This is a genomic window from Anaerotalea alkaliphila (assembly GCF_010179735.1).
In the GTDB taxonomy this organism is placed as follows: domain Bacteria; phylum Bacillota; class Clostridia; order Lachnospirales; family Vallitaleaceae; genus Anaerotalea; species Anaerotalea alkaliphila.
Map to the genome: position 1 here is coordinate 1 of NZ_JAAEEH010000004.1, position 110159 is coordinate 110159.

Annotated in this window: 110 protein-coding genes, 2 tRNA genes and 1 riboswitch; of the genes, 25 read left to right on the forward strand and 87 right to left on the reverse strand. The window is 58.4% G+C overall.

From position 1 onward, the window contains the following. Nucleotides 1-139 precede the first annotated feature (139 nt). From GXN74_RS02260 to GXN74_RS02310, 11 genes are all read right to left on the reverse strand, one after another. Entirely contained in the window at nucleotides 140-1735 is a 1596-nt protein-coding gene (locus tag GXN74_RS02260) for a response regulator transcription factor (protein ID WP_162369304.1), read from the reverse strand. A 24-nt stretch (nucleotides 1736-1759) separates the two neighbouring features. Further along, nucleotides 1760-3511, reverse strand: coding sequence for a sensor histidine kinase (locus tag GXN74_RS02265; protein ID WP_162369305.1), 1752 nt, complete (start codon nucleotides 3509-3511; stop codon nucleotides 1760-1762). Then, nucleotides 3508-5016 (reverse strand): extracellular solute-binding protein, encoded by a 1509-nt coding sequence (locus tag GXN74_RS02270; RefSeq protein WP_212505678.1) that lies wholly within the window; start codon nucleotides 5014-5016, stop codon nucleotides 3508-3510. Before GXN74_RS02270 ends, GXN74_RS02265 begins: the two co-directional genes overlap by 4 nt. A 20-nt stretch (nucleotides 5017-5036) precedes the next feature. After that, entirely contained in the window at nucleotides 5037-5606 is a 570-nt protein-coding gene (locus GXN74_RS02275) for an SF0329 family protein (protein ID WP_162369307.1), read from the reverse strand. Beyond that, nucleotides 5593-6846: an MFS transporter gene (locus GXN74_RS02280; protein WP_162369308.1), complete on the reverse strand. Its 1254-nt coding sequence runs from the start codon at nucleotides 6844-6846 to the stop codon at nucleotides 5593-5595. The genes GXN74_RS02275 and GXN74_RS02280 overlap by 14 nt, the downstream gene beginning before the upstream one ends. Before the next feature lie 22 nt (nucleotides 6847-6868). Next, nucleotides 6869-7993 carry a site-2 protease family protein gene (locus tag GXN74_RS02285; protein WP_162369309.1) on the reverse strand — a complete coding sequence of 375 codons (1125 nt, stop codon included), beginning with the start codon at nucleotides 7991-7993 and terminating at the stop codon, nucleotides 6869-6871. Between the two features lie 150 nt (nucleotides 7994-8143). Continuing rightward, entirely contained in the window at nucleotides 8144-8788 is a 645-nt protein-coding gene (gene phoU, locus GXN74_RS02290) for a phosphate signaling complex protein PhoU (protein WP_162369310.1), read from the reverse strand. Between the two features lie 9 nt (nucleotides 8789-8797). Beyond that, nucleotides 8798-9577: a phosphate ABC transporter ATP-binding protein PstB gene (gene pstB, locus GXN74_RS02295; protein WP_162369311.1), complete on the reverse strand. Its 780-nt coding sequence runs from the start codon at nucleotides 9575-9577 to the stop codon at nucleotides 8798-8800. 17 nt (nucleotides 9578-9594) lie between these two features. Continuing rightward, a complete protein-coding gene (gene pstA / locus GXN74_RS02300; protein WP_246208563.1) occupies nucleotides 9595-10518 on the reverse strand; it encodes a phosphate ABC transporter permease PstA in 924 nt (307 codons plus the stop codon). A gap of 23 nt (nucleotides 10519-10541) precedes the next feature. Beyond that, on the reverse strand, nucleotides 10542-11465 hold the full coding sequence (pstC, locus tag GXN74_RS02305; protein WP_162369313.1) for a phosphate ABC transporter permease subunit PstC: 924 nt from the start codon (nucleotides 11463-11465) through the stop codon (nucleotides 10542-10544). 97 nt (nucleotides 11466-11562) lie between these two features. After that, complete coding sequence (locus tag GXN74_RS02310) at nucleotides 11563-12567, reverse strand: PstS family phosphate ABC transporter substrate-binding protein (protein WP_162369314.1); 1005 nt, start codon at nucleotides 12565-12567, stop codon at nucleotides 11563-11565. A 185-nt stretch (nucleotides 12568-12752) separates the two neighbouring features. Here GXN74_RS02310 and GXN74_RS02315 point away from each other — a divergent pair, with 185 nt between their 5' ends. Together GXN74_RS02315 and GXN74_RS02320 are read left to right on the forward strand one after the other, a co-directional pair. Then, the gene (locus GXN74_RS02315; protein WP_162369315.1) at nucleotides 12753-13502 is read left to right on the forward strand and encodes a ZIP family metal transporter; all 750 of its coding nucleotides are present in this window, start codon (nucleotides 12753-12755) and stop codon (nucleotides 13500-13502) included. 201 nt (nucleotides 13503-13703) lie between these two features. Continuing rightward, on the forward strand, nucleotides 13704-13904 hold the full coding sequence (locus GXN74_RS02320) for a DUF6465 family protein (RefSeq protein WP_162369316.1): 201 nt from the start codon (nucleotides 13704-13706) through the stop codon (nucleotides 13902-13904). Nucleotides 13905-14055: 151 nt separating this feature from the next. Here the strand turns inward: GXN74_RS02320 and GXN74_RS02325 are convergent, their stop codons facing one another. Next, nucleotides 14056-14877, reverse strand: a complete 822-nt coding sequence (locus GXN74_RS02325) for an Mrp/NBP35 family ATP-binding protein (RefSeq protein WP_162369317.1) — start codon at nucleotides 14875-14877, stop codon at nucleotides 14056-14058. Between the two features lie 85 nt (nucleotides 14878-14962). After that, nucleotides 14963-16591 (reverse strand): alpha-amylase, encoded by a 1629-nt coding sequence (locus GXN74_RS02330; RefSeq protein ID WP_343032782.1) that lies wholly within the window; start codon nucleotides 16589-16591, stop codon nucleotides 14963-14965. On the opposite strand from GXN74_RS02330, the gene GXN74_RS02335 reads away from it, so the two are divergent. The 3 genes from GXN74_RS02335 to pdo all read left to right on the forward strand — a co-directional run bounded on the left by GXN74_RS02335 (nucleotide 16554) and on the right by pdo (nucleotide 19033). Continuing rightward, nucleotides 16554-17234, forward strand: a complete 681-nt coding sequence (locus GXN74_RS02335) for a transposase (RefSeq protein ID WP_162369319.1) — start codon at nucleotides 16554-16556, stop codon at nucleotides 17232-17234. The two genes, GXN74_RS02330 and GXN74_RS02335, sit on opposite strands and share 38 nt — an antisense overlap. Nucleotides 17235-17303: 69 nt before the next feature. Beyond that, nucleotides 17304-18350 carry an NAD(P)/FAD-dependent oxidoreductase gene (locus GXN74_RS02340; protein WP_246208558.1) on the forward strand — a complete coding sequence of 349 codons (1047 nt, stop codon included), beginning with the start codon at nucleotides 17304-17306 and terminating at the stop codon, nucleotides 18348-18350. A gap of 38 nt (nucleotides 18351-18388) precedes the next feature. Continuing rightward, complete coding sequence (pdo, locus tag GXN74_RS02345) at nucleotides 18389-19033, forward strand: protein disulfide oxidoreductase (protein WP_162369320.1); 645 nt, start codon at nucleotides 18389-18391, stop codon at nucleotides 19031-19033. 47 nt (nucleotides 19034-19080) lie between these two features. Here pdo and GXN74_RS02350 read toward each other — a convergent pair whose 3' ends face one another. From GXN74_RS02350 to GXN74_RS02380, 7 genes are all read right to left on the reverse strand, one after another. After that, nucleotides 19081-20190 (reverse strand): Ldh family oxidoreductase, encoded by a 1110-nt coding sequence (locus GXN74_RS02350; protein WP_162369321.1) that lies wholly within the window; start codon nucleotides 20188-20190, stop codon nucleotides 19081-19083. Continuing rightward, nucleotides 20159-20770: a DUF975 family protein gene (locus GXN74_RS02355; protein WP_162369322.1), complete on the reverse strand. Its 612-nt coding sequence runs from the start codon at nucleotides 20768-20770 to the stop codon at nucleotides 20159-20161. The genes GXN74_RS02350 and GXN74_RS02355 overlap by 32 nt, the downstream gene beginning before the upstream one ends. Before the next feature lie 96 nt (nucleotides 20771-20866). Then, nucleotides 20867-21571, reverse strand: a complete 705-nt coding sequence (locus tag GXN74_RS02360) for a hypothetical protein (RefSeq protein WP_162369323.1) — start codon at nucleotides 21569-21571, stop codon at nucleotides 20867-20869. After that, on the reverse strand, nucleotides 21568-22269 hold the full coding sequence (locus GXN74_RS02365) for a fluoroquinolone export ABC transporter permease subunit (RefSeq protein WP_162369324.1): 702 nt from the start codon (nucleotides 22267-22269) through the stop codon (nucleotides 21568-21570). The genes GXN74_RS02360 and GXN74_RS02365 overlap by 4 nt, the downstream gene beginning before the upstream one ends. Beyond that, nucleotides 22266-23120, reverse strand: coding sequence for an ABC transporter ATP-binding protein (locus GXN74_RS02370; RefSeq protein WP_162369325.1), 855 nt, complete (start codon nucleotides 23118-23120; stop codon nucleotides 22266-22268). Before GXN74_RS02370 ends, GXN74_RS02365 begins: the two co-directional genes overlap by 4 nt. An 86-nt stretch (nucleotides 23121-23206) precedes the next feature. Continuing rightward, nucleotides 23207-23279: transfer RNA gene (locus tag GXN74_RS02375), tRNA-Val, on the reverse strand. A gap of 143 nt (nucleotides 23280-23422) precedes the next feature. Next, nucleotides 23423-24109: a LytR/AlgR family response regulator transcription factor gene (locus GXN74_RS02380; RefSeq protein WP_162369326.1), complete on the reverse strand. Its 687-nt coding sequence runs from the start codon at nucleotides 24107-24109 to the stop codon at nucleotides 23423-23425. 180 nt (nucleotides 24110-24289) lie between these two features. Here GXN74_RS02380 and GXN74_RS02385 point away from each other — a divergent pair, with 180 nt between their 5' ends. Continuing rightward, nucleotides 24290-24877, forward strand: coding sequence for a sugar O-acetyltransferase (locus tag GXN74_RS02385; RefSeq protein ID WP_162369327.1), 588 nt, complete (start codon nucleotides 24290-24292; stop codon nucleotides 24875-24877). 27 nt (nucleotides 24878-24904) lie between these two features. Here the strand turns inward: GXN74_RS02385 and GXN74_RS02390 are convergent, their stop codons facing one another. Continuing rightward, entirely contained in the window at nucleotides 24905-25687 is a 783-nt protein-coding gene (locus tag GXN74_RS02390; protein WP_162369328.1) for an alpha/beta fold hydrolase, read from the reverse strand. 141 nt (nucleotides 25688-25828) lie between these two features. On the opposite strand from GXN74_RS02390, the gene GXN74_RS02395 reads away from it, so the two are divergent. Further along, nucleotides 25829-27010, forward strand: a complete 1182-nt coding sequence (locus GXN74_RS02395) for a MalY/PatB family protein (RefSeq protein WP_162369329.1) — start codon at nucleotides 25829-25831, stop codon at nucleotides 27008-27010. Nucleotides 27011-27017: 7 nt separating this feature from the next. On the opposite strand, the gene GXN74_RS14680 is transcribed toward GXN74_RS02395, so the two are convergent. The 8 genes from GXN74_RS14680 to GXN74_RS02435 form a co-directional block, all read right to left on the reverse strand. Beyond that, nucleotides 27018-28529: a nitrite/sulfite reductase gene (locus tag GXN74_RS14680; protein ID WP_162369330.1), complete on the reverse strand. Its 1512-nt coding sequence runs from the start codon at nucleotides 28527-28529 to the stop codon at nucleotides 27018-27020. A gap of 161 nt (nucleotides 28530-28690) precedes the next feature. Next, nucleotides 28691-30463: a putative glycoside hydrolase gene (locus GXN74_RS02405; protein ID WP_162369331.1), complete on the reverse strand. Its 1773-nt coding sequence runs from the start codon at nucleotides 30461-30463 to the stop codon at nucleotides 28691-28693. A gap of 4 nt (nucleotides 30464-30467) precedes the next feature. Beyond that, on the reverse strand, nucleotides 30468-31622 hold the full coding sequence (locus GXN74_RS02410) for a polysaccharide deacetylase family protein (protein WP_162369332.1): 1155 nt from the start codon (nucleotides 31620-31622) through the stop codon (nucleotides 30468-30470). Between the two features lie 13 nt (nucleotides 31623-31635). Beyond that, nucleotides 31636-32214, reverse strand: a complete 579-nt coding sequence (locus GXN74_RS02415; RefSeq protein ID WP_162369333.1) for a hydrolase — start codon at nucleotides 32212-32214, stop codon at nucleotides 31636-31638. A gap of 92 nt (nucleotides 32215-32306) precedes the next feature. Further along, entirely contained in the window at nucleotides 32307-34655 is a 2349-nt protein-coding gene (locus tag GXN74_RS02420; RefSeq protein WP_162369334.1) for an ABC transporter permease, read from the reverse strand. A 4-nt stretch (nucleotides 34656-34659) separates the two neighbouring features. Continuing rightward, nucleotides 34660-35370: an ABC transporter ATP-binding protein gene (locus GXN74_RS02425; protein WP_162369402.1), complete on the reverse strand. Its 711-nt coding sequence runs from the start codon at nucleotides 35368-35370 to the stop codon at nucleotides 34660-34662. Nucleotides 35371-35479: 109 nt separating this feature from the next. Further along, nucleotides 35480-35764: an SHOCT domain-containing protein gene (locus GXN74_RS02430; protein WP_162369335.1), complete on the reverse strand. Its 285-nt coding sequence runs from the start codon at nucleotides 35762-35764 to the stop codon at nucleotides 35480-35482. A gap of 21 nt (nucleotides 35765-35785) precedes the next feature. Continuing rightward, nucleotides 35786-35962 carry an SHOCT domain-containing protein gene (locus tag GXN74_RS02435; protein WP_162369336.1) on the reverse strand — a complete coding sequence of 59 codons (177 nt, stop codon included), beginning with the start codon at nucleotides 35960-35962 and terminating at the stop codon, nucleotides 35786-35788. A gap of 187 nt (nucleotides 35963-36149) precedes the next feature. On the opposite strand from GXN74_RS02435, the gene msrB reads away from it, so the two are divergent. Continuing rightward, nucleotides 36150-37091 carry a peptide-methionine (R)-S-oxide reductase MsrB gene (gene msrB, locus GXN74_RS02440; RefSeq protein WP_425481813.1) on the forward strand — a complete coding sequence of 314 codons (942 nt, stop codon included), beginning with the start codon at nucleotides 36150-36152 and terminating at the stop codon, nucleotides 37089-37091. 70 nt (nucleotides 37092-37161) lie between these two features. Here msrB and GXN74_RS02445 read toward each other — a convergent pair whose 3' ends face one another. Further along, nucleotides 37162-39525, reverse strand: a complete 2364-nt coding sequence (locus GXN74_RS02445; protein ID WP_162369337.1) for a beta-propeller domain-containing protein — start codon at nucleotides 39523-39525, stop codon at nucleotides 37162-37164. 153 nt (nucleotides 39526-39678) lie between these two features. On the opposite strand from GXN74_RS02445, the gene GXN74_RS02450 reads away from it, so the two are divergent. Beyond that, a complete protein-coding gene (locus GXN74_RS02450; protein WP_162369338.1) occupies nucleotides 39679-40545 on the forward strand; it encodes a CPBP family intramembrane glutamic endopeptidase in 867 nt (288 codons plus the stop codon). Here GXN74_RS02450 and truA read toward each other — a convergent pair. Further along, entirely contained in the window at nucleotides 40532-41293 is a 762-nt protein-coding gene (gene truA / locus GXN74_RS02455) for a tRNA pseudouridine(38-40) synthase TruA (protein ID WP_246208560.1), read from the reverse strand. The genes GXN74_RS02450 and truA overlap by 14 nt on opposite strands. A gap of 165 nt (nucleotides 41294-41458) precedes the next feature. Here truA and asrA point away from each other — a divergent pair, with 165 nt between their 5' ends. From asrA to GXN74_RS02480, 5 genes are read left to right on the forward strand one after another with little or no spacing between them, the layout of a single operon-like run. Beyond that, nucleotides 41459-42475, forward strand: coding sequence for an anaerobic sulfite reductase subunit AsrA (asrA, locus tag GXN74_RS02460; RefSeq protein ID WP_162369339.1), 1017 nt, complete (start codon nucleotides 41459-41461; stop codon nucleotides 42473-42475). After that, nucleotides 42472-43263: an anaerobic sulfite reductase subunit AsrB gene (gene asrB / locus GXN74_RS02465; RefSeq protein ID WP_162369340.1), complete on the forward strand. Its 792-nt coding sequence runs from the start codon at nucleotides 42472-42474 to the stop codon at nucleotides 43261-43263. Before asrA ends, asrB begins: the two co-directional genes overlap by 4 nt. Before the next feature lie 10 nt (nucleotides 43264-43273). Further along, nucleotides 43274-44251 carry a sulfite reductase subunit C gene (gene asrC / locus GXN74_RS02470; RefSeq protein WP_162369341.1) on the forward strand — a complete coding sequence of 326 codons (978 nt, stop codon included), beginning with the start codon at nucleotides 43274-43276 and terminating at the stop codon, nucleotides 44249-44251. A 9-nt stretch (nucleotides 44252-44260) separates the two neighbouring features. Further along, nucleotides 44261-44713: a ferritin family protein gene (locus tag GXN74_RS02475; RefSeq protein WP_162369342.1), complete on the forward strand. Its 453-nt coding sequence runs from the start codon at nucleotides 44261-44263 to the stop codon at nucleotides 44711-44713. A 1-nt stretch (nucleotide 44714) separates the two neighbouring features. After that, nucleotides 44715-45479 (forward strand): formate/nitrite transporter family protein, encoded by a 765-nt coding sequence (locus tag GXN74_RS02480; RefSeq protein WP_162369343.1) that lies wholly within the window; start codon nucleotides 44715-44717, stop codon nucleotides 45477-45479. A gap of 74 nt (nucleotides 45480-45553) precedes the next feature. Here the strand turns inward: GXN74_RS02480 and ribH are convergent, their stop codons facing one another. The 7 genes from ribH to GXN74_RS02515 form a co-directional block, all read right to left on the reverse strand. Next, a complete protein-coding gene (ribH, locus tag GXN74_RS02485) occupies nucleotides 45554-46015 on the reverse strand; it encodes a 6,7-dimethyl-8-ribityllumazine synthase (RefSeq protein ID WP_162369344.1) in 462 nt (153 codons plus the stop codon). After that, nucleotides 46015-47220, reverse strand: a complete 1206-nt coding sequence (locus GXN74_RS02490; protein WP_162369345.1) for a bifunctional 3,4-dihydroxy-2-butanone-4-phosphate synthase/GTP cyclohydrolase II — start codon at nucleotides 47218-47220, stop codon at nucleotides 46015-46017. Before GXN74_RS02490 ends, ribH begins: the two co-directional genes overlap by 1 nt. Nucleotides 47221-47255: 35 nt before the next feature. Continuing rightward, nucleotides 47256-47906: a riboflavin synthase gene (locus tag GXN74_RS02495; protein ID WP_162369404.1), complete on the reverse strand. Its 651-nt coding sequence runs from the start codon at nucleotides 47904-47906 to the stop codon at nucleotides 47256-47258. Beyond that, nucleotides 47887-49011 carry a bifunctional diaminohydroxyphosphoribosylaminopyrimidine deaminase/5-amino-6-(5-phosphoribosylamino)uracil reductase RibD gene (gene ribD, locus GXN74_RS02500; RefSeq protein WP_162369346.1) on the reverse strand — a complete coding sequence of 375 codons (1125 nt, stop codon included), beginning with the start codon at nucleotides 49009-49011 and terminating at the stop codon, nucleotides 47887-47889. The genes GXN74_RS02495 and ribD overlap by 20 nt, the downstream gene beginning before the upstream one ends. Before the next feature lie 123 nt (nucleotides 49012-49134). Next, nucleotides 49135-49258, reverse strand: a riboswitch (FMN riboswitch). Nucleotides 49259-49325: 67 nt separating this feature from the next. Beyond that, a complete protein-coding gene (locus tag GXN74_RS02505) occupies nucleotides 49326-50450 on the reverse strand; it encodes a DUF3048 domain-containing protein (RefSeq protein ID WP_162369347.1) in 1125 nt (374 codons plus the stop codon). Nucleotides 50451-50467: 17 nt separating this feature from the next. Beyond that, nucleotides 50468-51229: a TIGR03915 family putative DNA repair protein gene (locus GXN74_RS02510; protein WP_162369348.1), complete on the reverse strand. Its 762-nt coding sequence runs from the start codon at nucleotides 51227-51229 to the stop codon at nucleotides 50468-50470. Further along, nucleotides 51226-52500: a putative DNA modification/repair radical SAM protein gene (locus GXN74_RS02515; RefSeq protein WP_162369349.1), complete on the reverse strand. Its 1275-nt coding sequence runs from the start codon at nucleotides 52498-52500 to the stop codon at nucleotides 51226-51228. Before GXN74_RS02515 ends, GXN74_RS02510 begins: the two co-directional genes overlap by 4 nt. Before the next feature lie 168 nt (nucleotides 52501-52668). Between GXN74_RS02515 and GXN74_RS02520 the strand changes: the two genes are divergently transcribed. Beyond that, nucleotides 52669-53304, forward strand: coding sequence for a hypothetical protein (locus GXN74_RS02520; protein WP_162369350.1), 636 nt, complete (start codon nucleotides 52669-52671; stop codon nucleotides 53302-53304). Here GXN74_RS02520 and GXN74_RS02525 read toward each other — a convergent pair. After that, nucleotides 53295-54479: an NAD(P)-dependent malic enzyme gene (locus tag GXN74_RS02525; RefSeq protein ID WP_162369351.1), complete on the reverse strand. Its 1185-nt coding sequence runs from the start codon at nucleotides 54477-54479 to the stop codon at nucleotides 53295-53297. The genes GXN74_RS02520 and GXN74_RS02525 overlap by 10 nt on opposite strands. Before the next feature lie 111 nt (nucleotides 54480-54590). Then, the gene (locus GXN74_RS02530) at nucleotides 54591-56027 is read right to left on the reverse strand and encodes a helicase HerA-like domain-containing protein (RefSeq protein WP_162369352.1); all 1437 of its coding nucleotides are present in this window, start codon (nucleotides 56025-56027) and stop codon (nucleotides 54591-54593) included. 150 nt (nucleotides 56028-56177) lie between these two features. On the opposite strand from GXN74_RS02530, the gene pgsA reads away from it, so the two are divergent. Beyond that, nucleotides 56178-56711 carry a CDP-diacylglycerol--glycerol-3-phosphate 3-phosphatidyltransferase gene (gene pgsA / locus GXN74_RS02535; protein ID WP_162369353.1) on the forward strand — a complete coding sequence of 178 codons (534 nt, stop codon included), beginning with the start codon at nucleotides 56178-56180 and terminating at the stop codon, nucleotides 56709-56711. A 3-nt stretch (nucleotides 56712-56714) separates the two neighbouring features. Here the strand turns inward: pgsA and GXN74_RS02540 are convergent, their stop codons facing one another. The 6 genes from GXN74_RS02540 to GXN74_RS02565 all read right to left on the reverse strand — a co-directional run bounded on the left by GXN74_RS02540 (nucleotide 56715) and on the right by GXN74_RS02565 (nucleotide 61550). Then, a complete protein-coding gene (locus GXN74_RS02540; protein ID WP_162369354.1) occupies nucleotides 56715-58121 on the reverse strand; it encodes an amidohydrolase in 1407 nt (468 codons plus the stop codon). A 19-nt stretch (nucleotides 58122-58140) separates the two neighbouring features. Continuing rightward, nucleotides 58141-58857 (reverse strand): class I SAM-dependent methyltransferase, encoded by a 717-nt coding sequence (locus GXN74_RS02545; RefSeq protein ID WP_162369355.1) that lies wholly within the window; start codon nucleotides 58855-58857, stop codon nucleotides 58141-58143. Nucleotides 58858-58991: 134 nt separating this feature from the next. After that, the gene (locus GXN74_RS02550) at nucleotides 58992-60350 is read right to left on the reverse strand and encodes an alanine/glycine:cation symporter family protein (RefSeq protein ID WP_162369356.1); all 1359 of its coding nucleotides are present in this window, start codon (nucleotides 60348-60350) and stop codon (nucleotides 58992-58994) included. Nucleotides 60351-60363: 13 nt separating this feature from the next. Continuing rightward, on the reverse strand, nucleotides 60364-60813 hold the full coding sequence (gene dtd / locus GXN74_RS02555; protein ID WP_162369357.1) for a D-aminoacyl-tRNA deacylase: 450 nt from the start codon (nucleotides 60811-60813) through the stop codon (nucleotides 60364-60366). After that, nucleotides 60813-61385 carry a hypothetical protein gene (locus GXN74_RS02560; RefSeq protein WP_162369358.1) on the reverse strand — a complete coding sequence of 191 codons (573 nt, stop codon included), beginning with the start codon at nucleotides 61383-61385 and terminating at the stop codon, nucleotides 60813-60815. The genes dtd and GXN74_RS02560 overlap by 1 nt, the downstream gene beginning before the upstream one ends. Before the next feature lie 81 nt (nucleotides 61386-61466). Further along, a tRNA-Leu gene (locus tag GXN74_RS02565) sits at nucleotides 61467-61550 on the reverse strand. Between the two features lie 318 nt (nucleotides 61551-61868). On the opposite strand from GXN74_RS02565, the gene GXN74_RS02570 reads away from it, so the two are divergent. Continuing rightward, nucleotides 61869-62966: a KamA family radical SAM protein gene (locus GXN74_RS02570; RefSeq protein ID WP_162369359.1), complete on the forward strand. Its 1098-nt coding sequence runs from the start codon at nucleotides 61869-61871 to the stop codon at nucleotides 62964-62966. Between the two features lie 64 nt (nucleotides 62967-63030). On the opposite strand, the gene GXN74_RS02575 is transcribed toward GXN74_RS02570, so the two are convergent. From GXN74_RS02575 to kamA, 7 genes are all read right to left on the reverse strand, one after another. Continuing rightward, the gene (locus tag GXN74_RS02575) at nucleotides 63031-63927 is read right to left on the reverse strand and encodes an ABC transporter substrate-binding protein (RefSeq protein WP_212505679.1); all 897 of its coding nucleotides are present in this window, start codon (nucleotides 63925-63927) and stop codon (nucleotides 63031-63033) included. 29 nt (nucleotides 63928-63956) lie between these two features. After that, nucleotides 63957-64622: an ABC transporter permease gene (locus tag GXN74_RS02580; RefSeq protein WP_162369360.1), complete on the reverse strand. Its 666-nt coding sequence runs from the start codon at nucleotides 64620-64622 to the stop codon at nucleotides 63957-63959. Beyond that, the gene (locus GXN74_RS02585; protein ID WP_162369361.1) at nucleotides 64612-65775 is read right to left on the reverse strand and encodes a betaine/proline/choline family ABC transporter ATP-binding protein; all 1164 of its coding nucleotides are present in this window, start codon (nucleotides 65773-65775) and stop codon (nucleotides 64612-64614) included. The genes GXN74_RS02580 and GXN74_RS02585 overlap by 11 nt, the downstream gene beginning before the upstream one ends. Nucleotides 65776-65914: 139 nt before the next feature. Continuing rightward, complete coding sequence (locus tag GXN74_RS02590) at nucleotides 65915-66556, reverse strand: GntR family transcriptional regulator (RefSeq protein WP_162369362.1); 642 nt, start codon at nucleotides 66554-66556, stop codon at nucleotides 65915-65917. 220 nt (nucleotides 66557-66776) lie between these two features. Then, the gene (locus GXN74_RS02595) at nucleotides 66777-67094 is read right to left on the reverse strand and encodes a cupin domain-containing protein (RefSeq protein ID WP_162369363.1); all 318 of its coding nucleotides are present in this window, start codon (nucleotides 67092-67094) and stop codon (nucleotides 66777-66779) included. Nucleotides 67095-67181: 87 nt separating this feature from the next. After that, complete coding sequence (gene ablB, locus GXN74_RS02600; RefSeq protein ID WP_162369364.1) at nucleotides 67182-68021, reverse strand: putative beta-lysine N-acetyltransferase; 840 nt, start codon at nucleotides 68019-68021, stop codon at nucleotides 67182-67184. Continuing rightward, on the reverse strand, nucleotides 68008-69348 hold the full coding sequence (gene kamA, locus GXN74_RS02605; protein WP_212505680.1) for a lysine 2,3-aminomutase: 1341 nt from the start codon (nucleotides 69346-69348) through the stop codon (nucleotides 68008-68010). Before kamA ends, ablB begins: the two co-directional genes overlap by 14 nt. A gap of 507 nt (nucleotides 69349-69855) precedes the next feature. Between kamA and GXN74_RS02610 the strand changes: the two genes are divergently transcribed. Together GXN74_RS02610 and GXN74_RS02615 are read left to right on the forward strand one after the other, a co-directional pair. Continuing rightward, entirely contained in the window at nucleotides 69856-71355 is a 1500-nt protein-coding gene (locus GXN74_RS02610; protein WP_162369365.1) for a DUF1538 domain-containing protein, read from the forward strand. Next, the gene (locus tag GXN74_RS02615) at nucleotides 71339-72004 is read left to right on the forward strand and encodes a P-II family nitrogen regulator (RefSeq protein ID WP_162369366.1); all 666 of its coding nucleotides are present in this window, start codon (nucleotides 71339-71341) and stop codon (nucleotides 72002-72004) included. The genes GXN74_RS02610 and GXN74_RS02615 overlap by 17 nt, the downstream gene beginning before the upstream one ends. Nucleotides 72005-72067: 63 nt before the next feature. Here the strand turns inward: GXN74_RS02615 and GXN74_RS02620 are convergent, their stop codons facing one another. The 6 genes from GXN74_RS02620 to GXN74_RS02645 all read right to left on the reverse strand — a co-directional run bounded on the left by GXN74_RS02620 (nucleotide 72068) and on the right by GXN74_RS02645 (nucleotide 77693). After that, on the reverse strand, nucleotides 72068-72649 hold the full coding sequence (locus GXN74_RS02620) for a uridine kinase family protein (RefSeq protein ID WP_162369367.1): 582 nt from the start codon (nucleotides 72647-72649) through the stop codon (nucleotides 72068-72070). Further along, a complete protein-coding gene (locus GXN74_RS02625; RefSeq protein ID WP_162369368.1) occupies nucleotides 72650-73186 on the reverse strand; it encodes an ECF transporter S component in 537 nt (178 codons plus the stop codon). Between the two features lie 15 nt (nucleotides 73187-73201). Further along, entirely contained in the window at nucleotides 73202-74005 is an 804-nt protein-coding gene (locus GXN74_RS02630) for a mechanosensitive ion channel family protein (RefSeq protein WP_212505681.1), read from the reverse strand. 89 nt (nucleotides 74006-74094) lie between these two features. Further along, nucleotides 74095-75528, reverse strand: a complete 1434-nt coding sequence (locus GXN74_RS02635; protein ID WP_162369369.1) for an FGGY-family carbohydrate kinase — start codon at nucleotides 75526-75528, stop codon at nucleotides 74095-74097. 79 nt (nucleotides 75529-75607) lie between these two features. Further along, entirely contained in the window at nucleotides 75608-76444 is an 837-nt protein-coding gene (locus GXN74_RS02640; RefSeq protein ID WP_162369370.1) for a fumarylacetoacetate hydrolase family protein, read from the reverse strand. Nucleotides 76445-76466: 22 nt separating this feature from the next. Beyond that, entirely contained in the window at nucleotides 76467-77693 is a 1227-nt protein-coding gene (locus GXN74_RS02645; protein WP_162369371.1) for an MFS transporter, read from the reverse strand. Nucleotides 77694-77915: 222 nt separating this feature from the next. Here GXN74_RS02645 and GXN74_RS02650 point away from each other — a divergent pair, with 222 nt between their 5' ends. Continuing rightward, nucleotides 77916-78728 carry an ion transporter gene (locus tag GXN74_RS02650; RefSeq protein WP_246208561.1) on the forward strand — a complete coding sequence of 271 codons (813 nt, stop codon included), beginning with the start codon at nucleotides 77916-77918 and terminating at the stop codon, nucleotides 78726-78728. 78 nt (nucleotides 78729-78806) lie between these two features. On the opposite strand, the gene GXN74_RS02655 is transcribed toward GXN74_RS02650, so the two are convergent. From GXN74_RS02655 to yedF, 3 genes are all read right to left on the reverse strand, one after another. Next, nucleotides 78807-79298: a hypothetical protein gene (locus tag GXN74_RS02655; protein WP_162369373.1), complete on the reverse strand. Its 492-nt coding sequence runs from the start codon at nucleotides 79296-79298 to the stop codon at nucleotides 78807-78809. 111 nt (nucleotides 79299-79409) lie between these two features. Beyond that, nucleotides 79410-80141, reverse strand: a complete 732-nt coding sequence (locus GXN74_RS02660; RefSeq protein ID WP_162369374.1) for a S1C family serine protease — start codon at nucleotides 80139-80141, stop codon at nucleotides 79410-79412. Between the two features lie 30 nt (nucleotides 80142-80171). Continuing rightward, on the reverse strand, nucleotides 80172-80669 hold the full coding sequence (yedF, locus tag GXN74_RS02665) for a sulfurtransferase-like selenium metabolism protein YedF (RefSeq protein WP_281355200.1): 498 nt from the start codon (nucleotides 80667-80669) through the stop codon (nucleotides 80172-80174). Here yedF and GXN74_RS02670 point away from each other — a divergent pair. Together GXN74_RS02670 and GXN74_RS02675 are read left to right on the forward strand one after the other, a co-directional pair. Beyond that, the gene (locus GXN74_RS02670; RefSeq protein ID WP_162369376.1) at nucleotides 80657-81076 is read left to right on the forward strand and encodes a PH domain-containing protein; all 420 of its coding nucleotides are present in this window, start codon (nucleotides 80657-80659) and stop codon (nucleotides 81074-81076) included. The genes yedF and GXN74_RS02670 overlap by 13 nt on opposite strands. Nucleotides 81077-81093: 17 nt before the next feature. Further along, nucleotides 81094-81792, forward strand: a complete 699-nt coding sequence (locus GXN74_RS02675) for a pirin family protein (protein WP_162369377.1) — start codon at nucleotides 81094-81096, stop codon at nucleotides 81790-81792. A gap of 85 nt (nucleotides 81793-81877) precedes the next feature. On the opposite strand, the gene GXN74_RS02680 is transcribed toward GXN74_RS02675, so the two are convergent. From GXN74_RS02680 to GXN74_RS02715, 8 genes are read right to left on the reverse strand one after another with little or no spacing between them, the layout of a single operon-like run. Beyond that, nucleotides 81878-82960 carry a sialidase family protein gene (locus tag GXN74_RS02680; protein WP_162369378.1) on the reverse strand — a complete coding sequence of 361 codons (1083 nt, stop codon included), beginning with the start codon at nucleotides 82958-82960 and terminating at the stop codon, nucleotides 81878-81880. A 13-nt stretch (nucleotides 82961-82973) separates the two neighbouring features. Further along, nucleotides 82974-83423, reverse strand: coding sequence for a NanQ anomerase/TabA/YiaL family protein (locus tag GXN74_RS02685; protein ID WP_162369379.1), 450 nt, complete (start codon nucleotides 83421-83423; stop codon nucleotides 82974-82976). Further along, nucleotides 83420-85393, reverse strand: coding sequence for a TRAP transporter permease (locus GXN74_RS02690; protein ID WP_162369380.1), 1974 nt, complete (start codon nucleotides 85391-85393; stop codon nucleotides 83420-83422). Before GXN74_RS02690 ends, GXN74_RS02685 begins: the two co-directional genes overlap by 4 nt. 60 nt (nucleotides 85394-85453) lie before the next feature. Continuing rightward, nucleotides 85454-86527 carry a TAXI family TRAP transporter solute-binding subunit gene (locus GXN74_RS02695; RefSeq protein WP_162369381.1) on the reverse strand — a complete coding sequence of 358 codons (1074 nt, stop codon included), beginning with the start codon at nucleotides 86525-86527 and terminating at the stop codon, nucleotides 85454-85456. Between the two features lie 3 nt (nucleotides 86528-86530). After that, entirely contained in the window at nucleotides 86531-87574 is a 1044-nt protein-coding gene (gene pdxA, locus GXN74_RS02700) for a 4-hydroxythreonine-4-phosphate dehydrogenase PdxA (protein ID WP_246208562.1), read from the reverse strand. Between the two features lie 9 nt (nucleotides 87575-87583). Beyond that, nucleotides 87584-88480, reverse strand: coding sequence for a 4-hydroxy-tetrahydrodipicolinate synthase (dapA, locus tag GXN74_RS02705; RefSeq protein ID WP_162369382.1), 897 nt, complete (start codon nucleotides 88478-88480; stop codon nucleotides 87584-87586). 21 nt (nucleotides 88481-88501) lie between these two features. After that, nucleotides 88502-89653, reverse strand: a complete 1152-nt coding sequence (locus GXN74_RS02710) for an iron-containing alcohol dehydrogenase (protein WP_162369383.1) — start codon at nucleotides 89651-89653, stop codon at nucleotides 88502-88504. Next, complete coding sequence (locus tag GXN74_RS02715) at nucleotides 89646-90920, reverse strand: four-carbon acid sugar kinase family protein (RefSeq protein ID WP_162369384.1); 1275 nt, start codon at nucleotides 90918-90920, stop codon at nucleotides 89646-89648. Before GXN74_RS02715 ends, GXN74_RS02710 begins: the two co-directional genes overlap by 8 nt. 192 nt (nucleotides 90921-91112) lie before the next feature. Between GXN74_RS02715 and GXN74_RS02720 the strand changes: the two genes are divergently transcribed. Beyond that, the gene (locus GXN74_RS02720; protein ID WP_162369385.1) at nucleotides 91113-92909 is read left to right on the forward strand and encodes a sigma-54-dependent transcriptional regulator; all 1797 of its coding nucleotides are present in this window, start codon (nucleotides 91113-91115) and stop codon (nucleotides 92907-92909) included. Between the two features lie 52 nt (nucleotides 92910-92961). Here GXN74_RS02720 and GXN74_RS02725 read toward each other — a convergent pair whose 3' ends face one another. Next, nucleotides 92962-93300 carry a zinc-ribbon domain-containing protein gene (locus tag GXN74_RS02725; RefSeq protein ID WP_162369386.1) on the reverse strand — a complete coding sequence of 113 codons (339 nt, stop codon included), beginning with the start codon at nucleotides 93298-93300 and terminating at the stop codon, nucleotides 92962-92964. Nucleotides 93301-93425: 125 nt separating this feature from the next. On the opposite strand from GXN74_RS02725, the gene GXN74_RS02730 reads away from it, so the two are divergent. After that, on the forward strand, nucleotides 93426-94055 hold the full coding sequence (locus tag GXN74_RS02730) for a class I SAM-dependent methyltransferase (RefSeq protein WP_162369387.1): 630 nt from the start codon (nucleotides 93426-93428) through the stop codon (nucleotides 94053-94055). Between the two features lie 15 nt (nucleotides 94056-94070). Here the strand turns inward: GXN74_RS02730 and GXN74_RS02735 are convergent, their stop codons facing one another. The 5 genes from GXN74_RS02735 to pcrA all read right to left on the reverse strand — a co-directional run bounded on the left by GXN74_RS02735 (nucleotide 94071) and on the right by pcrA (nucleotide 100678). Further along, nucleotides 94071-95540 (reverse strand): sodium/glutamate symporter, encoded by a 1470-nt coding sequence (locus GXN74_RS02735; RefSeq protein ID WP_212505682.1) that lies wholly within the window; start codon nucleotides 95538-95540, stop codon nucleotides 94071-94073. A 59-nt stretch (nucleotides 95541-95599) separates the two neighbouring features. Beyond that, the gene (locus tag GXN74_RS02740) at nucleotides 95600-96526 is read right to left on the reverse strand and encodes a type II toxin-antitoxin system death-on-curing family toxin (RefSeq protein ID WP_162369388.1); all 927 of its coding nucleotides are present in this window, start codon (nucleotides 96524-96526) and stop codon (nucleotides 95600-95602) included. 86 nt (nucleotides 96527-96612) lie between these two features. Further along, the gene (gene rlmD, locus GXN74_RS02745; RefSeq protein ID WP_162369389.1) at nucleotides 96613-97968 is read right to left on the reverse strand and encodes a 23S rRNA (uracil(1939)-C(5))-methyltransferase RlmD; all 1356 of its coding nucleotides are present in this window, start codon (nucleotides 97966-97968) and stop codon (nucleotides 96613-96615) included. A gap of 72 nt (nucleotides 97969-98040) precedes the next feature. Next, nucleotides 98041-98349 (reverse strand): hypothetical protein, encoded by a 309-nt coding sequence (locus GXN74_RS02750; protein WP_162369390.1) that lies wholly within the window; start codon nucleotides 98347-98349, stop codon nucleotides 98041-98043. Nucleotides 98350-98428: 79 nt separating this feature from the next. After that, nucleotides 98429-100678, reverse strand: coding sequence for a DNA helicase PcrA (gene pcrA / locus GXN74_RS02755; RefSeq protein ID WP_162369391.1), 2250 nt, complete (start codon nucleotides 100676-100678; stop codon nucleotides 98429-98431). Between the two features lie 150 nt (nucleotides 100679-100828). Here pcrA and GXN74_RS02760 point away from each other — a divergent pair, with 150 nt between their 5' ends. Next, nucleotides 100829-101458: a DUF1836 domain-containing protein gene (locus tag GXN74_RS02760; RefSeq protein WP_162369392.1), complete on the forward strand. Its 630-nt coding sequence runs from the start codon at nucleotides 100829-100831 to the stop codon at nucleotides 101456-101458. Between the two features lie 68 nt (nucleotides 101459-101526). Here the strand turns inward: GXN74_RS02760 and GXN74_RS02765 are convergent, their stop codons facing one another. The 11 genes from GXN74_RS02765 to GXN74_RS02810 all read right to left on the reverse strand — a co-directional run. Further along, nucleotides 101527-101817, reverse strand: coding sequence for a YerC/YecD family TrpR-related protein (locus GXN74_RS02765; RefSeq protein WP_162369393.1), 291 nt, complete (start codon nucleotides 101815-101817; stop codon nucleotides 101527-101529). Between the two features lie 83 nt (nucleotides 101818-101900). After that, nucleotides 101901-102623 (reverse strand): phosphatase, encoded by a 723-nt coding sequence (locus GXN74_RS02770; RefSeq protein WP_162369394.1) that lies wholly within the window; start codon nucleotides 102621-102623, stop codon nucleotides 101901-101903. Nucleotides 102624-102666: 43 nt separating this feature from the next. After that, a complete protein-coding gene (locus GXN74_RS02775; protein WP_162369395.1) occupies nucleotides 102667-103218 on the reverse strand; it encodes a chromate transporter in 552 nt (183 codons plus the stop codon). Continuing rightward, nucleotides 103208-103753 (reverse strand): chromate transporter, encoded by a 546-nt coding sequence (locus GXN74_RS02780; RefSeq protein WP_246208566.1) that lies wholly within the window; start codon nucleotides 103751-103753, stop codon nucleotides 103208-103210. The genes GXN74_RS02775 and GXN74_RS02780 overlap by 11 nt, the downstream gene beginning before the upstream one ends. Before the next feature lie 33 nt (nucleotides 103754-103786). Continuing rightward, nucleotides 103787-104626 (reverse strand): DegV family protein, encoded by an 840-nt coding sequence (locus tag GXN74_RS02785; RefSeq protein ID WP_162369397.1) that lies wholly within the window; start codon nucleotides 104624-104626, stop codon nucleotides 103787-103789. Between the two features lie 20 nt (nucleotides 104627-104646). Then, nucleotides 104647-105924 carry a M18 family aminopeptidase gene (locus GXN74_RS02790; RefSeq protein ID WP_162369398.1) on the reverse strand — a complete coding sequence of 426 codons (1278 nt, stop codon included), beginning with the start codon at nucleotides 105922-105924 and terminating at the stop codon, nucleotides 104647-104649. 38 nt (nucleotides 105925-105962) lie between these two features. Beyond that, on the reverse strand, nucleotides 105963-107009 hold the full coding sequence (locus tag GXN74_RS14820) for a polyamine ABC transporter substrate-binding protein (protein WP_343032783.1): 1047 nt from the start codon (nucleotides 107007-107009) through the stop codon (nucleotides 105963-105965). Between the two features lie 3 nt (nucleotides 107010-107012). Continuing rightward, nucleotides 107013-107780, reverse strand: coding sequence for an ABC transporter permease (locus GXN74_RS14825; RefSeq protein ID WP_343032784.1), 768 nt, complete (start codon nucleotides 107778-107780; stop codon nucleotides 107013-107015). A gap of 1 nt (nucleotide 107781) precedes the next feature. After that, nucleotides 107782-108660, reverse strand: coding sequence for an ABC transporter permease (locus GXN74_RS02800; protein WP_162369399.1), 879 nt, complete (start codon nucleotides 108658-108660; stop codon nucleotides 107782-107784). 6 nt (nucleotides 108661-108666) lie between these two features. After that, on the reverse strand, nucleotides 108667-109749 hold the full coding sequence (locus GXN74_RS02805; RefSeq protein WP_162369400.1) for an ABC transporter ATP-binding protein: 1083 nt from the start codon (nucleotides 109747-109749) through the stop codon (nucleotides 108667-108669). Nucleotides 109750-109977: 228 nt separating this feature from the next. Then, nucleotides 109978-110159: transposase (locus GXN74_RS02810; protein WP_212505683.1), on the reverse strand; the 182-nt coding region annotated here is incomplete at its 5' end.

A 110159-nucleotide genomic window follows, 5' to 3' on the forward strand; every position in this document is an offset into this window, starting at 1 on the left:
GTTGTTGCTGGATCATAAGGGCCACCACCTTTTTTTGATACTATGATTATAACAAAAAAAAGCTTGAATTGCAGTCTAATCTGCATTCAAGCTTCTTTTCTAATTATGAGACTTTTTCAGTGGCCTCCTGCCCAAGCGCCTACTTATGTCCCCTATATTCGACCACCGTCATGTTTGTGATTTTTTTGAACACCTTGCTGAAATACTGCTGGTTGGAATAGCCGACCTCTTCAAAAATTTCCTTGATGCTCCGGTTGGATTCAAGCAGCAGCTGCTTGGCCTTCTCTATACGCAGCTTGTTGATGTATAGGGACATGTTGTCCCCCGTTTCCTTCTTGAATGCGCTGCACAGATAGTGTTTGGAAAGATTGACCTCTTGCGCCACATCCTCCAGGGAGATGTTCTCCTTATAGTGGCTCCGGATGTATGCGACCGCCTGGTCGATGGCTCCTCTGGACCGTTCCTGATGCATCCGGGTGATTTCATCCACCATTTTTCGGGTGAAGGATTCCGCATAACCGTACAGTTCCTCCCAATGGCCCGCATGCATGACTCTCCCATGATAGTCGGGCAATGTTTCCACCCCCCCGCTTTTCTCCAGTTCAGGTCCATAACTTCCCAAGACATCTCCGAAAAGGTTGGAATAAAACAGCTTGACCGTGGCGGGGTTCGCTTGATGCTCCCAAAAATATCGCTGCACTTCCTGCAGCACCCCCCACGCCTCTGCAAGGTTTTCATGTCCCAACGCCTCCAGATAACGGTTGCCGTATTCTTTTTTCAGCTTTGGCATGTTCGGTTCCTGAAAGCGGATCATGTTCATGGAAGCCAAAAATCCTTCTCCCGCCTTCTTGTAGAAAAGGATTTGCGCCTTCTCTCCAAATCCTTTGTAGAGCACGCCCAGATCCGAGAGGTTTTCTATGATGTCGGAATAGACAATGTTCAGGCCCTTGTCAAAATACTGTTTGGCACCGTTGTTGAAGGCACTGAACATTCTCAGCATTTCCGTCTTGTTCAATGTCCTTTCCGCGACAAGGAATACATGGGCGCTTCCCTGGTGTTGGTACAGGTAGTGCACGCCCTTTTCCATCAGGTGGTCATAGACCAGATGCAGCATCGCCTGCTGCATCTGTGAACCCCCGGAATCCTCCGCCGGCATTTCTCCTGTAGTGGACCTGTTCATGTTGATCTGAAAAAAAGCGAAACGCGCATCTTCCAGCGGAAAGTCGACAAGCCTGCACAGCCTCTGCTGCTCCCCATCCAGCCTGAAATTGTTGAGGGCCATGGAACTGAGAAGCGTCTTTTTTATGTCCTCTTGGTTCAACGGCGCCTTTCCTGTTGCCGGTTCCTTCCTGTTCAATTGGTCCAAATTGTTTTTGAAACGCTTCATGATGGCCAGCAATTCCTCGTCCTCCACTTCGGACTTCAGCACATAGTCATCCGCACCGACCTTCAAGGCCCTGCGTGCGTATTCAAACTCGTCATGGCAGGTCAAGACCAAAATTTGCACGGTTTGATCTGTCTTCCGGATCTCTTCCACCAACCAAAGGCCATCCCTTTTGGGCATCTGTATGTCCGTTATGACAACATCCGGACGGCACTTCTGGTACTGCTCATATCCTTGCTCTCCGTTGGAGGCTTCCGCTGCAACCGCAAATCCATGCAGCTCCCAGTCGATGGTCGTTTTCAAGCCGACCCGGACCAATACTTCATCTTCCACAATAAGCACCTTGTACATGACAACCCCCTTGCATTCCCTGCCTTATTCCGCCTTCATGCCAACCATCCCCGCCGATAGCCGGACGACCACTCTTGTTCCTTTTCCTGGCTCGGTGTCGATTTCCAAACCGTACTGCTGCCCACAATGGAGCCGGATCCTTTGGTCCACATTGTTCAAGCCCACCCGGCTGAACTTGTCTTTGCTCGTCTTGCTTGTAAGAAGCTGGTTCAAGGTGGCCTCTTCAATTCCAGGGCCGTCATCCTGGATTTCGACCACCAGTTCGCTTTCCTGCAAGAACGAACGGACATGGATGTGCAGCTCCGGATGCTCCTCCGTGATCCCATACAGGATGGAGTTTTCGACAATGGGCTGCAGGATCAATTTTGGAACCATGATGTCCTGGGTCCTCTCCTCCAGGTCATAAACCACATGGATGCCTTCGTTGAAGCGCAGCTCCTGGATTACGATGTAATTCCGGACATAATCGACTTCCTCACCCAAGCTGATCATATCCCGCCCCAAATTGATGCTGATGCGCAGCAGCTTCACAAGGGCGGTGATCGCCTTGCTGACACTGAGGTTTCCCTGTATCTTGGCCATCCATTTGATCGTATTCAACGTATTGTACAAAAAATGGGGGTTTATCTGGGCATGCAGCGCCTCCAATTCAACTTCCTTCTTCTCCTGCTCTTCCCTGACGAGCCTGTGGATGAGGTTTTGCATCTCGGCAATCATCTGGTTCAAGCTTTTCCCCAACTCTCCAATTTCATCATCGGATTTGACTTCCGTCCGTGCTGTCAGATCCCCCTTCTCGACCTGCTTCATGACCCCCTGCATCCGGATGAGGGGTTCCGTATACTTGAATGAGAAAAACAGCATGAACCCGATGATGACAAGCACGTAGAACAGCCCGCCCCAAACGAACGCGGCTTGGATCCTGTTCATCTCCGCATACAGGTAATCCGTCGAGATTGTCTTGATCAGCTTCCAGCCGTTGGAGGAAATGGTGGAATGGATCACAACCTGGTCCACATTTCCCTGATACTCGACAAAATCCTGTCCTGCAGGATCCAATAGGGCTTGCCGGAAATAGGGTTCCTCCAGGATCGAACCTCCAATCCGTTTCTCGTTGGAAGCGCTTAGGATTTGCCCCTCGCCGTCGCAAATCAGGACCTCTGCGCCCTCATCGTCCACAAGACCCGCATACGCCTGTTTAAGGAGTGCTTCTTCAAAATACAGGACCAAATATCCCTGGTCTTTCAATGTGTTGAAATCAATGATTTTACGGGCCAGTGTGAAGTAGTTCTTTTCAAACCTTCCCGACAGGATCTGGATCTCTTCGCTTCTTGTGGGGAACCACAGGGGTTGCCCTTTTGAATTTTTCAGCGTTGCATCCATCAACAAGCCCTTGTCGATCCGATTGACGCCTGCGGAATACCGGACCCCATGGGCAACCAATTCGATCAGTTCCACATCGCTTCTGGAAGTGATGAAGCCGCGCAGCACCTGGTTGAAATCCTCATAAGAAGCCTCTTTCCTGTTCTCCAGCAGCTGCAGCAGTTCGCTGTTGGAAGTGATGGCTGTGGAAAACTTCTGAAGGTCGGAAAGGAGATAGTCCAGCTTCTCGCTGGTCTCATACACGGATTGGATGGCCGTTTGGGTATACTTGTTCTTGATGATTTCCTTGACCGTGATGGAATAGGTCACAATAATGGAAATGATCGGAACCGCAATCAGCAGGAAACCGATGCCGATCAACTTTTTTCGGACTGAACTGGTGCGCTGCTTCCTCATCGACCGCTCCCCCTGATCCGTTCCAATGCCTCGTAAATGGATGCGCTCACGCTACGGCTGTCCAAATCCTGGGCCACCATGCGATGCAACGCCTCCGTCAAAACCTGCTCCACCTCGTAAAAATTTGCGATTTTGGGCCGCAGATAGATGTTTTCCGGTTCCCATGCCGCCACCACGACAGGAACATATTTCAAATATGCATCCCGCCTCTCTTCACCCTTCCTGGAATCCACATCCATCTGCAACTCCAGGGCATCATAGGCCGAGTGGCGTGTGGGCAGACTCCCCCCTTCCGGATGCTGCAGGATCCTCAATTGCATTTCTTTGGATGTGGCCCATACGATATAAAGCCATGCCGCTTGCTTTTCAGCCTCGGTCGCGTACTTGTTGATTCCGATTCCGGATCCTCCATAGATGTTTCCGCTTCTGGAATCCCCATAGGGAAGCAGGGCATACCCGATCTTTCCCGCCACCTTGGAGTGTGCGGTATTCTCCAGATGGGTGGCGTTCTCATCCCAGTTTGGCATCATTGCGATTTCTCCGTTCAGAAACGCATTGGCTGAATCCGTCCAGTTCCATCGGATGCTGTCGGGAGCAGAAGCCGCAACCACCTTTTTGTACATCTCCAACGCTTGAACGAACTCCTCCTCCATCACCCTGGTTGCATGGAATGTCAGCTGCCCCACCGTTTGGATGTGCTCTCCAGTAAAGTAGTCGCCCCCATATGCAGCCAAGATATTGGAGAAGTCGCAAAACACGGAGTTATGCTCTTGTGCCATGTGTCCGCTTCCATAAACGACCTGGTTGTCGGGTACCTTTTGGCTGATCCAGGCAGAGACTTCGCAATATCTTTCCCATGTGAATTCCCTGGTTCCTGGCGTCCAGTCATAGCCCATCTCTTCCATGAACCGGTCCCTGTACTCTTCAAAAATATCTTTCCGATAATACAAAATCATTGTCGTGCTGTCGAATGGGATTGCATAGATGTTGCTGTTGTTCAGGAATTGGCCGCACACCTCTTTCTGCACCTCAAAAAAATCAACAGCATACCCGGAAATCTGCGGCAAGGACGGATTCCCCATATAGGGATTCAATATCTCCAGATGGGTGTAGAAGCGGTTCAGTGTCTGGTACGGGTCCACATACACCAGCGGGTATTCGCCTTCCTGTGCGATGAAATCCAGATTCACCTTCCGCGCCAATGTGTCATAATCCACCGGCCTGATTTTGATGTTGATGCCTGTGATGCGGGAGAACTCCTCATTCTCATGGGACAAAATGTTTGCCGCCAGATTGTTCTCCACAATGAAATTCAAGGTCATCCCCTCGAATTGCCGGATGTCATAATCCTCCGGAATTTCCAGGTCCTCGAAGCTCGTCCCGACAAGACCCATCCCGTCCGGTGTATCCCCATCCGTCGTTGCACTCCGGCCCGGAACTTCGTTCCAAATGCAGGATGTGCAAAACACGGCAACCATAAGAATCGCAGCAACTTGTCTGAACATATCGATCACCATCTTCCCCCTCACATCGCACTGCGGCGCAATTCATAGAACCACCGCACCGCCGGATGCTTCAGCCGCATCCTGTCCTCCATGTCCGAGAGCCTTTTTTTCCCCACGCGCCTGTCCACCAGGGCGAGGATGTTCAGCAGGATGTCCCCGCTTTCCAGGCTTTCCTCGATGGGGCCGGTGAGGAACCTGCCCGCCGCGGCCTGGAAGTCCGATTTGCTTAAGGCTGCCTGGGCCGCCAGCATTTCCTTGGCATGGGCCGCCATCTTCCGGTTCCTGACCATCACCTCCACCCGTTCGGGAGGCACCTTCCCCCCGGCGGCCTTCCCGGCGGCCGCAAGCTCTTCCCCGCTCACCGGCATCCGGATGTCCGGATCGTTCCGCACGTCCTGCTCGTTCCCGTACCACCGGATTCCGGTGGTGTCGTCCCGCATGTCGAGGACCGCCTTCCTGTCCACCCCCAGATAGCAGCGCCCCGGCTTCTCCGGCAGGTACCGGTAGCCGGCGGGGCGGTACTCCACCCTGCCTGCCAAGGCCGGGGCAAGGAACCCTTCCAGCTGCTGTTTCATCTTACTCCAAATCATCGTCTCCTCCATTCCCGGTGTCCGCCGGCAGTGTCAGGAACACCAGGAGCCCCGCCACGAACAGGGGGATGATGGCCAGGATGCTGTAGCGGGGATTCCCTGTCAGCGTGGTTGTCAGCGCCATGACGCCCGGGCCGATGATGGCCGCGAACTTTCCGAAGACATTGTAGAAACCGAAGAACTCGTTGGAGTTTTGCTTGGGTATGAGCTTCGCGTAGTAGGACCTGCTCAGCGCCTGGATCCCCCCCTGGGCCGACCCGATCATGGCCCCCAGGACAAAAATGTGCCAGACGCTGGAGATGAAGAAGGCGGACACGCAGGAGACGATGTAGGTCAGGATCCCCACGGCGATCATCCTTCCGGCGGAATACCGTTTCGCCAGGTTCCCGTAGAGGATGGCGAAGGGGAAGGCGATGATCTGGATGACCAGCAGAATCCCCAGCAGCGTGAAGGTGCCCAGGGCATCCCTCCCCAGCACGGAGGTGGCGTAGGGGACAACCATCTTTATGATGGTGTCCACTCCGTCGATGTAGAGGAAATAGGCGACCAGGAAGACGAAGGCCACCCTATGCCGCCGGATGTTCCCGAAGGTGGCTCCCAGCCTCCGGAAGCTGTTGGCCACCGGATGGGGCTCCGGTTCGATGAAGTATTTCTGCCGCACGTTCCGCAGCAAGGGGATGGTCAGCAGCCCCCACCAGAGGGCCGTGATGAGGAACCCCAGCTGGTACCCCAGGGCCCGGTCCATCCCCAGAAGGAAGATCACCCCCAGGCTGATTCCGAAGGGGACCACGCTGGCGATGTAGCCGAAGGCGAACCCCCTGGTGGAGACCTTGTCCATCCTCCCATCCGTGGTGACATCCACCAGGAAGGAGTCGTAGAAGATGTTCGCCCCCGCGAAGCCGACGGCCGTCAGGATGTAGAACAGGACCAGCAGCTGCCACATCCCGCTTGCCGGGGGAACGAAGGCCAACAGCCCGGTGAAAAGCACCCCCAGGAGGAAAAAAAAGAGGAAGAACCGCTTCTTCTTCTCCTTGTAGTCCGCAATCGTGCCCAGGATCGGGCTGAGGACGGCGGCCACCACACTGGCAATCGTATTGTAATAGCCCAGGTCCATGGTGCTTCCCACGTTCTCGAACATCCCGAACACCGTGGGCAGCAGCGCCGTGGTGATGGCGATGGAATACGCCGAATTCCCGCAGTCGTACAAGACCCAGGCCGTTTCCTCTTTTGTCATCCGCATTTCCGTCGGCCTCCCTTTCCCCTTAATCGTTCAACCGGCTGTACACCCGGATGTAGTGCAGGATGTCCGACCTGGAGATGATGCCCACCAGATTCCCCTCCTCCATGACCAGCACCCGCCCCAAGCCGTTTGCGGTGATCTTGTTCAGCGCCGTATCCACCGTGTCCCAGGGGGCCACCAGATACTCCTCCCGCAAGGGGATGGCGATGCTGTCCACGTCCGTCTGGTCCCAAGCCTCCCTTCCCAGGGACCGGACGCCTTCCAGGGTGACCACCCCAGTGACCGTCTCCTGGTTCCGGACAGGGAAGCAGACGAACTTGTATTTGTAGAAATAGTGGTCCACCAGGTCCTGCACGGATACCTTCCCGTCCACGGTGGCAACCGGCTCCGTCATGAAGGCCCCCACCCGGATCCGGTGGAAGAGGTCGTTCATCATGGTATTCTGGTAGCTGGACTCCGCAAGCTGCTTGATGAACCATCCCAGGAACAGGAACCAGACGCCGCTGAAGGTATTCCCCGAGAGGAACCAGAGCAACCCCAGGAACATCAGGGAATATCCGAAGATGTCCCCCATGGTGGCCGCCACCCGGGTGGCCAGCTGCAGGTTCCCCTTCCGCCTCCAGATCAGCGCCCGGAGCACACGCCCCCCATCCAGGGGATAGGCCGGCACCATGTTGAAAAGGGCGAGCATCAGGTTCAGGCTCCCGGCGTATTCCAGCGGGACGGCCAAAGCCGGGGACAGCCCCAGCAGTCCAGCCACATTCCTTGCCACGGAGAACACAAGGAACAGCAGCAGGCTCATGGCCGGCCCCGCCAGCGCAATCTTCAGTTCCTTGTCCGGCTCGTCCGGCTCCCTGTCCATCTGGGCCAACCCCCCGAAGATGAAGAGGGTGATCCTCTTTACGTCGATTCCCAGGTGCTTGGACACCAGGGAGTGGGACAGCTCGTGGAGCAGCACGGACAGCACCATCAGAAGGGGGACCAGGGCGCTCAGGAACCAGACCATCCCCATGGACAGTTCCGGATGGTTCCCGGGGAAATAGCCCGTCCCCATGGAGTAGGCGATCAGCACGAAAATGAAGAACCAGCTGAAATGGAGCTCGATCTCTATCCCCTTCACTTTTACCAATACGATGGATCCCTTCATAGCCGCCGCTCCCTTCCCATATGCAACATCCGCAACCTGTCGTTCCAGCCCGCCGGTTTCCTTAAGATGATTCTACCACGGCACCCGCGGGATGCGCAACTCAACTCGAAGAAAGGCCGGAACCGACCCGTCCCGGTCGTTCCGGCCTAGCTAGAACTTGACTGTATTTCCCGTCTTCATGAAGATGAGCCGCTCGCAGATGTTGGTGGCGTGGTCCGCGATCCGCTCCAGATGGCGTATGATCAGGATCAGCCCCACGATCGGGCCCTCGTCCTCCTCCCGCTCCTTAAGGTCCCGGAGCAGGTCCCTATGTATCCTGTAGCGAAGCTCGTCGATCACGTCGTCCTTTGCGGCGATTTCATAGGCGAACTGCTCGTTTTCCAGAAGGAACGCCTTGATGCTGGAGTCCAGCATGTACCTCACCTTTTTTTCCATCTCCCGCAGCCCGGCGGGTTCCTTCACCCTGTAGCTGCCCAGGTCCCGCACGATTTCCGCGATGTTGCAGCTGTAGTCCCCCACCCGCTCCAGGTCGGTGACGATCTGCAGCACGGACACCATATGCCGGAGGTCGGAGGCCAAAGGGCTTTGGGTGGCCGCCAGCGTCACGCAAAGGTGCTCTATTTCCTTGTCCAGTTCGTTGATGAGCCGGTCGTTCTCCAGCACCTTCCCCGCCAGCACGGCATCCTGTTCCCGGAAGGCCTGCATGGCCTGGTCGATGCTCTCCAGCACCATTTCCCCCATCCGGATGATCCTGCCGTCGATTTCCCTTACCCTGTCGTCCAATATTTCCCGCATGCCTGTCTCCTAACCGAACCTACCTGTGATGTAGTCCTCCGTGCGCTGGTCCCTTGGATTGGAAAAGATGGTTTCCGTCGTGTCGAATTCAATCAGCTCCCCCATCAGGAAGAAGGCGGTCCTGTCGGAAATCCTGGCTGCCTGCTGCATGGAGTGGGTCACGATGCTGATGGTGTATTCTGCCTTCAGCTGGTCCACCAACTCCTCGATCTTGTAGGTGGCGATGGGGTCCAGGGCGGAGGTGGGCTCGTCCATCAGGATCACATCCGGCTGAACGGCCAGGCAGCGGGCGATGCACAGCCTCTGTTGTTGCCCCCCCGAGAGCCCGTAGGCGTTGTCGTTCAGGCGATCCTTCACCTCGTCCCACAGGGCCGCGCTCCGAAGGCTCGTCTCCGCGATTTCCATCAGCAGCTTCTTGTCCCGGATCCCATGGATCTTTGGTCCGTAGACCACGTTCTCGAAGATGGACTTGGGGAAGGGGTTCGGCTTCTGGAACACCATGCCCACCCTCGTCCGCAGCTCCTCCACCCGGATGGACTTGTCGAAGATGTTCTCCCCATGGTACAGGATCTCCCCCGAGGTCCGGACCACGGGTATGTTCTCGATCATCCGGTTCAATGTCTTGATGAAGGTGGACTTCCCGCATCCGGAGGGGCCGATGATGGCGGTGACCTCGTTCTTTTTGATGTCCAGGTGGACATCCTTCAGCGCCTGGTCGTTCCCGTACCAGAGGTTGAGCCCCTTGACTTCATAGACCAGCTTTTCGTTTTCATTCACAGCGTTCGTCAAAATGGTTTCCTCCAAATTTAGAATCTTTTCTGGAACTTGTTCCGGATGATGATCGCCGCCGAATTCATGACGAACAGCACGAACAGGAGCACCAGGATAGTTGCCGCGGCCAGGTTTGCGTATTCGGGTGTCAGGACCGTATCCAGCGTCCAGTAGTAGATCTGGATCGGCAGGACGGTGAAGTCGTCCATCACGCTCTGGGGGAATTTCAGGATCAGCGTCGGAATCCCCAGCACGACCAGGGGCGCCGTCTCGCCGATGGCCCGGGACAGGGCCAGGATGGAACCGGTCAGGATGCCCGGAAGGGCCACCGGTAGGACAACTTTCCGTATGGTGGTCCACTTGTCGGCCCCCATGGCGTAGGAGGCCTCCCGCAGGAATCCGGGTACGGCCTTGAGGGCTTCCTGGCTGGCCACCACCACGATGGGCAGCACCAGCAGCGACATGGTCAGCCCCCCCGCCAGGATGCTGCTTCCCAGGTTCAGCATCCTTCCGAAGACGGAAAGTCCCAAAAGACCGAAGATGACCGAGGGCACGCTGGCCAGGTTGGAGATGTTGATCTTTATGAAGGCCTGGACCCTCCCCTTGTTGGCGTACTCCTCCAGATAGATGGCTGTCGCCACCCCCAGCACCAGGGTTACCGGGACCACAATCAGCATCAGCCAGACGGAGCCCAGGATGGCCCCGTAGATGCCCGCTTTTTCCGGAAAAATGGAGAGCTTTCCCGTCAGGAAGTTCCAGTTGATCCAGCCCACGCTCTGGATGCCGATCCTGTAGAGCAGGATTCCCAGGACCAGCAGGGCGAACACGGTGGATAGGGAGAAGAGGTGCTGGGACCAGTTGCTCTTGCGGATGCGCCGGGTGATCCGATCCCTGTCGATTTCTATTTTATAGGAGGCGGCCTTGGGAATCCGGGCTCCCTCCAGCGTCTTCTTCTTCATGAATTCCGTTCCTGTGCCGTTCATCAGTATTCCTCCCTATACTTTCGAGAGATGTGATGGGCCATCTGGTTCATCAGCAAGGTGAACGCGAACAGAAGCAGCCCCACCGCGTACAGGCTGTAGTAGCCGGTGGTTCCGCTGGCGGCGTCTCCACTGGTGAATTCCACGATGTATCCCGTCATGGTCTGCATGGACTGGGTGATGTCGAAGCTGAAGTTCTTGGAGCTTCCGCTGGCGATGGTCACGATCATCGTCTCCCCGATGGCCCTGGAGATTGCCAGGACGATGGAGGACATGATGCCCGATATGGCCGCGGGAATCACCACCTTTAGGGCGACCTCCAGCTTGGTGGACCCCAGCCCCAGGGCCCCCTCCCGCATGATGTTCGGCACGGCGTTCATGGCATCCTCCGAAAGGGAGGCAACCAGGGGGATGATCATGATTCCCATGACGATTCCGGGACTGATGACATTCTTGGCCCCCAGGCCGGGGAGGAGCCGCATCAAGAGGGGGGTCACGAAGGAATAGGCGAAGAACCCGTAGACGATGGTGGGGATCCCCGCCAGGACCTCCATCACCGGCTTAAGCACCTTCCGCATCTTCTCGGTAGCGAACTGGCTGAGATAGATGGCTGCCGCCAGTCCCATCGGCACGGCCACGACCATGGCGATGAGGGAGGTGAAGATGGTCCCGTTGATCAGCGGCAGGATGCCGAAGCTTGGGGTGGCGCTCAAAGGAGACAGCCTGGTGCTGAAAACCTCCCGCAGGGGCACCGCCTGGAAGAACTTCACCGCATCGGTGGTCAATGTGGCCACGATGCCGAAGGTGGTCAGCACCGATACGGACGCCATCAGGAAGAAGAAGACCGGCATGATGCGGTCCGCGAACCTGCTCTTTTCACTGATGTTCTTCTGTATGATTTGTCTTACACGTATGTCTTTTTCCATGGGTTCTCCTTTGGTTCCAATCTTTGTTCTCCAAACGGCTCAAGATGAGAGGGCAGGGCCCTCTCATCTCAAACTCCCAACCGGATTCGGCTGTCTCTTATTTGACCGCTTCCAGCTGTTGGGCATATTCGTTGTAGACCGCTTCCGGAAGGGGAGCGAATCCGTTCTCGCCTGCCAGTCTTGCAGCGCCTTCACCGGATACCACGTATTTCGCGAAGTCCAGTACCTGGGGGTTTTCTTTCGCATGGTCCAGGTTCAGGTAGGTGTACACCAGCCTGGTGAATCCAGCGTAGTCCAGCTCTTCTCCGATGGTTTCCAGCTTGGGCTCCACAGGGCCGTTGCCGAAGTCGACCTTCACCGCCGTGAGCTTGTCCTGGTTGCTCACATAGTATCCGAAACCGAAGAAGGCGATGGCGTTCTTGTCTTTGGACACCAGGTCCACCAGGGTGGAATATTCCTGCTGCAGGTTGACCGTGGAGACCATGGGCTTCTCGTCCAGGATCACTTCATAAAAGAACTCGTAGGTTCCGTGGTTCTCGTTGGGGCCGTAGAACATGATTTCCTCCGCGGGCCATTCTGGTCTGATATCGGACCAAAGCACCTTGTCGTCCCCCTTGTAGGTTCCGGAAACATACATGTTCATGATCTCTTCCGCCGTCATTTCCGCCGCCCAGGTGTTCTCCTTGTTGATGACCATGGTCAGTCCGTCATAGGCCAGCTTGATTTCCATGACGTTTTCTCCCATCTTCTTGCCCTGCGCTTCCAGCTGCTCGATCTCGGAATCCTTGATCTTTCTGGAGGCGTCGGAGAAATCCGTCTCGCCGGGGATGAACTTCTTGAAGCCGGCGCTGGATCCCGCACGTCCCACCTGGACGCTTACACCCTCCTGTTCGTTCACCATGTACTCTTCCGCGATGTGGGCCATCAAGGGATATACCGTTCCGGAACCGTCCACGATGACGGCGCCTTCCAGTGCGGCCTGTCCCGGTGTTTCGGCGTTCGTATTCTCTTGGGAATTCTGCTCTGCGGATTGGCCGCATCCTGTGGCGCCAACCGCCAGACCCATCAACAACAATACTGCCAGTGCTCTTCTTTTAAACATCGTATGCCTCCTGATTGCTTTTCTTGTTTGACTTCAAATGGAGTATAGCACACGAATATTTGCTGATTATTTTGCTTATGTTAAGCCTGTGTAAAGTCGCAGTGCCCCCCCTCCCCAGGGTCCTGTGCAAAATCCCCCTTTTCTGTTATAATGGCTTGGAATGGAATAGAAAGGATGTGATTGATTTGGAAAGTTTGATCTACAGTTTTTTTGCGGGCACTTCCACCGCTTTGGGAGCCATCTTCCTGATGTTCTTCGGTTCCCCCGGCAAGAAGGCCATGGCGGGTCTGCTGGGCTTCGCCGGCGGCATCATGATCGCCGTTTCGGTGTTCGAGCTGATGCCCAGTTCCTTGGAGCTGGGGTCCATGCTGGTCCTGGTCGTCGGCTTCCTGCTGGGTTGCCTGCTGATGCTCCTGCTGGACAAATTCATGCCCCATGCCCACCTGTCCGAGAGCAGCCATCTGGACCTGGAGAACGTGGACCCCAAGATCCTGGAGACCCGCACCGCCTTGCGGACAGGCTACCTGATCTTCCTAGGAATCGCCCTCCACAACCTGCCGGAAGGGCTGGCCATCGGCGCAGGCCTGGAGGCCAGCCAGGAACTGGGCATCGTCATCGCCCTTGCCATCGGTTTGCACAACATCCCGGAAGGGCTGGCGGTGGCCGGCCCCTTGAAGGCAGGGGGCACCTCCAATCTCCGCCTCTTCCTCTTCACTCTGGCAGCGGGCCTCATGACCCCCATCGGCACGGCCATCGGCCTGCTGGTCTTCAGCGTGTCCACCACCCTGATTGGTGGTTCCCTGGCCTTTGCGGCCGGCGCCATGATGTACATCGTGAACGACGAACTGATCCCCCAGTCCAACAAGATGCACAGCCATATGGCCAACGCCGGGCTGATTGGAGGACTGCTCATCGGCTTCGTGATGATTGGGTGAAAAGGTTGTTTTTCCCGGTTTTTCTAAAATATTGGACAAGGCGGGGATTTTCTATTATAATAACAGTGACTTAAAGCCATGGCAGGGACGTCTGCCGGAATGGAACGACCGACAGCGCCAACCGGATGTCCTCCAACCGAGGCATCTTCGCAATCATAGGACAGCATGAACCATAAGGATTGAACAGAAAGGGAGACGGCAATGAAGGAAAACATGTATCTGCAATTCCACGGAAGGGAAATCGATTTGAACGATTTCTCGAAGGAAGCCAAACAGCAATGGAAAGACGAGGGCAAAAAGGTGAAAGACATCAAGACCTTGGATCTCTATTGCAAGCCGGAAGAGGGCAAATGCTACTTCGTCATCAACGACGAATTCAGCGGCGCCATCGAACTGGCCTAGAACATCTAAAAAAGAAGGGTTGCCGGTCATGCGGCAGACCCTTCTTTTTTCATGCACTTGGAAAGTTCGTCCAAGCTTGTTTGGGACCAAACTTTCCAAGTGTAGTCTGAATGCATACGAAGTATGCTTTCTTGTGCCCCCAGGCCCCTTCCTATCCAAGGACCTTCCTGATGTTTTCCACAATGGGCGCGAACAGGGCATCCATTTCCGCATCCGTTCCGGCGGCGGAAGCCATGGAGGCCATGCCCTGGGTCATGGGAATCTCCCCCAGGAGGTGCAGCTGGTGCCTGTAGAGCAGGTTGTCGCTGTTCCCGTCCCCGAACAGGTTGATCTTCTTCCCACAATCGGGACAGACGATGTAGCTCATGTTTTCAATGACGCCCAGAACAGGAACGGACATCTTCCTGGCCATCTGCACCGCTTTTTCCACAATCATGGAGACCATGTCCTGGGGCAGGGTCACCATGACCAGCCCATGGAGGGGCAGGCTCTGCATGACGGTCAGGGCGACATCGGATGTCCCCGGTGGCATGTCCACAACCAGGTAGTCCAGGTTGCCCCAGAACACGTCCGTGTAGAACTGCTTGACCATGTTGGAGACGATGGGTCCCCTCCAGATGACAGGGCTGTTCTCCTCGTCCACCAGGAAGTTCAGGGACATGGCACGGATGCCTTCCATGGTTTCCACAGGCAGGATATACTCTTCCACATGTTTTGCCCTCTGTTCATGGAGTCCCAACAGACGGGGCACGCTGGGTCCCGTCACATCCGCGTCCAGGATCCCCACCTTGTATCCCTGCCGCTGCAGCCGCTTTGCGATGGCAACAGCCACGGTGGATTTGCCCACGCCGCCCTTTCCGCTCATGACACCGATGATCCGGTCGATCTTGCTGAACTGGTTGACCACCACCTGGCAGGCTTCCTTGTCCTTGGTGCAGGTGGTGCTGGTAGCACAATTATTGCAATCCGCCATTCTTCCTTCTCCCAACCATTATTTTGTTATTGGCATATACCCATTATAAATATGCACCTTCCGCAACAGGATGTAAAGCCCTTGTTCAATCCAATCCTTCCTCCATCCAAACGGACACACTCCCCGGGGAAGCAGGGAATTCCCCAAAGCCTTCACTACCGATGGACACCCTGCCTCCGTGGTTTCCCAGGCGGTCCACATAGGTCTTTCCCGCCTCTTCCACCCCTACGAACATGGGGAGCGGGCCCTCCTCCCTGTTGGAAACCACCACCGCCAACTTATGGGGATGGCCCTCCTCCCCCCTGCGCACCCAGCCGATCCGGTGGGGGCTGTCGAAGTAGTCTTCCTGCTCCCCGTGGCAATACCGCCTGCGGAGCTTCAGTAGCCGTTCGACCTGTTCCTTCATCCCGTCCTGGGGTTGTTCCCCGCCGATGCCGTAATAGTCCCCGTAGAAGACGCAGGGATACCCTTCCTTACGGAGCAGGACCAGGGCATAGGCAGACTCCTTGAACCAGGGCTCCACCCAGGACTGGAGGGACTGGCCTGGCTGGGAGTCATGGTTGTCCACAAAAGTCACCGCCATGCCCGGATGCTCCTTCACCAGGGTGTCGTCGAAAATCCTCCGCAGGTCGTAGTCCGCACCTTTCACCGACGCCTGGTGCAGATGGTAGTGCAAACCCACATCGAAGAGGTCGATGCCGAATTCCGTACCCGCCAGATATTCCTCCTTTACGGTGATGTCGTTGTGCCAGTATTCTCCTACCAGGTAGAACCCCTGTCCATGCCGCGCACGCAGGTGCCCTTGGAAGTCCTTCATGAAGGCGTGGTCGATGTGCTTCACCGCATCCAGCCTGAATCCGTCCACTCCCGTCTCCCGGACGAACCAGTCGGACCATTCGAACAGCTCCTTCTGCACATCCGGATGGGCATGGTCCAGATCCGCGAACATCAGGTAGTCGTAATTCCCGTGCTCCTGGGATACACCCCAGTTCCATCCCTTGTGTTCCCCCAGAATCCTGAAGATGGCCTTTTCTCCCGTCCTCGCGTCATAATCCACCCCATTGAAATGGACATGGGACCAGCGGAAAGCAGAATGGGCGCCGCCCCTGCCTGGGAAATCGAAACGGGTCCATCCCTCTATTTCCCGGTGACCCTCAATCTCCCTGTTCCTGTCACCGGAATCGACTTTCACCGCCAAGAACGTCTCGGTGCCGTCGGCACCGCCCATATGGTTCAACACCACGTCCGCATACACCTGGATGCCGGCCCCATGGAGCCTTCGGACCAGCTCCAGCAGCTCCGCCTTCGTCCCGTACTTGGTCCGCACCGTCCCCTTCTGGTCGAATTCCCCCAAGTCGTAGAGGTCGTATACCCCGTAACCCACATCCCCAACGCCGGTGCCCTTCGCGGCCGGCGGAAGCCAGAAAGCTGTGATTCCGCTTCCGCCCAGCTCCTCCACCCTTTCCGCCATTTCCCTGTAATAGCTTCCATCCTCCGGACAGTGCCATTCGAACCCTTGGAACATCACGCCGTTTTTCATGCCAACACCTCCATGGATTTGTTTTCCTCCAGTATACCACGGGCACCAAGCCCTCGCATCCTCAGAAAACAGTGGGGACGGTACTTGACTTTCTATTTGCCTTGTGGTATATTGGTTCCATAAGGAAGGTGGTATCATGGCAAGACAGGCAAGGGTCAAGGATGCATACGGCATCTACCATGTCCATCAGCAGGGCGGACTTTCCAGGAACCTGTTCCTGGACGACGAAGACCGGGCCTATTTCCTATCCCTGCTGCAGAAAGCCCAACAGAATTTCCAGTGCCGCATCTACGCCTATTGCATGCTGGCCGACAACGAATACCATCTTGTGCTGGACGTGAACGGCGGCGACCTTTCCAAGATCATGAAGAGCATCAACATCCGCTACGCCATGCACGCCAAATGCGACGGACATCTTTTCAAGGACCGTTATCGGAGCACCCTCCTCTCCGGCCCGGAAGCACTGGCCCGCACGGTGCAGTCCGTGCACGCGAAGGCTTCACTGGCAGGGGTGGGGCTTTGGAACAGCTTCTGCACCTACAACCTGGAACGTCCCTTGGAGTTGGGCCGGCAGATGGATTCCGGGGGGGATTGCCCCCACTGCATCCAGTCTCTGGAGGAGGCGGATGCCCGTCTGGACCAAGTCGCTAAAGACCTGGGAACGACCCGGGAGTCCCTTGTCCGGAACAAGGCGCAAAGGAACCTTCTGATCATGGATTTCAGGAAGAACTCCACCCTGTCCCTGAAGGAACTGGGGCTCCTCTTCGGAGGGCTGTCCGAATCCTCCGTATGCAAGATCCTCAACAAGAGCCTTTGAAAACGCATGCCTGCATGCATTTTTTTCACCAAGTAATTCAAGTATCGTCCCCAAAAAGGAGGCAGAACCATGAAGTTTGATTTGCAAATGGATTTCGGGAGCGGATTTTCCCTTTCTCCGAAGGATTCCTTGGAAGAGGAAGCCCTCTATGACGTGCTGGTGGCAGGAAGCGGCCCTGCAGGCTTGAACGCCGCCCTCTATGCCAGAAGGAAGGGCCTTAGGGTGGCCATTCTGGCCAAGAAGAAGGGTGGGCAGCTCCTGGACACTTCCGTCGTGGAGAATTATCTGGGCATCCAGGGCCTAAGCGGCGAGCAACTTGCCGGACAGTTCTTGGAACATGTACGCTCCCTGGAGGTCCCCCTGGTTGAGGATGCGGAAATCACTTCTGTGGTTCCAGGGAACAGCTTCCATCTTGTCACCACCGCAACCGGCAAGACCTTCCGGACCAGGACCTTGGTGGTGGCAACCGGATCCAAGCCGCGCACTCTGGATATTCCAGGAGAAGCGGCCTATGCCGGAAAGGGCGTTGCCTACTGCGCCATCTGCGACGCCCCCCTCTTCAGGGACAAGGACGTGTTCGTGGCCGGCGGCGGAAACTCCGCGGTGGAGGCCGCCCTGGACCTGGCCAAGGTGGCCCGGTCGGTCACTTTGGTCCACCGAAGCCGGTTCCGGGCGGACCAGATCCTGGTGGACCGGCTTCTGGCCCATCCGAAAGTGGACGTCCACCTGCAGACGCGGATCCTGGAGATCCTGGGGGAACGCGCCATGACGGGACTGCTGGTCCAGGACCTGGGAACCGGCGAACCACGGGTCCTCGCCGGTGACGGCATCTTCATCGAAATCGGCCATATCCCTCTGGCAGGACCCTTTGCGGAACATGTGGACACAAATGTCCATGGGGAAATCCTGGTCAACGCAAAAAACGAAACCAGCATTCCCGGAATCTTCGCCGCCGGCGATGTGACCCAGGTTCCCTACAAACAGATCGTCATTGCGGCAGGGGAAGGCGCCAAGGCAGCCCTGGCCGCCAGCGAATACATACAGCTGCTGCCCCCTGACCAGGGGACCCTCGGGGAGACGGATTCCCAGGCCCCCCAATTCAACTTATCCCTGTAGACAAGTCAACCAAAACAGCCATGCAAGGAGGACCAACCATGAATAAAATGTTCACACCCGAACTTGAGGAACAACTGCGGCAGGTATTCGAAGGACTGGTGGACGATGTGACCATCGCCCTTTTCACGGACGGGGAGGCTTGCTACAGTTGCCCTGAAACCGTGGGCTACATGCGGGAAGTTGCGGCCCTGAGCGACAAGATCCATCTGAAGGAATACGACCTCCAGCGGGATGCCGCAACGGCGGCCGGATTCAAGGTGGATTTGGCTCCCAGCATCGTGCTTCTGGATGCCAAAGGGGACTACCAGGGGGTGAAGTTCAACGGGATTCCCGCAGGCCATGAGATCAACTCCTTCATCCCCGCCCTGCTGGAAGTCTCCGGGCAGGCAAGCGAGGTGCCGGAGGATCTGGCAGCACGGGTGGACGCCATCGACAAGCCGGTGAACATCAAGGTGTTCGTCACCTTGAGCTGCCCCCATTGCCCAGGGGCCGTCCAGAAAGCCCACAAGCTTGCCCTCATGAATCCCCATGTGGAGGCGGAGATGGTGGAGGCGCAAACCTTCCAGGAGCTCTCCAGCAAATTCAATGTTTCCGGCGTGCCCAAGATCGTCATCAACGACACCTACGAACTGGTGGGCAACCAGCCCATCCAGGCCTTTCTGGATGAAATGGAACGGATTTAGGCATAGCACGGAAAAGGTGCCAGGCACCTTTCTTGTTGGGCTTCTTTTCATTGGAACGGGAAGCGGTAACCCTCGATCCCCAGTTCCTTCTGCAGGGCCAGGATTTCCTTCTGCAGTTCCGGATTCAGGGGAACCCCCTTGTCCCTCCGGTGCAGATAGGCCAGGTGCTCCTTTTCTCCCGGCGTGTAGATTCTCTCCTGTCCTGGGGCACGTTTGGAAGCCCGCAGGGCCCGGAGTATGTCTCCCGTGGTCCGCTTGAAGTCCTCCAGCTCCGTGAAGGCGGATACGTCGATGGCGATGAAGAAATGGCCCAGATGGAAGGGCACCTTCCTGCCATCCTCCATTCCCAGCAGCATCTTCAGGAAGTTCCCCCCCTGCAGGGCTGCGGAAAGGATTTCCACCACCGTGGCGTAGCCGTAACCCTTGTATCCGCCCAAGTCTTCCCCCACCCCTCCCAGAGGGGTCAAGGCGGCCGTCCCTTTCACCAGGTCCTCCAGCACCTGGTGTGTGTCCGTCCGGGTCCTTCCCTCCTGGTCGATGACCCATCCCTCCGGCAGATCCTTCCCCAGCTTGTCGTACACCTCGATCTTTCCCCGCTGGGTGATGGAGGTGGCGCAGTCGATGCTAAAGGGGAATGCTTCGTCGCTGGGGATGCCGAATGCCAATGGATTGGTCCCCAGCATGTTCTCCACACCGAAAGTGGGGGCGATGGAGGGCCTGGCGTTGGTGCCCGTGATGCCGATCATCCCCGCCTCCACGGCCATGGTGGTGTAATAGCCGGCAATCCCGTAATGGGTGGAATTCCTGACGGCCACCATGCCCATTCCATAGGTCTTGGCCTTGGCGATGGCCATCTCCATGGCCTTGGTCCCGATCACCATCCCCATGCCGTCATGGCCGTCCACCACTGCCGTAGTCGGCCCCTCCCGGACAACCTGGAAATCGGTCACCGGATTTTGGATGCCCGCTTTGATCCGGTCGCAGTAGATGGGCTTCAACCGGTTGGTCCCATGGGAGTCGATTCCCTTTTTGTCCGCTTCCACAAGCACCCGGGCACAGGTCCGTGCATCCTCTGGAGGCACCCCCAGCTTTTCAAACACGTCCACCATGAAGCGTTCCATGGTGTCAAAGCCGATCCATACCGTATCCTGCATCATACGCAATCCTCCGCTCCCTGTAGAACAAGGTCAATGTCTGCGCCACATAAGGCCCAAGGAACAGGAATCCGATCCCCAGGGTGAACACGCAGACCAGCATCCATCCGAAAAAACTCAGCTGCAACAGGAAATACCTGCCCTTGAACCCTTCCATCATAGACTTGCTCCGTTCCAGCACCTCCTGCAGGTCCATGTCCGGGTTCTCCGCCAGGATGAAGTACACCTGGGAATAGCGGATGGCCGCAATGATGCCCGGCACCACCAGCAGCAGGGTCCACAGCAGGATGATGACGCTGGTGATCACATGGATGGCGAACGCCTTGACGAAGACCCGGAACCCGGCAAAGACCTCTTCGAACACGGGCTCCCCGGTCTTGGTGAACTGCAGGAAGAAATTGCAGATTCCGGTGGCGACCGCCCCCGAAAGCAGCAGGGTCCCGAAACCTCCCAGGACGGGAATCCCCGCAAGGGCGGTCAGCAGGACCATCATCACCAGCAAGGCCCCCACGGGCACCGGCCATTTCCCCGAAAGCGCCGCCCTGGCTTCCGAGCGCAACTCCCTGTTTTCCCTCATCTCCATCCGACCTCTCCTTTCCTCGCCCCTCTCCCTACAGTATACCCCCGCAAGGCTTTCCCGCACAACAGGAAAAGTCCTCCCTTTTTCCCCTGCCTGCTGTCACCGCCCCACCTTGCGCAGAAAGATGCGTCCCAATATCCCGAGCCATATGGCCGTCACCAGCAGCCCGGCCGCGAAGAAGCGCGGAGAGGGCGCATACAGGAACCTTCCGACCCAAAAGCTGGGCAGGATGCCTGCGAAATACTGTTGCGGCGCATCCACAAACCACGGCACGGGAAGACCGAGCATGAAGATGCCCATCAGCTTGGCAACCGCCAGTCCCTCCACCTTGTTGTCCGCGATGCTGGCCACCAGCATCGTCACGACTGCTCCCACCAGGGCCGCAAGGAAGCTGCCGCCCAGCACAGGAATCGGCTCGAAGGGCGTCAGCCGGAAAACCGCCTTGATCGAAATCGAATAGGCCAGCGCCCACAGCATCGGGAGGAGCAGGCGGGCGGCCAGGTAGTTGCGCTCTGCGGCGGGGGTTGCCGCATGGTAGACGCCTGTGCCTTCGTCCCGCTCGTCCAGAATCAAAAACGCGCAGATGATCGCGGTATAGAGGGGTGTCATTGCAACCAGCACCGCGTCGGACAGCCCGTACCACGGCGCGAGGGCAAACGTAAGCTCCGCGTCCAGTGCAGGCAGCAGAAAGCGCAGCAGGAACCCCATCAGAACCGGCGCTGGCACTAGCATGAACATGATGCCGTCCCTGCGCACCTGTCTTAGCCCGATGACAAAAATCTTCCATGTCAGCTTTGCACTCATTGCGCACCTCCTCTAAGCGCCTGCGGAATGCGCCACAGTGCGACGTAGATGGCGGCAGCAAGCCATGTCGCGATGCCCGAAAAGAGCACGCCCGCACTCCACTGGGATTCCAGACCTACACACAGGCGAAGCAGCTCGTACAGCTGCATTCCGGGAAGAACGGCAAAGGAGGGGTGGGATACCCCGAACAGCGTGAGCACCGGCGGCACCATGAACAGGAACATGGGCGGCGTTCCGACGAGCATGTAGTGGTTGACGCTGCGCGCATACGTGGCGATCGTCAGTCCTGCAAGCGTGAAGACACCCGAACCGAGGAGCACGGCAAGCGCCAGCAGCGGATAGTCGGCGTCCGCCCCAACCAGCACCGCAATCACCAGCGCCGCCAGCACGGACAGGATCCCCAGCGACAGCGCCTTCGAAAGTACATACTCCCCAGGACGCTGGGGCAGGACGGCGAACATGCCATGCAACCCCTCCCCCTGCTCCAGCAGCCAGATGCCGCCGATGAAGAAGAAGCCCAGCATGGCCGGATCGGTAAGGATAGCCACCGCAACGCCGAGCGGTCGCCACTGTGGGGGCAGGAGCAGCAAAATGCCGATGTAGAACGCGCTCATCACCGCATACAGGAAGTAGAAACCGTATTTGGCCTGGTAGCGCACATCCTGCACCAGCAGCCTTGCCAGCCTTAGGGCGCTCATTGCAATCCCCTTCCCGTCAGCTCGATGAACACATCCTCCAGAGTGGATTCCTTGGAGTGGATCCCCGTCAGGGCACCGCCCAGCAAATGCGCCATGAACCGCGCATCCTGATGCAGGGACGCAAGGGACGCTTCTGCCTTGTGCTGCGCGCCGTCTTCGACGTAGGTGTAGGCCACGATGGTGTCGGGCCTTGCGCTGCGGAAGGCGGCGGGGGTGTCCAGCGCCTTGATGCGCCCGTCGACGATGAACGCCACGCGGTCGCACAGCTCCTCCGCATCATGCATGTTGTGCGTGGTGAGTATGACGGTTGCGCCCGCCTGGGTGCGCTCCTTGATCATTCCCTTGACCGTTCGCGCGCTTGCGGGGTCAAGCCCGCTGGTCGGCTCGTCCAGGAACAGGAGCTTCGGCTCATGCAAAAGCGCGCGCACGAAGGCAAGGCGCATCTTCATGCCCTTGCTGTAGCTCGAAACCAGCTTGTCGGCATCGTCCGCAAGCCCGACACGTTCCAAAAACGGCATGGGATCCGCCACAGGGTGCGCATAGAGGGAGGAAAAGTAGCGCAGGTTCTCCATCGCCGTGAACTTTCCGTAGAAATTCGGAAACTCGAATTCCACGCCGATCTCCTCGTAGAACTGTGGGGAGCAACGGCGCATTTCGTTGCCCAGCACATGCACCTCCCCACGATATGCACGCAGGATTCCCGTAAGCACCTTTTGCAGCGTGCTCTTGCCCGCACCGGAGGGGCCTAGAAAACCGAAGGTTTCGCCTTGCCGCACCGAGAAGGAAACGCCACGCAGGGTGTCCTCCTTTGCCCGGGGATATTTCAGATACAGATCCTCTACTTCAATCATGCGTTACCTCCACCAGAGACTTTGGGGCAAAACAAAAACCACCTACCGACAAAATTTCTTTTATCAATAGATGGCCTGCAATCCGATGCGTGATAAGGGACTCGAACCCCTGACTTCTTCCACGTCAAGGAAGCACTCTACCAGCTGAGTTAATCACGCCTGTCACCTCTAATAATTTACCAATTTTTTTCCCTTTTGTAAAGTCTTTTTTTCAAATTTCCCTGTTTTTTTGCATTATGGGAAAGTTTCCTCGCAGAACTTTCCCATAATGCTCCCGCCCGGGACCAGGCGCAAGCCCTTCCTCACAGCCAATCCCCCTGGAACCGGTCCCTGTAGCGGTCCCCCATGGGGATGGGCGGCATCGGGTCCCCCAGATATATGAGTCCGTTCTTCCTGTCCAACCGCTGGATGGCGTGCCTGTTCACCAGAAAGCCCTTGTGGCATTGGATGAAATAGGACGGAAGTCCCTGATGGAATTCCTTCAAGGTCTTGGTGGAAACCGTCACGCTTTCCTGGCGTGTCCATACCAGAAGCTTCCGCTGGCACGCTTCCACATAAATGATCTCCTCCGGATGGAGCCGCACGGTGAACCCCCTCTGGCGGATGCAGACACGCTCCTTAGAGCTCCTGCGCATCAGGGGACGCAGGAGCTCCGCAAGTTCCCGTGTGTCGAAGGGTTTGACCACATAATCATAACAGTGGTAGGCCCTGAAGGCCTTCAATGCATCCCCAGGCATTGCCGTCAGGAAAATGATGGGTGTCGTCACGTAATTCTCCATGGCCCGCAGCTGCTCCGCCAGTGCGAAACCGGAATAGTCCGGCAAACCGATGTCCAGCAGGAAAAGGTCCACCTGCCTTTCCTTCGCATGGGCCAAGGCCTCCCCGGCGGTTTCCCATGTCTCTCCCTCGCACTCCCCGTCGATGGCGCGCACCAACGAAAGGAGCGATTGGGCAATCATCCTGTTGTCTTCCACTATTCCTACTCTCATGCCCTCATGCTCCCTTATTTTTGTTATTATTCTAACAATTTTATTCCAATTTGTATATATGTTTTTCATTTTTTATATTTTTTATTTATGTTTCGCCATTTATTCAAGAAGAGGCCTTTTCGTGCTATAATTGAGTCGTAGGCACCTGTAGTCACACAGAAAGTGAGGTGTATGCACTTTATGAAGGAAAAGGAAAAGATGCTCTCAGGCCGTTTGTACCGCTCCTCCCTGGATGCCCTGGTCCTGGAACGCCAGAATGCCCGGGAGCTGCTGCATGCGTTCAATCACCTTCCACCGGGAGACAAAGACCGGCAAAAGGAACTCCTCCATGCCCTTCTGGGGACCGCCCGGTCCAAGATCGACGTGGAGCCGCCCTTCCACTGCGACTATGGATGGAACATCGATGTGGGGGAGAACTTTTACGCCCATGCCAACTGCACCATCCTGGATGCGGCCAAGGTGACCATCGGCGACCACGTGATCCTGGGACCGGATGTCGGCATCTATACCGCAGCCTATCCCCTGGACCCGGGCCTTAGGACGGAAGGTTACGCCTATGCCCTACCCATCCGCATAGGCAAGAACGTTTGGATTGGAGGACATGTGGTGGTTTTGGCCGGCGTGACCATCGGCGACAATGCGGTCATCCGCTCGGGAAGCGTGGTTTCCACAGACATACCCTCCAACGTGGAGGCCGGCGGAAACCCCTGCCAGGTCCTCCGGACCCTCACGGAAGAAGACAGGAAAAGCGGGCAATGGATCCCCTAGGACCCATCCCCGCTTTTTCCTTTGCCGTCAAGGTTCCAGCAGCATTCCGACGACCCGGTAGAACTCCCTGGGATTGTCCCCCATCATGCCGTGTCCCGCATAGGGCACCGTGGCGAACCGGACGCCTTTTTCCTCCATCTCCCGGCGCATCCCCTCCTCCAACCGGTGCCAGCTCTTCTCCCCTTGGAGGAAGGCCACCGGCATGGGAAGCTCCAGGAACTCCCGGTAGAACGCTTCCGTGGAATGGGTTTTGATGGACTGGGCGCTCCTGAACAGCACATGGGGCTCCGTCTCCAGGAGGGTCCGATAGAAACCGTAGGCGGATGGCTTTTCCGGTTTGTCGAAACGGTCCAGGAATTCCCTGTAGCCTTCGGCGAAGGCCCGCTCGCTGCCGTAGCCCCTGATCCTGGCGCTGATTTGGGCGTTCGCCAGGTCCAAGTTGGGTTCCGCCAGGACCAGCCGCCGGACCTTCTCCGGATGGAGCCGGGCGAACCAGATGGCCGCCATCCCTCCCATGCTGTGGGCCACCAGGTCCACCTGGTCCATGTCCAAGGCCCCGAGGACCTGGTCCAGGATCTCCGCCTGGTCCTTCAGGTCATAGGAGAACCCTTGGGGCCTTCCGCTTTTTCCATATCCGGGCAGGTCCAGGGCCACCAGGGGCCTCCCCCCCAGCTCCGGCGCCCCGAAGGCGTCCCTGAAATCATGGCCCGAGGCCCCCAGGCCATGAAGGAACACCACCGGGGTTCCCGCTCCCTCCTGGATCCGGAGATGCACCTTCCCCGTTTCCACCTGCACATCCTGTTCGCGCATCGTCTTCCTCCCTTTCCATCCTTCTTGGGAACCATTATACCCCTTATCCCATACTGCCGCAACCGTTCCCGCAGGTATCGACAAGTTCCGGAACCTTGGGGTATAATGGGAACATCCTTTCAAGAACAGCAGGAGGCAATCATGGATTACAATTTTGATGAAATCATAGACCGCCGCAACACCAATTCCCTCAAATACGACTTCGCAGCGGAGAGGGGCATGCCTGCGGACCTGCTCCCCCTTTGGGTCGCGGACATGGATTTCCAGGCTCCGCCGGAAGTCCTGGAAGCCCTCCGCTCCGCCAGCAGGCATGGGATTTTCGGCTACTCCGAAAGCAAGGAGGCCTATTTCCATGCCCTGGCGGCCTGGTACGAACGGCATTTCCACTGGGAGCTCCGCCCGGAATGGCTGGTGAAGACACCCGGGGTGGTCTACGCCATCGCAACGGCCATCCGCGCCTACACGTCCCCCGGAGACAGCGTGCTGATCCAGCAGCCGGTCTATTACCCTTTCTCCCAGACCATCCGGGTCAACGAGCGGAAGCTGGTTAACAATCCTTTGGTCTACGAGAACGGGACCTACCGCATGGACCTGGAGGACTTCGAACAAAAGGTCGTGGAGCACGGAGTGAAGCTCTTCCTCCTTTGCAGCCCCCACAATCCCGTTGGACGGGTCTGGCGCCGGGAAGAGCTGCTGGCGCTGGGAGCGGTCTGCGTCCGGCACCAGGTGCTGGTGGTCGCCGACGAGATCCACGCTGATTTCACCTATCCCGGCTTCACCCACCATGTCTTCGCCAACCTGCACCCCTCCTTCCGGGACCTGGCCATCACCTGCACGGCCCCCAGCAAGACCTTCAACCTGGCGGGTCTGCAGATTTCCAACATCTTCATCTCCAACAGGGAGTTGCGCACCCGCTTCGTCAGGGAAATCCACCGCAGCGGGTTCAGCCAGGTGGGCACCATGGGCCTGGTGGCCTGCCAGGCCGCCTATGCCCATGGGGGGCCTTGGCTGGAGGCCTTGAAATCCTATCTGGCGGACAACCTGTCCTTCCTGCGGGAATTCCTGAAGGAAAGGCTCCCCCAGATCGAGCTGGTGGAGCCTGAAGGGACTTACCTTGTATGGCTGGACTGCAGGAAGCTGGGCCTTTCCGAAGAACAGCTCCAGGACCTGATCGTCCACAAGGCCAAGCTCTGGCTGGACAGCGGCGCGATTTTCGGTCCGGAGGGGGAAGGCTTCCAGCGGATCAACATCGCCTGCCCCCGGAAGGTGCTGGAACAAGCCTTGGAGCAGCTCTCCCAGGCCCTGGATGGCGGCGTGGCCTAGGGAAAGGCTACACCTTCCACCGGTCCGCCATCTCCCGGACCGCCTCCCCCTGCTCTTCCAGGAAGCGGTCGAAGTCCACCTCCCCTGCGCCGGCCTCCACCTTCAGCCGGGCCAGGGCGACCAGGAAATCCGGAAGGTCCACCGCCCGGATTTCCCCATAGGCGTCTCCCATCCGTACCCCTGCCCCATCCATGCTCCCTCCCAGGAACAGGGTGTAGGCCGGTACAGGGGAACCGTCTATTTTTTTTATCCTGCCCATGCACCCGATGGACGCCACCTGGTGCCGGGCGCAGGAACTGGGGCAGCCGGACATCTGCAACGCCGGAAGCGCCCGGCGTATGGCAGGCGGCTCCAGCAGGAAACGCCGCACCACCGCCTCCAGGGTTTCCTGGGGCTTTCCGATCCCTATGCTGCAGATGGAGGCCCCCACGCACCCCAAGCTCCCTTCCAGGGGGAATCGGGGGCGCAGGGAGGCGAACGCCGCCGCAAAGCGCCTTGCCTCACGGACCCCCAGGTTCCCCACCCAAAGCCCCTGGTTGTTGGTCAGCCGGAGGCATACCGGTCCCGGCAGCTCCTGCAGGTGTCTCCGGACCTGCTCCAACTCCCCCAGGTGGTACTCCCCGCCAGGAGGGCGAAGGGACACGCTTCCCTTCCTCCTCCTGCCCTTGGGGATGCCCTCCTCCTCCAGCACAAGGGGGATGTCCCCGGTGGCGGCATAGGCGGCCAAAATCCCCTCCCCAAATGCCTTGTCTCCCATCCGGTCCCGGATATGGCGGAGTCTGGCCTTGCTCCTGTCTTTCCAGTCCCCCTCCCGGGCGAAGAATTCCAGGGTGCCCCGGACCAGGGCCAGCAGCCTCCTTTCCGGAAGGAAATCCACAAGAAGCAGGGATTCCTTGGGATTTCTCCCCAGACCGCCTCCTGCATATGCACAGAAGCCCCGTTCCCCGTCCCGGATCCGGGCGATCAGACCCAAGTCCGCAATCCGGGCCCCCGCCGGATCCGCATCCAGGGGAGAAAGGGCAATCTTGAACTTCCTGGGAAGGCTAAAGGCCAGGGGTTCCTCCTGGAGATGGCGCTCCACCGCCAGACCATGGGGCGCCACATCAAAAACCTCCCCCTCCAGAAATCCTGCCTCCGGAGGCAGGGCCACGTTCCGGGCGCCATTACCCCCGCTCCCCTTCACCGACAGTCCAGACCGGGCCAGGTCTTCCACGAGCCGAACCGTCTCCTCCAGCACCAGGCCGTGGAATTGGATGTCCTGGCGGGTCGTGGCGTGGACCTTCAGCAACCCCCTTGCCCGGGCTGCCCCAAGGACCAGCTCCAGACCGTCCAGGTCCAGGATGCCGCCGGGAATCCGGACCCGCACCATATAGGTGCCGGGCACCCGCTGTGCGTACACCCCATAGAGCCCCCTTCCCTTTGCAAACTGTTCCGGCGTCAGGCTCCCCTCCTTGAAAGCTTCCACCATCCCCTTGTATTCCGCAGCTCCCCTGGCCGCAGCATCCCTATGTTTCCACATGGCCGTCCTCCTCATTATAGTTTAGTTGTCCAAATGGTTTAATATGTTTTCAATTCTAGGGCAATCCGTCCTGTTTGTCAACACCTTTTCTTCTCCAGGAGCCGACGGTCCAAGCGGTCCAACGAGAAAAGGCAGAGCCTCCGTAGGCTCTGCCTTTTCTTCTATTGTCCTTGCACCGCCGTCCATTGGAGGGCGGGCCGGGTGACCTTGTACACGTCCTTCTCCAGGGCGATCTTGTACGCCGCCCCCTGGAGCGGGGCCTTCCCTTGGACGGAAGTGTATTCCCCGTCCACAATCCCCACGTAGCCACCGGCGCCGTCCGCCTGGACGGACCGGATGGCATGGGAGGTCAGCACCAGCTGGCTGTCCGCAATCCCTTTGGCGAACAGGTCATAGTCCTCCTCCCGTTTCCCCAGGGGGGTCAGGAGGTACTGTTGGCTGTAGCGCTTGTGCCTTTCGGCTTCCAGGAACTGCTTCAGGGCCGCTTCCGGCGTCCTGGCCAGGATGTCTTCCCCTTCCTTCCGGATGTTCTTGTCGATCCGGCTGTGGTAGGTGAAAATCCTGGGGTCGTAATTGTTCCTGGGGCTCCAGATGATGTACTCGTCGACGCCCAGCTCCATGCCCGCCACGATCTGGTCGGAAATGGCTTTGGGGTCGTAGTTGATGTACCCCTTGATCCAGGGTGCCGTGAAGCCTTGGATCCAGGGCCGGATGACCGCAGGGTCCTTCTGGGCCGCGTTCCTCTCCAGCGCCTCCATCAAGGCAGCCCGCAGGACGCCGTAGGGATGCTGGTCGGGTACCGCATAGCCATACCAGTTGGCTCCGTAGTGGCTTGGATAGATCATGGGGCAGATGTACTCCACCTGGTTGGCAATCTTGCGCCATGTCTGGCCGATGTCTTCCGGCGTGTCGTCCCAGGAACGGGTGGCCACCCCGAAGACGTCTGCCGCGATGTGGACCTTGTAGGGTTCCAGTTCCTTCCGGGCGTATGCCAGGAAGTCCTCAATCCCCTCGTCCTTGTCCCTTCCATCCCGGTGAGGGAAGTCCGTGATGGGGTTGTAGTACTTGGCGCTCTCCGGGAACCGCACATAGTCGAACTGGATCTCATCGAATCCCCGAAGGGCCGCTTCCCTGGATACGGCCACGTTGTAGTCCCATACATAGGGGTCGAAGGGGTTCACCCACACCACACCCGATTTGTCCTTGTAGACGCCACCGGCCTTCAACTGGATGGCGTGGCTGCTTCTGGCGGCCGCGAAGTAGGGGTCCTTGAAGGCGACCACCCGGGCGATGGTGTAGATGTCGTTCTTCTTCAGATACTCCATCAGGGGAGCATGGTTCTTGAAGGGCATGGTGCCGGTGGATTTCACCTCATTGACCACCTGGATGTCGCTGGCCCAGGAGATGAATCCGTCATCGTTCTTCACGTCGATCACCAGGGCGTTCACCTCGCTGCCCAGACAGATCCCCAGGATCTGCTCCAGCTTGTTCACATCGTCCAGACGGCTGGCATCCGGTGCCTTTCCGCTCTGTCCCGTCACCGCGCGCACGTATTCCGCATAGTACTCCACGTCCGCCTCATCGAAGGCGAATCCCGCCACATGGCTGGTCATGTAGAGCCCCTTGGCCTTGACGGTCTTCGGCTCACGCTCCTCGTCCAGGGGGGGCAGGGGGACGTAGAATTCCTTGTACTTTGCCTTCCGCTCCTCCTCCAGCGCCGCACGTTCGGCTTCCCTGGCCGCCTGGAGTTCCTCTTCGGAAGGCTCCGCAACTTCCGGCTCCCCATTTACCCCGGGCTCCTCCATCGCCACATCCGCCGGCGTCTCCGCCTTGCTTCCCTCTTCCGTTCCGGGGGACTCCCCTCGGGCACATCCTGTTGCGGCCAGCAGGGTCGCCAGCAGCAAGAGGATTGTCCATGATCTGATTCTTCCCATCGCTCTATTCCATTTCCTTTTCTTGTTGGTTTTGATAAATGTACAGTTGCATGCCGTCCAACTCCTTCAGGCGTTCCTGCTTGCCTTCCGGTACGGTGACCACCTCCGGGTTCCCGTCGCTGACGAACCGTTCCTCCGGGTGCTTGTCGAAATACTCCAGATAGTTGTATAGCCCTACGTTGTCCACCTTCATCTCGCTGGCCCGGATCCTTGGAATGCTCAAGGGGTCGAACCGGCTGTCATAGGGGGAATGGGCGGGATGCCAGCCCACGTTCAATACCGCGATGTTCCCGTAGGGGACCCCTTCGAAGCTGCCTGCGCCCAGATAGGCCTTCAGCGCCTCGTCCTTGGGCCTTCCCCCATAAGGAAGCGCCAGGGTCTCCACCCGGTACCCCTCCTGTCCGATCAGGCCTTCCAGGAATTGGGCCTGGGCCCCGATGGCCTGCTGGATCTTGGCGCCATCCGCCTTGGAAAGGTTGTCGTGTCCTTTGGTGTGGTTGCCCACATCCATCCCCTTTTCGATGAGAAAGTCCAGCTTCTTCCCTTCCATCCCCTGTTGCCGGAAAGGCTGGCTGCCGTCCAGAAAAAAGGTGGCCTCCAAGGGGAAATCCGTATGCTCCTCATGGAAGGCCAGCAGAAGCCCTACGGCGGACAGCGGATTGAGGCTCCCGTCCTCCAGGTATTCGAAATTGTTCAGGTTCCCGTCGTCGAAGGTGATGACCACGGGCGTCTTCCCGGCTTCCGTAGGAATCCTTCCCGTCACGAAGTCCGTCAGGCTGACGGGGCGGTAGCCCTTTTCGTAGAGGACCTCCAGGTCCTTTAGGAAGTTCTCCGGTGTCCGGACCCATTCCTTTTCCTCCGGCCCGATGTTGTGGTACATCAGCACCATGACCTTCCCGGATTCATCCGGCTTCAGGGACAGGTCTATGGACTCCCGGGGGTCTGCCGGCTCCTGGTTTGGTTCCTCTTCCTGGGGGGCCTCTGCCATTGCCTCTTCCGAAGCCTCCACTTTCCCTCCGTTCGCCGCCGCCTCTTCCAGGTGGTCCCTCTTCTGTATTTCCCTGCCGGGGCTGCCGCCGCATCCCGCCAAAAGCAGCAGGACCCCCAGCCAAAGGAGGGCCCTGCCGGCTGCTTTCTTCCGTTCTCTCCTACCCTTCATCCCGTCACACTCCCTATTCCATCCCTGCCAGACCGATGTCCGGTGCGATTTTCCGCATCCCACGGATGCACTCTTCCACTACGGCTTCCACGGTCATTCCCAGATTGCGGACCCCTTCCCCGATCAGGCTCCGGTCCACCCCGGCTGCGAAATTCTTCTGTTTCCACTTCTTCATGACGGACTTGACCTCCAGGTCCATCACGCTCCTGTCCGGACGCATCAGGGCCGTGGCCGTGATCAGTCCGGTCAGCTCGTCCACCGCATACAGGACCTTCTCCAGGTCCGATTCCGGCCGCACCTGGGTGCAGATGCCGTAGCCGTGGCTTAGGACGGCGCGCACCGCCTCCTGGGGCCACCCTTCCGCCCGGAGGATCTCCTCCGCCTTGTTGCAATGCTCCTGGGGATACATCTCATAGTCCAGGTCATGGACCAACCCCATGACACCCCAGACCCGGGGGTCTTCCCCGGGATAGAGTCCGGCAAAATGGGCCATGACCCCCTCCACCGTCAGCGCATGCCTGACCAGGCTGTCCGTCTTGTTGTAGCGCAGCAAAAGCGCCAGCGCCTCTTCCCTGCTCGGGATTCCTTCCATCTTACCGCCTCCCTCTTTTTCTTCCATAGGTACTACTATACCCCAACCGGTCTCCCGGTTCAACCCCGACAGGGCCATCTGCGGGATTTTTCTCATGTCGTCCTGTTTTTCAGCGCCTCGATGAAGTCCAGATGGCGGATCTTCTTGTAGGTGGCCAGTTGGGCCAGCAGGATGCACCCGGTGGTGAAGAGCATGGCCAGGCCGATCTCCTCCGGCTGCACCGGCCTGTTCATGGTGTACAGGTCCGAGGTGAAGCTGACGCTGACCGCTTCCACGAAGAACAGCCCCAGGGGGACTCCCATCACGAAGCCCAACAGGGTCATGACCAGATTCTCCTTCAGGATCAGTCCGAAGAGCTCCCCCCTGGTGAAGCCCAGGACACGGAGGGAGGCGAACTCCAGTTTCCGTTCGTGGATGCTCATGATGGTCATGCTGTACACGATGACAAATCCCAGGATTCCCGAGAAGAACAGCATGAACCCGATGCTCACCAGGGTCAGGTCCATGAATTCCAGGAAGATCGCCTGCAGCTCCTCCGTGGACTGGACCCCACCGACCCTTTCCACATCCTCCAGCAGGGGGATGATCTCCTGGTCCGTGGCCACCAGGGCGCCGTTCACGGCCCCCCGCTCCACCAGCTGGGTCCCCATCCACTCCAGCTCCATGTAGGCGTTGATGCCAAGGGTCTGCTCGATGACCCCACGGACCCGGATGTAGCTGTCTTCCTTACCGGGGAGGAAATTGCGGACCCGGAGCAGGTCCCCCTCCCCGACCCCCAGCTTCAGGGCCAGGTTGGAGGAGATCAGCATCCCGTCCACAGGCAGGGGCACCTCATGCCCCTGGGCGTCGGAGAAGTTGTAGAAACGGGTCCCCTGGACCAGGCCCACTACATTCACCACCCCCGATTTCGCGCCATTGTAGAGTTCGAAGGGAACCTCCAGCTTGGGTTCCAGATGGTCCGCCTCGATGAGCCGCCCCAGGTCCCGTACGGCCCGCTCGTGGAAGAATCCGTCCAGATGGATGGTGTAGTCCATGGACATGAAATGGCCGTAGTGCTCCTCGAAGAGCACCCCGTAGATGCTGTTCATCCAAAAGGTCATGGTCATCATGCCCAAAGTGAAGGCCCCCCCCAGGCTGACCAGGAGGAATTTTTTCTTCTCCCTGAAGATGTTCCGGAACACGATCTTCCAGGTGAAGCTCACCTGGTTCCAAAGGAAGCGGATCCGTTCCAGAAGGATCCGGTGCCCCTGCCGGGGGGCCTCCGGCTTCATGGATTCCGCGGGGGAGATCGCCAGGACGTTCCTTGCCCCAAGGAATCCCGAGGCCATGCAGACCACCGTGGCCAGGACCAGGGAGGCGACGATGTTCTCCGGATAGAAGCGCACCTCCAGGAGGGGGATGGCGAAGAAGTCCAGGTACAGCTGGGTCATGAACCCCGAAAGGACCGTGCCCAGAAGGGTTCCCAAGATGCCCCCTGTGATGCCGACGAACAGGGCGAACTTCATGTAGTGGCCCAGGATGGTCCGGTTCCGGTAGCCCATGGCCTTCAGCACACCGATGGCCATCCGGTCGTTCTTCACCATCCTTCCCATGAGGGTCGCCAGGATCCCTCCCGCAGCGAACAGGAAGATGAATGGCACCGTCCGGGTCATGGCCTGCAGGCCTTCGATCTCCTGGTAGGTCACGTTGTTGCTGAGCTGGTCCTTCCGGGGGATGATCCTGCGGACGCCATAGCGGTCCAAGGCCTCCTCCAGATGGTCCTCCGCCTCCTTGGACCGGGCCCGGTCCTCCAGCTTGAACACCACTTCGTTGTAGATGCCTCCGGTTCCCGCGATGCTTCCCAGGTAGGATTCCTCCACAAAGACCACCCCGAATTTGCCCGGCCGGGGCATCAGGGCCTGCTCGTTCTCCATCAGATAGATGTATTCGGGACTGCCCACGATGCCGGCCACCACCATCTCCCGCCTTTGGCCCGCGATCTGGAGGTGGAACCTGTCCTCCACCTCCAGTCCCCTGGCCGTGGCGAACTTCTCCAGTACCAGCACCCGGTTCTCCCCGATGCTCCTGGAACCTTCATAGAGGTGCAGTTCGTTGATTCCGTCGGTGGAGGATCCCGAGGAGACCACCCGCACGTTCACGATTTCCTTGGGGTCGTCCGTCAGGAAAGGGGTGGTGAAGGCATATCTTCCCTTGGCCTCCACTATCCCCCCATCCCCCACCAGCCCGTCCACCTCCTGGCTGGGGATGTGCATCAGCTCCACGAAGACGTCCCCGAAGTTGCTCTGGTCGTAATAGCTTTCCAGGGAAGTCTGCAGGTTGGTGGCGGCGCTGGTGATGGCCGTAAAGATGAAAAGTCCCGTGACCATCACCGCCAGCAGGGCCGCCAGCTGGCCTTTGGCATGGCGCATGGTCCGGACCAGGCGCAGGTTCAGTTTCTTCATGTCCTCACCACACAATCTCCTTCGGGTCCAAGGGTTGGCTGTTCCTGTAATCCTCCATGACCTTGCCGCTGCGCATCTTCAGCACCCGGTCCGCCATCTGGGCGATGGGGGCGTTGTGGGTGATCACCACTACGGTGCGCCCGTACCGCTCGTTGACCATCTTGAGCACCTGCAGGATGGAGATGCCCGTCTCGAAATCCAAAGCCCCCGTAGGCTCGTCGCACAGGAGGATTTCGGGGTTCTTGGCCGCCGCCCGGGCGATGGCCACCCGCTGCTGCTCGCCCCCGCTCATCTGGGCAGGGAAGTGGTCCGAACGCTCTTCCAGTCCCACGGCCTCCAGCATCTCCTCCACATCCAGCGGCTCGTCGCAGATCTCCACCGCCAGTTCGACATTCTCCCTGGCGGTCAGGTTCCCGATCAGGTTGTAGAACTGGAAGATGAACCCCACGTCCCTCCTTCTGAACTGGGTCAGCTTCCTGTCGTCGTAGCGGGTCACCTCCTGTTCCTTGAAGAACACCTTCCCTGCGGAAGGCTTGTCCATGCCGCCCATGATGTTCAGCAGGGTGCTTTTGCCCGAGCCGCTGGGCCCCAGGATCACCACGAATTCCCCTTCCCCGATCTCAAAGGAGACCTCCTGGAGGGCCTTGACCTCCACATCCCCCATCTGATAGGATTTGGACAGCCCCTCCACCTTGTACAGAACCTTATTTTCCATCTCCATCGCCACTCCTCCTGTACACTTCCGTTTCCTCCATTATACCATACCAGGGACCAAACTTTCCTAGTGTACGAAAAAGAGGCGGAGCATGGTTGCTCCGCCCCTCCTATTTCCTCTCCAACAGCTCCTTCTTCTTCTGGTACTCCTCCTCGTCGATCTCCCCGTTCACCAGCTTCATCTTCAGGATCTCCATGGCCTGGTCCCTGGCGCCCTGGCCGCCGCCCCCTTGTTTCCGTTTCAGAAGCAGCAGCACCAGAAGGACGGCGGCAACCAGCAACAGCAGGAGCAGCACGCCCCCCACCAGGAAGCCTCCCGGTCCACCGAACCAGTCCATGCACCGGCCGCCGTATTCCCATCCCCGTTCAAAATCATATCCTCTTGGAAAACGCATCACTTTACCTCCTTGCCCGTTCTATTGGATCATGTTTTTCATCTTCAGGTAGGTGCCCTCGTCGATCTCCCCGTTCACAAACCGTTCCTTCAGCCGTTCCATGGCTTGTCCTCCCTTTTCTTCCCTGGGGAGCAATTCCCTGTCCTTGAGAAGCACATATGCCAGCACTCCAATCAGAATCCATCCTGCAAACATCATTGTCGGCAACCTCCTTTCTTTTCCTAACCTTATCATACCACCGGATTGTGAAGAAATTATGTCGTTTTACCCTGTTTTCTTCCAATTTCCCAATAACCGTTCTCAATTGACTTTCCTTCCAATCGTGTTATAATGATATTGCAGGCAGAGAACCGCCTGCGATAAGGAGGCGAACGATTTGAAGAACCTGAAGGAAATCCATCTGGCCGGAGGCTGCTTCTGGGGTGTGGAGGCCTACATGCAAAGGATTCCAGGCGTCATGGACGCCGTGTCCGGTTACGCCAACGGCAATACGGAGAATCCCAGCTACGAGGACCTGGTGTACCGGAACTCCGGTCATGCGGAGACCGTCCGGGTGCTCTACGATCCGGAGGTGGTGGAACTCAAGACCCTGCTGGCCCACTATTTCAGGATTGTGGACCCCACCAGCCTCAACCGGCAAGGCAACGACCGGGGGGTCCAGTACCGCACCGGCATCTACTATACGGATCCAGGGGACCTGGACACCATCCGTTCCATGATGGCCCATGTCCAGTCTTCCCATGCCAAACCCCTGGCGGTGGAGGTCCTTCCCCTGGCCCACTTTTATCCGGCGGAGGAATACCACCAGGATTACCTGGACAAGAACCCCGGCGGCTACTGCCACATCGACCTGCGTCTCGCGGACGCTCCCGTGGTGGAGGGGGAACCGTATCCGAAACCCGGGCAGGAAGAACTCCGGGACAAGCTGACCCCCCTCCAGTTCTCCGTCACCCAGGAAAGCGCCACCGAGCGCCCCTTCACCGGAGAATACTGGAACACCCGGGCCAAGGGGATCTATGTGGATGTCGCCACCGGGGAGCCCCTCTTCAGCTCCGCAGCCAAGTTCGATTCCGGCTGCGGATGGCCCAGCTTCACCAGACCTCTGGCACCGGAGGTGGTACGCTATGCAAGCGACGCCAGCCACGGCATGCGGCGGGTGGAGGTCCGCAGCCGCAGCGGGGACAGCCATCTGGGACACGTCTTCGAGGACGGCCCCAAGGAAGCGGGAGGACTGCGGTACTGCATCAACAGCGCCTCCCTGGAGTTCATCCCCCGGGAGGAGATGGAAACCCGGGGATACGGCCATCTGTTGGACCAGGTGGAATGATGCAAGGGAGGGAGCAAAAAGCCCGCGGGCTTTTTGCTCCCTCCCTTGTTGCCGTCGTGCTGGAACTCCCCTATCTGGGAAGCGCCGCCTCACCCGTCTTCTGCATGTCCACGATCCTGTTGACCTGGACCTTGGCGGGAGAGATGGTGTAGAGGTGCTCCCCGATGTAGAGGATCCTGCCGATGTTGTACTGGTAGTCGAAATACTTGTAGTCCCTTTCGGACTGGACGGTTCCCGAGGTGTGGTGGGTCAGCTGTCCCCGGTAGGTGAAGCTGTCCGCGTCCACATCATAGACATAGGCCCCTGCGAAATCCATGACATAGGGTGTCCGCCCGACGATGGAGATGGGGAACGCCATCAGTCCCTTTTCCAGGGAAATCATCAATGCCTTGTGGTTGTAGTCCAGTTCCGAATAGGTGCCTTCCCGGCCGATGACTTCCTTGTCCTTTTCCACCGGCGCCATGGGGTCGGTCACGTCGAAGAGGGATATCTTGAAGCCTCCTCTGGTCGTGAAGCCGTCCCGTTCCACGGTGTCATAACCGAATCCCAGGATATGGTTCTCGTCCAGCAGATGCATGTAGGAGGAGAATCCCGGAATCTTCAGGTAGCCCAGGACCTTGGGGTTTCTGGGGTCCGCAGCGTCGATGACGAAGAAGGGGTCGATTTCCTTGAAGGTGACCATGTAGATCCTGTCTCCGGCGAAGCGGGTGCTGTAGATCCTTTCCCCTTCCGCCAGGCCTTCCAGGGTGCCGACCCGCTCCAGTCCTTCGTCCAGGATGTAGACGTTGTTGCTGGAAGGGTCCGCCGTATTCCACATCTGGCCTACGGTGGTGGCCACCCGCAGGTTGCCTTCATGCTCGTCCAGGGAGAACTGGTTCAGCAGCCGTCCGGGCACGGATCCCTTCTCCACGAAGCGGACCTTTCCGTCCTCCAGGGCGAATTTGTACAGGGTGGTGGTCATCTCATAGGTGGGCCTGTACAGGAACCGGTCGGGGTCCACCACGGGCTCCAGACTGTAGCGGTACCGGGTGAATCCCAGGACCATACCTGTCTTGGATGCATACACCGTTTCCGCCGACCCCAGATAGGCGTTCACGTCGGCTTCCCCGCCCGTCAGGTCCAAGCCGATGGCCAGCAGATAGGAGGGCTCCACATTGTCCGGGAAGTACCGGATTTCATCGAAACCGAACACCTTGGTCTCCCCGGATCCGTTGTCTATCATCACCGGCATGGCCATCGCTTCCATTGGGGCTTCCGCCTCCATGGCCTCCGGCAAGTCCGCCGGCTTGTCCTCCACAGCCACATCCACGTAGGGCATGATGCCGTAGTGGCGGAAGCTCTGGTTTGTCACCATGTAGAATTTGTCCCCCACCAGACGGGAGGATACGGGATATCCGGAGAATTCCAGGTCCCTCGCCAATACGGGATTGGCCTTGTCCCGGACGTCATAGACCTGCACGAAGGTGGTGTCCATGCCGTAGGGGACCGGCAGGATCCTGGCTTCCGGTGCAGGCACCGGATACAAGCCGTACTGGTATTTGCTGCCCACGACCAGCAGCTTGCCGTCCTGGATGTAGAGGTCGGTGGCATTCCTGTTGACCGTCACTGCCTTATCCGGGGAAATCTCATCGCCGAAGGCCAGGGTGGCCACCACCTTGGGAGCGCCCGGAACCGCTTCCAGGATGTAAACCTTGTTGTTCTGCAGGGTGTAGATGTGGGTTCCGTCGGTCTTCACCACATCCCCCTCGTCCACGCCTTCCACCTGCACGTTGGTTTCCGAATGACCTCCCCCGCCCTTCCCTTCAGGGGCGGGCGCACCGGCTGCCGTGTCGCTTGCGCTTTCGGTCCCGTCCATGGTGGCCGCAGGCTCCAGGCCGAAGAAGCGGCTACCCGCATAGTCGTCCAGCTTTTGGCTATAGGCCAGCAGGGCTTTTAGGGCTTCCGGGGACCCTACCACGGGAAGCTCTCCCAGGCTTTGGGTGTCCTGGGGCGCCTGGCCCTTTTGAAGGTGGATGCTCTTGTCTCCGGCGTTCCAGGAGACTTCATATCCCAGGTTCTCCGCGATGAAACGGATGGGCACCATGGTCCTGTCCTGGACCAGCAGCGGCTCCGTGTCCATGCGCCGCAGCTCCCCGTCCACCAGGAAGTCTGGGTTTCCGGGCTCCAGCAGCAGTTCCCGGTCCCCCATCCGCACGATGACCTGCCTGGTCTCCCGGTTCCAGTCCACGGTTGCGCCCAGGTGCTCGAACACCCCCCGCAGGCCCACCAGGGTCCGGTCCTTGTGGAGGACGGGAGCCACCTCCTGGGGCAGAAGCGCTCCGTCCAGATAAATGGCAAGCGCTCCTGCCGCCTCCACCCGGCTGCCCGGTACGACAGCCGCCCCCAGGCTGGATAGGACCAGCGTCCACGCCAACAATACCGCCAATTTTTTCATGTCTGCTTCCTCCTTTTGCTTGTTTCCCCCGTCACCCCATTAGACTGGATTTCGGGCCGTTTTGTTCCCTCTTTTCCCTTCCTGCCAGCTTTTTTCCGTGTTATTATGGAAGGGATGGCCCCCCGCTTTCCGCCCGTCCGAAAGGAGACACCCATGAGAAAAGCCGCCCGGTTCGTCCTGCTTGTGTTCGCCGCCACCTTCGCCTATGCCGAACTCTACTATTCCGGCCTCTTTCCCCGGAGCTCCGCCTCCGACCTGGCCATGGCCCTGTTCTACATGTGGATTCCCGGCATCGTTGCCATCCTGCTGCACCGCAGGGAAGGAGGCACCTTCCGCTCCCTGGTGGGCAGGCCCCGGTGGAACCGCTGGTTCCTCTTTGCCTGGCTGGTGTTTCCCATCCTTTCCTTTGCCAACATCCCTGTGAACCTGCTCTTCCCCGGCGTGGAGTTCAGCCTGCGGATGGGCGGCTTCCTGGAGCGGTACCGGGATGTGCTGCCTCCCGAACAGTTTGCGGAAATGGCGGAACAGCTGGCAGGAAACCCCGCCATCCCCCTACTGCTCCTGGTGCTCCAGGGCCTCCTGGCCGGAGCCACCGTCAACGCCCTTGCCGGCCTTGGGGAGGAACTGGGCTGGCGGGGCCGGCTGAACGCCTCCCTGGAATTCCTGGGCTTCTGGCCCCGTTCCCTAGTCATCGGCACCGTCTGGGGCTTCTGGCATGCCCCCCTGATCCTGCGGGGCCACAACTATCCGGGCTATCCCGTGGCCGGGGTCTTCCTGATGGTCCTCTGGTGCATCCTGCTGACGCCGGTCCACCTGCTGGTCCGGGAAAAGACGGGTAGCGTCCTGGCCGCGGCTGTGGCCCACGGCACACTGAACGCCACCGCAGGCATTTCCCTCGTCTACCTGGTTGGGGGCCATCCCCTGGTCAACGGTCTGCTGGGCGCCAGCGGCTTCCTCACCCTGGCCCTGTTCAACCTGGGGATCTGGGCCTTCAGGCGCCGGGTTTTTACGGATAGGTGACTTCCATGAGGAAGAGTCCCTTGGCCGGAACCCTTTCGATCTCCCCGTTCCGCTTCCCGCTCTCCAACAGGGCCCGCACCTCCTCCGGCCCCAGCTTTCCCCGTCCCGCATCCAGCAGGGTGCCCGCCAGAATGCGGGCCATGTTGTAGAGGAACCCGTCCCCCCGCATGTCGACCCAAAGCTCCTCCCCCTCTTCCCGGAAGGTGACGGCGTGGAGGGTGCGGACCGTGCTCTTCTTCGTCTTCTTGTTGCTGAAGGCCTGGAAGTCGTGGGTCCCCAGCAGGACGGGGACACAGGCCTCCATTGCCTTCAGGTCCAGCGCCCCCGGCAGATGGTGGACGAAATTCCTCTCAAACACCGGGGGATGCCCCGCCCGATGGATCCGGTACCGGTAGGTCTTGTCCACTGCCTTGAACCGGGCATGGAAGTCCGCCTCCACCTCCTCCACGGACAGGACGGCCAGGTCTTCCGGCAGGTACTGCTGGAGGTAGGCCCGGATGTTCCCGCAGGACTTTCCTGAACGGGTATGGAAGTTTGCCGTCTGGGCCCAGGCGTGGACCCCCCTGTCCGTGCGGCCGGACCCGATGACCTTCACGTCTTCCCCCGTCATCTTGGATAGGACGTCCTCCAGCTTCCCCTGGACCGTTGGCTCCTGCCCGTGGGGAAGCCGTTGCCACCCGGCGTACCGTGTCCCCTCGTACCGCACCACCATCTTGATGTTCCTTGCGCCATGCTCCATCTTCTCCATCTTCTTCCTCCTTCTTTCCTCCCTTCCATTGTACATCCGCCGCCTTCAAAAGACAATCCGTTGTTGCCTCGGCAACATACAGGCAAGCCTGCCTATGCTATACTGGGAGTAGACACATATGTTTGTTAAAGTTTAGACAATCAATTGCAAATGGAGGTGCATGCCATGGGTTTCAGACTGGCAGAAAACGAAAAGGACCGATACCTCTCGGAGCTGCTGCAATCCTACCATGTTTTCGCCCCCGTCGCCAAAGCGGGAAAAGGGGCGTTTTCGGACACGGATGTGGTCGGTTACGGGGAAATCGAATCCTTCGGGGACATCGTCCTGGACAGGAAGTCCCATTTTTCCCCGAAGGAAGTGTTCTATCCCGTCAGGGAAACCTTGTTCCAGTTCCTGAAGGATGAGGTGCTCGAAACCACCATCGACGAAAAGCCGCTGGTGGTCCTGGTCCGTCCCTGCGACCTGAATGGGGTGCGGCGTCTGGACACCATTTTCCTGAAGAATGGCCAGGAGGTGGACACCTATTACGAACGCCGCCGCAAAAAGGTGAAGTTCCTGATGGTGGAGTGTACGGAAGGCTTCGACACCTGCTTCTGCGTATCCATGGGTTCCAATGTGGCCACGGACTACGATGGGGCCCTGCGCTTCGAGGAGGGTTCCCTGCTGCTGGACATCAAGGATCCGGCGCTTGCGACGGAAATCCTCAGGGACAGGCCGGAAGCGGACTTCCAGGTGGAATACATCCGGGAGAACAAGGTCAAGGTGGACGCCCCCCCTCTGGAGGCTGTGACCAAGGACCTCTTCGACCATGATCTTTGGACGGAATACACGTCCCGTTGCATCGCCTGCGGCCGCTGCAACACCTCCTGCATCACCTGCTCCTGCTTCACCATGCAGGATGTCCAGGTGAACGACGAGAAGAACCTGGGAGAACGGCGCAGGGTCTGGGCCAGCTGCCACATCGACGGCTATTCGGACATGGCCGGGGGCCACAACTTCCGGAAGAAGCACGGGGAGAAGATGCGCTTCAAGACCATGCACAAGGTCAACGACTACCACCGCCGCTTCGGCGAGCACATGTGCGTGGGCTGCGGCCGCTGCGACGACGTCTGTCCGGAGTACATCTCCTTCTCCAAATGCATCAACAAGCTGAACCAGATCGCAAAGGAGGTCGCCCAATGACCAATCCCTACTTGCCAAAGCCCTATGAACTGGTGGGGATCCGCAAGGAGACCGCCATCGACTACACCTACACCATCGACTACCAGGGTCCCGTCACCGGAGGGCAGTTCATGGAAGTCTCCATACCCGGTGTGGGGGAGGCCCCCATTTCCATCAGCGACTTCGACGGTTCCACCATCGACATGACCATCCGGAAGGTCGGACGGCTGACGGACAAGATCTTCGAGATGGAGCCCGGGGATTCCCTTTTCCTGCGGGGACCCTACGGCAACGGCTTCCAGCTGGACAACTTCAAGGGAAGGGACCTGGTGGTCATAGCCGGCGGGACCGGCCTTGCTCCGGTCAAGAAGACCATCCAGCACTACATGGAGAACCTGGACCAGGTGAAGAGCCTGGAAGTACTCTTGGGCTTCAAAAGCCCCTCGGACATCCTCTTCACCGACGACATCCTGCGCTGGGAAGAGAAGGCCAAGGTCATCCTCTCCGTGGACAACCCCGTGGAGGGGTGGGACGGTCATACGGGCCTGGTCACCACCCACGTGACGAAGCTGGACCTTTCCAATGTGAAGGAGAAGACCGCCATCGTGGTGGGGCCTCCCATCATGATGAAGTTCATGACACTGGAACTGTTGAAGAACGGATTCCTGGAGGAGAACATCTGGGTGTCCTTCGAGCGCAAGATGAGCTGCGGCATCGGCAAATGCGGACACTGCAAGATCGACGAGACCTATGTTTGTCTGGAAGGCCCCGTGTTCAACTACACCAAGGCCAAGAACCTGTTGGATTAAGGAGGGCGCCATGAGCATAAACAGAAAAACCGTCACCAAGAATGCCTACCGCATCACCAAGACACGGGACAAGACCTGCCTGCGGATCCGCGTTCCCGGCGGCCATTTGGAGACCCGCTTCTTCCCCCTGATCCAGTCCATCGCAGACGACTACGGCAACGGGACGGTCCATCTGACCACCCGCCAAGGCTTCGAGGTTCCGGACATCGATTTCGACAAGATGCAGGACATCAACGCCAAAATCCGTCCCCTCATCGAGTCCCTGGGGCTGGACATGGCCATCGGGGAAAACGGCTATCCCGCAGCAGGCACAAGGAACATCTCTGCCTGCATCGGCAACCGCGTCTGTCCCTTCGCCAACGACGACACCACCCGGGTGGCCGACAATCTGGAAAAGGCCGTCTATCCCCATGACTTCCATTTCAAGATTGCGGTCACCGGGTGCCCCAACGACTGCATCAAGGCCCACATGCAGGACTTCGGCATCATTTGCGTCACCGAGCCCCAGTACGACCCCAGCCGCTGCATCACCTGCGAGGCCTGCTCGGACAACTGCAGGAAGAAGGTGACCGGAGCCTTGAGCGTCCGGGACTTCAACATCGAGCGGGACCACGAGAAGTGCATCGGCTGCGGCGAGTGCATCCTGAAATGCCCCACCGGCGCCTGGACCCGGGGAGACAAGAAGCTCTACCGGATGGTCATCATGGGCCGCACCGGCAAGAAGAACCCCCGGATCGCCATGCCTTTCCTGAAATGGGCGGACGAGGAGACCATCACCCAAGTGATCCAAAACACCTACCGGTTCGTGGACAACTACATCGACCGTTCCCTTGCCAAGGAGCACATCGGCTACATCGTGGACAGGATGGGCTTCCAGGTCTTCAAGAAGGAAGTGCTGGAGGGCGTCGTCCCCAACAAGGAGGCCCAGATCGCCGAAAACATCACCTGGGGCGGATACTGGTACAACCAAAATCTGGAGTTCAAATAGGAGGCTGCCATGCAAGAGGTTCTGTTATATGAAGACATCCTGAACGTGCTGGTCGAACTGGAGAAGGCCGGACAGGCCCATTACCTGCAACTGGCGGACAAGACCCCCGACCCGTCCCTGAAGGAGCTGTTCCAGCTCCTCGCCCGCCAAGAGAAGCGGCACCAGGCCATTTACGAGGATTACAGGAAGACCAACGTCCACTTCAAGCGGGAGGCGGTGACCGGGGAATACAAGGCCTACATGGACGCCCTGCTCCAGGGAACCATGGCCTTCCTCCGGACCGAGGAAAGCTTCACGGAATACGCCCGCGGCTTCGACACCGCCGTCGGCTTGGAAAAGGACACCCTGCTCTTCCTGTCCGAACTCAAGAAACTGGTGGATCCCCCCATGCATCCGGGCATCGACCAGCTCATGGACGAGGAACGGAAGCACCTGGAATATCTGTATACAAGGAGACCCTGACATGTACGAAGAACTGGTGGACAAGATTGCGGCGGCGGGGGTCGGCAAATACGCCCTGCTGCAGAAAAGCAAAGGCAGATACTTCATCCTGGCCATGCTGGCCGGGATGTACGTGGGGTTCGGGATCCTGCTGATCTTCAGCGTGGGGGCCCCCTTGGCGGATTCCCCCCTGCGGAAGACCCTCATGGGCGTCAGCTTCGGCATCGCCCTGAGCCTGGTGGTGATGGCGGGGTCCGAACTCTTCACCGGCAACAACCTGGTCCTGACCGTGACCTCCCTGGAGCGCAAGGTCTCCTGGCTGGGCACCGCAAAGCTCTGGGGCTGGTCCTACCTGGGGAACCTGGCGGGGAGCGTGCTGCTGGCGGCCATCTTTGTCCTCTCCGGCAGCGCCCGGGGACCTGTGGGTGAATTCTTCATCCAGACGAGCCAGGCAAAGATGGCCGGGGGATTCCTGGACCTCTTCTTCAAAGGGGTCCTCTGCAACATCCTTGTGTGCCTGGCGGTGCTCTCTTCCATCAAGCTGAAGGAGGAAACCGCCAAGCTGATCATGATCTTCTGGTGCCTTTTCGCCTTCATCACCGCCGGCTTCGAGCACAGCATCGCCAACATGACCATCCTGGCGGTGGGCCTTCTGGCACCCCACGGAGGCACCCTGAGCCTTTACGGCTTCTTCGCCAACCTGGTCCCCGTCACCCTGGGGAACATGGTGGGAGGCGCTGTTTTCGTAGGCCTGGCCTATTGGCTGGTGGGCCGGAAGGCCGCCTAACGAAAAGGGCAGCTGCACATCCAACGTTTCCATGTTGGCGTGCAGCTGCCCTTTTCACATTGCGCAAAAGTATCCTACAGGACTCCCAGAAGGTTGCTCATCTCGATGGCGGTGACGGCCGCGTCATAGCCCTTGTTCCCTGCCTTGGTGCCAGCCCGCTCGATGGCCTGCTCGATGGTGTCGGTGGTAAGAACCCCGAAAACCACGGGAATCTCCGTCTCCAGGGACACGCTGGCCACGCCTTTGGTCACCTCTCCGGAAACGTAGTCGAAATGGGGGGTGGATCCCTTGATCACCGCGCCCAGGCAGATGACGGCATCGTACTTCCCGGATTTGGCCATCTTTTTGGCCACCAGGGGAATCTCGAAGGCTCCCGGCACCCATGCAACCTCGATGTCCTCCTCCTTTACCCCATGGCGCACCAGGCCGTCTACGGCCCCTCCCAACAGCTTGCTGCCGATGAATTCGTTGAACCGGCCTACCACGATGCCGAATTTTTGGCTGTCCGCCACCAGTTTTCCTTCATATACCTTCATCACTTTTCCTCCTTGAAGTTGAGCATATGGCCCATTTTGAGTTTTTTAGTCTTCAGATAGAATTCGTTCTTCTCGTTGTGGTTCATTTGGATCGGCACCCGCTCCACAATCTCGATGCCGTAGCCGGACAATCCGCTCAGCTTCTTGGGATTGTTGGTGAGCATCCGGATCTTCTTCACACCCAGGTCCTGGAGGATCTGGGCGCCGATGCCGTAGTCCCGGAGGTCGTCGGGAAAGCCCAGATGCAGGTTGGCCTCCACCGTGTCCATGCCCTGGTCCTGGAGGGCGTAGGCCCGCAGCTTGTTGATGAGCCCGATGCCACGGCCTTCCTGCCGCATGTAGAGCAGGATCCCCTTGCCGGCCTTCTCGATTTCCATCATGGCGGTGGCCAGCTGGTCGCCGCAGTCGCAGCGGAGGGAACCGAAGGCGTCTCCCGTCAGGCATTCCGAATGGACCCGGACAAGCACCGGCTCCCCGTCGGAAACATCCCCTTTCACCAGGGCCACATGGTGCTCCCTGTTCAGGGTGTTCTCGTAACCGACCACACGGAATTCCCCGTATTTGGTGGGCATCTTCGCTTCCGTCACCCGTTCCACCAGATGCTCCCGCTGCCTCCTGTAGGCGATCAGGTCAGCGATGGTGATCAGCTTGAACCCGTGTTCCTTCACGTAATCCATCAGCTCCGGCACCCGCGCCATGGTCCCGTCCTCGTTCATGATTTCGCAGATGACCCCTGCCGGCTTGCAGCCCGCAAGCATCGCCAGGTCCACCGCCGCCTCCGTATGTCCCGCCCGGACCAGCACGCCGCCTTCCTTGGCCGCCAGGGGGAATATGTGTCCCGGCCTTGCGAAATCCCCCGGCTTGGCGTCGTCGTCCACCAGCTTCAGCAGCGTATCCGCCCGCTCCGCCGCGGAAATCCCCGTGGTGACCGTATGTACGTCCACGGAAACGGTGAAGGCCGTCTCCTTCGCGTCCGTGTTGTTTTCCACCATGGGATGGATGCCCAAGGCGTCCAGCCGCTCCCGTGTCATGGGCGCGCAAATCAATCCCCTGGCGTGTTTCGCCATGAAGTTGACCGCTTCCGGCGTGGCCTTTTCGGCCACCATCAGCAGGTCCCCTTCGTTTTCCCTGTCCTCGTCGTCCACCACCACAATCATCTTGCCTGCCTTCAGGTCTTCAATCGCTTCCTCAATCGTATTGAACATGTCTGCACCCGCTTTCCTATGGTTGATTCCCACCCTTACGCAAATCCGTTGTCTTTCAGGAATTGCAGGTCGATGGGATTTTTCTTTTCCGCCTTCTCTTCGAACAGCATGAACCTGTCCAGATACTTGCCGAACATGTCGCACTCCACATTGACCGGAGCCCCCAGGGCTTTGGAGGTCAGGGTGGTGTGCTGCTGGGTCAGGGGGATGATGGAAACCCGGAAGCTTTCCATCCCCGTGTCCGCCACCGTCAGGCTGGTCCCGTCCAGCGCCACGGAACCCTTTTCGATCACATAGCGCATGATGGAGGGGTCGGCTCCGATCTCCACCCAGATGGCGTTCCCCTCGTCCTTCCGGGAGAGGACCTTCCCGACGCCGTCGATGTGGCCGGATACCAGATGCCCCCCCAGCCGGTCCCCCAGCCGGAGCGCCCTTTCCAGGTTCACCGGACTTCCGGCCCCCAGACCGCCCAGGTTGCTCCTGCGCATGGTTTCCGGCATCACATCCACCACGAAAAGGCCGCTCTCCATATGGACCACCGTCAGGCAAACGCCGTTCGTGCTGATGCTGTCGCCGATCCTGGTGCCCTCCAGCACCTTCCTCGCCTTGACCGCAATTTTTGCGTGGCTGCTCCCCACATCCAGGGAGGCCACCGTTCCGATTTCCTCAATCAATCCTGTAAACATTTCCAACCTGTCCTTTCCTTGGAACGGCTTCAATCCGCAGGTCCCCCCCCGATGGGTGGACCTCCATGTCGTCCAGCCGGATCCCCTCCCGCACATGGGGGAATCCCGCCCCCTCCACCGGTGTTTTGGCGTCCCGTCCTCCCAGCAGGAGGGGGGCGACGAAGGCCACCACCCTGTCTACAAGCCCTTCCTTCAGGACCGAGAAGTTCAGGTTTCCTCCCCCTTCCAGCAGGATGCTGTCGATCTTCTCTTCCCCCAGCCAGGCGAAGAGATGTGGCAGGTCCACCTGCCCGTCCTTCTCCGGAACCACCACAACCTCCACTCCCAAGGCCGCAAGCTGCTCCCGCTTCTTGATGGGAGCTTTGGCCGTGGTGGCCAGGATCCTTCGGCTTCCCGGGGTGTCCTGCAGCACCTGGGCGTCCAGGGGGATCCTTCCGCAGGTGTCCACGATGATCCGGTGGGGATGGCTGGGCTCCGGAACGTCCAGCCGTGTGGTGAGGCTGGGGTCGTCCGCCAGCACGGTGCCGATGCCCGCCATGATGGCCGAAACCCTGTGCCGCAGCTCGTGGACATGGGCCCTGGATGCCTCGTTGGTGATCCACTTGGAATCCCCCGTCGCCGTTGCGATCTTTCCGTCCAACGTCATTGCCGTCTTCAGGATGCAATAGGGCATTTTTGAGCTTATGTACTTCAGGAAGATCCGGTTCAGCTTCCTTGCCTCCTCCTCCAGAACGCCCACTTCCACCTGGATGCCGTTGTCCTTCAGGATCTGCAGTCCTTTTCCGGCCACCAGGGGATTGGGGTCCTCCATGGCCACCACCACCCTGGCGATCCCTTGGGCCACGATGGCTTGGGCGCAGGGCGGGGTCTTCCCGTAATGGGAGCAGGGCTCCAGCGTCACATACATGGTGGCCCCCTCCACATCCTCCGTAGCGCTGGCGAATGCCTCCACTTCCGCATGGGGGCCGCCATAGCGCTTGTGGTATCCCCGTCCGATGACCCGCCCATCCTTTACGATCACGGCGCCCACCAGGGGATTGGGGTTGGTATGTCCCGCTCCCTTGGCCGCAAGTTCCAGCGCCATCCGCATATGTTCCATGTGCATCCTTACCACCTCCCGGACGCCCGGCGGTACCGGGCGAAGCTTTCTGATGAGAATAGAAAAACCCTGGACAGGACGTCCAGGGCTGATTCCACCAATGGAAGGGCTTTTCGCCCTCCTTCATCTTTTGTTCTTCTTCCATCCAGACTATACTGTCGGTCTTGGAATTTCACCAAGTCAACCCCATGGAACATGCGGCTCGTGGACTTTAACCACCGGTCGGGAATTTCACCCTGCCCTGAAGATCCTATGCATTTTTTTCAATATAGCACAACCGCCGGTTTCTTGTCAAGAAAAACACAATCACCGGCGGGGGCTTAGGGCTCGAACCGCACCATGTCCTTCCGGTTCTTGGGGAAGACATTGATCCAGGTCTTCCCCTCCCGCATGACCAGGGGCCGTCCGTCCGCCAGGAAGAACAGGGTGGGGTCCTGCCTGGATTTCCTGCTCCAGGTGATGGGCACCGCGAATCCGTTGGAGATGTGCCATCCCTGGCCGGTTCCCGTAAGCTCCATGTCCATCCGCCCGGCCGCATCCCCTTTGATCGTCCACATGCCCGCAAACTGCACCAGGACATTCTCATAGGCCAGCTGCCCTCCGGTTTCCTTGTCGATCTGGGGGGCTCCGTACTGGAACCGCAGGTAGGTGCCGCTTTCCTTGTCGAAGGTGAACCAGGGCTTGGCGTAATTGGAGTACCCCAGGTCCACCCTCCCCGCGGCGGCTCCTGCCGTAGGCCCTTCCGGGCTGAAGAGGAACTTGCCCTCCCTGTCGGGCTCCTTCCGGTAGCCCACCTTCTCCCAAGCCGCCATGATCCCCTGCTGGCTGGTGTACTTGTCATGGGGAGCTTTCCTGGCCCTGTCCCTGAAGCAGAGGATTTCATCCAGGTAGGAAAGGCCGTTCAGGCTGGGAGCCTTTCTTTCCTTGATTGCGGTCCTGGCTTGGGGGCTAAGGCCGTAATGCACGTACAGGGCGTCGTGTTCCGCGGCGAAATCCAGGTAGTAGTGCCGGGCGCTGCGCACGGGGCCGATCTTGGGGGCGTCGAAGTCCTGAAAAACCGCGTACAACCTGGTTATGCCCCCCTCCACCAGGGTCTCATAGACGATGTCCGCCTGGGCCAGTCCGCTTTGGGGCATGGCCGCCTTCAGGTTGTTGACCATGACGCCAACCGGCCGTCGGACCGCCGCCTCCTCCCTGATCCTGCGGCCCGTGAGTGGGTTGATCCCCTGAGGTGCCGTCTCCTCCTGCTGGACCTCTTGGGGCGGGACCTCCTCCGGGACTTCCGTTTCCGGCTCCTCCTCAGGCACCGCAGGTTCCTCGGGCGCCGGACCTTCCGCTTCCACCGGAATCTCCCCCGGGGCCTCTTCTTTCCCCTTGCATCCTCCCGGCAGGGCCAGTAGGGCCAGCAGCACCAGGAGCACCAGGATGTTCCTCTTTTTTCCCATAGCCTCTCCTTTTCCCTTCAGCTTTTCTTGCCGGTGTCCCGTTTCTTGTCCTCGGAGAATTCCAGCATCATGGACCTGTACTTCAACGGCACGAACTGCCGCTGCAGTTTGGGATTCTTCCTCCCCTCGATGGCGACGGCGTGGAAATAGGCTTTCCACAGCCCCTGCATCCCCTCTTCTTCCTTGGAGGTGTTCCAGTCTTTCCCCTCCCAGTCCGCAAGGACCCACTTCCCGTCCATGCCCACCACCGCCTTCTTCCTCTTCGTGTCCTCGATGATGAACCGCTCTTGCCCGAGCCGGTCCGCGAAATGTCCCGCCACCAGTTCCAGGATGTCCGCATCCGGGGCGAACCTGGCCAGCAGGAACTTCCCTTCCATTTCCGCAAAGCGCAGGAGGCCCAGGAAGCGGTGGCGTTCGAAGGCCACCTGCCGGCCGGTCTTCTTGACCTGGTGCACGACGGGATCCCCGTGGAGCCTGTCGATGTCCGCTCCCACCTTGAAGGCAAGGACCAGGTACCGGAGCAGGATCCCGTCCTTGTCCTCCCGGTTGGAGAGGAAGGTGTGGTAGACATCCAGGAAGACCTGCCGGGGAAACCGCTCCTCCAGTGCGTCATAGACCTTCCTTGCCTGCCAGTCCACCGTCTCCACAACCTTCCATTCCTCCAGCAGGGGATAGCCGTACCCTTTCTCCGCGTGGATGTTGTCCGCCTTCCCGGAATGGTAGTGGGCGTAGATGCAGGTGAGGAACCCGTCCAAGGTGCCGTCGTGGAGGTAGGTCATGGGAAACCACCGACCTCCCGGTGGAGTCCCTGCCCCGGGTCGAAGAGCCCCACCTGGCTGAACCGGGGAAGGGGATGCAGGACCTCCTTCACGGCGTCCACCGTAAGCTCCCCGTCCCCCAGGTACTTGCCCCCGCAGGTGAGGAAATGCCTGGCCCTTTTCAAGGCCACCCCCATCCGCTGCAGGTCCTCCTGGCCCACCTTGCGCACGCCCCGCTGCCGGACGATCCTTCCCGCGCTGGTGGGGCCGATTCCCGGGACCCGCAACAGGGTCTTGTAGTCCGCCTTGTTCACCTCCACGGGGAATTCATGGAGATGGCGAAAGGCCCAGTGGATCTTGGGGTCGTACTCCAGGTCCAGGTCCGGAGTGCCCTCCGGAAGGATCTCCTCCGCCGTGAATCCGTAAAAACGCAGCAGCCAGTCCGCCTGATACAGCCGGTGCTCCCGCAACAGGGGCGGTGCCGTCTGGAGGGAGGGCAGGAGACTTCCCCCGTTGACCGGCATGTAGGCGGAAAAGTATACCCGCTTCATCTGGAACCTGCGGTACAGGGCCTGGGTGGCCTTGAGGATGGTCCGGTCGCTGTCCCGGGTGGCTCCCACGATCATCTGGGTGGATTGGCCTCCCGGCACGAACTTCGGCGCATGCCGGAACGATTTTTGCTCCTCCTTGGACTGCCGGATCTCCCTCGCCATCTGCTCCATGGGAAGATAGAGCTTCTCCGGCTTCTTCTGGGGTGCGAGCAGGGCCAGGCTTTCCCTTGTGGGAAGTTCCAGGTTCACGCTCATCCGGTCCGCCAGGAGTCCCGCCTGGTGGATGAGCTGGGGGTCCGCACCCGGGATTGCCTTCACATGGATGTAGCCGAAGAACTTCTCCCGCTCCCGCAGGAGCTGGAGGATCCTTACGATCTTCTCCATGGTGTGGTTGGGGGACCGCTCGATGGCCGAGCTCAGGAACAGGCCCTCGATGTAGTTCCTCCGGTAGAAGCCGATGGTCAGCTCCACGATCTCCTCCGCGGTGAAGGAGGCCCGGGGGATGTCGTTGCCCGACCGGCTGGCGCAATAGGCGCAATCGAACACGCAGTCGTTGGAAACCAGGGTCTTCAGCAGGGAGACGCACCTTCCGTCCGAGGACCAGGTGTGGCAGATGCCGCAGGCCGCCGCATTCCCCAGGCCGCCCTGGTTCTTCTTCTCCACACCGCTGGAGGCGCAGGAAACGTCATATTTCGCTCCGTCCGCCAGGATCTGCAGCTTGTCCAAAGTGCTCTTGTCCATCCGGTCGCACCGCCCTTTCTAGAGGATTTTCATATGCCAATTATAGCAAAAAGGGCAGGCACTTGCAAACATTTGTTCTTTTCCCTTCCCTTGAAACTCCCCTGGATTTGTACTATGATGGACATAGAGGTCCACCCGTTCCGCAAAACCAAGGAGGAGGGTCCGCCCATGCACATCCAACCGTCCATTTCCCCCATCGACTTGTCCATCTGGGACGGGTCCGTCCTCCATCAGGGAGGCAGCCAGTACTGGTTTCCCCGCAGGTTCCACCAGGTCAGCGGCTGCGGCCCGGTTGCGGCAGCCAACATCACCGCCTGGTTGGCCCAGCGATGGCCCGAACGCTATTCCAGGCTCTACCCCTACGGCACCGCCCCCTTCCAGAAGGATGCTTTCGTCCGGCACATGGTGGAGATCCGTAAATCCGTCCGTCCGGGGCTCTTTGGCCTAACCTCCGTGGAGACCTTCACCCGTCAGCTTCTGGCCTTCGCCGCCAGCCGGGGCGTGTCCCTGTCCCATGCAACGCAAAAGGACCCCATGGATTCCCATGAGGCCCTTTCCTTCATCCGCTCCGGCCTGGAGCTGCAGGTTCCCGTTGCCATCCTTGTCCTTCTGCATCCCCGCAAGGAGCTGGACGAATACACCTGGCATTGGATGACCATTACGGACCTGCGCTGCGCAAGCGGCACGCCGTCCTGCATCCTGGAGGTCTCCTCCTGGGGCCAGGAGCATCTGCTGGATTTCGACCTCCTCTGGAACCACCGGAACCAGAAGAAGCACAAAATCCACCTGGGCTATTATTTCTGAAGGGTGCTCCGCAGCACGCCGGTATCCGCCGCCGCTTTTGCCACAGCCGCCGCCACAGCCTCCACCACCCTTTTGTCGAAGGGGGACGGAACGATGTAGTCCGCAGCCAGTTCCTCTTCCTTGAGCACCTCTGCGATGGCATAGGCAGCAGCCAGCTTCATTTCCTCGTTGATCCTTGTGGCCCCTGCATCCAGGGCGCCGCGGAAGATGCCGGGGAACGCCAGCACGTTGTTGATCTGGTTGGGATAGTCGCTTCTGCCTGTTCCGATGATCCGGGCGCCCCCTTCCATTGCCAGTTCCGGCATGATTTCCGGCGTGGGGTTCGCCATGGCGAAGATGAAGGGATCCGGGCGCATGGAGGCCACCATCTCCTTGGTCACCACGTCCGCAACCGACACTCCCACGAAGACGTCCGCATCGGCCATGGCCTCGGCCAGTCCTCCAGACACGTCCTCCTTGTTGGTCAACGCCAGGATTTCCTGTTTCACGAAGTCCAGGTTGGTCCTTTTGCTGTTCAGGATGCCTTTGCTGTCAAGACACAGGATGTCCTTCACCCCGTACTGGGCGATCATCTTCACGATGGAACTTCCGGCGGCCCCCGCCCCGTTCACCACCACCTTCAGGTCCTTGGGGTCTTTTCCTGTGAGCTTGCAGGCGTTGACCAGCGCGGCTACGGTGATGATGGCGGTGCCATGCTGGTCGTCGTGGAACACGGGGATGTCCAACTCTTCCATGAGCCTGCGCTCGATTTCCACGCAACGGGGGGAGGAGATGTCCTCCAGGTTGATGCCCCCCAGTCCGGGAGCCAGCAACTTGCAGGTCCGGATGATCTCTTCCGTATCCTGGGTGTCCAGGCAGATGGGGAAGGAGTCCACATTGCCGAAGCTCTTGAACAGGATGGATTTCCCTTCCATCACCGGCATGGCCGCCTTGGGGCCGATGTTGCCCAGGCCCAGCACGGCGGAACCGTCCGTGACGACCGCCACCAGGTTGCCCTTGGAAGTGTATTTGTAGATGTTCTCCTCGTCTTCTTGGATCTTCCGGCAAGGTTCCGCCACACCGGGAGAGTAGGCAAGGCTGAGGTCTTCTTTGGTTTCCACCTGCACTTTGGATACGATTTCAATTTTTCCCCTGTGGGCTTCGTGCATCTTCAGGGACTCTTCATATACGTTCATTGGAACCTCCAGTTCAGCTATTTCTTGTTTTCTACGCTAGATTATAACCCATCCCAGCCTCGGGGGCAACGAAAAGATCTTTTTAGGCACATTGCATGCAATGTCACCATGCTATTTCTTGAGGGATCCCAGGATGCCTCGGATCAGCTGGCGTCCCACCTGGCTGCCGATGGCGGAGGCTGCGGACTTCACCAGCCGTTCCCAGGGCGTTTCCCGTCCCCTTGCAGTGGCGGGCCTGGGGATTTGCTTTTCCCCGGCAGCTTCCTTTCCCGTCCTGGCCTGGCGGGCCTGCAGCTCCTCGTAGGCGGAATGCCGGTCCACCGTCTGGGCATAGCGCCGTCCCAAATGGGATCCGGCCAGGACCCCTTCCACCGTTCCCGGAGCAGCCGGTCCGATCTTGCTTTTGGGAGGAAGGATATGGACACGCTCCACCATGCCCGGCACCCCCTTTTCGTCCAGGAAGGAGACGAGGGCCTCCCCCACCCCCAGGTGGCTGATCGCATCCACCGTCCGGAAGGCTGGATTCTCCCGGAAGCTTTCCGCCGCCACCGCCACCGCCTTTTTCTCTTTGGGCGTATAGGCCCTGAGCGCATGCTGGATCCGGTTTCCCAGCTGTCCCAGGATGGATTCCGGGATGTCCTGGGGTGTCTGGGTGATGAAGTAGAGGCCGATGCCCTTGGACCGGATCAGCTTCACGACCTGCTCGAACTTTTCCAGCAGGTAGGGGGGGATGCCCTGGAAAATCAGATGGGCCTCGTCGAAAAAGAAGACCATCCGCGGCTTCTCCAGGTCCCCCACCTCCTCCAGCTCCTCGTGGAGTTCGGAGAGGAGCCAGAGCAGGAAGGTGGAATAGAGCCGCGGATTGGAAGTCAGCCTGGAGGAGGCCAGTATGTTGACCATCCCCCGGCCCCGGCCGTCCTGGACCATCAGGTCCCGGATCTCCAGTGCCGGCTCCCCGAAGAAGCGGTCCGCCCCCTCCTCCTCCAGGACCAGCAGCTTCCTGTGGATGGCTCCGACGGACTGCCGGTTGATGTTGCCGTAGCGGACGGATAGCTCCTTGGATTCCCGCAGGACCATGTCGATCATGGCGGTCAGGTCCTTGAAGTCCAGGAGGAGCATCCCCATCTCGTCCGCCAGCTTGAACACCGTGTACAGGATGCCCGACTGGACCTCGTTCAGATCCAGCAGGCGGGAAAGCATCAGTGGCCCCATATCCGATACGGTTGTCCGCACGGGGTGTCCTTTTTCCCCATAGACGTCCCAAAACGCCACCGGACAGGGGGCGAAGTCCACGCCCCCAAGCTCCAGCAGCTGCAGGCGCTCCCGCAGCTTGGGGGCGTCCTCCCCCCCTTGGGCCATCCCGGTCAGGTCCCCCTTCACATCCTGGAGGAACACGGGAACCCCCCGTTCGCTGAACGCTTCCGCCAGCACCTGGACCGTCACCGTCTTGCCCGTTCCGGTGGCTCCTGTCACCAGACCGTGCCGGTTGGCCATCTCCGGCAACATCCCATGTACCCCTATCCTGTTCTTCCCGATTTCCATACGCATGCCCCACGCCCTCCCTCATCTCTTGTAGCCCTGCAATCCGTGGTTCCATTTCCATCCATTCTATATTATACTGTTCCCAAGAGACCTGAATTTTCCTAGTCCATGAACCGATCGGCCATGGCCGAACCCGACCTGCGCGCGAGGTGTCCTATGAAGCATATACCCAACATCCTAACCGTCTTCCGGCTGCTTTTGGTGCCTGTCTTCGCCCTGGTTTTCTTCTCCGACATGCCGAACGCCCGCTTCCATGCCTTGGGGATTTTCATCCTGGCAGGCGTTACGGACGTTCTGGACGGACAGATCGCCCGGCGGTTCAACCTGGTTTCCGTGGTGGGGACGGTCCTGGACCCCCTGGCGGACAAGCTGATGCTGCTGACCGCCCTGGTCTGCCTGACGCTTGCAGGAACCATGCCCCTCTGGGCCTTTGCCATCGTCCTCTCCAAGGAGCTTTTCATGATTTCCACCGGGGTCTACATGTACTTCCGAAAAGAAAAGGTTGTCATCCCCGCCAACCGGTTTGGGAAGATGGCAACCGTACTGTTCTTTGTGGCTGTATTCCTGATGGTCGTGCTGCCGCGCAATCCGTTCACCATGGCAGTCCTTGTGCTGGCCATCGCTTCCAAATTTTCCGCTTTGGTCTCCTATGCGCTCCTCTACAGGAAAAGGCAACGGGCCAAAGGATGACCCCTAGCCTTCCGCTTCGACCACATCCCGGTAGCTGTCCATCCTCCGGTACCGGAACCCTTCCGTGTCCTTTGCGAAATCTTCCTTGACCCTGGCCAGCTGGCCGGGGTCTTTCACTGCATCCCCAGCGGTCTTCGCCAGGATCTTTCCGATGACGACGGCCAGACGTGCCGCATACCGGGTGCCCGAACAGGCGGTGGCTTGCCAGGTATGGGCTTCCACCCCAAGGGCCCAGGCGGCTCCCATCAGCTGCCCTGTGGGCTTCACCCAGGACACGTCCCCCACATCCGTAGATGCGGAGAACAACCCCCGGCTCCAGTCCGACGGGTCGAACCGGTCCATGACCGGCTTCTCCCCGGGTTCGAATCCGTCCACATGGTATTTGGCCAGATGGTCCTCTTTCCCCTGCCGGGTGACGGTCTCCCCGATCTCCCGGAAGAACGCCTCTTCCTCTTCCAGTCCAGGCAAGGGGAACAGGATGCAGTTCTCCTGCAGGAGCCTGCCCAGGGTCCGGTTGCTCTTGAAGTCGTAGAGACCGGTGTTGATGCTGTAGTCCATCTCCGTTTCCGTCATGAGGGCCGCCCCCCTGGCCACCTTCAGGACCCTGCGGACGATTTCCAGCAGCATCCTGTTTCCCGGCGCCCGCACGTTGAACTTGGACGCCGCGAAAGCGGGGACGATGTTGGCCCTTTGGCCCCCCTCGGTGATGACATAGTGGATCCGGACCTGGTCGGGCACATGCTCCCGGAGATAGTTCACCCCCACGTGCATGAGTTCCACCGCATCCAGGGCGCTCCTGCCCATATGGGGGGAATCGGCCGCATGGGACGGAATCCCGGAGAACCGGAAGGACAGTTCCATGTTGGCCAGGGAGGGGGCGGTCCAGACCTTGTTCACGTCAAAAGGATGCCAGGTCAGGCAAAAATCCAGGTCCTCGAAGACGCCTTTCCGGATCATCTCCACCTTCCCGAAGAACATCTCCTCACCCGGACACCCGTAGTACCGGACGGTGCAGTCCAGCCCCTCCTCGTCCACCAGGGCCTGGAGCCCCAGGGCGGCAGCCAGTGCCCCGGTACCGATCAGGTTATGCCCGCAGCCATGGCCGGCTCCCCCTTCCACCAGGGGCTCCCTGGAGGTTGAAACGGCTTGGGAGAGTCCCGGCAGGGCATCGTATTCCCCCAGGAAACCCACCTTCACCTTTCCGGTGCCATACGTCGCCACGAAGGCGGTCTCCATCCCCGGCACCCCTTCGACCTTGAAGCCTTTCCGTACCATATACTCCTGCTGGAGGTCGCGCGCCCGGGATTCCTCCATGGACAGTTCCGGTTGGCTCCAAATCTCTTGGGACACACCCAGCAATTCCTCCCGGCATGCATCCAGCTTCCTGTTGATGATCTCTATCGACGACACGGCTTTCCTACCTTCCCTTCTAGGCGACGGCGACGGCCCTGAACACCACGTACACGGAGTCCTGGACCTCCAGCTCCCCTTCGAAGTCTCCGTACATCCGGATTTCCCCGAAACCGGATTCCTGCAGCAGGGCCTCCATCTGGGTGGCCTTGACCGGGAACAGGGGCATGTTGCTCCGGGTGTCCACCAGCCTGCCGTCCACATGCAGTTCCATGTAGCATTCCATGCCCTGCTGCTCCAGGCAGTTCTTCCGCTTGAGCACGACGCCTTCCCGTTCGATGGTTGGAAGCTCGGTGATGCCTTCCCGCATCAGTTTGGAGTAGTTCACCAGGTGCAGGGTCAGCACACCCTCCGGCTTCAGCAGTTCCCTTGCATGAAGGAGGAAGTGGCGGACGGCCATCTCGTTGGGCAGATGGGCCAGGTAGTTGTCCAGGCAGAGGATCTGGTCGAACACCTCCCCCTCCAGCACCCGGTCCAGCTTCAGCGGATCGGACAGCTTGAACTCCAGTCCCTCCGCCGCTTTCTCCATCGCCTTGTCCAGGATGGCGCTGTCGACGTCCACACCCACCACCTGATGGCCCCTGTCCCGCAAAGCCTTGGAGAGACATCCTGTGGCGCACCCCACCTCCAGCACCCTCTGGGGGCCTTTTCCATTTCTTTCCACATAGTCCACCCGGGCAGGCTCCACCGGGAACAGGATGTCGTAATACTCGATTATATTTGTATAATAGGTCATGGGATCCCTCCTGACATGTCAACGCATCCTCTTGCCATCCTGGGAACACCGGGAATATTTCGACAATTCCCACGGATGGAAACAATCCACTGTCAACTCCATTATAATATAGAAACCAAGCCTTGTAAAATCATTTACACCCTCCGGGGCTCTTCCCCCGGGTCATCCAGCCGGCCCTCCACCATATATTTCCGGGTTTCGGCAACCACCACCGGACTCAGGAGCAGCACCGCAATCAGGTTCGGGATGGCCATGAGGCCGTTGAAGATGTCCGCCAGGTCCCAAACCAGATGGAGGGAGAAGATGGAGCCCACAAAGACGAACAGCACCAGGGTCATCCGATAGGGGGTGATGGCGCGCTTTCCCCAAAGGTACTCGATGGCCTTTTCCCCATAGTAGGACCAGCCCAGGGTGGTTGAAAACGCGAAGGTCACCAGCCCCAGGGTGAGGAAGAAGGGTCCCGCCACAGACAGCTGGGCGAACGCTCCCCGGGTGAGGCTGGCTCCCTCCAGCCCTTCCTTCCAAAGCCCCGAATTCACCAGCACGATGCCTGTCAGCGCGCAGATCACCACCGTGTCCCAGAAGGTTCCGGTGGAGGATACCAGCGCTTGGCGGACAGGATTCCTTGTCCTGGCCGCCGCCGCCACGATGGGAGCGCTTCCCATGCCGGATTCATTGGAGAAAAGTCCCCGGGCTATCCCATACCGCATGGCTCCCATGATGCCCGCTCCCGCCAAGCCTCCCCCCACCGCGCGGATGGAGAAAGCCTCCCGGACAATGAGAAGGATGGTGTCCCCTACGGTCGACCATCCCAGGAGGAGGAGCAGGAGGCATCCGGCCGCATAGGTGGCCGCCATGAACGGCACAAGGAAATTGCATACCATGGCGATCTTTCGGATCCCGCCCAGGATCACCATGGCCGTCAGAAACGCAAACACCAGGCCTGTCACCCAGCGCTCCACATGGAATGTCTCCTGGACCATGCTGGACACGGAATTGGCCTGGACCATGCAGCCGATGCCGAATGCGGCGATTCCGGTGAAAACAGCAAACACAGCGCCCACCCATTTCCTGCCCAAGGCATGTTCCCAGATGTACATGCATCCTCCCGCCATCGTCCCGTCCTCCGTGACCACCCGGTACTTCACCGCCAGCAAAGCCTCCGCATACTTGGTGGAGATGCCGAACACGCCGGTGAGCCAGCTCCACAGAACCGCTCCCGGTCCTCCCAGGCTGATGGCTGTGGCCACCCCCACGATGTTCCCTGTGCCGATGGTGGCTGCCAGGGCTGTGGCCAGGGCGCTGAATTGGCTCACGTCACCGACGGCATCGGGATCCTTTTGGACGGATAGCCGGATGCCCGTTCCCATGTGGCGCTGGATGAAACCCAGCCGGAAGGTGAGGAAGATATGGGTGCCGAAAAGCAGCGCAATCAAGGGGAATCCCCAGAGCCATCCGCTCAAGTTGCCGATCAGTGTCGCGAATCCGTTCATGTGCCTCTCCTCATCAAAATGTCTTTTCCGAATCCAGCAGCAGGGTCACCGGACCGTCGTTGACCAGCTCCACCGCCATCTCCGCCTGGAACTCCCCTGTCCGCAGCTCGGGGAACCGTTCCTCCAGGCCCTTGCAGAAGGCGTCGAACTGGTGCCGGGCCGTGTCCGGTTTGGAAGAGGCCGTAAAGCTGGGGCGTCTTCCCTGACGGCAGTCCCCGTACAAGGTGAAGTTGGGCACGACCAGCAGTCCTCCTCCCACGTCCTGGAGGGACAGGTTCATTTTCCCTTGCGGGTCCTCGAAGATCCTCAAATTCACCAGCTTGTCCGTGACATACCGGTACTGCTCCGGTCCGTCCTCCTCCCTGAACCCCACCAGCGCCAGCAATCCCTTCCCGATCTCTCCCGACACCCGGCCCTCCACGGACACCCGGGCCCGAAGCACCCGTTGGACCACCACACGCATCAGCCTTGCTCCCCCTGCCCGCCGGACTCCAGGTGGGCGCACAGGTCCAGGGAACTGCGCATGGTGAACAGGTTGGAGGAATCGAAGTAGTGGTCTTCATAATCTTCCGTCTGATTGAAATAGGTCGTGTAGCGGAACTGCATCTGCCCCTGCAGTTCCGCAAAGGGTTTCCTGGGATTGATTCCGATGGACAGGTCCGCCCCCGCAAGGTAGTTCTTGAAGAGGACCTCCAGCACTTCCGGGCCCTCCAGATAGAACAGGATGATGTAGGCCGCATCCGTATTTTTGGATATGGGGATGCCGAAGATGCTTTTTCCCCTGTTGGAGACCGTGGGTATGACCAGGTGGGGCAGCTCCTTTGCGTTCAGGAAGGCCGTCAGATTCTCGGCGTACCTGCCCGCCGGCTCGTCCGTGCTTAAAAGATTGGTCTCCACGCTGACCACAAGACGCTTGGTTTCCAGCAGCCGTTGGAGCATTTCCAAACGGAAGGCGTCCCGGTCCTTTCGTTTGAAATATTCCAGATGGTATTCCCCTGTCTTCTTGTCCTGCCAGCATTTGATTTTTTCCTTCATGATTCAATGCCCCTTCCTTTCCATGGCCTTCTACAACAAAAGCCTTATTGCTCCCCGTGGGAACAATAAGGCTTCTCATGATGCGGATAACAGGAGTTGAACCTGCACGTCATTGCTGACACTAGAACCTGAATCTAGCGCGTCTGCCTATTCCGCCATATCCGCTCGTTTGCAGCGCCGCTCGCTTGCAACAATGTGATTTTATAACAGATCGGAAAATATTGCAAGCCCTTTTTACCATTTTTTTATTTTTTTTTTGCTTCCTCCTTTTTCGGAGACGCGCAAGCCCCTTTGGTGCTTTTGTTGCATTTGTACAAAATATACTGAAAAAATTGCTTTAGCCGCTTTTTGTTGCTATAATGCTAAATAACCGGTTTTAAAACCGTTTTTCACGGAAGTAACGCCGGCAAACAGGACCATTCTGCCACAACGACAGCGGCGCGCTGACCCGCGCTTGATGATAATGATTAGGAAGGTGATGTTATGCGTTGGCAAGAAATGCTGCACCAAAGCTTTACCCGGGCGGAAGATCTGACAGCCCTGCTTGAAATGACTCCCGAAGAAGAGAAGCGGATGGAGGAGATCCTGGAATTGTATCCCATGTCCATCCCCTCCTACTACCTTTCCCTGGTGGATTTGAGCGACCCAGAGGACCCCATACGGAAGATGTGCATCCCCTCCGTATACGAGACCGACCTGGACGGCGCTTTCGACACCAGCGGCGAGGCCTCCAACACGGTCATGCCCGGCCTCCAGCACAAGTACCTGCAGACCGCCTTGGTCCTCTCCACCAGCAATTGCGCCATGTATTGCCGGCACTGTTTCCGCAGGCGCCTGGTGGGCCTCTCGGACGACGAGGTCGGAAAGAACATCGACGCCATGGTGGATTATATCCGCGACCACGAGGAAATCACCAATGTGCTCATCTCCGGCGGGGACTCCTTCATGAACAGCAACGAGACCATCGAACGGTATCTCAAGTCCCTTTGCGACGTCGAACACCTGGACCTGATCCGCTTCGGAACCCGGATTCCCGTCGTGCTTCCCATGCGGATCACCGAGGACCCGGAACTCCAGTCCATCCTGGCCGAATACAACCGGAAGAAGCCCATCTACGTCATCACCCAATTCAACCACCCCCGGGAGTGCACCCCCCAGGCCAAGGAAGCCATCGGCTTGCTGCTCCGGATGGGCATCGTGGTCAAGAACCAGACCGTGCTCCTAAAGGGCGTCAACGACGACCCCCGGGTGCTGGGGGAGCTCCTGCGGAACCTGACCCGCATGGGCGTGGTGCCCTACTATGTGTTCCAATGCCGTCCGGTGACAGGCGTCAAGAACCAGTTCCAGGTCCCCCTGGAGCAGGGTGTCCGGATCGTGGACGAGGCCAAGAACCTCCAGAACGGCCAGGGCAAATGCTTCCGCTACGCCATGGCCCATGAGACCGGCAAGATTGAAATCCTCGGCAAGGGAGAGGACGGCCGCATGCTCTTCAAGTACCAGCAGGCGAAGGATCCTGCCGACTGGAGCAGGATCTTCACCAGGAAGCTGGAAGAAGGCCAGTGCTGGCTTGACGATGAATGATATGGTAAATGTAGCGAAAAGGTGCCCCCCGCAGGATGCGGGGGGCACCTTTTCGCCTTCTTTCCTATTGGTCCAAAAGGCCTTTGGATTCCAGGAATTCCCTGGCCACTTCCTTTTCGTTCACGCCCAGGTTGTCCACCTGGTAGTTCATCTGCTGCATCTCTTCGTCCGAAATGTTGCCTTGCAGCCGGTTCAGCTCCTCCACCACCTCGGGATGCTCCTCGGCATAGGCTCCGTTGAGCAGGGGGGCGACGAAATAGGGCGGGAAGAAGCCCAGGTCGTCCTCCAGGACCACCAGTTCGAATTCGATCAGTTTCCCGTCGGTGGAGAACGCGTCCATCACATCCCCTTTTTTCTCGGAGATGGCGGCATAGCGCAGGCCGGGATCCATGGCCATGGTGTTGCCGAATTCGAAGCCGCCGTAGGCTTCCTTGACGCCCGGAAGACCGTCTTCCCTTTCCAGGAATTCCGTGGTGGAAACCATGGTCAGTTCCCCCGCCACCTTGGACAGGTCCGAGAACGTCTTCAGGTTGTAGGCTTCCGCCACTTCCGGGAGCACCGCGAAAGTGTAGGTGTTGTTGAAGCCCATCTGCTCCAGCCAGAGCAGGCCGTACTCGTCCCTATAGACCTGCTTCACATGGTTGTAGACCTCCTGGGCGTCCTTCAGGCCGCTTTCCCCCAGGATGCTGCCGTAAGCCGTTCCCGTATACTCCGGATACATGGCCACATCTCCCGTGCGCAGGGCCTCGAAGACGATGTTTGTGCCCCCGAACTCCCGCACCTCTGTTGCGTAGCCCAGCTTTTCCTCCAGCAGCACCGATAACATCTGCCCCAGGATCCTCTGTTCCGTATAGTTCTTATGCCCGATCTGGACCACATCCCCCTTCTTTCCGCAACCTGCGAACAGGCTCAGGGAAAGCACTGCGGCTCCAGCCGCCAGCAATATCCTTTTCATTTTCATTCCTTTTCCTCCATTTTCTTATCCATCCATCATACGAATGTCTTTTTCATCTTGCGCCGTCCCTTGGGCTCCAGCATCATTTCCACGAATCCCAGGATGGCATCCATGGAAAGGGCCAAAAGGGCTGTGGGGATGGCTCCCGCCAGGATCAGGTTGTTGTTGTACATGGAAATCCCTTTGAAGATCAGGTCGCCCAGACCGCCCGCCCCGATCAGGGACGCGATGGTGGCCGTACCGATGTTGATGACCGTGGAGATCCGGATCCCTCCCATGATCACCGGCAAGGCCAGAGGGACTTCCACCTGGGTCAGGATCTGGTATCCCGTCATCCCCATGCCTTTGCCTGCCTCGATGGTGGACGGGTCGATGTTGCTGATGCCGATGTAGGTGTTCTTGATGATGGGCAGCAGGGCGTACAGGAAGAGCACGAACACCGACGGGGTCAAGCCCACCCCCAGGAACGGGATGACAAGACCGAACAAGGCCAGGCTGGGCACCGTCTGGAACACGTTGGCGATTCCCAGCACGAGATTGCTTGTGTTCCTGTAGCGTGTGATCATGATCCCCAGGGGAACCCCGATCAGGATGGCAAAGCCTACGGCGATGCCGGTGATCTGTATGTGCTGCAATGCCAGCTCCAGAATTTCGACATACCTGCCTCCGATAAACTCCAGAAAAGATGCTTTATTGTTCATGCTTCTTCTCCTCCTTGCTTTCCTCGTAGTCCGTGATCATCTCCGTAATCAGGTTGACGATGCTGGACTCCGACACGATGCCGCTCAGCTTCTTCTCCTCGTCCACCACATACACATGCTGCAGCTTGTTCTGGGCCAGATAGTCCAGAACGTCCACCATATTCATGTCCTCCGAAATCACCGGAACATCCTTGTTCATGATGTCCTTGATCTTCATGTCCTCGTTCATGGCCTTGGCCAGTTCCTTGCGGGTGATGAACCCAAGAACCTCCTGGGGCTGGTCGCTTTGCTTCTCCACCACCGCCAGGGTGTTCACCCCCCGTTTCTTCATCAGTTCCAGGGCATGGGACACCGTCCGGGTCATGCTGGTCCTGGCCACGTTCTTGCGCATGATGTCCTTGGCGTACACCATTTCCGGCGACTTCCAGAGCCTGTCCTTGCCTACAAAGAACTCCACATAGGCATCCTTGGGCTTCTTCAGGATCCTTTCCGGGGTGTCGTACTGCAGGATCTTCCCGTCCTTCATGACGGCAATCTTGTCCCCCAGCTTCAGGGCCTCGTCCATGTCATGGGTCACGAAAATGATGGTCTTGTGGAGCTCGTCCTGGAGCTTCAGCAACTCGTCCTGGAGCTGCTCCCGGGTCATGGGGTCCAGCGCGCTGAAGGGTTCGTCCATAAGGATGATGTCCGGATTCGTGGCCAGCGCCCGGGCAACTCCAATCCTCTGTTGCTGCCCTCCGCTCATCTCGTCCGGATACCTGTCGTAGTACGTCTCTCCCGGCAGGCCCACCATGTCAAGCAACTCCATGGTCCTGGCCTTCCGCTTCTCCTTGTCCCACTTCATCAGTTTGGGGATGACCTCGATGTTCTCCCCGACGGTCATATGGGGGAACAGGCCCACCTTTTGGATCACATATCCAATCCTTCTCCGGAGCTGGATGGGGTCCATCTTCATGATGTCCTGGCCGTCGATGATGATCTGGCCCTCCGTGGGTTCCACCAGCCGGTTGAGCATCTTCATGGTCGTGGTTTTCCCGCAACCGCTCTCGCCGATCAGGATGACGAATTCCCCTTCATATACCTTCAGGTCCAAGCGGTCCACGACCTTGGCCGCTTCGCTGTAGCTTTTCGTCACGCTTTTCAATTCTATCATTTTTACCTCCTTATGACAACTCCCATTATTTTTAAAGTTGTCACTTTTGCTTTGTCAATAATATCATAATATTCGAATGTTGTCAAACCCTTTCCAAAAAAAGAGCGCATCTGCCTCCGCAAGGCAAATACGCTCATTTTCAATCATTTTCTTCCCGAGGTTCCTGTTGCATGTAGGCGATCATCCTTTGGACCGCATCCGTTCCCCCCACCACAACGACCCTGTCCTTGGGCTGGAAGACCGCATAGGGTCCTGGAGACACCAGCATCTCCCCCGCCCGCTTGATTGCGGCGACGGTGGCGCCGGTGTTCTGCCAGATGCTCAGTTCCTGGACGCACTTCCCCTCGAAACTGCTGTTGGGGGGAAGTTGGATCTCCTGGGGCAGGATCTGGCCGCTGTTCTTCAGGCGGTCCGAGTAGTCGATGATGTCCTCGATGATCTGGCGGACCTGGCTGTCGATCTTTTCCTTCTCCTCCATCAGGTCCGCCAGCTTTTCCTTGTAGTCCAAAAGGGTTTCCTTGATCTTGAACCGCTGGATGAACGCCTCCACATTGCTGTTTTCCTGGATGTAGATGCCGCTTCCATGGACCACCCGGACGATCTGGGTGTCCTCCAGGATCCGGATGGCCCGGCGGACGGTTTCCGGAGAGACGTTGTATTCGCTGGCCAGGGCGGAACGTCCCCGGAGCCGGGGTTTGTCGGCGAATTCCCCCTTGTGGATCCTGCCCGCCAGGTCCACGGCGATCCGCATGTAAATGGGCATTTCATTTTTGGGCTGCATAGACACCACCTTCGATTTTTTCTAAATCCTATCACATACCTGAAAAAAAAACAAGGAAGCCCGTTTTGGAGACACCTGCTGGAACCATCGGAAACTTGAACCGCACCTCGGCATGTGGTAAAAAAAAACCTTGCCCGCAAACGGAATCCGCAGAGTGACAAAAAGAGCCCGGCCATGGCAAGCAGATCGCTTGCACATGGCCGGGCTCTTTTTGCATGCTTTACATCTGGGGCGCAGGCGCCTTCACCACAACCAGCTCCAGGGTGTCGTCGTGCAGGTTGCGCACGTTCATCTTGGTCTGGAAGGGGATCTTCAGCACATTTCCTGCAGGATACGTGTGGGTCTCCTGGTCGTCCAGTCCGATGGACAAGGTACCCCGGAGCACGGTCATATATACCGTGGAATTGGAGAAATGCTCCGGCAGGCCTTCATTCTTGGGGAATACCATATGGATGTAATGCACGTTCTCATCCATGATGGCCTTTTCGACCAGCTTCCCGTTCCCTTGCAGTGTGATTTTGAAAATTTGTTCTACCATGTCGATCCGCTCCTATTCTTCTTTTTCGTTCAGTATACCGGAAGATTGGGGACAAGTCGGTAGCCATGGTCACACTTTTCCATTTTTTCACTGCAGGCGCTTATGCCAGACATTCATGCTTTCGATGGCTCCCCCAATCTGCGTGTTGTTGCGCAGGGTGCCGCCGAAGGCGTATCCGTGTCTGGAGAAGGTTGCGTTCATGCCGTGGGAGGCTGCCCGGGCGATGGTGTAGGCCACCCGGATCCGATCCTTCACCGCAGCCTCCATCACATGGAGGAGGGTGGAGGCCAGATTCTTCCCCCGGTATTCCGGGTCCACGGCGAAATCGGTCATCTCCGCATTCCCTTCCGCCAGGTCCATTTCAGCGGAGGAAAGGCCCACCAGCCGCTCCCCCTGCCAGATGCCGAAATAGGCCACATGGCTTTCCATGGTCTCCCGGATGTAATCCGGTTCATGGATGGGGAAAGGATAGGAGGCGAACACCTTCCGGTAGAGGGCCGCCATGTCCCCTGCGTCCGATTCCAGGGCTTGCCTGCAGTGGAAGCCTTCCTCCAGGATGGGCATGTAGAGCATCCCTTCCTTTTCCTTGGCCTTTCGCAGCACGTCTTCCAGGTGCTCCCCGCGCCGCAGGACCTGCCGCTCCCCGTCCGGATACCGCACCAGGAAGGCGCAGTCCGAACCGTTTCCGTAAAAACCGGGGATTCTCGCCTCTTCCACGAAGCCTTTTTCCAGGAACCAGCCCTCTTCCGGAGCCGGCACCTTGGCCACGATCTTCCCGTAGCCGTTCTTGTCGGCCAATTCCTCCAGTTGCAGGATGAACCGCTCCATCCCCTCCTGGGGTGTCTTCAAAACATAAATCCTGTCGTTCTGCTTTCCATGGTGGACCAGTCCTCCGCCCAACCGGATGGTTTCATCAAATGTCTTCATTGGTCTTGTATTCCTCCCATCGTCCTTCCTTGCGCTTTTCCAGGCTGGAGGGTGTCAGGGTGATCATATCGTCATAATCCGACAGCAGGCGCTGGATACCGATGGCCTGCTCCTCGTCGGCGCCCTCCAGCTTCAACTGCAGGGTGCACTTGTCGCAGTTCAGGTCGCACAAGTTGTGCTTGTATTCGGTCGGTTCCTGGTAGGTGGTGATGACCCCCTCGAAATTCCTGAGGATGGCTTTGTTCGTGGACCAGGAGATCAGGTAGTTGGGCCCTACGGGGATCTTGCCTCCACCCCCGGGAGCGTCCACCACATAGGTGGGAACGGCGAAGCCGCTGGTATGGCCCCGGAGGCTCTCCATGATCTCAATCCCCTTTCCGATGGACGTCCTGAAATGCTCCAGCCCTTCGGACAGGTCGCACTGGTACAGATAGTAGGGGCGCACCCTGTTCCTCACCAGCTGGTGGACCAGCTCCTTCATGATCCTGGGGCAGTCGTTGATGTCCGCCAGCAGAACCGACTGGTTCCCCAAAGGTATCCCCGAGCTCCAGAGCTTCTTCAGGGCTTTCTTGGAGGAGCTGGTGATTTCCCTGGGATGGTTGAAATGGGTGTTGATCCAAAGGTTCTCATGCTTCTTCAGGACCTCCACCAGTCCGTCGGTGATCCTGTAGGGAAGCACCACCGGTGTCCTCGTTCCGATCCGGATGACCTCCACATGGGGGATCTTCGAGACTTCCGTCAGGATCCAGTCCAGGTATTCGTCGGAAAGCAGGAAGGGGTCTCCACCGGACAAGAGCACATCCCGGATGACGGGGGTATTCCTGATGTAGTCAAGCCCTTCTTGGATCTGCTCCCTGGAGGGGATGCTGTCCCTGTCCCCCACCTTCCTTTTCCGGGTGCAGTGCCTGCAGTACATGGCGCAGGTGTTGCTCACATGCAGCAGCACCCTGTCCGGATACCGGTGGGTCACACCAGGCACCGGGCTGTCCTTGTCCTCATGCAGGGGGTCTTCCATGTCCGTCTTGGCCACATACAGCTCCTTGCGGTCGGGGAACGCCTGCTTGAACACGGGATCGCTCCATGGGTCCTCCGGATCCACCAGGGAAAGGTAGTAGGGGGTGATGGCCATGGGGAATTTCTCTATCGTCTCCTCGATAAGGGCCCTCTGCTCCTTGTCCAGCTTTATGTCGAAAATCTTTTCCACCGTATCCACCGAGTGGATGGTGTTGCGCATCTGCCATTTCCAGTCCCGCCATTTCTCCATTCCTTCCGGCGTGCTGTTCTCCCCTTGCATCCTTTGTTGAATCAGTGTAATGCTCGTTTGCATCGTTTTTTCCTCCTTGTGCGGTTCCGAACGTTTCCATAATTAGGACTTTCCTGTAATGTAAAAAAAAACACTCCAACCCTATTGTTATAGAGTTAGAGTGTTTAAGCTTCGCTGCTTCCAGCTCGCTTTATACCATCTGCGATAGCATAGTTCATGACCATATGATCCTAAACAAACCCCAGTTCTATGGACTTCAAGTTTTTCCATGCCATTTTTGCGCTTTTTCCGCACACTTACTGATTTCCACGGCCTGCTTTCGGCCACGTAAAAAAGCTCATGCACCTGCTACTCATCGCATCTACTTCACCTGTACCATATCTCCTTCATTGCCCGCCCCGATTCGGAGCGGAATTCTCCAAAATTATACACGATGTCATGACATTTGTCAAGGCCTGGCGCCCGGAACTCCGGTATCCGGGGTTCCTTCCCTTCCCCTTTTATGGTACAATGGAAAAAATCCTTGCGTCCGCTTCCTGGAGCGGATGCGGTCGGAAAGGGGGTGGCGGATTGACCATATTCAAAGAAAAAATCGGGGAAGTGGTGCTGGCTGTCCTTCCGGTCCTATGCATCGTTCTCCTGCTGCACTTCACCCTGACTCCCCTGGAGACGCCTGTCCTGCTGCGTTTCCTGGTCGGAGGCCTGCTGTTGGTCCTGGGCTTGGCCATCTTCCTCTTCGGAGTGCACCTCAGCATCGAGCCCCTGGGAGACTTCATGGGATCCGCCATGGTTCGTCCGGGCAAGCTCTGGGTCATTCTGGCAGGCGGCCTGCTGATGGGCTTCTTCATCTCCCTTGCGGAGCCCGACCTCCACATCCTGGGGGGGGAGGTTGCGGCCGTCACCAACGGCGGCATCCCCAAGTTCACCCTGGTGGCTGTGGTGTCCGTCGGGGTGGCCTTCCTGCTGGCCATCGGTCTGGTGCGGATCGTCTACAACATCCCCCTTTACCTGGTGATGACTTTCTTCTATGGGGTCGTCCTCCTCCTGGGCCTGGCGACCCCCCGGGAATTCCTGGGCATCGCCTTCGACGCTTCCGGCGCCACCACCGGAGCCCTGACCGTTCCCTTCATCCTTGCGCTGGCGGTGAACGTCTCCCTCCTGAAGAAGGACAGCAAGGCCTCGGAGAAGGACAGCTTCGGTCTGGTGGGGGTGGTCTCCATCGGTCCCATCCTGGCCGTGATGCTGATGCGCCTGCTCACCGGAGCCCCTGCAACCGGCGGCTTCCCCCACTTCGAGGCCGCCCTGGGCAGCTCCGTCTTGGGACCCTTCCTGGAGAAGTTTCCCGTCATCGCCCTGGAATCCCTCATCGCCCTGGCGCCGTTCCTGGCCCTCTTCCTTGCCTTCCAGTACTGGTCCCTGCACCTGCCCCGGAAGAGGTTCCTGCGGATCCTGAAGGGGCTGGCCTATGCCTACCTGGGGCTGGCGCTGTTCCTGACCGGCGTGAACGCAGGCTTCATGGACGTGGGCACCCGCCTGGGCCACGCCATGGCCGCCCTGGAGAACGATGTCCTGATCGTGCTGGTCGGCTTCTTCCTGGGGTCGGTCACAGTCCTGGCGGAACCCGCCGTCTATGTGCTCACCCGCCAGGTGGAGCAGGTCACCAGCGGTTATGTCCAGCGCCGCTTCGTCATGAGCGCCTTGTCCATCGGGGTGGGGATGGCCATCGGCCTTTCCATGGTACGGATCCTGGTGCCGCCCATCCAGCTGTGGCACTTCCTGCTGCCGGGCTATGTCCTGATCATCGCCCTCTGCTATGTGGTCCCCAAGCTGTTCGTGGCCATCGCCTTCGACTCCGGCGGGGTGGCTTCCGGCCCCATGACCGCCACCTTCATCCTGGCTTTCGCCAACGGGGTGGCGGAGGCCAGCGAGGGGGCGGATGTGCTTCTGGACGGCTTCGGGATGATTTCCATGGTCGCCATGACCCCGATCCTGACCCTGCAGATTTTGGGCTTCCTTTTCAAGCTGAACACCAGAAAGGTGGGAATAGAGACAGATGGAACAAAAGACTGAGCGTTTGGAGCATTCCCTGCTGGTTGTGGAAGTGAAGCGCGGGCACGGAAGCCACATACTGAACGTCGCCAGGGAGAGCGGCATCAGCGGAGGCACTGTCCTGCTGGGCCAGTGCAGCGTCAGCAACAGCCTCCTCCAGCTTCTGGAATGTTGCTACACCGCCACGGAAATCGTCCTGATGGTGGCGGAGACCCACGTGGCCTTCCACGCCCTGGAGAAGCTGGACGAAGTATTCCATTTCCGGAAACGGGGGCAAGGCATCGCCTTCACCCTCCCCGTCCGGGAACTTCTGGGCACCACGACCTGCAACTATGCGATTTCAGACAACTACGGAAACGGAGGCGGCAAAATGCATCAGGTGATTTTCACGGTGGTCGACAAGGGAAAGGCGGAAACCGTCATCGACGCCGCCACGGAAGCGGGCTCCAAAGGGGGCACCATCCTCAATGCCCGGGGTTCCGGCATCCATGAGACCAGCAAGCTTTTTTCCATGGCCATCGAGCCGGAGAAGGAAATGGTCATGATCCTTTCGGAAACCTCCCAAACGGAGGCGATCGTCCAGTCCATCCGGGACCGGCTGGAAATCGACAAACCAGGCAACGGAATCCTTTTCATCTTGGACACGGAAAGGAATTACGGCCTGCCTTGAGGCGATTTCAAAGCAGAAAAGGAGGCGTTAGGGGAACCGTCCAGTTCCCCTTGCGCCTCCTTTTCAATTCCGCTCCGTGCCGTCGATGACCAGGTCGCAACCGGCCGGTATGTCCATGGCCCGGAAGTATGCGTCCTCCATGGGTATCCATTCCTCCCGGAACCGCCGGCCCAGCACCGGGCCGCTCCGGGCGAGGATCCTTTCCATCTGGACGTCCTTCGGCACCTGCAGGAAGACCTTCAAGTCATAGGGTTGTCCCAGGGCAGGATGCATGCTGTAGCAGCCCTCCACGATGTTCAGCGCCTTGGGACGGACAAGGACTTCCCCGCCGAACGCCATGGTCCGGCAGTCGAATATCCTGTAGCGGAAGGGTTTGCCCGTCTCCAGACCTCCCAGCACCTCCGCCAGGAAGCGCTCATGGTCCACGTTCCCTCCCGGCTGTCCCAGGCGCTCCCGGGTCCTCTGGAAAGGTTGCAGGAAGAAGTCGTCCATGTGGAAGACGTTGCAGTCGTAGACGACACCCAGCATTCCCGCAAGGCTGCTCTTCCCGGCGCCGCTGTTGCCGTCGATGGCCACCAGGACCCGCTCCCTACCGGCAAAGAGCCCGTCGATCCGCGCAAGCAATTCCCCATACCAGGAGCCCATCTACAGGAGCCCTTTCCCGCCCGGAACCTTTTGCAGGGCCAGGACCAGGACGGGGATCAGCAGAAGCTGGATTGCGATGCCCGGCAGGGCGTTCAGGAACGCTCCGGCCAGGAACAACTGCCAGGTGAAGGGGGCTCCGGCCAATCCCAACAGGAACAGGCTGGCGCCCCCCCAGACAATCCGGCCTCCCAGCATGGCCAGGAGCAGTGTCCCATAGACATAACCCGGTCTTTTCGGGAAGATCCGGTACAGGATGCCCGTCGCCCCACCGTAAGCCGCCAGCTCGAAAGCCATGGCCGCGGCCATGGGGAAGAGGGGCGGCATGCCGAACAGCAGGCTCCGGAACAGGGGGGTGATGAATCCCACCGCCAGTCCGTAGGGCCATCCGCAGACGAAACCGCAGAGCAGCACGGGGATGTGCATGGGCAGCAGCCTGTTGCCCAGCGCCGGCACCTGCCCCGTCAGGAAGGGCAGCACCAGGCCCAGGGCCAGGAACAGTCCCGCCAGGACCAGTTTTTTCGTTGCTGTTTTCGCCATGGGTGGTTCCTCCATCTATTTCTGTCGCACATGCACGTCCATTTGGGGATAGGGTATGGGAATCCTCTCCTCATCGAAGCGCCTCTTCACGGTTTCCATAAGGTCAAAGTGGACGGTCCAGTAATCGGAAGCCTTGGTCCAGGCCCGGACCGTAAAGAATACTGCGCTGTCCCCGTGTTCGGACATGCGCACGAAAGGTTCCGGGTTCTCCAGCACCAGGGGATGCGCCTCCACAATCCCCCGCAGGACCGCAGCCACCTGGTCCCCGTCCGACTCGTAGCCCACACCGAACTTGAAGTCCACCCGCCGGTTCTCCATCACCGAATAGTTGACGATGCTGGAATTGGCCAGGGTTCCGTTAGGGATGTAGATGACCTTGTTGTCCGGGGTCACCAGGTCCGTGAACAGGATCTGGATGGACTGGACGGTCCCGCTGTGTCCACCGGCTTCCACATAGTCCCCTACCTTGAAGGGACGCAGGGTAAGCAGCAAAACACCTCCGGCAAAATTGGACAGGGATCCCTGGAAGGCCAAGCCGATGGCAAAACCGGCGGCGGCGATAACCGCCGCAAAGGAAGTGGTGTCCACACCCAGGATCCGGATGATGGTCACCACCAGCAGGATCTTCAGCAATGCGTTCACCACCGAAACCAGGAACGGCTTCAGGGTGGCGTCCAACGCCAAACGCTCCATGGAAGCGGCCAGCCTGTGGGTGATCCAGCGGATGGTCAGCCAGCCCGCAACCAGCACCAAGAGGGCCAAGGCGATGCTTTGCACCACAGGAGTGACCCATGCGATCATTCCATTGATATCATTCATTGACGTTTCTCCTCCATTTCTTTTGATGGTTCCACACTGTATGGTACCACCAATCGGAGGAAATGGCAACCTGGAGGGGCAGGTTGCGGTCAAATGGTTTTTCCATACCAGCGGCAGTACTCCCCGAAACGTTCCCCATACAATTCCCCCCGATCCCGCCGAGGTTCCACCACCCGCAGCCCCGACCAGTCCGAGGCGAACTCCTTCACTTCCTCCAGCCCCCCTGCGGCATGCAGGGCCAGGGCCGCGGCTCCCAGGACGGAGGCCTGGCTGGTGTCGGAGCAATGCAGCGGCCTTTGGAAGATGTCCGCCGCCATCTGGGTCCATTGGGGGGAATGGAGGATGCCTCCGGAGAGGACCAGTGCCCTGGGTTCCCCCGACGCCTCCAGCAAGGCCTGGAACCCTTGGAGGAGGTTGAACAGGATCCCTTCCCGAAGGACCGTGTAGAGTCCCGCCGCATCCTCCGTCCCCTCCAGACCCACGAAGCCTCCCCTGCGCCCGTCGTTCCATCCGGGGCTCCGCTCCCCGAACAGGAAGGGCAAGAAAACCGCCCCCGGTCCGACAGGGGCTTCCAAGGACACCCCACCCCTTTCCAGTTCCGGATAGCCCCACTTTCCTCCCAGCACCTTCTCCTTGAACCAGCGGACGCAGTTGCCCGCCCCCGAGGTGGCGGCTCCAGCCACCCAGTCCTCCACCCCCGCGTAGCACCAGGTCTGCCTCTTATCCGTGAGCGCCGGCGCCTCCTTGGTCAGTCGTAGGGCGCCGCTGGTTCCCACGGAGAAGGTCATCCGCCCCGGCAGGGAGGCCCCGTCCCCCACCTGGTTCAGGGCCCCGTCCGGATGGGAGGGCACCACGGGGATTCCCGGGGCGATCCCCAGGAGGGCCGCCCCTTTGGAGGTCAGGGGCCTTACATCCCTATAGCTTCCCAGCAAGCCCAGCTGCTCCACGCGGATTCCCAGCAGGTCCAGCACCTGGGGGTCGTAGTTCCTGTCCTCCAGATGCAGCCACCCGGATCCCGACGCCGTGCTGACGGATTCCATGAACTCCCCGGTCAGCCGCTGGAAGAGGCAGGCGCCCTGGCTGGCGATCCGTTTGCCCTTCAAGGGGACCCCCCGCTCCTTCATGTCCAGCAGCACCTGCCTGGGGTAGGAGGCATGGACCATGCATCCGGTCCGCCTGTAGAGTTCTTCCGCCAGGCCTTCCTGCAGACGCAGGTTCCGGCAACTCCCTGCCGCCCCCCGGTAGGCCCAGGTGTAGGTCCTTCCCTGGGGACGCATCCTGTCGTCCAGGAGGACCACGCTATGCCAGATTCCTCCCAGGGCTACAGCCTGGATGTCCCTCCCCCGGGCTACCCTGCGCCCCACCTCCAGGGCCGCCCGGAGGACCGCCTCCGTGTCCTGGGCCCCCTCCCGGTCCACCTCCGGTCCGAAGGTCTCCATGGCCATGTCCAGGATCCCCTTCTCCCGGTCCACCAGCACCGCCTTCGCGGCGCTGGTGCTTGTCTCCATTGCCAGTACGAGCACGCTTTGCACCCCCTTCTCTTCCCAAAATGAAGGGAAAGGACAGCCCATTCCCGCTCTCCGGCAGACTGTCCTTCCAAAATCATTCGTCCCTTTTCACCTTTTGGCGCTGGACACCCATGCCCTGGATGCCCAACTCCACCACATCCCCCTCCCTGAGGTGGCGGGGCGGTTTCATCCCCATCCCCACCCCGGAAGGGGTTCCCGTGGAGATCAGGTCTCCCGGCTGGAGGGTCAGCACCTGGCTGAGTCTGGAAACCAGCTCCGCCACGGAGAAGATCATGTCCTGGGTGTTGGAGTCCTGTACCCTCTCCCCGTTCAGTTCCAGCCAAAGCCCCAGGTCCTGGGGGTCGGGCACCTCGTCCGCCGTGACGAACCAGGGGCCCACAGGACCGAAGCTGTCGTGGGACTTGCCCCGGATCCATTGTCCCGTCTCCATCTGGAGGTCCCGCTCGCTCACATCGTTGACCACGCAATAGCCCGCCACATGGGCAAGGGCCTCTTCCACCCCGACCCTCTTCGCCCTCCTGCCGATGACCACCCCAAGCTCCACTTCCCAGTCTGTCCTTAGGGATCCCGGAGGGAGCAGGATGGGGTCTTGGGGGCCGCTGATGGCGCCCGTGGCCTTCATGAACAGCACCGGCTCCTTGGGAAGGGCCATGCCCGTCTCTTCCGCGTGTTTCCTGTAGTTCAATCCGATGCACAGGAAATTCCCGATGCCGTTGAAGCAGGGTCCCAGGCGTACGCCTTCCGGCGCCAGGGGCAGGGTCTCCAGATCCAGCGTCCTGAGCCGGTCCAGGTCCCCCAGCAGCTCCCTGTCCACATCCCCCACCACCAGGGAGAGGTCCCTGATCCGGCCCTCCCCGTCCAGGATTCCTGGTTTTTCTTTTCCTTCCTCACCAAAACGGACCAATTTCATCTATTCCTGCTCCTTTCATTTTTCATTCCGATTCCCGTACGGCCTTGCCGCCGGTCTTTATAACATCATTCCCCTCTGCGGGCAGCAGCCGGTTCACTGTTGCGAAAAACAGCAGGAAGGCCACCGGAACAAACACTACGGACATGCCCGGGCGGATTCCCCGGTCCTCCGCCACGATTCCCACCAGGGCCGGCAACAGCACGGCCCCGAAGCTGGTGATGGTCACGAAGACCCCCATGGCCATGGGATACCGCTTCAGGATCCGGCCGGCGTTGGCCACCGTGGTGGGGAACATCCCGGCCATGCACATTCCCAAGCCGATGGTGCTGGCCAGCATGGGCAGCAGGCTCCTGCTCAGGATCAGGCTTGTGAAGAAAATGCCGATTCCCAGGCTGGATCCCAGGATCAGGCTCCTGGGGGACCGGCTTCCGGACAGGTAGGCCGTCAGCAGCCTTCCCAGAAGGATGACCGACCAGAGCACGGAGGTCAGGACCTGGGCCTGCTGGTTCCCCATGGTCCCCGAGTCGATGAAGTAGGTCACCAGCCAGCCCATCACCGTAGCCTCCACCCCAAGGTAGAAGAACATGATGCCTGCCGTGATCCAGAACAGGCGCTCCCTGAAGAACCCCAGCGCCCCTCCACTTTCCATGCCGGCCTTTCCCCGCCGGTTGTCCAGCTTCATGAACAGGGAGGTGGCCATGGAAACCAGGATCAGGACCAGCACCACCAGCACCGCCCCCTTCCAGCCTCCGCCGCCCCTTCCCGTGAATCCCAGGACCAGGAACGGCGAGAGCAGGGCTCCCACCGCGAAGGCCCCATGGAGCAGGTTCAGGGGCCCTGCATGCCCTTCCGCGAGGTTGTTGATGATGGAGTTGTTGTAGTTGGTCACACCACCCCGCCCGAAGCCGGTGAACAGCAGGGCCGCCACCAGCCAGAGGGGGTTCCCTTGCAGGACCGTCATGGCGAAGCCCAGGAAGGCGAATCCGTTCAGGAACAGCAGGGAATTCTTCATCCCCAGATACGCCGGCAGGAAACTGGCCACCAGGACCGCCGCCATGTTCCCCACGGAATGGGCGGAAATCATCATCCCCCCCACCTGGTAGCCGAGCCCGTACTCCTCCTTCATCATGGGGAGGATGGACCCGATCATGATGGTGAAGAGTCCCTGGATGAAATACATGAAGAACAGGTTGCCGACGATGTAGCCTTGGTCCCTGTCCAGGCTGGAAAAAAAGGTGGATCTTCCCATGCATGCCTCTCCTTTTGCTTGTCTCGGGCGCCGGCCCCAATGCCCGCGCTCCTGCCTATACCATACCACACTCAAACGGAATTTTCATCCCGTTTTTCCCTTGGATTTCCGACTCGTCCGGAGTTCTCCCCCCAGGGGGATTGTCATTTCCTCGGGAAGGTGGTACGATTGATTCAAGCACTCCAAGTCCTTTGCGGTGCTTGCGGGAAGGAGGGGAACCTTTTGGACAAACGGACCATCCCTTGGCAGGTACAGGCCGACCGGATCATCAACGAATCCGACACGCTTCCGGGGCGCATTTTCGACATCCTCATGATGGGCACCATCCTCTGCAACAGCCTGCTGATCATGGCCGACAGCGTGGAAGCCTTCCACCGGGCCTACGCATCGGCGATCGATGTGCTGCAGTGGGTTTTCGTCCTGGTCTTCACCGCGGAGTATCTCCTCCGGATCCTGGTGGTCCGGAACAGGCTCCGTTACATGACCAGCTTCTTCGGCATCATCGACTTTCTGGCCATCGTCCCCGCCTACCTCAGCCTTTTCCTGCCCGGCGTCCGTCTCCTTTCGATCATCCGGACCTTCCGCCTGTTGCGCCTCTTCAGCATCTTCAAGCTGGGACGCTATGTGGATGAGTCGGGGAACCTGCTGAAGGCCTTGCGGGCCAGCCGTCCCAAAATCACGGTCTTCCTGTTCACCATCCTCTTCATCATCATCTTCGTGGGCGCCATGATGTGCATTGTGGAGGGTCCCGACCGGGGATTCGCGAACATCCCCGAATCCATGTACTGGGCCATCGTAACGGTCTCCACCGTCGGCTACGGGGACATCTCCCCCCAGACCCCCCTGGGCAAGGTCATCGCAAGCCTGCTGATGATCGTGGGCTATGGGATCATCGCCGTCCCCACGGGCATCATCACCAGCGAGCTGGCCCAGGTGGGCAGGAATCCCTCCGCGCCCGGCACCTGCCCCCATTGCGGCAGCCGGCACCAGCGCAGGGACGCCCTCTACTGCTGGCATTGCGGGGAACGCCTGTGACGGCTCCACCAGGAACGCAGAAGGGGCGCACTTTCGTGCGCCCCTTCTGCGTTCCTCTTGCTTCCAACCGGTTTTCGATTACAATCCTTGACCGAACCGCATTCCCTGTCCAGGACCGTTTCCTGCGCCTCTTCCTCCGCCTTGTCCTTGCCCGTCTCCGAACCGGTTGCCGGCACCCATGCCGCCTCCCTTGCCGAAGCCGATGCCCAGCCTTTCCTCTCCACGGTTCAGGCCGGTGCCGTCACAGGTAGCCAGGTTCTCTTCCAGCCGTTCCCGGATGGTGTCCGCCTCTTCCTGGGTCAGTCTGCCTTCTTCCACCCGCTGCTCCAGGACCGCCTGCTTCCGGGCCAGCATGTCCGCCTTGAATTCATCCAACACCCCTTCCTCCGCCGCGATGGCGCCGAAGGTGGAGTCCCCTTTCGCTTCATAGAGGGATTCGACGGATTGTCCCGTCAGTTCCGACAGCTTCTCCGCCGGTGTCGCCAATTCAGCCGCATACACGCCGATGCCTGTTCCTGCCACCAATACCGCTGCGCTCAGGGCGGCCACGAATTTTCCTGTTCTTTTCATGTCTTCCATCTCCTTTGTACTGTGTTTTGGGAAGGCCTTATTGCCTTTCCTTGATTACAGTATAGGACAGGAATGTGAGAAAGTTATGAGGAAATCATGTGGATTTCCTGTTCACTCCAATTCCAGCCCCCGGACTTCCACCGCCAGGGCTCTTGTTTCCGCTCCCTCGGCTCCCGGCCGGAGGCTGGCGAAGACCACGCCCACCACACGCCCTTCACCGTCCAGGACCGGGCTTCCGCTGTTGCCCGGGTTCACGGAAATCCCGATCTCAAAGGGGCCGCCCGGTCCGGCCGGAAAGCCGGCGACCTCTCCCCTTTGGGAAATCTTCTGGAAGCCCAGGGGGTTTCCGATGACGGTGACCGTGTCCCCTTCCCGAAGCCGCACATCCCGGGCCAGTTCCAGATGGGGGAGGTCCCGACCGTCGATGTCCACAACGGCCACATCCACACCGGGAAGGAGCCTGTATTCTGTGGTGCTGAAAACCGCACCGCCTTCGAAACGGATCCGGATCTCCAGCGCGTCCTCCACCAGATGCCTGTTGGTGACGATGGTCCCTTCCGGGGAAATGTTGAAGCCCGTCCCCCGGCTCCTGGCGGATCCCCCCAGGCCGGTGGGAAGTAGGGCTTCCAGACTCACCACTGCGGGTCTTGCCATTTCCGCCACCGGATCCCCCCTAAGCTCCCGGTTCTGTTCCAGGAATCCGTGCCGTCTGGACCAGAGTCCCTGGAAGCTGGGAAGGATAAGGACCACCATGGAAAGCAGCAGGAGGATGGTCATTCCCCGGAAGAGGCAACCGAACCGCCTCCGCTCCGGCTGCAGCTCTTCTTCCATCCCTTCCATCATCACCACCTCCTTCGCCGGATGCCCATGCCCCTAGACGGTGACCACCTTCTCCGCCGTCATCATCCGGTTGGAAATCTCTTCCATGTTGCTGATCCGGGCCCCCGCCATGCTGTCCTGCAGTCCGAAATGCTCCACGCAGGTTCCACAGGCCAGGATGTCCACTCCCGCACTCTCCAGACCTTTTACCGCGTCCAGGATATCGGAGCCCCTTGCCGCTATCTTCACCCCGCCGTTGTAGAGGATGATGGCTTCCGGTTTGTCCTGACGGACCCAAAGCTTGCGGAGGAACGCTCCCAGGAGCTTCCTTCCCAGTTCCGCATCCCCTTGTCCGAATCCCTCATTGTTGATTACGATGATTGTACCCATGTATCGGTCCTCCTGTTTTGTCTTCTCCACACAGTTTAGGCCAAAGCCGGGGAATATGCAAGTGTAAATTGGAACCGCCCGGTTGCCCGTTGCCAGGAACCGGGCGGAAGGGTATACTGGAGACAGAACCCACGAAAGGAGGTGTTTCCATGCGCGTCCCATCCGCTGTTGACTGGTGGCTGCGGTTGCTCCTCTACGGGGCGGTGGCCGTCTCCCTGGGGGCGGCAGCCACCGCCACCGGAGACGACCGGATTCCCGGGATTTCCATCTCCCTGGCCATGTCCATCCTTCTCCTTTGGATCTTGCACGGCACCTGGTATGAACTCCGGGAGGACCATCTCCACTGCCGGTGCGGCCCCTTTGGGGAGCGGATCCCCTACGACCGGATCAAGTCCCTGCGCCTGGTCACCAGCCCCCTGTCCTCCATGGCCCTGTCCCTGCAGCGGATTGAAATCCGCCAGCACGGCAGGGGATGGATCACGGGAACCACCATGATTTCCCCGGTGGACCGGGAGGATTTCCTCCGGCAGTTGGCGACCCGTTGCCGGAATCTGGAGAGCCGGGAATAGGAAAGGAAGTGTCTGCCATGTTGAAAAGAATAGATCACCGGAAGATGGGAAAAAGCGACTTGGGATGGCTGCAAAGCCTCTTCCATTTCTCCTTTGCGGACTACCACAATCCCCAGAACATGAATTTCGGCGTGCTCCGCGTCCTGAACGACGACCTGGTGGCTCCGGGCACCGGCTTTGACATGCACCCCCACCGGGATATGGAGATCATTTCCTATGTGGTGGAGGGTTCCCTTTCCCATAAGGACAGCCTGGGGAACCAGGGGACCCTGACCCGGGGACAGGTCCAGTACATGAGCGCCGGAACAGGTGTGCTGCACAGCGAGCACAACCGGGGAAAGGAAACGGCCCGGCTCCTGCAGGTCTGGATCCTGCCCTACAGGAAGGGACACCAACCCAGTTACGGGGACTACCCTTTCCCCTGGGAAGGCCGGGTTGGCCGCCTCCTGCATTTCGCATCCGGCCCCGGAGGCTCCGCCCCTGTGAAGGTCAACCAGGATGTGAACTTCTACGCCCTGGCCCTGGAGGCGGGAAAGGAAATTTCCTTCCCCCTTCCCCAAGGGCGCCAGGCCTATGTGGTCCAGATCGAAGGGGATTCCCGGATTGGGGAAGCGGAACTCTCCCCCAGGGACGCCTTGGAAGCCATCGAGGAGGACCTGACCGTCCAGGCGAAGACGGACAGCCACCTGCTCTTCATTGAAATGGGAAAATCTTGAAAAGGACTTTCCCAGATGATTCCTGAAACCGCAAGAGAGGCCCCGGACACGTCCGGGGCCTCTCTTCGCTTGGCGGCAACACATTTCATCCGATCGGGTCCTTCACCCAATCCTCATCCACCACTTCATAGCGTATGTATTTGCGGAGATAGGTGAAGGTGACCTGCAGCTTCCCATCCTCCGACTGCTTGATCGATGGATAGGAAAATTCCGGCTCGCCCTCGAAGCCTTCCCTGGTCACCAGATTCCTGACATGGCCCCAGGTTTCGCCTTCATCCTCAGAAATCGCCACACACAGAGGAGCACGGATGACTCCCCAGACGGAAATCGGCTTGCTTTTGGTTCCCGCTTCGATGTCCGCAATGTCTTTCTTGTCGAACCAAGGCGGCGCAGCCGTTTTCGGGGGCGCCTGTTCGGCATTGATGTTGTTGAACACCATCGCCAGATGGCCGTTCTTCAGTTTGGTGCACTGGATGGACGCATTGTTGTTGGGCAGCGACGTCGGCACCGGCTTGGTCCATGTCCTGCCATTGTCTTTGGAGCTGCAGGTGTAGATGGCATCCGCCATCCGGCTTCTGAAGAAGCCCTTGATGCCGCCATCGGACAGGACGACAGCGGACATGTGCACCAGCCCCCTGCTGCCTTCGATGCCGTATTCCTCCCATGTCTTGCCGTCGTCTTTCGATATTTTCACGACGCTGTAGTCTTCACCCAGAAAGCCGGATTCGGATTTCAGGCAGTAGTAGGCCGGAAGCAGGAGGTCTCCGTTCCGGAGGCGTACCGGCGGATTCCTGACAAAAATTCCGGGTTCTTCGAACAGCGGCTCGACCGGTGTCCATGTTTGACCGTAGTCGTAGGATTTCCTCATCCTTACGACGGCCGATTCCTGACGGATGCCTTCTTGTGCCGTGTAAATCAGCCATAGTTCTCCAGGTGCGTTTTCGAACAGGATCGGATTCTGCTCCGACCTGGTTGGGTCGTCGGACAGGACGACAGGCGCTTCCCACACACCGCTTCCCCTCTTCAGCCGGGAGCACTGGATGGAAATATCCGCCTTTCCTTCCCTGCTTCCTCCAAACCAGACGCACAACAGGTCGCCGTTGCTGATCGGCAGGATGTTGGAGGCATGGTTGTGGGGGAACAGGCTTGGTATCTCGTGAATGCTCATGGATTGATCCTTTCTACAAGTCGGCGGGCAGCTTCAGGACGATTTTGCGGTATTTTGTCGGCTTTGCGCTATGCCTGACCGCTTTGTGCCCATCATGCGGGAAGGCGACATAGAACATGCCTGCATCAATCTGTATCGAATGGTCTGCGGCACCCGCATAGTAAGTCGCATCCTTTTGCGCATTGTATCCGATGACCTCCTCCAGACCTTCCCGCTCGGCCCAAGCCAGCGTTTCGCTTCCATCCAGCATGATCTGCACATCCACATGCCTGTCATGGGTCTCGAAGTCGCCTTCTTCCATCGGTTTGGTCATCCCCTGCTGGATCATGAAGAAACCACCTTCAAATTCATATCTTCCCTCTTCCAAACCGGGCAGCATCTTGGAAACCGTCTCATAACATGCTTTCAGACCTGGCAGCAAGCGGTCATAGTATGCGATGTTTTTTACGTCGTCTATGATCATGCTTCACCCACTCTTGCGATTTCTTCTTTCTTCCTCTTCATCCCCAGGCCGAAGAAGACGGCCACGAACCCAAGGCCGGCAACCGTACCTACAATTGTGATGAAGGCGTTAGGTATGATAATCAAGACTGCCGTTATGAAAAACGCTACCCTTACAGGGATGTTGTCGATTGGTATGAACAAATATCCGCTTACAGCCGCCACTATGAACAGAATTCCCCAGGCAAGAAGCAGCACCGCAAGTGCGATTTTCATAGGTGTCGCATCGATCAGTATGATTTCGGGTTTAAACACGAACACATAGGGTACAAGGAATGCGACAAATGCATATCCAAAAGCTGTCCATCCCGTTTTCATTGGACTTGCACCGGCTATGCCGGCAGCGGTAAACGAAGCCAGACATACCGGCGGTGTTATTTGAGCAACAACACCAAAGTAGAAGATGAACAGATTGGCGGCGAGCGGATGAAGTCCTAGGTTGATCAGGGTCGACCCGAACAGGATGTTTGCGATCAAGTAGGCGGCTACCGTCGGAAGAGCCATCCCCAACAACAGGCAGCCGACCATGGCGAAGATGAGCGCCAACGCGATGCTTGAATTGCCGGTATTGGAAATGATCTTTGTCAGCTTGTTCGCAACGCCCGATTGGATGACGATGCCGATCATGATGCCGATGGCTGCCGTCGGCACAGTGATGCTAGCAGCCTGCCTCACACCGTCCAGCATGGAATCCACATATCCTTTTAAGGACATCCTTGTTTTTTGGGACACCAGACTGACAAGGATGGATAATGCGGCCCCTGTCAAGGCACCTCTTGTCAAGGATCCTCCCGAGAAGATGATTGCCACCAGAGCGGCGATCGGCAGCAACTGGTACATTCTTGGCAGGACAGGGTCCGATACATATTTGACGGATTCATCCTTGGAAGTCATGTGCTTCCTTTTGGCCAAAAAATGCACCAAGAGGAACACCGAGCCATAGTAAGCCAAAGCCGGAATCAAGGCTGCTGCCGCAATTTTCAAATAGCTGACGCCAATCATCTCCGCCATGATGAACGCACCGATACCCATGATCGGGGGCATGATCTGTCCGCCCGTTGATGCGATCGATTCGATGGATGCCGCCTGGTGTGGTTCATAACCTGTTTTTTTCATCAGGGGGATCGTCATGACGCCCGTTGTTGAAACGTTGGCAACCGCACTGCCTGAAATCATTCCCATCAGGCCGCTGGAAAGGACCGCCGCTTTTGCAGGTCCTCCAACGGTTTTGTCGCTTAATTTCATCCCAAGGTCGATCAGCACTTGTCCGCCACCACAGGAGGAGAAGAACGCACCGAAGATCAGGAAATAGAACAAGGTGTTCATGGAGGCGGTAAGCGGCGAACCTAGAATGCCGTTCACGTCCATAAGCATCGCTTCAGCAAACATCTGCCATGTCATTCCTCTGAACTGGAAAATACCAGGTATCTTTTGTCCTGCGAATGCGTACACAATGAAAATCGAGATGAAGATGAACAGGTTGCGGCCCATAATCCTCCTCACCGCTTCCATGACCACAAAAAGCGAAGCGTAGGCTGCAACGAGGTCCTGGGGTCTCATTTCATCGATGTTGTAGATCCTATTCTGCAAAAACGTCAAATTGGTCGTAAAGTAGTAGGCAATATACGCCAGCAACAAGATCAGAACGGAATCATAAATCCATCCCAATGTTTTTGCGAATTTTGCGCCGAAATTGTCTGCCATCGGCTTGAACATGAAGGCGGCCAACAGACCGAACACCATATGATAAGGAACTTGCAGCCAACGGTCCAATGGCTTCACCATAGCTATATACAACTGGAATGAAATGAAGGCAACGGAAATGATGACAAGAACCGCATATCTCCATCTTGGAATCGCTTCGCGCTTTGGTTCCTCATTAAAATCAGGGTGCTCAATGTTTTCTTTGTGGTCAATGCTCGTATTTGTCATTGTTTTCCTCCAATAGTTATGGAGCGGTGGCGCTTCCACCACCACTCCAATCAATTTGAATCATTTCATATAACCTGCATCCTTAAAATACTTTTCAGCACCCGGATGAAGCGCTACTCCTCCAACTTTTTCCGGTTCCCAACATGTTTCAGGATTGAAAGGTTCCAAGGATGCGAACACGCTTACAAGATAATCCCTGTTTTCGCACATGATTTTTGTCAATTCATAGACGATTTCATCACTCAATTCATCCGATACGAACAAGCAGTCCGGAGTACCCGCATTGACGATCTCATTCTCTTGGCCTTTCCATGCATTGGCCGGAATCGTCACTCTTTGGAATCCTTTTTCACTGACAAAGTAATCGATGGTCGCATCTTCCCATTGCAGGAATTGGACATCACTTGTCATGGAAATCTCCTGCATTGTAGAGGATGCGGATGATGTATGGTCAAGCATGAAATCCAGCTTGCCGTCTTTCACCATGGATGCCAGGTCGGATCCTCCGCCATGGATCACATCGCCGCCCCATGATTTGATGTCATCTTCTGTAACACCCATGTATCCCAACAGGATCTGGACCACTTCGTTGTCCATGGAGCCTACGGGACTGCATCCGATTCTGATTGGAAGCTGTTGCCTAATTGCCTCTTCAATGGTTGTCACCCCATGTTTTTTGATGAAATCCGTTGTCAGGAAGTTTACTGCCGATACGGCAGAAAGTTCACCAATCATGGCAAGATATCCCTCCGCAGGCTCCTTTCCGAGTGTGCCTGTTTCCATGGCCCATTTTGCGGGAGCGCCGTTGATGAATGCGATGTCCGCCTTGTCGCCGGCCAACAGATAGGGAGCCCCCATGCCTCCAGGGGAGATGGGCTGGACATCCACTTTGCCGATTCCGTTGTCTTCCCAGAGCTTGCCCAATTCGGCTGAAATGTTGTAGTTGCTTGTTCCCACTTCAAATGTACCGAACAGGACGTTTGCATCTGCAAGTGATGGTGCAGCGTTCGATGGATCGTTTGTTGTTTCTTGTCGACCCGTTCCTTGCGTTGGTTCAGCAGTCTGTTCCCCTCCTCCTGAACACGCCGTCAAAGTCATAACCAGTGCCACCACAATCGCCAATACCTTTTTCATTCACTATTCCTCCATTTTTTTATTTTTTGCCAAGAGAATGCCGTATTCGATGGCATTCTCAAGACTTAGTTCATTTGCTATGCCCTTTCCCGCCTGGTCGAAAGCGGTTCCATGGTCCACGGATGTCCTGATGATCGGCAATCCCAATGTGATGTTCACACCAGCCACCGCATCCCATTTGGACGCTTCCTTATCATATACAAACCCGACGACCTTGAGGGGTATGTGCCCCTGGTCGTGGTACATAGCCACCACGATGTCATACCAGCCGCCTCTGGCTTTGGAGAAGACCGTGTCCGGGGGGATAGGCCCCTCTGCGTGTATGCCTTCGCCAACCGCCGCCTCAATGGCAGGGATGATCTCATCGATTTCCTCCTTGCCGAAAAGGCCGTTTTCTCCACTGTGCGGGTTGAGGCCCGCAACGGCGATCTTTGGTTGTCCGATGCCTAGGTTCTTGCATGCCTGGTCGGCGATCCTGATCACATCCAGAACCCGCTCCTTTTTGACACGGTCGCACGCCTCCCTTAACGAAACATGGGTGGAAACATGGACCACACGCAGATTCTCGTGGGCAAGCATCATCGTAAACTTGTCTGTCCCAGTCAACTCCGCATAGATTTCCGTATGGCCCGAATAATGATGGCCGGCGATGTTGATCGCCTCTTTGTTCAGGGCGTTGGTGACGGTTGCGTCAACCTCTCCAGCCAGCGCCAGCTCTATGGCCTTCTTCACATATTGGAACGCCGCTTCGCCAGCCATTGGGGACACCCGGCCGAGTTCAAGCTTCGACACATCCACAAGCCCCAGGTCGTACACGTCGATGGTGCCCTGTTCAAAAAGCGCAGCATTGATGTCATTGATCGGGTTGATTTTCAGATGGGTCTTTTGGACAATCTCCAATGCCTTCTCCATGACAGCGGCATCCCCGATGATCAGCGGTTTGCACTTGTCATAAATGCCTGGACCGTCCAAGACCTTTGCCGTAATTTCCGGGCCAATGCTGGCAGGATCCCCCATTGTGATCCCGATGATCAGTCTCTCCGACATAGCCGCCTCCTACTTCATTCCAAGCGCTTCGTTTTCAGCAAGTGCCTTCTTGAGGGCTTCAACACCTTGATCGGAAACTTTGTTGAATGGCGCCCTGCATTTGCCCACAAGATATCCCATCAGTCCAACAGCTGTCTTTACCATGGTATTCGGATTGCCGTATTTGAATGTGTTCCTGATGTTGCGGATGCTGTCTTGCGCCTTCCTTGCCTGCTCCAGTTCTCCCGCCATGAAGAGGTCGTAGATGGAAGCCAGGGTCCCAGGATAGATGTTTGCACAGCCTGCAATCCCACCGACACCGCCTGCAAGCAGGTTCCAGAGGATCAAGGAATCGTTCCCCGACAGGACACTGAAATTCTCGTTCCCTCTTGTCTTTTCAATATATTGGAGCATGTTGTCGAAATTGCCGCTGCTGTCTTTCACACCTACGATATTCGGAATTTCGCTCAACCTTTCAACCGTATCCGGCGAAATGGAATTATTGGTTCTGGCCGGAATGTTGTATAGGACGATCGGCATATCCACTTCAAAAGCCACTGTCTTATAGTGCTCATAAAGCTCGTCCTGGGATGCCATTGCAAAGGACGGTGCAATGATCGAGAGGATGTCCGCTCCAGCTTCCTTCGCCTTCAACGACTGCCTGACCGTGTCTTTTGTACCGATGCATCCGGTGCCTGCATAGACAGGAACCCTGCCCTTCACCTCATCCACGGTCACCTTGAGGATTTCCATTTTTTCGTCCTCACGCAGGATATAACCTTCGCCATTGGTTCCGAAAGGGAATATTCCATGGACACCTCCGTCGATCAATCGGTTCAATTGGTTCCTCAGCTCGTCGTAGTTGACACTCTCATCTTCCTTCATCGGTGTAAGTATAGCCGGGATGACCCCTTTGATTTCTACCATCATGCCCTCCTGAATTGTTTTCTAAAGCAGCTGTTTGTATAATGCCCTTGCATCGTCCGCAGTGACTTCCCTCCTGTTGTTGACCAGCAGCCGTTGTACCTGCATGCCCGATTCGACAAGCGTCTCCAGGTCCTTATCACCAATACCGTACGAAGACAAGCTCGTCGGTATGTCAAGGTTTTTAACGATTGCATCCAGCCGGTCGATGACCCAGGAGGATTTTTCTTCTTCTGATGAAGACCCGCCTTCTGCATGAATGCGGTCATAGATATTGGCAAATAGGCCGCGGCATACCGGCTCATTGAACTTCATCACGGGCACCAGCATCATGGCGTTGGACACCCCGTGGGGGATGCGGTACTTCCCGCCCAGCGGGTAGGAAAGCGCATGGACTGCCGTGGTTCCGGACGTCGTGATCGCCACGCCGGCGTAGAAGGACGCCACAAGCATGCTGCCTTTGGCCTCCATGTCATCGCTGCTGTCGCATGCCTTTTCAATATTGTCGAAAATCATCTTCAAGGCTTCCAGGGCGAAGGTGTCGCTGAACGGATTCGCCTTTTTCGATGTATAGCATTCGATGGCATGGGCCAGAGCGTCGATTCCCGTAGCTGCGGCGATTTTCCTCGGCAGGTTCTTGATGACGAGGGGATCCAGAATGACATGATCCGCAATCATCTCGTCGTTTACGATGCCCACCTTCAATTCCTTTTCTGGAACGACGACAATGCTGTTCGGTGTCGCTTCCGATCCGGTTCCCGCCGTCGTGGGGATCATCAGTGTCCGTATCGACTTCCTTGCCTGCGCCGGATTGTCAAGCAGATCCCTGATGTCATAGTCTTCCGTGACCAGGACCGAGGCCAGCTTGGCCGTATCCATGACGCTGCCGCCTCCGACTGCAATGATCAGGTCGAATGTGCGCTTCTTGAATCCATCGACGATCTCCTGGACCTCACCATACGTGGGTTCTGTGGGCAACTCGTCGAAAACGGCGATTTCGGTCTTATCCTTGTCCAAACGACCGATGACCAGGTCAAGCAATCCCGCCCCGATCACACCTTTATCCGTAAAAATCGCAATGCTCTTGCTTCCGCCTATGATCTCCCCGATGTTGTCCAGCGCGTTGGTTCCCGCGTAGACAGCTTTGGGCATTTTCAGCTTGTACTGCTCAACCATTTCCTTCCACCTCATTTTCTTTTGTCAACAGGTTTGATGCCAGCGAGACCAGCAAGTCTTCCCTTCCGAAGCCTCCGGATTTCGATATGATATGCCGTTTCTTTCCTTCGTTGATGTAATAGGAGAGGACTGTTCCGGGTGCAAGTTCATAAAGCGGGATGATTTCTTCGCAGCCGATCTGTTTCATATAGCCCAGAAGGCTGTCTCCGCCTGTGATCAGGACGATGCTGTCCTCCGCCGCATCCAGGAGGAGCTTGACCGCATGTCCCAGGTTTTTGGATATCTGTTCCCTTATGCCGTTGATGTCGTAGCCCTTTTCTCCGGCATAGCTTTTTGTGGCATCCAGGTCTCCGACATCGTTCGTGTCGATGATCAGCACCTTCTCTTCCGCATAGAGCGTCTTCAACTCCTCCAGGAACGCCTCCCCTTCTTCGGTCGAGAAGTAATTTCCGTCCAGCTTCTGGGGAGGTGTCAGATTCACCCGTTTGATTCCGTTTTGCACCGCATGTTCAATCTGCCTTTTTGTGATCGGGTTGACGCTTCCGCAAGCGATCAGGAATCTTCCTGCCCCCTCCACCTTTTGGATCTCCTTTGTGGCCAGCCCCAGGGTCTCCGGCAGCACCTTGGCGAACCCTGCACATCCCGCAGATATGGTGAGCCGGTTTTCATCCTTCAGCTTGTCGGCGATCTCCTGCAGGTCGTCGTCTGTAGCCGCATCGTATACGCAGATGTGCTTGTTTGGCCTTATGAGGTTCTTCAGCTTATTGAAGATGCTCACCTTGACATCCGTGTTCTCCTGGATGATCACAGGAATGTGCGCCGAAGCTACGGGTGAAAACGGGTCGCTGCCAAACACGCTTTCATTGACCGGTATTCCGTCGATGTAGAGATTCCCTTCGTCGGTGGTGCGGTTCATTTCGGGAAATGCCGGAACGAAGGGCAGCTCGGACTGCTTCGATGCATCGAGGACAGCCCTGAGTTCACTGCCTACATTGCCTCTCATTGCAGAATCCGTTTTTTTGTAGATGTGGGCCACACCCGCTCCAAGGGCTCTTTCCGATAGGTCCCTGACGATCCTGTACGCTTCTTTGGGGGATGTGTGCCGCGTTTCCGTATTTATGACAAGCACTTCGGCGTCTTCATCCATACCCGAAAAGTCATAGCCGATGTCCGTCAAGACCTTGGCGCCGATCCCTTGGATGGCGAATTGCACGCCCGTATCCAACGCACCCGTGAAGTCATCCGCAATTATCAGTAGTTTTACCATGCTTCTCCGGCGTCTCCCTTCGATGTGTTTCAATTTGTTATCCTTGTTCAATATTAATCCTTTTCGTTCTATTGCGCAACCTGGAAACCAACAAAAAGCGTTCCTTTATGAAACTATTAATATATTCTGTTGACCATTTGTTGCAAGCATGCTATGATTGTTTCATATATGAACACAAAGGGGAGTAACACTATGAACACTTCGCCGATTCGGATTTTGGGCATCGCCCCCTATGAGGGCATGAAAACCATGATGCAGAACATCGCATCGAAACGGGAGGACATCGCACTGTCGGTATTCGTAGGGGACCTTGAAAAGGGTGTGGAAATCGCCAAGCAGTACGACACATCCAACATCGACGTCATCGTGTCCCGCGGCGGCACGGCCGAGATGCTGAACCAGGCCGTGAATGTTCCGATAATAGAAATAACCCTGACCGTCTACGACATCCTGCGGGCCATCAAGCTTATGGAAAACTTTTCCGACAAGTATGCCATCATCGGCTTTCCGAGCATCACACGCACCGCACACACGCTCTGCGACCTGCTTCAATACGACATCGACATCTACACGATCCACAGCACCGAAGAAGCCAAGGGCAAGCTGATGGAGCTCAAGGCCAACGGGTATCACATGGTCATCTGCGACATGGTGACCAACACATTGGCCAAGACGCTCGGGCTCAATTCCATCCTCATCACCTCCGGCATCGAAAGCATCGAGGACGCCTTCGACCAGGCCATCAAGGCCACCACAAACCACCGCAAGCTGATCAACGAAAAAAACCTGTACAGCGAACTCCTGATGCACCAAAAGGCGGACACCATCCTCTTCGACCCCTCCGGAGCAGTGCTCTACAGCACATTGCAGGCCGACCAGGCCGATGTGCTGTCTCTGATCGAAAAAGAGCTTCTCTCCACACTCGAATCCGGAGAAAGGAAGGTCGCCAAGAACTTGAACGGAAACCTCATCTTCATCGAGGGCCAGACCTTCGAAGCCAACGAAGAGCGGTATGCAGTGTTCTACGTCACCGCCAACAACATCCCGGTGACATCAAACAAGTACGGCATACGGTATCATTCCAAATCGGACCTGCTGAACGATCCTTTCAACAGTTTCTTCAGCAGTACCCAAACGACAAGCACCCAGGCCACCATCGACGCTTTCAACAAAACCAGCTCGCCGATTGTGGTCATCGGAGAAGAAGGCACCGGAAAAGAGCAGGTCGCAGGGTTGATCTACACCCAGAGCCGCCTGCAGAACAACCCCTTCATCGTCATCGATTTTGCCTTGATGAACGACAAGCACTGGTCCTTCTTGACCAACCACTACAACACGCCTCTAAACGACAACGGAAACACGATTTATTTCAAGAACATCGAACATCTGGATGACGCCAAGTTCAAGCAGATGTTTTCAACGATCATGGAAACAAACCTCTGCAAAAGGAACCGGGTGCTCTTTTCCTTTACAAGCAATCCCCAGCGGCAGTTGCCGGACAAGTGCAAACGATTGATGAACGACCTGTCCTGCCTTTCCATCAACCTGGAGCCTCTCCGCAACCGCAGGGAGGAGCTGCCCAGCCTTTCCAGCATCTACATCAGCACCCTCAACGTCACCCTCGCGAAGCAGATCATCGGCTTCGAGAGCGACGCTATGGCGTTGATGCAGGCATTCGAATGGAACCAGAACCTGACCCAGCTCAAGCGCGTGCTTCAGCAGCTGGTCACCGTAACGACGACCCCCTACATCAAAGCCGAAGAAGCGGCCCGCGTGCTGGATTACGAAAGGAAGCAGACCGCAGCCGCCCCAGCGTCCGAAGGAGCGGAAGCCGCCTCAGGATTCGACATCAACAGGACGTTGGATGAAATCAACAAGGACATCGTCCAGCAGATTCTCGAAGAGGTGAACGGAAACCAGACAATGGCGGCGAAGAGGCTCGGCATCAGCCGTACGACAATCTGGCGCTTGCTGAAGGCAGGCCAATAGGGTACCAAGCGAAGGGAGGCCCCGGACACGTCCGGGGCCTCCCTTCTTTCGTTCATAAGGTATACATGATCCGGGCGGCAGGTACCGCCAGCAGCAGCAGCAGGATCGTACCCACGATGCCCACCACCACGGAAACCAGCGCCCCCTTTCCCGCCGACCTGGCCTTTCCAGGCTGGTCGTTCAACAGGACCAGGTACAGGATCAGACCCACCAGGGGAAAGAAGAACCCCAAGAGGGCCATCCCGAAGCTGGGCTCCTGGTCGGATACCCTCCCCGCCTGATAGCTGCCGCCACTGCCGTAAGACGCCCGCAGGGGATAGCCGCAATGGGGGCAGGATTGGCTTTGGTCTGATATTTCCCTTTGACACTCCGGACAACGGATCAACGCCATGCTGTGTCCTCCTTCTTCCTCTCAAAATCATATGTTTTTCTTCATTTTCACGGGGTTCCCTTGCAAAACCGGCCCCGTTGGGGTATCCTTTCAGGGACTGTAAAGACGAAAGGAAGGATACGACCATGACCAACTGCCCCTTGTGCAAATCGGAAGCCCGCCATTTCCAGTGGTTCCGGGAGATGGAATACCTGCAATGCGACGGATGTTCCGCCCTCTTCCTGCACCCCCGCCACCTGCCTTCCCCCCAGGAGGAGCAGGAGCGCTACAAGGAACACAACAACGATGTGGAGGACCCCGGATACCAGAAGTTCGTCGCCCCCATCGTCGACTCCGTGCTCCAGGACTGGCCGCCCCAGACGTCCGGGCTGGACTTCGGAGCCGGCACCGGACCGGTGATTTCCAAGCTCCTGGGGGACCAGGGCTACAACCTGCGCCTGTACGACCCTTTTTTCTGGAAGGATCCCGCCCCGCTGGAAGACCGCTACGATTTCATCGTCTGCTGCGAGGTCGTGGAGCATTTCCACAATCCGGAGAAGGAATTCCGTCTCCTGTCCGGGCTCCTCAAGCCCGGCGGGAGGCTTTACTGCATGACGGAAGCCTGGGACCCGTCCGTCGACTTCCAGCGCTGGCATTACAAGAACGACCCCACCCATGTGTTCTTCTACCATCCGCACACCTTCCGGTGGATCCGGGACAACCTGGGATTCTCGGGACTGGAGCTTCAGGGCAGGTTGGCCGTATTGCGCAAATGACCCGTTTCCGGCGACCTAGCGCCTCTTCCCGTACACCAGCATGCCAAAGACCAGGCATCCCAGGGCCACCCCCAGGGTTCCGGCGAAGACCGCCTTGGGACCGAACTGGTGGATCAGGGGAATGGCCGCCCCGGTGAAGATTCCGCCGCCCACGAACAATTCGAAAAGCAGCTGCTTGTAGCCGAAGCTTTCCAGGGCCGGCGTCTTGCCCTCCGGGTCCGTGACCCGCATCAGCAGGAGGCCGGTGGCCGTGACCCCCATGGACTGGCCGAAGTCCCCGATTCCCCGCTCGAACCAATAGTCCGGGAGCATCCGGGGCCCCAGCACCAGGAAGGCGAACCCTGTCCAGAGGATTCCCCCCACGGCCAGGATCAGGAAGGGCAGCATGTTCTCTCCGATGACCTTCAGGGAGAGGGTGGCCAGGGCGCTGACGATCAGGATGTCCAGGGCCAGACCCTGGATCCGGTTGACCAGTTCCCTGTCCACCGTGCGGTAGCGGTCCAGCTTCTCCAGCAGCAGCTGGACCAGGATGCCTCCCACCATGGCCAGGGGGAACAGGGGCACGTAGCGCATCAGGTAGACCCCGGTGGCCCCTCCCCAGGTGACGGCCTCCAGCCAGACCATGGCCTGCTGGAGGCCGTAGCCCAGCAGGATCCCGATGCCCACATAGCCCAGATGCAGGGAAAGGGGTTCTATGGATTCGGTCCTGGTGCTCATGTAGCCGGCCGCCTCCCGGATGTCGAACTCGTTGATCCCTTTTTTCTCCAGGTCGCTCCGGTCCGCCGTCTTCACCGGATGGACCAGCTTGTTGTTGCGGATCGCCCAGTTGATCAGGGCGATGCCGAAGAGGACCCCTCCCAGGACGCCGACGGTGGCCATGCCGATGGCCAGGTCCCCGCCTTCCGGAAATCCGACCTCTACGAAGGTGTCCCGAAGGCCGGCGGCGGTTCCATGGCCGCCCACGAAGCCGATTTCAATCAGGGCTCCCGCCGCCGGATGCATGCCGAAGACAGGCCCCAGGATGAACAGGGTCAGGAACAGGCCGACGGCGTACTGCCCGAAGGCGATCATGTAGCCCATCACCACCTGGGGGCCCGCCAGCTTCCACACGGTCCCGATCCGGGGGATCTTCTTGCCTATGAAGAGGGCCGCGAACACGATGTTGATCATGAGTCCCGGCAGGACCCGCCACGTGTCCAGCAGGAACTCCGGGACCAGGGAAACCCCGGTCATCGCCCCCAGGATTTCCGGTCCCGCCAGCAAGGCCAGCAGGCCGGCCACCAGGGAACTGGGAAGGAAGAGGTGCTGCAGCAGGGGTGTGCCCACCCGGATCCATTTCCCCAAGACCAGCACCGCCCCCAGGACCAGAAGGCTGAAACCTACGGCGTTAGGCGTCATGGGCTTCCACCTCCATCCAATCCGGTTCCTCAGGACCGCCAACACCGTCTCCACGTGTGTGCTGTTCTTGATAAGAACACATTTCATTATCCACTACGTGCTCGTGATTGTTCATACCAAACATTCCTTTCAGCTTATTGTTTTGTTTATCCAATACAATTCATTATGATGCTAATCATCATTTCTTTTTCATCTGGTTTTGATTCAGCAATCATAATTGTAAGAGCAACCAGTGTATGATTATCTATCAATTTATGCTCGTCTGCAAATAGTACACCATTTTTATCCAGAAAATGCAAAAACATCATAGCAGCAATTCTTTTATTCCCGTCTAGAAAACTATGATTTTTGGTCACAAAATATAATAGGTTTGCTGCCTTTTCTTCTAAACTTGGATATACATCATTACCTGAAAATGATTGGTATATATTTCCAATGCTACCTTGAAACGAATCATCTTTTTCTTTTCCAAACAATTCTGACTCGTTTCCAAATCTCATGATTTGAATTACTTGAATGCATTCATCATATGATAAAACATACGCGGATTCGCTTCCCTTAGGTCGTTTCATTCTTTGATGATCATAATCATCCAGCAATTCCAATGCTGTATTGTAGCGTTCAATAACAGATAACACTTGCTTTGCATCTAAACTATTTTCTGTCCTCTTCATAATACGTATCACTTCTCCTAAATCCTTGATACGTTTATGATTTACAGCATATCCTTGCATTATATACTGTTTTAATACACCATTTGCCCATTTTCGAAATGCAACACCTCTTTTTGATTTTACACGATATCCTACGGAAATAATAACATCAAGATTGTAGCACATTGGTGGCCTCGATGCTTTATTCTCACTTCTGTCGAAAATTTCGACAGAAGTACTCTTATCCAATTCTTGCTCCTTAAAAATATTTTTAATATGATAAGCGATAGACGATCGTGCCGTATCAAACAGCAGACTCATTTGCTCTTGGGTCAACCAGACCGTATCTCGGTCTGGCGTTATTGAAACTTCAAGCTCTACATTCCCATCAACAAAAAGAACAACTTCTTCTTTCTTCATTTATAAAACCCCTCGCATTTACAGCCTTTATTCTCTTCTCGTAAATATCCTCTCAAATTCTTTATGAAGAAAAAAGCTAAAATCAATTATGTGTGTTTATTAAGCAGTACGACGGTCTCCACGTGCGGGGTGCTGGGGAAGAGGTCCACGCACCGGACCCTTTCCAGCCTGTAGCCCTTCTCCAGGAACAGCTTCAGGTCCTCCACCAGGGAGGTCGGCTTGCAGGAGACATAGACGATGTCCCGGACCCCGTAGCGCAGGATCTTCTCCAGGGCCTTGTGGTGCACTCCTTCCCGGGGCGGGTCCAGGACGATCACATCCGGCTTCTCCTCCAGGCTGTCCAGGACCCCCAGCACGTCCCCGGCGATGAATTCGCAGTGTTCCAGGCCGTTCAGGGCGGCGTTCCTGCGGGCGGCCTCCACGGCCTCCTCCACAATCTCCACACCCACCGCTTTCCGGGCCACCCCCGCCAGCAGTTGGGTGATGGTCCCCGTGCCCGCGTACAGGTCGTAGACCAGCTTGTCCCGCATGTCCCCCACGTACTCCTGGACCACCCCGTAGAGGACTTCCGCTCCCAGGGAATTCGTCTGGAAGAAGCTGAAGGGGGAGATCCTGAAATCCAGCCCCAGAAGCCGCTCGTGGAAATCCAGCTCCCCGCGGAGCACCCGGGTGGAATCCGGCTTCACTGCATCCGACAAGGTGTCCGAAATCGTGTGCAGCACCCCCGTCAGGGCATGCTCCAGGGGCAGGGCCCCCAGGAGCTCCACCCAGGGAGCCAGGTCCACCTCCATCTGGGAGCTGGTCACCAGGTTCACCTGGAGCTGGCCTGTCTTCTCCCCCCGGCGCAGCAGCAGGTAGCGGAGCCATCCTTCATGGGACCGCTTATGGTAGAAGGGGATTCCCCTCTCCCGGAAAAAGGCGGTCGTGGCCTCCACGATCCTGTTGAAGTCCGGATGGACGATCCTGCAGTCGGAGGCGTCCACGATGTCGTGCATGCTTCCCCGCCGGTGCATCCCCAAGGTCAGGGGACCGTCCTTGAACGGATCCCCGAAGGAGTACTCCATCTTGTTCCTGTATCCGTATTCCCGGGGGCTGGGCGAAATACCCTCGAAAGGATAGGGGGTGTCCAGGGAGGACAGGAGCTCCTGGACTTGGGCCGCTTTCATTTCCAGCTGCTTCCCGTAGGGCATCTGCTGGTACAGGCATCCCCCGCACACCCCGAACACCGGGCAGGGGGCCTGAATCTCATAGGGTGCCGGCTCCAGGACCTTGACGACTTCCCCGTCCCAGCGGTTCTTCCTTTTCTTCTTGAGGCGGATTTCCACCTTCTGTCCGGGAAGGGCGTTCTTCACCTGGACCTGGACCCCTTCGATTTCCATCACAGCCTTGTTGGGGAAGGCCACCCTCTCCACCACACCGGCCGCCATCGTGTTCTTCTTCATAGAAAATTCTCCATTTCCGTCTTTTTCCATCCAGATGACAAAGGAGCTGATCGCTCAGCCCCTTTCTTACCATCAGTCTTGCAAAGCATCCGCTTCGGCAAAATCATCATCATCGTCAAAATCTTCATCGTAGTCGATGTCTTCAAAATCCTCTTCAAATCCCTCTTCATCGTCAAAGTCGTCCGCATTGCTGAAGAAGAGCTTGTACACGACAAGTCCGGAAATGACCAGGCCCAGGGTGACAAGTGCAACGACCAGCCAGGTGTATTCCTTCTTCCTGTTGTCGCTTTCAAAAATTGCCGGCTTGAAATTCAATTTGTGCAGCAATTCACCCAAGTGTTCCATGCTAACTAAATCGTCTCTTCTGAATCTTTCCAACATACCCGCACTTCCCTTCCTTGTTTTTTGAAAACTTCTGCACTCATTATAACATCAATGCCTCCAATTATCCAGCCTGAACTTAGACCTTCTTCAGTCCGGCAAAACTGGACAGCAGCTTCTTCACCCCGTGGCTTGGGAAATTGACGGTGACCTGGTAGTCCGCTCCGCCCGCCTCGATCCTCTGGACCTGTCCCACGCCGAACTTTCCGTGCTTCACCAGGTCCCCTTCCCCGTATTCCAGGGTCCTGTCCGACGGCCCGGGGATGGATCTCTTGGAGGAATCCCCTTGGGAAGGCTTGGCGCCATAGCGGCCGCTCCCATAGAGGCTTCCCGCATATTTCCCCGTGGTCCGGGGGGACATGCCCACCACGGGAGCCGCTTCGATGGAGGGCGTCAGCTCCGTCTCATGGACCGCCAGCAGTTCCTGGGGGATCTCCCGGATGAACCGGGAGGGCATGTTGAACTGGCTTGTCCCATGGACCAGCCGCCGCTTCACATTCAACAGGTAGAGCTGCTCCATGGCCCGGGTGATGCCCACGTAACAGAGCCGCCGCTCCTCCTCGATGTCCTCCGGGTTCCCGGAATTGATGCTCATGTAGCCGGGGAAGAGCCCGTCCTCCATCCCTCCCAGGAACACCACCGGAAATTCCAGCCCCTTGGCGCTGTGCAGGGTCATCAGGACCACCTTGTTGTCGTCCCCTTCCAGGGTGTCGATGGCAGCCACCAGGGCCACCTCCTCCAGGAATCCCACCAGGGAAGGGTCCTCCGACATGGTCTCGTACTCCGCCATCTTGGACACCAGCTCCCCGATGTTTCCCAGCCTGTCCTGGGATTCCGGGGTGTTCTCCAGCCGGAGGGCCTCCTCGTAGCCCGTCTCCTTCAGGATGGTTTCCACCAGTCCCACAAGCCCTCCCTGGGCGGCGATTCCCCTGCACTTCTCCATGAAGGCGTGGAACTGCTCCACCTTGGACGCCGCCCGGGCGATGCCGGGAATCTCCCGGGCCCGCCCCAGGGCCTCGTACATGCCGATGCCCCTTTCGTAGGCGTACTCCCCGATCCGCTCCACCGTGCTGTCCCCGATTCCCCTTTTGGGCACGTTGATGATTCTGCGCAGGGACAGGTCGTCGGCGCTGTTGTCCACCAGCACCATGTAGGCCAGGATGTCCTTGATCTCCTTCCGCTGGTAGAAGCTCACGCCACCCACCAGCTTGTAGGGGATGTTCCGCTTCACGAAGCTGTCCTCCACCGCCCTGGACTGGGCATTGGTCCTGTACAGGACCGCATGGTCCTTGTAGGTCCTGCCCGCCTTCACCCCTTCTGCGACCTGCTCCGCGATGAAGGCCGCCTCTTCCACCTCTGTGTAGAGGGTCTTGTACACGATGTCCATGCCATCCTGGTTGTCCGTCCACAGCTTCTTGGGTTTGCGCTGCCTGTTGTTGCGGATGACCCCATTGGCGGCGTCCAGGATCTTCCTGGTGGAACGGTAGTTCTGCTCCAGGCGGACCACCTGGGCGTTCCCGAAGACCGCCTCGAAGTCCAGGATGTTCCGGATGTCGGCTCCCCGGAACCGGTAGATGGACTGGTCGTCGTCCCCCACCACGCACAGGTTCCGGTGCTTCTTGGCCAGGAGATGGACCAGCCGGAACTGCACCCCGTTGGTGTCCTGGTATTCGTCCACCATGATGTAGCGGAACTTGTCCTGGTAATAGGCCAGCACATCCTCGTTCATGACGAAAAGCTCCACCGTTTTCACCAGGAGGTCGTCGAAATCCATGACGTTGCAGCTCTTCAGGCGCTGCTGGTAGAGGTCGTAGATCTTGCCTATGGTCTCCTTGCGCATGTCCCCCAGCGCGTCCTTCCGGTACTGGGCCGGACCGATGTACTGGTTCTTGGCGCCGCTGATGGCCGAGAGCACGGCGGATTCCTTGAAGTATTTGGGGTCCACGTTCAGCTGCTTCATGCACTCCCGGACCAGCTTCTTCGAATCGTCCGCGTCATAGATGGTGAAGGAGCGGTCGTAACCCACCCGGTCCGCATGCCTGCGCAGGATCCGCACACAGGAGGAGTGGAAGGTGCTGACCCAGACATCCGCGGCCGCAGCTCCCACCAGCTTGTCCACCCGCTCCCGCATCTCCTTGGCCGCCTTGTTGGTGAAGGTGATGGCCATGATCTGCCAGGGGGCCACGCCTTTTTCTTCAATCATATAGGCAATCCGGTGCGTCAGTACACGGGTCTTCCCCGAACCCGCCCCCGCAAGGAGCAGCAAGGGACCGTCCACATGAAACACGGCTGTTCTCTGGGGTTCGTTCAAACCTTTGTATTTATCCATTCATTCACCCAATTCCTTTTCTTCCGTTTTCGACTGCCCAAACATCATACCATATCCGGCGTGCAGGGTAAAGCCGCGCTTGGCACTTGTAATCCGGTTTTCGTTACTATATAATGGAGGAATCAATGCGCACCTTGCGAGGAGGCTGTCATGCCAAACAACAATTACCGCGAATTCCTGCAGGAGGTCCTGGAAACCGTACAGGAACACGATACGGTCCGCTCCGGGGACATCCCCCCCATCGACCTCTACATGGACCAGGTCACCACGTTCATGGACGAGCACCTGGGCGTATTCATGCGGGACTCCCAGGAGAAGACCCTGACCAAAACCATGATCAACAACTACAGCAAGTGCGGAATCCTCCCCCCCTCCGCCAAGAAGAAGTATTCCACCCGGCACATCGTGCTGCTCCTTATGGTCTACCACATGAAGCATGTCCTCTCCATCCCGGACATCCAGGAGCTGCTGGCCCCCGTGAAGGAACGGTTGCTGAAGCCCTCCCCCACCCTTAGCCTGGAGGCTTTCTACGACCGGATCCTGGAGGCCCAAAAGACCCAGTTCCCGGAGCTGCGCAAACAGCTGGACCGGACCCTGGACAGCGCCCAGGCTCTTTTTTCGGACGTGGAGGATCCGGAGGAACAGGAGCTCTTTTCCCTGTTCGCTGCCAGCTATCTCCTCTCCATGGAGGCCGCCACCCTGAAGCACCTGGTGGCCCGTCTGATCGACCGGCAGCCGCACCGGACCCCCCCCAAGAAATCCCCGGACAAGAAAGCTTAGGAATGCCGACCCATGCGAAAGCAGGCGCCTGAAGGACGTGAACCATTCCTTCAGGCGCCTGCTTTTCCTTATCCTTTTTTGATCCTCTCGAAGACCAAATCGTATCCGTCGTTTCCGTAGTTCAGGGAGCGGTTGACCCTGCTGATGGTGGCCGTGGAGGCCCCCGTCTTCTCCGCAATCTCCAGATAGGTGTGCTGTTCCCGGAGCATCTTCGCCACCTGCAGCCTTTGGGCCAGGGAGTGGAGCTCGTTCACAGTGCAGACATCCTCGAAGAAATCGTAGCATTCCCCGATCTCCCGCAGGCTGAGCACCGCCTGGAACAGGTAGTCCATTGCTTCCGTCTTCATGTTCTTTCCCATATGCTTCTCCTCAATTGGCTTTCTCCCGATGATAGGTCAATTTTAACACATCACCTCGTTAGAGTAAAGGCCCCCGGAAAAAATCACTTCCCGGAACCTGCCGCCAACCATTCCAGGAAACCCTGGGGGTCCGCATTCACCACCAGTTCCCGGGGGAACCCCGACTCCTCCAGGAGGGGGCGGACATTGCCGAAGTTCCCCACATCGAAGGCGATATGGGCGTCGCTGTTCGCGATCACAGGATGGTTGTGCTTGGCCGAGAGCTCCAGGATGGTCATGACCGCCACGTCCGCCTGCTGGCGGAAGCTCAAGGGGCTCAGGGACGTGTTGTTGAGCTCCAGCAGCACGTTAGAATCCTTGGCCGCCCGGACAAGCTCCTCGTAATCCAAGGGGTACCGGGCGTCGTCCGGATGCCCGATGATCCGCACCCAGGGGTTGCCCATGGCCCCCACCAGGGCTTTGGTGTTCTCGGCCTTGGATCCGTACCGGATGCAGGGGGAATGCAGGCTGGCGATGGCGTAGTCCAACCCTTTCAGGTCCTCGGGCTTCATGTCGATGCCCCCCTTGGTGTCCACGATGTTCGCCTCCACGCCCTTGAGGATCCTGACCCCCTCGATTTCGCCCGGAACCACCCACAGGTTCTGGAAATAAAAGATGTAGGCGCTCCCCGGCATGGCCGGTCCATGGTCGGCGATGCCCAGCACCTGAAGACCACGTTCTTTCGCACCCCGCACATTCTCGTACAGGGTGCTGTATGCATGTCCGCTGGCCACGGTGTGGCAGTGGACGTCCAACAATAACTCCATGGATTCCTCCCGTCTTGTCTGTTCTATTCCCGATGCATCCCCGTCAGTAGGCCAAAACCCCCAGCACCCCTCCCAGGAGGATGTACACCAGGGGGTGCTTGTCCCAGCGCGCGATCCCGTACACGAAGACCCCCAGCAGCACCAGGGACACCGGATGGAAGATGCCCAGTAGGCCTCCCCCCTGGCCTTCCGGCACCAGGATGGAGATCTTGGCGATCTGGAACACCGCCATGGCGATCAGCCCCACCACCAGGGCCCGGATCCCCTTCAGCAGATGGACCACCGTGGGGTTCTCGGCGAAGGTCTGCAGGAACCGGGAGACCAGCAGGGAAATAAGGACCCCCGGAACGCAGACGGCGATGGAAGCGGCCACCGCTCCCGCCACGCCTCCCTGGACCACTCCCACGAAGGTGGCCAGGTTGATGGCGATGGGCCCCGGGGTGGACTGGGATATGGCGATCATGTCCGCAAACTGGGCGGGACCCATCCACTGGAGCTCCTCCGCCCGGTCCTGCAGCAGCACCAGCATGGCCAGGCCACCCCCATAGGTGAAGAGGCCGATGCCAAGGAATTCCAACACAAGCCTAACCAGCATGGGAACCCCCTTCCCGCCAACGGTAGTAGCATACGCTGGCCGCGCCTCCACCTACGATGACCGCGATGGGGGATACAGGGAAGAGGAGCAGGGCCAGGAAGGCGCCCCCCGCCACCGCCGCCTGGAACCAGTCCCTGACGGTCCTGCGCAGGAGCCTCCAAACCGTCACCATCAGCAGGGCCAGGACGGCCACCCGGACCCCTTGGAGGGCCTTCTCGATCCAGGGGATCCGGCTCGCCCCTCCGTAGGCCAGGGCGATGAGCGAGATGATGATGATGGAGGGGGTGATGACCCCCAGGAAGCAGGCGATGGCTTTGGAGGTCTTCCCGATCCTGTAGCCCAGCAACGTGGCCGTGTTCACCGCCACGATCCCCGGGATGGACTGGGCCATGGCGAAGCTGTCCAGCACGGCGTCATGGCCCGCAAGCCTGTGCCGCACCACCAGCTCCCGCTCGATGATGGGCAGCATGGTGTAGCCTCCCCCGATGGTGACCAGGCCGATCTTGAAAAAAATCATGTACAGCCGCAGCCACATCTTCACAACGGACCCCTCCCCTCCATGACAGCTTCAATACGCAAGGATCACACCACCCTCGTTGGCGTAGGTGGAGCTCAGGCCCCGGGTGGGCACGATCAGGATTTCCTTGAATCCGTACCTGGCCTCCACCATTCCCTTGACCTGCTCCGCCCTGTCCCGGGCGGCGCAGTGGGCGATGACCAGGGTCTTCCCGGACAGGTCCTCCCCCTTCCCTCCGATTGTCTCCACCATCTTCCCCAGGGCCTTTCCTGTTCCCCTGGCCTTTCCAAGGAGGTCGATGGTCCCCTCCCGGGTGGCGTGGAGGATCAGCTTGATGTTCAGCACATTGGCGATGGCCGCCTTCAGGGTGCTGAGTCTTCCCGCCTTCTCCAGATGGTCCAGCCTCTCCAGCACGAACACCACCGTCATGTTCCGGATCCTCTCCTCCACCACATCCACGATTTCCTCGAACCCCATCCCCTGCCGGATGCATTCGGCTGTCCAGAGGGCGGCCAGCACCTCTCCCGATGCGGCGCTCCTGCTGTCGAACACATGGACCTTCTTCTCCGGATTCCCCTCCAGATAGAGGTTCCTGGCCAGCATGGCGCTGTTGAAGCTGCCGCTTAAGGCACTGGACAGGGTGATGATGAAGGTACCCTCCGCATCTTCCGGGATCTCCTTCAGATAATCCTCCGGGGACGGGCAGGCGCTCTTCGGATTGTTGCTGGAGGCGTTCATGATCCGGATGTAGGATGCCACATCCAGTTCTCCGTCGTCCACATAGCGGGTGCCGTCCACATCGATGGTCAGGGGGACCAGGGTGATTTCCAGCTCCCCTTTCATGCGGTCGTCCACATCGCAGGAACTGTCCGCCAGTATCTTGTATCGCATAGGCTTCTCCTTGTTCGTCGTCAATGGCTGTAGAAGGCGGAAAACAGCCGGATGCTGTCCTCCAGATCCTTCCTTCCCATCAGTTCCCTGGCCGAATGCATGGCCAGCATGGGGATGCCCATGTCCACCGTCGGCACGGGAAGGTGCCTGGCCATGAGGGGACCGATGGTCTTGCCTCCGGGGCTGTCGGAATGGTTCACGAAGAGCTGGTGCTCCACCCCCGCCAGGCCGCACAGCTGCCGGAAGGCGCCTCCGGTTTCCGGATCCCCGGCATAGCTTTGGGATGCGCTCCCCTTCAGCACCACCCCCCTGTTCAGCAGGGGCTTGTGCACCGGATCCGCCTTCTCCGGCGCGTTGGGATGGACCCCGTGGGCTCCGTCGGCGGAAATCAGGAAGGATTGGGCCAACATCCGCTGGTACTGGCTGGGGGTGCGGTTCAGCATCAGGCTGAACCGCTGCAGGACCAGCGCCGGCAGGTTGGAATCCGCCCCCGCCTTGGAACCGCTGCCCACCTCCTCATGGTCCATGAAAAGCGCCACGTTGATCCCGTGGTCATGGACCGTCTCCGCCATGGCCCGGGTGATGGCGTAGACCATGGCCAGGTCGTCGATCCGGGGGGCCGAAACGAACTCCTCCTCCAGCCCCAGCAGGACCGGCTTCTCCACCACATAAAGGCCCATGTCGTAGTCCAGGATCTCGTAGGGATCCACGTCCAGGGCCCTTGCGAGCAGCTTCCGGATCCTGCCCTCCTCTTCCCCCGGCTTGCCCAGGAGGCCTGCCAGGGGAAGCATGTCCTTCTGCTTCTTCAGCTCCACGCCCTTGTTCACATCCCGGTTCATGTGGATGGCCAGGTTCGGGATGGTGAACAGGGGCTTGCCCAGGTCCAGGGTCCGCATCCTGGGATGCAGGGTCTTTTCGGAGCGCAGGGCCACCCTTCCCGCCATGGAAAGGGGCCTGTCCATCCAGCTGGACAGGATGGGGCTGCCATAAGTCTCCACATTCAGCTTCAGGTACCCTTCCGCGGTCATTTCCGGTTCCGGCTTCAGCCGGAAGCCCGGCGAGTCCGTATGGGCCCCCAGGATCCTAAACCCGTCGGTCATGCTCCGCTTCCTGCCGATGGAGACCGCCACCAGCATGGTGGGATAGGGGCGCACCAGATACCTGCCCCCCTCCTCCACGGACCATTCCTCGGCCATGTCCAGTTCCACGAACCCGGCCTCCACCAGCCTTTGGGCGCTGGCCTCCACCGCTGTCACAGGCACGGTGGCCCTATCCAAAAACGCAAAAAAATCCTTCATCCCAGAACCTCACTCCCCTCGCTCCACGGCTGCTTCCTCTATTGTTGCTTGAAATCCGTCCATATCTTGTCGTAGACCACCGTGGTTTCACCCACGTCCACCAGGAATTCCCCCTGGGCGTAGACCGAATCGTCCGGATAGATGCCTGGATTGTTCCGGGTCTCCTCGTCGATCAGCTCCAGGGCGGCCGCATTGGGATTGGTGTAGGGGAAGCTGTCGGAACAGATCTTGCTGTTCTCCGGGCGCAGCATGAAGCTGATGAACTTCCGGGCGTTTTCTGCATTGGGCGCCCCCTTGGGGATGACGAAGTTGTCCTGCCAGAGGTAAAGGCCTTCCTCCGGCATCACGATCTTGATGTCCGGATTCTCCTTCTGGGCCATGACCGCCTCCGCGTTCCACACATAGCCTACGGAAACCTCCCCGCTGATCAGAAGGGATTTGGGGCTGTCGCTGTCGAAGGCCTTGATGTTGGGCTTCAGCGCCGCCAGTTCCCTGGCCGCCGCCTCCAGCACCCCGGGGTCCGTCTCGTTGATGGACTTGCCCAGCTTCTTCAGGGCCAGCCCCATGACCGCCCGCTGGTCGTCCAGGACCACGATGCTGTTCTCAAGGGCGGGATTCCAAAGGTCCGCATACTCCTCGATGTCGAAATCCACCTTGGAGGTGTTCACCGCCAGCAGGGCGGTCCCGGCCATGTAGGGCAGGGAATACCTGTTGCCCGGGTCGAAGGCCAGGTCCAGGTAGTTGGCCCCCAGGTTCTCCACGCCTTCGATCCCTTCCAGTCCGATTTCCTCCAGCAGCTTCTGCTGGATCATGATGTCCACCATGTAATCCGTGGAAACGGCGATGTCGTACATGCCCGGAGCCGTCATGATCTTGGCCAGCATCTCCTCGTTGGAGGAGTAGGTGTTGTAGTTCACCCGGACACCGGTCTCCTCCTCGAACTTCTCGATCAGTTCCTGGGGCAGGTATTCGGACCAGTTGAACAGGTTCAGCTCGTTGGACGCTTCCTTCTTTCCGCATCCTCCGAGCGCCAGGCCCATGGCCAGCAGGAAGGCCGCCAATGCGGCCGTTTTTCTCATTCTCATCGTTTACTCCTTCTTCAGTTTTTCCCCCAGGAGGGCCACCGTGATGGTGATCACCAGCATGACCGTGGACAGCGCGTTGATTTCAGGGCTGACGCCGAACTTGACCATGGAATAGACCTGGAGGGGAAAGGTGTTGGTGCTGGGACCGGTGACAAAAAAGCTGGTGATCACATCGTCGATGGACAAGGTGAAGGACAGCAGGGCGCCGGCGGCCACGCCGGGCAGTATCACCGGCAGGGTCACATGCAGGAACGTCTGCAGGGGACTGGCCCCCAGGTCCATGGCTGCCTCCTCGATGGCGCTGTCGAATCCCGCCATCCGGGACTTGACGGTGATGAACACGAAGGGGATGCTGAAGGTCGCATGGGCGATGACCAGGGTCCGGATCCCCAGGGGGACCCGGAAACGGCTGAAGAACATCAGCAGGGCGATGCCCAGCACAATCTCGGGGATGACCATGGGGATGTACAGCAGGTTGTCCAGCACGGCCTTTCCCTTGAACTTGTATCGGTACATGCCCACCGCCGCCAGCGTCCCCACCATGGTGGAGAGGGCCGTGGACAGGAAGGCCACCTGCAGGGAATTCCCCATGGCCCGCAGGATGTCCCGGTTGCCCATGAGCTTCCTGTACCAGTCCAGGGTGAATCCGGTCCAGACCGCGTTCAGCTTGGAGGTGTTGAAGGAAAAGACGATCAACACCAGGATGGGCACATACAGCAGGGCGAAAATCAGGACCATGTACAGCTTGGAAAAAATCTTGCGCTTCGGCATCCTACATCACCCCCATGTCGTCTTTGTCCCCGCCCAGCAGCTTCAGGTATGCCAGGACCACCAGCAGGGTCAGCAGGATCAGGATGATGGAGATGGCCGACCCGAAGGGCCAGTTCCTGGATGCCAGGAACTGGTTCTTGATCAGGTTCCCGATGATCATGTGCTTGCCGCCCCCCATCAGGTCGGGGATGAAGAAGTACCCCAGGGAGGGGATGAACACCAGCAGGGAGCCTGCCACGATGCCCGGGAGGGTCAGGGGCAGGGTCACCTGCAGGAACGTCTGGAGAGGTGTTGCCCCCAGGTCGGCGGAAGCCTCCAGAAGGCTCTTGTCCAGCTTTTCGATGATGCTGTACAGGGGCAGGATCATGAAGGGGAAGAGGGTGTAGGTCATCCCCAGGAAGATGGCCCCGTAGCTGTACAGCATCTGCAAGGGCTCCTGGATCCATCCCAGCTGCAGCAGCACCGTATTGATCAGGCCTTCGGTGCGCAGCAGCAGGATCCAGGCATAGGTCCTGACCAGGGAATTGGTCCAGAAAGGGATGATGATCAGCACCAGCAGGAGCCTGTGGTGTTTCTTCTCGGTCCCCGCCACGAAGTAGGCGAAGGGGTAGCCCAGCAGCAGGCAGCTCACCGTCGTCCCCAAGGCGATCCCCACGCTGGTCAGGAACACCTGGACATATAGGGGGTCCGCAAGGGCCCGGTAGTTCTCCAGGGTGAAATGGAACTTCACATCCCCGTAGACGCCCCGCTGGAGGAAGCTGATCAGCAGGATCAGGCCCAGGGGGACCACCATGAACAGGACCATCCACAGGTACACCGGCGAGATGGTCGCCAGGATCCCCCGCATGCTCCGCCTTCTCGAATGTTTCTTCTCCGCCATAGCCGCCTACTTTCTCAGGACCAGGGACTGGGAAGTCTGCCACCGCAGCTTCACGCTGTCTCCGGGCTGGAAACGCATCTCCATCCCTGCCTGGTCCGTCACCGTGACTTCCTTGCCGTCTGCCAGGGACACGATGGATTTGATGATGGAACCGATGTAGATGAACTCCTTGAAGGTGGCCTCCACCACCACGTCCACCGGCTGGTCCGGCTGGGTGATGAAGATCCTTTCCGGCCGGACCGTGAAGCTGACGGTCTCCCCCACCTCCAACCCTTCCCCCAGGACGGGAAGGGTGAAGTTGCTGGTCTGCACCCGGTAGACCCCCTCCTCCTCCTGGGACAGGACCGTCCCGGAAAAAAGGTTGGTCTCCCCGATGAAGTCCGCAACGAACCGGGTCCGGGGGTTTTCGTAGATTTCCACCGCCGTCCCGATCTGCTCGATCCGCCCGTCGTTCATGATGGCGATCCGGTCCGACATGGTCAGTGCCTCCTCCTGGTCGTGGGTCACGTAGACGAAGGTGATGTCCAGTTCCCGCTGGAGGTGCTTCAGCTCCACCTGCATCTGCTTCCGCAGCTTCATGTCCAAGGCGCCCAAAGGCTCGTCCAGCAGCAGGACCCGGGGTTCGTTCACGATGGCCCGGGCGATGGCCACCCGCTGCTTCTGCCCGCCGCTCAGCTGGTTGGGCCTCCGGTGCCCATACCCCTCCAGGCGCACCAGCTTCAGGGCTTCCTCCACCTTCTTCCTGATCCGGTCCTTGGGCATCTTCTTCATCTTCAGTCCGAAGCCCACGTTCTGCTCGATGTTCATGTGGGGAAAAAGGGCGTAGCTCTGGAAGACCGTGTTCACGTTCCTTTCATGGGGGGGTTGGTCCTTCACATCCTTGCCCCCGATGAGGACCTTTCCTCCGGTGGGCTCCTCGAAGCCTGCGATGATCCGCAGGGTCGTCGTCTTTCCGCATCCGCTGGACCCGAGGAACGTGAGGAATTCCCCTTCCATTATGTCCAGGTCGATATGGTCCACCGCGATGGTGTCCTCATACACCTTCTGCAGGTCTCTGATCTGTACGATGATGTTCGCTTGTTCTGCCATGGAAACCTCCTGCCGTCTTCCGTTCCTGTTCCGACTTCATTTTAGCAAAAACGCTTCCTGTTGTATAGGAAAAAGATGGAGAAAAAAGGCTAGCGCACGAGAGGCCACTGAAAAACATCATAGTTTTTCGTAGCCGCAAATTTAACCAAACAAAAACCCACCATGACCTGAAACGTTTTCAGGTCATGGTGGGTTTTTCATGTCTGTTTGTGGCCTATGATACTTTTTCTATTCCATCAGTTTTATGATGCGCTTCAGATTGACTGCGAATATGGTGACGGCACCTTGCATTTCCATGCCTGAAAGACCTGACGATGATGCAACATCATAGCCATGCCTGTGTTTGAGCTCGCTGTTTTTTGCTTCGATTTTATACCGTTCCTTGGATTTTTCCTTGAAGTGTTCACTCT

What these genes read in the sequence shown, in the direction of transcription:
- GXN74_RS02260 (WP_162369304.1), bottom strand. Translation starts at nt 1,735, where the DNA reads ATGTACAAGGTGCTTATTGTGGAAGATGAAGTATTGGTCCGGGTCGGC.
- GXN74_RS02265 (WP_162369305.1), bottom strand. Translation starts at nt 3,511, where the DNA reads ATGAGGAAGCAGCGCACCAGTTCAGTCCGAAAAAAGTTGATCGGCATC.
- GXN74_RS02270 (WP_212505678.1), bottom strand. Translation starts at nt 5,016, where the DNA reads ATGTTCAGACAAGTTGCTGCGATTCTTATGGTTGCCGTGTTTTGCACA.
- GXN74_RS02275 (WP_162369307.1), bottom strand. Translation starts at nt 5,606, where the DNA reads ATGATTTGGAGTAAGATGAAACAGCAGCTGGAAGGGTTCCTTGCCCCG.
- GXN74_RS02280 (WP_162369308.1), bottom strand. Translation starts at nt 6,846, where the DNA reads ATGCGGATGACAAAAGAGGAAACGGCCTGGGTCTTGTACGACTGCGGG.
- GXN74_RS02285 (WP_162369309.1), bottom strand. Translation starts at nt 7,993, where the DNA reads ATGAAGGGATCCATCGTATTGGTAAAAGTGAAGGGGATAGAGATCGAG.
- phoU (WP_162369310.1), bottom strand. Translation starts at nt 8,788, where the DNA reads ATGCGGGAAATATTGGACGACAGGGTAAGGGAAATCGACGGCAGGATC.
- pstA (WP_246208563.1), bottom strand. Translation starts at nt 10,518, where the DNA reads ATGAAGAAGAAGACGCTGGAGGGAGCCCGGATTCCCAAGGCCGCCTCC.
- pstC (WP_162369313.1), bottom strand. Translation starts at nt 11,465, where the DNA reads ATGGAAAAAGACATACGTGTAAGACAAATCATACAGAAGAACATCAGT.
- GXN74_RS02310 (WP_162369314.1), bottom strand. Translation starts at nt 12,567, where the DNA reads ATGTTTAAAAGAAGAGCACTGGCAGTATTGTTGTTGATGGGTCTGGCG.
- GXN74_RS02320 (WP_162369316.1), top strand. Translation starts at nt 13,704, where the DNA reads ATGAAGGAAAACATGTATCTGCAATTCCACGGAAGGGAAATCGATTTG.
- GXN74_RS02325 (WP_162369317.1), bottom strand. Translation starts at nt 14,877, where the DNA reads ATGGCGGATTGCAATAATTGTGCTACCAGCACCACCTGCACCAAGGAC.
- GXN74_RS02335 (WP_162369319.1), top strand. Translation starts at nt 16,554, where the DNA reads ATGGCAAGACAGGCAAGGGTCAAGGATGCATACGGCATCTACCATGTC.
- GXN74_RS02330 (WP_343032782.1), bottom strand. Translation starts at nt 16,591, where the DNA reads ATGCCGTATGCATCCTTGACCCTTGCCTGTCTTGCCATGATACCACCT.
- GXN74_RS02340 (WP_246208558.1), top strand. Translation starts at nt 17,304, where the DNA reads ATGAAGTTTGATTTGCAAATGGATTTCGGGAGCGGATTTTCCCTTTCT.
- pdo (WP_162369320.1), top strand. Translation starts at nt 18,389, where the DNA reads ATGAATAAAATGTTCACACCCGAACTTGAGGAACAACTGCGGCAGGTA.
- GXN74_RS02350 (WP_162369321.1), bottom strand. Translation starts at nt 20,190, where the DNA reads ATGATGCAGGATACGGTATGGATCGGCTTTGACACCATGGAACGCTTC.
- GXN74_RS02355 (WP_162369322.1), bottom strand. Translation starts at nt 20,770, where the DNA reads ATGGAGATGAGGGAAAACAGGGAGTTGCGCTCGGAAGCCAGGGCGGCG.
- GXN74_RS02360 (WP_162369323.1), bottom strand. Translation starts at nt 21,571, where the DNA reads ATGAGTGCAAAGCTGACATGGAAGATTTTTGTCATCGGGCTAAGACAG.
- GXN74_RS02365 (WP_162369324.1), bottom strand. Translation starts at nt 22,269, where the DNA reads ATGAGCGCCCTAAGGCTGGCAAGGCTGCTGGTGCAGGATGTGCGCTAC.
- GXN74_RS02370 (WP_162369325.1), bottom strand. Translation starts at nt 23,120, where the DNA reads ATGATTGAAGTAGAGGATCTGTATCTGAAATATCCCCGGGCAAAGGAG.
- GXN74_RS02380 (WP_162369326.1), bottom strand. Translation starts at nt 24,109, where the DNA reads ATGAGAGTAGGAATAGTGGAAGACAACAGGATGATTGCCCAATCGCTC.
- GXN74_RS02385 (WP_162369327.1), top strand. Translation starts at nt 24,290, where the DNA reads ATGAAGGAAAAGGAAAAGATGCTCTCAGGCCGTTTGTACCGCTCCTCC.
- GXN74_RS02390 (WP_162369328.1), bottom strand. Translation starts at nt 25,687, where the DNA reads ATGCGCGAACAGGATGTGCAGGTGGAAACGGGGAAGGTGCATCTCCGG.
- GXN74_RS02395 (WP_162369329.1), top strand. Translation starts at nt 25,829, where the DNA reads ATGGATTACAATTTTGATGAAATCATAGACCGCCGCAACACCAATTCC.
- GXN74_RS14680 (WP_162369330.1), bottom strand. Translation starts at nt 28,529, where the DNA reads ATGTGGAAACATAGGGATGCTGCGGCCAGGGGAGCTGCGGAATACAAG.
- GXN74_RS02405 (WP_162369331.1), bottom strand. Translation starts at nt 30,463, where the DNA reads ATGGGAAGAATCAGATCATGGACAATCCTCTTGCTGCTGGCGACCCTG.
- GXN74_RS02410 (WP_162369332.1), bottom strand. Translation starts at nt 31,622, where the DNA reads ATGAAGGGTAGGAGAGAACGGAAGAAAGCAGCCGGCAGGGCCCTCCTT.
- GXN74_RS02415 (WP_162369333.1), bottom strand. Translation starts at nt 32,214, where the DNA reads ATGGAAGGAATCCCGAGCAGGGAAGAGGCGCTGGCGCTTTTGCTGCGC.
- GXN74_RS02420 (WP_162369334.1), bottom strand. Translation starts at nt 34,655, where the DNA reads ATGAAGAAACTGAACCTGCGCCTGGTCCGGACCATGCGCCATGCCAAA.
- GXN74_RS02425 (WP_162369402.1), bottom strand. Translation starts at nt 35,370, where the DNA reads ATGGAAAATAAGGTTCTGTACAAGGTGGAGGGGCTGTCCAAATCCTAT.
- GXN74_RS02430 (WP_162369335.1), bottom strand. Translation starts at nt 35,764, where the DNA reads ATGCGTTTTCCAAGAGGATATGATTTTGAACGGGGATGGGAATACGGC.
- GXN74_RS02435 (WP_162369336.1), bottom strand. Translation starts at nt 35,962, where the DNA reads ATGATGTTTGCAGGATGGATTCTGATTGGAGTGCTGGCATATGTGCTT.
- GXN74_RS02445 (WP_162369337.1), bottom strand. Translation starts at nt 39,525, where the DNA reads ATGAAAAAATTGGCGGTATTGTTGGCGTGGACGCTGGTCCTATCCAGC.
- GXN74_RS02450 (WP_162369338.1), top strand. Translation starts at nt 39,679, where the DNA reads ATGAGAAAAGCCGCCCGGTTCGTCCTGCTTGTGTTCGCCGCCACCTTC.
- truA (WP_246208560.1), bottom strand. Translation starts at nt 41,293, where the DNA reads ATGGAGAAGATGGAGCATGGCGCAAGGAACATCAAGATGGTGGTGCGG.
- asrA (WP_162369339.1), top strand. Translation starts at nt 41,459, where the DNA reads ATGGGTTTCAGACTGGCAGAAAACGAAAAGGACCGATACCTCTCGGAG.
- asrB (WP_162369340.1), top strand. Translation starts at nt 42,472, where the DNA reads ATGACCAATCCCTACTTGCCAAAGCCCTATGAACTGGTGGGGATCCGC.
- asrC (WP_162369341.1), top strand. Translation starts at nt 43,274, where the DNA reads ATGAGCATAAACAGAAAAACCGTCACCAAGAATGCCTACCGCATCACC.
- GXN74_RS02475 (WP_162369342.1), top strand. Translation starts at nt 44,261, where the DNA reads ATGCAAGAGGTTCTGTTATATGAAGACATCCTGAACGTGCTGGTCGAA.
- GXN74_RS02480 (WP_162369343.1), top strand. Translation starts at nt 44,715, where the DNA reads ATGTACGAAGAACTGGTGGACAAGATTGCGGCGGCGGGGGTCGGCAAA.
- ribH (WP_162369344.1), bottom strand. Translation starts at nt 46,015, where the DNA reads ATGAAGGTATATGAAGGAAAACTGGTGGCGGACAGCCAAAAATTCGGC.
- GXN74_RS02490 (WP_162369345.1), bottom strand. Translation starts at nt 47,220, where the DNA reads ATGTTCAATACGATTGAGGAAGCGATTGAAGACCTGAAGGCAGGCAAG.
- GXN74_RS02495 (WP_162369404.1), bottom strand. Translation starts at nt 47,906, where the DNA reads ATGTTTACAGGATTGATTGAGGAAATCGGAACGGTGGCCTCCCTGGAT.
- ribD (WP_162369346.1), bottom strand. Translation starts at nt 49,011, where the DNA reads ATGCACATGGAACATATGCGGATGGCGCTGGAACTTGCGGCCAAGGGA.
- GXN74_RS02505 (WP_162369347.1), bottom strand. Translation starts at nt 50,450, where the DNA reads ATGGGAAAAAAGAGGAACATCCTGGTGCTCCTGGTGCTGCTGGCCCTA.
- GXN74_RS02510 (WP_162369348.1), bottom strand. Translation starts at nt 51,229, where the DNA reads ATGACCTACCTCCACGACGGCACCTTGGACGGGTTCCTCACCTGCATC.
- GXN74_RS02515 (WP_162369349.1), bottom strand. Translation starts at nt 52,500, where the DNA reads ATGGACAAGAGCACTTTGGACAAGCTGCAGATCCTGGCGGACGGAGCG.
- GXN74_RS02520 (WP_162369350.1), top strand. Translation starts at nt 52,669, where the DNA reads ATGCACATCCAACCGTCCATTTCCCCCATCGACTTGTCCATCTGGGAC.
- GXN74_RS02525 (WP_162369351.1), bottom strand. Translation starts at nt 54,479, where the DNA reads ATGAACGTATATGAAGAGTCCCTGAAGATGCACGAAGCCCACAGGGGA.
- GXN74_RS02530 (WP_162369352.1), bottom strand. Translation starts at nt 56,027, where the DNA reads ATGCGTATGGAAATCGGGAAGAACAGGATAGGGGTACATGGGATGTTG.
- pgsA (WP_162369353.1), top strand. Translation starts at nt 56,178, where the DNA reads ATGAAGCATATACCCAACATCCTAACCGTCTTCCGGCTGCTTTTGGTG.
- GXN74_RS02545 (WP_162369355.1), bottom strand. Translation starts at nt 58,857, where the DNA reads ATGACCTATTATACAAATATAATCGAGTATTACGACATCCTGTTCCCG.
- GXN74_RS02550 (WP_162369356.1), bottom strand. Translation starts at nt 60,350, where the DNA reads ATGAACGGATTCGCGACACTGATCGGCAACTTGAGCGGATGGCTCTGG.
- dtd (WP_162369357.1), bottom strand. Translation starts at nt 60,813, where the DNA reads ATGCGTGTGGTGGTCCAACGGGTGCTTCGGGCCCGGGTGTCCGTGGAG.
- GXN74_RS02560 (WP_162369358.1), bottom strand. Translation starts at nt 61,385, where the DNA reads ATGAAGGAAAAAATCAAATGCTGGCAGGACAAGAAGACAGGGGAATAC.
- GXN74_RS02570 (WP_162369359.1), top strand. Translation starts at nt 61,869, where the DNA reads ATGCGTTGGCAAGAAATGCTGCACCAAAGCTTTACCCGGGCGGAAGAT.
- GXN74_RS02575 (WP_212505679.1), bottom strand. Translation starts at nt 63,927, where the DNA reads ATGAAAATGAAAAGGATATTGCTGGCGGCTGGAGCCGCAGTGCTTTCC.
- GXN74_RS02580 (WP_162369360.1), bottom strand. Translation starts at nt 64,622, where the DNA reads ATGAACAATAAAGCATCTTTTCTGGAGTTTATCGGAGGCAGGTATGTC.
- GXN74_RS02585 (WP_162369361.1), bottom strand. Translation starts at nt 65,775, where the DNA reads ATGATAGAATTGAAAAGCGTGACGAAAAGCTACAGCGAAGCGGCCAAG.
- GXN74_RS02590 (WP_162369362.1), bottom strand. Translation starts at nt 66,556, where the DNA reads ATGCAGCCCAAAAATGAAATGCCCATTTACATGCGGATCGCCGTGGAC.
- GXN74_RS02595 (WP_162369363.1), bottom strand. Translation starts at nt 67,094, where the DNA reads ATGGTAGAACAAATTTTCAAAATCACACTGCAAGGGAACGGGAAGCTG.
- ablB (WP_162369364.1), bottom strand. Translation starts at nt 68,021, where the DNA reads ATGAAGACATTTGATGAAACCATCCGGTTGGGCGGAGGACTGGTCCAC.
- kamA (WP_212505680.1), bottom strand. Translation starts at nt 69,348, where the DNA reads ATGCAAACGAGCATTACACTGATTCAACAAAGGATGCAAGGGGAGAAC.
- GXN74_RS02615 (WP_162369366.1), top strand. Translation starts at nt 71,339, where the DNA reads ATGGAACAAAAGACTGAGCGTTTGGAGCATTCCCTGCTGGTTGTGGAA.
- GXN74_RS02620 (WP_162369367.1), bottom strand. Translation starts at nt 72,649, where the DNA reads ATGGGCTCCTGGTATGGGGAATTGCTTGCGCGGATCGACGGGCTCTTT.
- GXN74_RS02625 (WP_162369368.1), bottom strand. Translation starts at nt 73,186, where the DNA reads ATGGCGAAAACAGCAACGAAAAAACTGGTCCTGGCGGGACTGTTCCTG.
- GXN74_RS02630 (WP_212505681.1), bottom strand. Translation starts at nt 74,005, where the DNA reads ATGAATGATATCAATGGAATGATCGCATGGGTCACTCCTGTGGTGCAA.
- GXN74_RS02640 (WP_162369370.1), bottom strand. Translation starts at nt 76,444, where the DNA reads ATGAAATTGGTCCGTTTTGGTGAGGAAGGAAAAGAAAAACCAGGAATC.
- GXN74_RS02645 (WP_162369371.1), bottom strand. Translation starts at nt 77,693, where the DNA reads ATGGGAAGATCCACCTTTTTTTCCAGCCTGGACAGGGACCAAGGCTAC.
- GXN74_RS02655 (WP_162369373.1), bottom strand. Translation starts at nt 79,298, where the DNA reads ATGAAAAGAACAGGAAAATTCGTGGCCGCCCTGAGCGCAGCGGTATTG.
- GXN74_RS02660 (WP_162369374.1), bottom strand. Translation starts at nt 80,141, where the DNA reads ATGATGGAAGGGATGGAAGAAGAGCTGCAGCCGGAGCGGAGGCGGTTC.
- GXN74_RS02670 (WP_162369376.1), top strand. Translation starts at nt 80,657, where the DNA reads ATGCGCGTCCCATCCGCTGTTGACTGGTGGCTGCGGTTGCTCCTCTAC.
- yedF (WP_281355200.1), bottom strand. Translation starts at nt 80,669, where the DNA reads ATGGGACGCGCATGGAAACACCTCCTTTCGTGGGTTCTGTCTCCAGTA.
- GXN74_RS02675 (WP_162369377.1), top strand. Translation starts at nt 81,094, where the DNA reads ATGTTGAAAAGAATAGATCACCGGAAGATGGGAAAAAGCGACTTGGGA.
- GXN74_RS02680 (WP_162369378.1), bottom strand. Translation starts at nt 82,960, where the DNA reads ATGAGCATTCACGAGATACCAAGCCTGTTCCCCCACAACCATGCCTCC.
- GXN74_RS02685 (WP_162369379.1), bottom strand. Translation starts at nt 83,423, where the DNA reads ATGATCATAGACGACGTAAAAAACATCGCATACTATGACCGCTTGCTG.
- GXN74_RS02690 (WP_162369380.1), bottom strand. Translation starts at nt 85,393, where the DNA reads ATGACAAATACGAGCATTGACCACAAAGAAAACATTGAGCACCCTGAT.
- GXN74_RS02695 (WP_162369381.1), bottom strand. Translation starts at nt 86,527, where the DNA reads ATGAAAAAGGTATTGGCGATTGTGGTGGCACTGGTTATGACTTTGACG.
- pdxA (WP_246208562.1), bottom strand. Translation starts at nt 87,574, where the DNA reads ATGTCGGAGAGACTGATCATCGGGATCACAATGGGGGATCCTGCCAGC.
- dapA (WP_162369382.1), bottom strand. Translation starts at nt 88,480, where the DNA reads ATGGTAGAAATCAAAGGGGTCATCCCGGCTATACTTACACCGATGAAG.
- GXN74_RS02710 (WP_162369383.1), bottom strand. Translation starts at nt 89,653, where the DNA reads ATGGTTGAGCAGTACAAGCTGAAAATGCCCAAAGCTGTCTACGCGGGA.
- GXN74_RS02715 (WP_162369384.1), bottom strand. Translation starts at nt 90,920, where the DNA reads ATGGTAAAACTACTGATAATTGCGGATGACTTCACGGGTGCGTTGGAT.
- GXN74_RS02720 (WP_162369385.1), top strand. Translation starts at nt 91,113, where the DNA reads ATGAACACTTCGCCGATTCGGATTTTGGGCATCGCCCCCTATGAGGGC.
- GXN74_RS02725 (WP_162369386.1), bottom strand. Translation starts at nt 93,300, where the DNA reads ATGGCGTTGATCCGTTGTCCGGAGTGTCAAAGGGAAATATCAGACCAA.
- GXN74_RS02730 (WP_162369387.1), top strand. Translation starts at nt 93,426, where the DNA reads ATGACCAACTGCCCCTTGTGCAAATCGGAAGCCCGCCATTTCCAGTGG.
- GXN74_RS02735 (WP_212505682.1), bottom strand. Translation starts at nt 95,540, where the DNA reads ATGAAATGTGTTCTTATCAAGAACAGCACACACGTGGAGACGGTGTTG.
- GXN74_RS02740 (WP_162369388.1), bottom strand. Translation starts at nt 96,526, where the DNA reads ATGAAGAAAGAAGAAGTTGTTCTTTTTGTTGATGGGAATGTAGAGCTT.
- rlmD (WP_162369389.1), bottom strand. Translation starts at nt 97,968, where the DNA reads ATGAAGAAGAACACGATGGCGGCCGGTGTGGTGGAGAGGGTGGCCTTC.
- GXN74_RS02750 (WP_162369390.1), bottom strand. Translation starts at nt 98,349, where the DNA reads ATGTTGGAAAGATTCAGAAGAGACGATTTAGTTAGCATGGAACACTTG.
- pcrA (WP_162369391.1), bottom strand. Translation starts at nt 100,678, where the DNA reads ATGGATAAATACAAAGGTTTGAACGAACCCCAGAGAACAGCCGTGTTT.
- GXN74_RS02760 (WP_162369392.1), top strand. Translation starts at nt 100,829, where the DNA reads ATGCCAAACAACAATTACCGCGAATTCCTGCAGGAGGTCCTGGAAACC.
- GXN74_RS02765 (WP_162369393.1), bottom strand. Translation starts at nt 101,817, where the DNA reads ATGGGAAAGAACATGAAGACGGAAGCAATGGACTACCTGTTCCAGGCG.
- GXN74_RS02770 (WP_162369394.1), bottom strand. Translation starts at nt 102,623, where the DNA reads ATGGAGTTATTGTTGGACGTCCACTGCCACACCGTGGCCAGCGGACAT.
- GXN74_RS02775 (WP_162369395.1), bottom strand. Translation starts at nt 103,218, where the DNA reads ATGCTGGTTAGGCTTGTGTTGGAATTCCTTGGCATCGGCCTCTTCACC.
- GXN74_RS02780 (WP_246208566.1), bottom strand. Translation starts at nt 103,753, where the DNA reads ATGTGGCTGCGGCTGTACATGATTTTTTTCAAGATCGGCCTGGTCACC.
- GXN74_RS02785 (WP_162369397.1), bottom strand. Translation starts at nt 104,626, where the DNA reads ATGCGATACAAGATACTGGCGGACAGTTCCTGCGATGTGGACGACCGC.
- GXN74_RS02790 (WP_162369398.1), bottom strand. Translation starts at nt 105,924, where the DNA reads ATGAAGGATTTTTTTGCGTTTTTGGATAGGGCCACCGTGCCTGTGACA.
- GXN74_RS14820 (WP_343032783.1), bottom strand. Translation starts at nt 107,009, where the DNA reads ATGAGAATGAGAAAAACGGCCGCATTGGCGGCCTTCCTGCTGGCCATG.
- GXN74_RS14825 (WP_343032784.1), bottom strand. Translation starts at nt 107,780, where the DNA reads ATGCCGAAGCGCAAGATTTTTTCCAAGCTGTACATGGTCCTGATTTTC.
- GXN74_RS02800 (WP_162369399.1), bottom strand. Translation starts at nt 108,660, where the DNA reads ATGGCGGAGAAGAAACATTCGAGAAGGCGGAGCATGCGGGGGATCCTG.
- GXN74_RS02805 (WP_162369400.1), bottom strand. Translation starts at nt 109,749, where the DNA reads ATGGCAGAACAAGCGAACATCATCGTACAGATCAGAGACCTGCAGAAG.